This is a genomic window from Candidatus Woesearchaeota archaeon (assembly GCA_021735165.1).
Lineage (GTDB): Archaea > Nanobdellota > Nanobdellia > Woesearchaeales > 21-14-0-10-32-9 > JAIPET01.
The window spans coordinates 1-99,322 of the sequence record JAIPHP010000001.1; the positions used below are offsets into that span (position 1 = coordinate 1).

Sequence of the window (99,322 nt, forward strand, 5' to 3'; positions counted from 1 at the left end):
GCACCCCTTGTGGTGCGCCCCCGCCAATTCCTTAAAGTTTCAGTCTTGCGACCGTACTTCCCAGGCGGTGAGCTTATTAGCTTCCTTTCGACACCGCGCATTCCCGTAGAATACGCGACACCTAGCTCACAGCGTTTACAGCCAGGACTACTCGGGTATCTAATCCGGTTTGCTCCCCTGGCTTTCGTCCCTCACAGTCAGATCCGTTCTAGTCAGACGCCTTCGCCACAGGCGGTCCTCCTGAGATTATAGCATTTTACCGCTCCCTCAGGAATACCTCTGACCCTTCCCAGTCTCTAGCCCTGTAGTGTCTCCTGCACACTGTTCCGTTAAGCGGAGCAATTTCACAAGAGATTTACAGAACCTGCTACGGACGCTTTAGGCCCAATAAACGCGATTGCCACTCGTGGCGCCGGTGTTACCGCGGCGGCTGGCACCGGTCTTTCCCACCACTTATTCGCCAAGCTATTTACACTTAGCAAAAGCCCAAGCAGTGCTTGAGCACTTGGGATCCCCCTATCACACTTGCGTGCATTGTAGAGGTTTCGCGCCTGCTGCACCCCGTAGGGCTGGGACCAGTATCTCAGTGTCCCTCTCCGGGCTACCACTCTCATGGCCCGTACCGATCTTTGGTTTGGTGGTCCTTTACACCGCCAACAGCCTAATCGGCCGCCGCCTCATCCTAAGGCCCGAATTTAGAGAATGAAACATTCCAGTATACATTCCTTATCAGGTATTAACCACAGTTTCCCGTAGGTATCCCTGACCTTAGGGCAGATTAGCGACGTGTTACTGAGCCTTTCGCACCTATTACTAGGATACTTGCATGGCTTAGTCGAATCCCAATAGCAGCAATCTCCCGCAGGATCAACGGGTATTCAAACAATCCTGTATTACGTTTATACGATCGCATTATATTTTATTTAATATTCAGACTTTCTTCTTTAAGAAATCGTCAATTAGCAAGGTTACGGGTCATACATTAATACTATTACACCATAATAGCTTTTCGTATGAACCAAAAAAATTTACTGTTAATCAGTTCTTTTGCGCATACCTGATGCAAGCATCAGATACGATGAATATACTTTGCTAATTCTCCTGAGCACCCAAAGGGCGACACAGTCGCAGAATTGGAGGTGATGCGTCTAAACGACGTGAAATATGGGAAATCTAAGGTATTTATAAAGCTTTCGAACATAAAATAAAACAAGAAAAAAACGAAAAAATCAAAACAAAAAAAACAAAAAAAAGGAACTCATAAAAAACTTAACACACACAAAGAACCAAAAACAAAAAGAGCAAAACAAAAGAAACCAAAAAGAGCAAAACAAAAAAAGAAACCAAAAAAAGAAACCAAAAAAAATTCAAAAAAAATAAATTATTTTGTGAAATTATTTTGTAGCTTCTTGCACTAAGTTAACACCAGTAAAGATGCCCCAAATCCAACCTGCTAAAGGCGCGCCAACCAAAATAGGTATTCCAATAATAGCCCCAACTAATGTCAAAGTCAAACCAATACCAATAATCAAACCACCTATAACCAACACAATTTGCCAAATACCTTCCCTAATCCTATTATTAATCAAAGAACCAAGACCTGGCAAAATAAGAATATTCAAAACCAAACCAAGAATTGCCATTGCTTCACTAGGACAAGTTTTTGCACCTTCTTTACTACTAACTGAACTTTTAACTTTTTTATTCTTTTTTTTAGTTACCATACAAAACCACATAAACAATAGAATATAAAAATACTTCGAAAAAAAAACACAACAAACACCTAACAAAGACATGAACAACAACTCGCACCAACTATCAAAAAATCACTAAAAAACAACAAACCACTAAAAAACAGCTAACAAACAACAAACCACTAAAAAACAACAAACAAACCACAAACAAACAGCTAACAAACAGCTAACAAACAGCTAAACACAACCCAAAGAAATTTAATCCTTGCAAAAAGAAAAATAAAATGCACCGGCCGGGATTTGAACCCGGACCAACGGCTTGGAAGGCCGCTATCCTACCATTAGACTACCAGTGCACTAACCTAAACTAAAAAAAAAGAAAAATCACAAGTATATAAAAATTTTGATTATTATAACAAACCAACTAACAATCAAACTAAAAAACACAAAAAAAACAAGAACACAACAAAAAATTCTAGAAAACTACGCCTCAACACAAAAACAAACACAAAAAACAACCCCGAGCATAAAAAAATATAAACAACAACATCAAAAACAAATAAAAAAATGACAAAACCACAAAAAAAACCAAAAGAAACACAAAAAAAGAAAACAATCCTAATAATATGTGCGCACTCTGACGACCAAATACTTGGAGCGGGAGGAACCATAAAAAAATACAACGAAAAAGGATACGAAGCGCACACAATAATATTTTCTTACGGTGAACTAAGCCACTTCCACTTAAAAAAAGACTACGTAAAAGAAATGAGAATAAAAGAAAGCGAAGAAGCAGAAAACATAATAGGCGGCAAAGGAATAACATTCTACGACCACACAGACGGACAAATAAAAAACGAAACAAAAACAAAACAAACCCACAAACTAATAAAACAAAAAATAAACGAACTAAAACCAGAAAAAATATTCACACACTCACAAGACGACATACACCCAGACCACAGAGCAGTATACCAAACAGTACTAGACGCATACAACGAACTACCAAAAAAAACACAAAAAAACATCGAAATATACAGCTTTGAAATATCACAACTATGGAACCTAAAAAAAAGAAAAACCCCAGTACTAGTAATAGACATAACAACACAATTCAAAGCAAAAATAAAAGCACTACACGCATTCAAAAGCCAAATAAACATATTTTCACACACATACGAAGTAAACCTACTATACTTAGGAGTATACGTAAGAGCATTCATAGCAGGACTAATATACAAGAAAAAACTAGCCGAAATATTTTACAAAATAAAATAATGAAAATCGCTGCTCCGAGTCTGCTAAGAAACTAAAAGTTTCTTGCACACAAAAATCAGTTTTGATTTTTGTGTATCACCCCCCCTAAATGCACAGAAACAATGGTTTTTGGCACAAAAAAAAACAAAGAAAAACACTTCAAAAAAATGGAAAAAGAAACCAAAAAGAAAAAACTCCTCGTCGCAACAGATAATTATTTACCAAGATGGGACGGAATAGCAAGATTCCTAAACGAGATAATACCCCGAATAAAAAACAAATATGACATAACAATAATAAGCCCTGACTTTGGAAACACAAACCACAAAGAAATAAAACACATAAGAATACCACTCTCCAAAATAAAATACGGAGACTACCAAGCAGCAAAATTAGACATAAAAACAATAAAAAAAGAAGTTAAAAAAAACGACATAATATTCACACAAACAATAGGCCCAATAGGCCTGCCAACAATACTACAAGCAAAAAAACAAAAAAAACCAATAGCGGCATACACCCACAGCATAGAATGGGAACTAGCACCCCTTGCAACAAAAAACATCCTACTAAAAAAATTCTTATACCCCCTAATGAAAATCTACACAAAAATAATATACAATAAAATAGACTTGCTAATAGTACCAAGCGAAGGAACAAAAGAAACCCTAAGTTGGCAAAACATAAGAACGCACAAAGAAGTAGTGCACCTAGGCGTAAACTCACAACAATTCAAACCACTAAAAGAACGAACAGAAAAAGAACAAAACGAAATAGAAGACATAAAAAAACAAATAAACCCAGAAAACTACACATTAATAGGAAACCATGGAAGAATAGCAGAAGAAAAAGACCTATTAACACTACTAAGAGCATTCAACTGGCTTCAAAAAAACAATGAAAAAGTCAAACTAATAATCATAGGAGATGGGCTTGAAAGAATCAAACAAAAAATAAGACAAACAAAAAATACAATACTAATAGAAAGAACAAACGAACCAGAAAAATACCTAAACCTAATAGACATATATGTTACAACAAGCCTAACAGAAACAACAAGCCTATCAACAATAGAAGCAATGTCATCAGGAACCCCTGTAATAAGCACAGCAGTAGGCTTCATAAAAGACTACATACAAAAAAACAAAAACGGATTCCTAATAAAACAAAAAGACAGCTACGACTTATACAAAATAATGCAACTACTAATCGACAACAAAGACCTAGCCAAAAAAATAGGAAACAAAGGAAGAACCACAGTAACGCAAATATTCAACTGGGACAACACTGCAAAAAACATAACAAAACTTCTTAAAAAACTAGAATGATGAAAATTACTCTTCCAGTCCCACCAAAAAAATCCACACACACAAAAACCAAAACAACTAAAAAAATACAAAAACCACAACACAAAAACCACAAAAAAATACAAAAAAACAACACAACAAACAACCAGATTTATAAATCCCAATTCTTTCCAAACATAATATGACTAAAGCCGAAAAAATTAACGAAAAAGAGAAATACAAACTAAAAAAATTCCTCAAAGAACTAGAAGGAAGAAGAGGAAGAGGAACAGAGCTCGTATCTGTATACATACCAGAAGGCTACGACCTAAACAAAATAACAACACACATATCAGAAGAACAAGGAACAGCCACAAACATAAAAAGCAAACAAACCAGAGATAACGTAATAGGTGCACTAGAAAAAATAATACAACACCTAAAATTATTTCCAAAAACGCCAGGCCACGGCCTAGCAATATTTGCAGGAAACGTATCAGAAAATGAAGGAAAACAAGACTTCCAAGTATGGAGCATAGAACCCCCCTTGCCCTTAAACCAAAGACTATACCGCTGCGACAAAGAATTCGTCTTAGAACCATTAAAAGACATGCTAACAGACAAAGAATTCTACGGCCTAGTAGCAATGGATAGAAGAGAAGCAACAATAGCACTACTAAAAGGAAAAACAATCATCCCCCTATCCTCAACAGAAAGCATGGTACCTGGAAAATTCAGAGCAGGAGGACAATCCGCTGCAAGATTCGCAAGAAACAGAGAACTAGCAGCAAAAGAATTCTACAACAAAATAGCAGAAATGATGAAAGATCAATTCTTTGAAATGGAAGGACTGCAAGGAATACTACTAGGAGGACCAGGCCCAACAAAATACGAATTTGCAGAAGGAAACTTCCTAACACAAGCGCTAAAAGACAAAATAATAACAATACAAGACCTCTCATACACTGACGAATTCGGCCTGCAAGAACTACTAGAAAAATCAGAAAATGTCTTATCAGAAGAATCAGTAGTAGAAGAAAAAAGACTAATACAAAAATTTTTCAACTTGCTTTCAAAAACACCCGGAATGACAACATATGGAAAAGATGACTGCATGAGACTAATAAAAATGGGCGCAGTAGACATAATGATAATATCAGAAATAATAGACGAAGAAACAACAGAAGAATTCATAAAAGAAGCAGACCAAATGGGAACAAACGTAGAAATCGTAAGCACAGAAACAAGAGAAGGAACCCAAATAAAAGACATGGGAGGATTTGTAGCAATCCTTAGATACGACGCAGGAGAAATGAATTAAACAACCACTAAAAAAACATTTCAATCCAAAGGATTCCTAATCTTCTCAATTTCTAAGGAAGCAACATGCACATAAATCTGAGTAGTACTCAAAGAAGAATGACCAAGCATCATTTGAATCTTCCTCAAATCAACACCCGACTCTAAAAGATGCGTAGCAAAACTATGCCTTAACATATGAGGCGTGACTCTTTTGTTCAAACCCGCCAACTTAGCCGCTTTTTCCAAAACAAGCTGAACACCCTTAACAGAATATTTTCCTTTCCTACCCCTAAACACCAACCCCTTCAAATCAAATTTTTTACCAAACAATTTAAGCCTCCTTAAAGTTTTAGAACTAACAATTGTAAACCTATCCTTACCACCCTTGCCCCAAACAACACGAATCAAACCCTTCTTAAAATCAACATGCTCAAATTTCAAATTAATCAATTCCCCAACACGCAAACCAGAAGAATATAAAATCTCAATGATTAACTGATGCTTAATATTATTCAAAGAATTTATCAACAACCTAATATCATTTTTAGACAAAACCAAAGGCAAACTTTTTTTACGCTTAGGAATATCAATTTTTTCAACATCAACAAATGCAACATTTTTCAAATAAAAATCAATACTAGCACTAGCAAGACGAACAGATTCAGAAGCCAAACCCCTATTAATAAGATAAAGCAAGTACCTTTTCTTCATAACACCATACCCCCCAAAATTATTAGGAGAAACAAAACCAAAGTATTCCAAAAAATCCTTAATATGATACAAATATGCTTTCCTTGTCTTAACACTATATCCTTTCAAAACTAATTTTTCAACAATCAAAGCCTCCAAATCCTCCCAAACCTTAAATTCTCCAACCATAAACCTTTCAAATCAAACATTAATAAATACTTAACTTTCAATAAACCGCAAAACCTCCGAATTAAACGAAAAACTCATTCATCTAATAGATGTTAGTTGCAATATTTTTCTGGGGGCTAAGGGGCGTAAAACTTATAAACTTCAAGCATCTCTTTAAAATTATGAATGCGAAAAGCAAAGTTTTTTCAAAATTGTATCTTAATTCTTATAGTTATCACTATTATTAATTGCATTCACAATCATTCAAAATTCTCACAGGAGGTTCAAAATGAATACTGATGAAAAACTAAAACTAATCAAAAGAAATACGGAAGAAATTTTAACTGAAGAAAGTCTTAAAACACTTATTGAAAGTGGAACACCAATCAACCATTACATAGGATTTGAAATATCTGGGAAAATTCATCTAGGTACTGGTTTAATGTGTATGTCAAAAGTTAAAGACTTTATTGATGCAGGAGTAAACTGTTCGGTTTTTCTTGCAGACTGGCATAGTTGGATTAATGATAAACTTGGTGGAGATATAAAAGTCATCCAAAAAGTGGCAGTTAGATATTTCGAAGAAGGATTAAAAGCAAGTTTGAAATGCGTTGGTGGAGATCCTGAAAAAATTAAATTTGTTTTAGGTTCAGATTTATATCACAATAACGATGACTTTTGGTTAACTATGATTGATGTTAGTAAAAATACAAGTTTATCAAGAGTTGAAAGAAGTATTACTATAATGGGTAGAAAAGAAGGAGGCAAAGTTGATTTTGCTAAACTCATTTATCCACCAATGCAAGTGGCAGACATTTTTGTTCAAGGTATAAACATGCCACAAGCAGGTTTAGACCAAAGAAAAGCACAAGTTATTGGAAGAGATGTTGCAGAAAAATTATCTTTTAAACCATTAAAAGATATTAATGGAAATGTGATTAAACCTTCAGCAGTTCATCATCATTTAATTTTAGGCCTAGGTCAACCTCCTGAATGGCCACTTCCAAAAGAAAGAATGCAAGAACTTTGGTCTACACTAAAAATGAGTAAATCTAAACCAGATACTTGTGTTTTCATTCACGATTCTCCTGAAGAAATTAGAAGAAAAATGAAGAAAGCATTTTGTCCTGAAGGTGAAGCAGAATTTAATCCTGTTCTTGATTGGTCTAAAAGTTTAGTCTTTCCAATAAAAGGAAATCTTCATGTTGAAAGACCTGATAAGTTTGGAGGAAACTTAGATTACAATAGCTATGAGGATTTAGAAAAAGACTTTATTGAAAAAAAACTACATCCTATGGATTTAAAAAATGGAGTTGCAGAAGCAATAATTGAAATATTGGACCCTGCAAGAAAACATTTTGAAAAACCGGAAATAAAAGAGATGCTTGAAGAAATGGAACAATTAATCATTACTAGATAATTGATTGTACGCCCCCAGAAAAATACTCTTCGGTATTTTTTTGCTTCGCAAAAAACCACTTGCAGTTATCCCTCGGTCACTTCGTGACGCAACTAACAAGGATTTAGAGGTTTCAGAAACTTGCAGTTTCTTCCACCCAAATTTCTTCCGCTTCGCTCCAGAAACTTCTCTAAATCCTGATGTTAAATCGGATTTTTCATAGCCACGCTAAGGGATAGCATCAGCGACAACAGCTTTTTATTTCAAAAAAGCATCAAGTTGCATCCCCCAGAACTTGTCTTCGTATTGTACGAAGTTTTGCTGCATCTTCTTCCTGCCCTTTTTCGTATAACACGAAAATAAGACACGAAAAAGCTATTGAAAAACCTAAACCTCGTTGCACTCTCCTCCTTTCAGTCGTCGGGCGATTTAACAGGGTTTAGAAACTCCTCGTTTGCAACTCGTCGTCTCCGAAACTTTTTTGCTACGCAAAAACAGTTCATCTAAACCCAATGTTAAATGAAATTAAGAACTTGCCCTATTTAGATACATAGAACTTTTTTGCTTTATAGTTTTCAAGAACTTTTGCACTTGGAAAATAAATTGGATTTGGTAATTCGTTTAAATCAAACCAACGCCACTCAGTAATCTCATCAGGTTCTAATACCTGAGGTTCTCCTTCAAAAGCATCAGAAAATAATCCTATTGTGATAAAATGTGCAGTCTCAACCATATCATTATTAACGCAAATTACATCAACATTTTTTAATTTGATTCCGGTTTCTTCCATAGTTTCTCTTTTTGCACCTTCTTCAAATGTTTCTCCAAAATGTAATTTGCCTCCAGGCATAGTCCATGTTCCTGCACCATTCAATAAACTTGATGCTTTTTCAGGATCTTCGTGGCGTTTACCAAGTAATACTTTATTGTCTTTTAGAATCATTACACCAAATCCAACACCAACTTTTTTCTTTTTTTCTTCCATACAAAGCAAAAGTTCTTTTATATTTATAATTGTTTCGGGCAAGTTCTTAACTCTGCGGTTTGCTTCGCAAATCCTCGGGGACGGCTTGCAGCCTTTCGCTTCGCTCACCCTCATTTAACAGGGCTTAAAGGGTTCGCTCGTTGCACTTCGCTCTCCCAAATTTTTTTCTCAGCTCTCACTCACTACGTTCGTGGAGGAGAAAAAAACTTCCCTTAAGCCCAATGTTATATGAAATTGAAAGTCAGCCCTATAGAAATGTTTTTAATATCTAACTGAAATTAAATTACCATGACACATGTAAATATTGAAATCAAAGCTAAATCTAATAATCAAGATGAGATAAGAGAAATCTTAAAATCAAAGAATGCTGACTTTAAAGGTGTTGACCGCCAGATTGATACATACTTTAAAGTCGATAATGGTAGATTAAAATTAAGAGAAGGAAAAATCGAAAATCATCTTATTCATTATAAAAGAGAAAACAAAGAAGGTCCTAAACAATCTGATGTTACTTTGTTTAAATCAAACCCTAAATCTTCATTGAAAGAAATTTTAACTAAGGCTCTTGGCGTTTTAGTCGTGGTTGATAAACAGAGAGAAATTTATTTTATCGATAATGTGAAATTTCATATTGATATAGTTGAAGATTTAGGGACTTTTGTTGAAATTGAAGCTATTGATAATGATGGTACAATCGGAAAAGATAAATTGCTTGAACAATGTCAATTTTTCCTTGATTTATTTAAGATTTCTCAAGAAGATTTGATTTCAGTTTCTTATAGTGATTTATTATTACAGAAGTAACGGGCTGACTTTCAACTCAAGGGGGTGCTGCGCTTTCACTTCACTTCGTTGCGTCATACTAAACATACAAGGTTTAAATGAAATAATTTTTCATGCCCTCAGAAGCAAAGTTTATATAAATATCAATAATTTACTATCATTATGCAAGTCATTGACAAAGAAATTAAATTAGAATTAAAAGAAGAATTTACCTCTGTAAAAAGTGTATTTGAATCTCTAATTAAACAGAGTAATCTAAATAATGCCAATATTTTATGTTGGGTTCCTCACGAAGTTTCATCATTAATTCAAATTGGCTGGGAAGATGGACTTTTGGATGACCTTAAAGATTTTCTAAACGATAAAGCTCCAAAAGGAAAGTGGATGAAACATGATGAACCAGATACTCCTTTTAGGCATAATTTCTATGAACATATCAGAAGTAAATTAGTTGGGAATGTGTCAATGACTTTAATTGTAAAAGATAGTAAATTATATATTGGCAAATATCAAGATTTGTATTTTTATTCTCCTGTATTTGATAATATTCCAAATCAAATGATATTTTGCAGAATTCTTAAGTTCGATTAACAGGCATGAAAAATTACTTACTTCTTTTCACTCCGCACCACGCTGCGCTCTCACTCCACTTCGTTTCGTTAGGCTCATTTAACAGGCATTATACAGAATCGAAAGAAAGACTTAAAATTTGAGGAGGGAGTGTAATTTTTTAAAAAGCTTTTTATATATTCAATCATTAGCAAATAATATGTTAAAAATAGTAGTTCCTTTAGATCTTGATTTATTTCCAGACCAAGTTGAAAGATTAAAAAAACTTGGTGATGTAACTTTTTATAAAGAATGGTCAAAAACTCCTGACGAATGGTTTGAAAGAGTTAAGGACGCAGATATTATCTGTGGAGGAAAATTTGGACTAAAGGAAAGATATCAAGATTTAGAAAATGTATTCATTTCTCTTCCTTTTGTTGGTGTTGATTTTTTTGATAAAGAAATTTTACAAACAAAGAATATTGTTGTATCTAAAAGTCCAGGATGCAATAGAGTTGCTGTCTCTGAATGGATTATTGGTATGATTTTTAACTTACTAAGAAGGTTCCCTTTTTACATAAATAATACTTCGCTAGACGGAGGTTTACCACCTATTGAAAATAGCCTAAAAGATAAAGAAGTTGTTATCTTAGGAAAAGGGCATGTTGGTTCAAGAGTCGGAAAAATATGCGGAGCATTAGAAATGAATATCTATTATTTTAAAAGAGGAGATAATTTATTAGAATCAGTTAAAGATAAAGATATAATTATTAATACATTAAGTTCAAATCCAACAACAGAAGGACTTTTAGATGAAAATTTCTTTCTATCTCTCAAAAAAGGTTCATATTTTATAACAGTTACAGGAAAAAAAATTTATGATACTACTGCAATAATAAAAGCTTTAGATAATAATGTTTTAGTAGGAGTTGCAATGGATGCAGGTGGTATCAAAGTTGGAGATATAAATGACTCTTATTATCAAAAACTTCTCAAACACCCTAAAATACTTGCAACACCACACATCGCATATAATACTTGGAACACAAAAAGAGTTGCTAATGATATGATGATAGATAATATTGAAGCCTGGATTAATAAAAAGCCAATTAATCTAATTTAATAGAAAAATTCCACCCCTTTAATTATTCGTTTTTATGTATCGCATTCGCTCATTTGATGAATGGTCTTTCTTTCGACTCAAGGGGGTGCTGCGCTTTTTTCACTATCACTCTTCACCCTCGTTTAACAAGGGTTATAAGAAATATTATTCGGGGCGCTCTTGATTTGAATGACGGCAGGATTTCTAATAACATTTATATAAGATTATTTTATTATGAATAATATGAAGCAAGAAAAAATGTGGGGAGAGTTGGCAAAATATTATGATTTACTTTACGCTTGGAAACCTTATGAAAAAGAAGCAGACACTATCCACGACTTAATTCAAAAAAACAAAAAAACATCTGGCTCTAAAATGTTAGATGTTGCGTGCGGTACAGGAAATCATGTTCAATTTCTCAAAAAGCATTACAAAATCACTGGCACTGATTTGAATAAAGATATGCTTAAAGTTGCCAAGAAGAAATTTCCGAAATTGAAATTTCAACAAGCGGATATGATTTCCTTTGATTTGAAAAAGAAGTTTGACGTTGTAACTTGTCTATTCAGTTCTGTTGGGTACGTCAAAAATTATGCAAACCTGAAGAAAACTATAGCTTCTTTTTCAAAGCACCTCAAAATTGGCGGCATTTTGATAATTGAACCTTTCATCACAAAAGACGCATATAAGGCAGGAAAACCGCACGCAAATTTTGTTAATGAGCCAGATGTCAAGATTTGTCGTATGAATTATAGTCAGAAGCGTGGCAATATTGCCATTCTTGATTTTCACTTTCTTATTGCAACAAAGAAAGGCATCAGATACTTGCGCGACAAAAATGAATTAAGTCTTTTTGATATTGATAAATTTCTTAAAATTTTGAAAGACAACGGTTTCCAAGCTAAATATTTGAAAAATGGTCTTATGAAAGATAGAGGATTGTATGTTGCGGTAAAGAAGTAACGAAATCCTGCCTGTTCTTTAATTTGGAGCGCCCCTACGTCATACGCCTCCACTCCCTTTGGTTGCTCGGGGGACGCTGTGCTTTCACTCCCCTTCGTTTCGTTCACCCTCGTATAACAGCGAGCATGTCTAATTTTATTTAACCCCTAAAAAACGAAAAGTATATATACTATAGCACTTTATATACGTTCTATGGCAATTACAACTATTCAAGTAAGTAAAGATTTGTTAGAAGATTTAAAATCTCGTAAAATGTATGATAAGGAGAGTTATGAAGACATAATCAGAGATTTATTAGAAGACACCATGGAATTATCTAAGCAAACACTGGCAAATATTAGAAAATCTGAAGAAGATATAAAAGCTGGACGAGTTAAAACTCTTGCACAAGTTGAAGCGAGATTGAAAAGATGACTTATGAAGTAACCTTTTCAGATTTTGCAGATAAACAGTTAAGCAAACTTCCATTGGATGTTCAAGATAGAATTATTTCTACAATAAAAAGATGTCAAATAAGGCCTCATAGTCATGTAAAGAAACTAGTAGGATCAAAATATTTTAGGTTACGTGTCGGTGATTATCGAGTAATTATGGACATCATAGATAATAAATTAATAATTCATGTTGTAGAAGTAGGTCATAGAAAAAAAGTATACAAAAGAAGGGGTTAAAATAATGAAAATTCCTGCTATGAGTCTACTAAGAAACTAAAAGTTTCTTGCACAACAAAAATGAACGAACATTTTTGTGCAAGCAAGGGTATTAAACTTCTTTTGTTAGCGTGCAATAAATATCTTCAGCACCCTAAAAATTTTCAATTTTTGGAAGGAGCAAAAGAGCGAGAGTTCAAACGATACGAACATATTGGCTCACAACTTTGTTGTTTGAAATTACTTAGAATTAGCAAAACAAAAACATAATTGAACAAATAAAAAAAATTGAAAGAAATTAATCTTTCTTTTCTTCATCATCTTCCGAATCAGAATCTTCCGAATCCTCAGCAGAATCATCATCTTGCGAATCATCATCTCCTGTTTCTTCAGCTTCATCATTTGCGTCATCTAAAGGCGCTTCCTCTTGAACTTCTTCTTGAGGAGCTTCTGTAGATGCAGAACCATCATCTAATGAAACATGAGCTGCTTTAGGACCTCTGTCCCCTTGAACTACTTCAAAAACAACTACATCATTGTCCCTTATTGTTACACCGTCTTTCAAATCAGACATGTGCACAAAATACTCTTTGCCATCTTCTGCGGCTATAAAGCCGAATCCTTTCATTTGGTTAAAAAATTTTACATTTCCTTTCATTTTAAATACTCTCATCGGAAAGAAGCTAATGTTATCCTCCCAATATTGAGAAGAAAATACATCTATTTATAAAACTTGTCTAATTAGACAAAAAAAATATAAGACGCCCATGGGGAGACTTTCACAACCGACAACAAACATTTCTTTGAACACAAATCCTGAAAATAAATCAAAATAAATTTGTTTCAACAAATGCAACTAGCTGATTTGAACTCCCGACCTTCAGATCCGCAATCTGACGCACTATCCTAACTATGCAACATGGGCGCAAAATAAAAGAATCAAGAAACCTTTAAAAATATATTCAGAAAAAAGCCCTTTAAAAATATAATTATAAAACCTCTAGCAATAAAAAATCATAAAGAATGCCCTAAATCCAAAACAATAAAACCTTAAAAAAAGAATTAAAAAAAATATTTTAAATATAAGGCCCCATATTACGTTTCAATTGCTCAATATCGTCAACAGGAGTTGGATCCGTCCTATAACGCAAAGCCAAATAATAAGTCGTCAAATCACCTGCAAGCACTGCATTGAAAATTTTTACTAACTTATTACCTTTAAGATGAAGTTCAGTAACATCAACATCCCTTTTCTGCAACAAATCCTTAGACAACTTCATCCGCTTACGCATACGTGCAGAATCTTCATCATTAGTTAACATCACAACATGAAAAATAGCATTCTTATTACCAAAACCAATCAATTCATTATGATCTAACTCAGGAAAAAAATTACTATACGCAACAGACTTAGCATTCTCGTTCACCTGAGTCTTCCAGCGATAAGCAACAGAATAAAAAGCACTGCTAGAATAAATCAAAGGAATCTTACCATACAGCTTACCAGAAAGATTAATAGCAAAAGAATCCAAACTTTGACGATGCAAATGATCCAATAACTGCCTAACATCCTCTGACTTTGAGGAAATGACACCCACCTCTTCAAACAACTTCAACAAAATAAAAAACATATATGAAAGCGCGGCTCTGGGCGGATAATCTTTAATCAACCTAATAAATGGAACTCTGCCATTAGACACCGCATCAAATAACTTACCTCCTGAAGAAATAATAATTAGCTGAGAACCCTCACGCCTAACCTGCTTATAACAAGACATAGCCTCTTCAGTATTACCAGAATAAGAACAAATAATAACCAAATCGTCCAAGCCTAATTTACCAGGAATCTCATAATCATTAACAACTTCGAAATGAAACTCTGAAGGATCAATATAATTCTTCATAACCATAGCTGCAATAGCACTGCCCCCCATACCGCAAAAAACAACTCTTGAAGTATCCTTCACCCTAATATCAGCAACAATATGCCTTATCTGCTGACTATAAGCACTCCTAATATCCTCAGAAAACCTATCTAAAAAACGTTTATACTTCAGTTTATCATACTTATAATAATCATCTGGAAAAATATCTTCTGAAACCATCAATAACCACCAAACACAGAATAGTGAACAATCTTTAAATACTTTATGTTAGAAACAAAAGAAAATGAACCAAAAAAAACAAGAAATAACAGAAGAAAAACTAGAAAAATACTTCAAAATAACAGGTAACGCAATACAAATGATAAAAGAAAGAGGAATGGACTTACAAAGAATAAAGGAAGCAGAAGATTTTTTTGACATGGCAACAAGATATTACTCAGACGCAAAATATTTTAAAAAAAACAACGATTATGTATTAGCATTCGCAGCCCTTAACTACGCTCATGGATGGTTAGATGCAGGTGCAAGAATAAAATTATTCAAAGTAAACGATTCCACATTATTCACCGTAGATGATGAAGAATGAAAATCCACCAATACATACACTACACAAACAATCTAAAAGAAATAAAATATAAAAAAACAATATTGCTAGACACTTGCTTCATAATCTACGAACTAAAACAAGGAAAAGAAAAAAAACTAGAAAACTTCTTAAAAAATCATGAAGCATACATAACAAGTTTTAACGCAGAAGAACTAGAAAAAATCACAAAACACAAACCTGAAATTCATCACGCACTAAAAAAACTTCTAGAATCAGATTTACTAAAGATAACAAATATAGATGTAAAACCAGGACAAAGACAAAAAGAAAAAGAATACGTACAAAAAACAGAACCCTGCCTACTAAAAATAGTGAAAGATCCAAGTGACGCAGTACTTGTTGCAGCAGCAATAAAAAGCACATCAGATGTACTAACAAGAGACAAACACCACATATTCAAAGACATAGTAGAAAACAAATTAAACAAATACAATATAAAAATATATAATGATATACACCAATACGAAAACTCACTAACAAACTAGAACTTAACACTAATAGACAACCATTAAAGGTTATAAACATCAGGCTTCATAAAAACCTGAGAAGTCTTAACAGCCAAACCTTTGTCAAAATTTTTTAAATCAGAAGAATCCAACAAAGACTCTCCAACCAAAACTAACTCGCCCTTCAAAGAAAGAACAGCTACAACATCCCCTCTCAAAATATCAGAATCCAATTTTGAAATACCAGGAACCTTCAAAAAAGCACCATGACAACAAGAATTAATAGTTGAATCATGAACCCAAATTTTCTTCAAATGCCTAACACCCTCCTCTAAAGGCAATAAAAACTTTCTCAAAAAAGAATCATCACCCATCCCATAATAATGAAAAGCATCAGCCAAATCCTGCAAAGTAACAACCTGATTCTCAAAAAAAGGCCCCGCCTTAGTCCTTCTAAGCTCAGCCATGTGAGCCCCAAACCCTAAAAACTCCCCCATATCATGAACCAACTTCCTAATATACGTTCCTCCTTGACACCCTACCTTAAATAAAACGTCCCTACCTTGGAATTCAATCAAATCCAAATAATAAATAGTTCTCTTTCTATTCTGCCTTTTAACCGCAGACTTCTTCGGAGGCAACTGAGTAATAGTTCCAGTAAATTTATCAAATAAAGACAATAAAACATCCTTAGAAATATCACCGTGCAAATGCATCAAACAAACATATTCTTTACCAGCACTCAACAAAGCATTAGTAATCCTAGTACCTTGCTGTAAAGCCACAGGCAAAACCCCCGTAACCCCAGGATCTAAAGTGCCCGAATGACCCGCCTTATCAATCCCAAGAACACGCTTAACATAATCCACAGCTTGATGACTAGTAGGCCCGCTAGGCTTATCTAAAATCAAAATACCCGATTTCAACAAATCAGAAACACTTCTCTTACTAGGCAAACAACCCAAATCAAAATTAGCTTCAGATTTAGATTTGATTAAAACCTTAACACTTCTCAACCTCGCCTCAAAAGGCAACTCACATAAAACCAACTTAAACCTCCTTATTTAGACCAAGCATAGAATCTAACTTACCACCAATTTCTTTCAAAGAATCAAACGCACTATTAACATCTTTCCTAACAAAATCTACCAATTCTTCTAAATTATCAACTTTCAAAACATAAACATTTCTACTAACCACAACAATACCAGCCTCCATAAGTTTATTCAAATGATGAACAACAGTACCTCTGGATAAATTAGTCAAATTAGCCAACTCATCACTTGAAAGCCCCGGTTCTTCAGACTTCAAATCCTTTAAAAGAGTAATAAAAATACGAAAACAACTTCTATCCTTATCCCTCATATTAAAAAGACCTAAACTGCCTCCAAACCACTGCAAAAGCTCATTAATATTATACTCCTTAGGCTTAGACGCTCTAATTATAGTTATCTTAGTAAATTTCATCATTAAAATATAAAAATACACAACTGATATTTATAAGTTGCTGTATATATTATAAACCAACGAAAAATTTAAATACAACTCGGCATGAAAGCAAAATATGAACGAAGAAGAACAAGATATTCAAGGAGTCTATGATGACGAAGCGAGAGAAGATTTAGTAGAAAATGACGAAATCTCCCCTGAAGAAGAAGGATTCATGGCAGGATATGAAGACCAAAAAGAAAAAATATCAAAAAAACTCGAAGGAGACGAAGCCTACGAAAGTGCATTCCAAGAACCAAAAAAACCCTCTCGAAAAAAATAAACTTTATTCTACACCTTAATTATTTACCGCAAACATTAAAATGGCAATAAAAATACAAGAAATAAATGAAAAAAGAAATAAAAACTGCAACAATAACCATAATTCTAATAATAATGCTAACCCCCTTAATAAGTGCACAAACAGGGCATGTAACTCTTAAAATCACAAACCCCCTAGAAATAAAAAATGTACAAATCCAAAAAAACCAACAAGAATACACATGCACATATGAACTAACACACAAACCAAAAGAATACACAGAAACATATACATGGACAAAAAATAAACAATTAATCTCACAAAACAAAAACATAAACATAAACGAACCAGGAACATATCAATGTGAAATAACAATAACAACACCAAAAACCCAATTAACAAAACAAAGTCAAACCATGATCTTAGAACAAATAAACACGCAAACAAACAAAGAACCAACATATAAAAATCAACCAACACAACTAAAAAAAATTACAGGAAACACCATAACAAACATCCAAAAAATCGCAAACAAAGAACCAACAACAGGAATACTAACACTAATAACAATAATACTAATAACAACCACAATAATACTTCTAAGAAAATACTATGAACGTTAGGAATCCACTTTATAACGGTAAGTATTACGCTTCCCTGTATTCTTATACTTAATAATATTAGTCTTTCTCAACTTCTTTAAAGACATCGTAACAGAACCAATACTCACACCCAACGCATCACTAATTTCCCTTGAAGTAAACCACTTACCTTTGTTCTTACAAAGAAAATCATAAACTTCTTGTTGACCCATAAAATACATCTGCATTAAATACTATATAAGCTTTTGGTTATCACCAAAGAATAGCACCAACAATCAAACAAATAACCCCAAACAAAAGCAAAGAATAGCCTAAAATCTCCATCCTATTCAAACCGCCAAAGTACTCTTGAACAGAATTCCAAAGCTCCTTAAAATCAACATTTAAATTAACATCCATAACAAAACACCTCTAACCATTTAAAGCATCCACCTTCGTTATCTTATAAAAACAAGATGTACAAAGATAATCCACAAACTTCGTATTATGTAAAACATACCTACGACCAACACGCATATCAGAGCCACACTCTAAACACTTCAACATACAACACACCAAGAAAACAAGAATTTATAAAATTTGTCATAAAAAATACTTAATTCTAAAAAAAAGAATTCTAAAAAAAGAAGCACAAACAAAAAAATCAAACATTTCAATGAACAACCCCAAAACAAAACAGTAAAAGTAAATTTAAAAATTCATCTCAAATGAATCTCAAGAACATCCCCATCAACCAATTTATGCTTTAAAGTCAATTTTTGACCATCAAACTTAGCACTTTTCCCCCAAACCCTGCAAAACTTGAAATTCTTAACAAAATCCTTATGCAATTTAGTACACACATCCCTAACACTATAACCTTTAAAAACAATCAAAGGAATATCCATATCCGCCGCTTTACCAGGCTCTTTCATAAAAATTCTAATCAAATTCAACTTATCAAAAATAAGCCTCTTTAAATCCTCCAAATGCGCCCCATTCTTACCAGAAATCAATAAATCAGCATTAACTTTCTTAGCAATCAACTTGGCTTTTTCCAAAGAAACCATATCCACCTTATTCAAAATAGTAATAGCAGGAGTATAAAATTTATTATCCTCAATACAATCAATCAATTGATCAACAGTAATATTAGAACGAATAACAACATCCGCATTAGCAATCTTAAATTCTTTAAGAACCGCAGTAATAGTCTCATCATCTAAATGAGTCAAACGAACAGTTTTACCAATCTTTACGCCATCCTTAGCAGTTTTTTTAATCTTAACATCAGGTCGCCTCTGATTAATTCTAATACCCGACTCATAAACCTCTCTTAACAAAACATCATAATGTTCAGGGAAATTAACATCTATTAGCAACAAAATAAGATCCGCACTACGTAAAACCGCAAAAACCTCAGTACCCCTACCCCTACCACTAGCAGCTCCGCGAACAACTCCAGGAACATCTAAAATCTGAATCTTGGCATGCTCATAATCCAAAATGCCAGGAATACAAGTCAAAGTAGTAAACGCATAAGAACCAACCTCAGAATCAGCATCAGTAATACTATTTAACAAAGTGCTCTTGCCAACGCTAGGAAATCCAAGCAAAACAACAGTACCATCACCCGTCTTACGAACAGCATACCCATCGCCGCCCTTACCACCACTCTTACGAGCCTCATCCTTTTCTTTTAACTTAGCAAGCTGAGCCTTATACTGCCCTATAGCTTTTTGAGTTCTCTTATTATACTGAGAATTAGCAATCAACTCCTCCAATTCCTTAATTTTAGCATCGTCTTTACCCATATAATAATAAAGAGAAAAGAAACAATATATAAATATTAAGATACGCTAACAAATAAAAAATGAACGATACAACAACAAAACACAACAAAACACAACAAAAAATAGACTTAAAACTATTCAAAAAAATAATAATTCAGAATCTAAACGCAACAAACGAAAAAATACTAATAATAGGCGATAAAGGATACAAAAACAACACAATAGCCACAATACTAACAGAAGCATACACTCTAGCTGCAAAAGAACTAAATAAAAATTATGAAACAATATACCAAAATTTCAAAGGAAGAGGCGACCAAGCAGACGAAATACTAATAAAAAAATTAAAAGAAATACCAAACAAAAGCATCCTAATAATAAATGTATCAAACAGAATAGGAAAATTAGGAAACCTAGGACTAAGCTTTAGAAAATACGCAAAAGAAAAAGAACACAAATTCATATCAAGTAGCAGCTTAGGATCAATAAAAAACGAAAATCTACAACTAATACTAAACTGCTTAGACATAGACTACAAAGAAATAGAAAAACAAACCAACCAACTAGCCAAAAAACTAACAAACGCAAAAAAAATACAAATAACAACAAAAGCAGGAACAAACATAGAAATGAACGTAGAAGGAATACAAGCAAAAACAGCAACAGGAATATACAAAAACCCAGGAGAAGGAGGAAATCTACCAGGAAGCGAAGCATATATAGCACCAAAAACAGAAACCATAAACGGAATCATAATAATAGATGGAAGCGCAAGACTAAAAGATGAAACAATACTAATAAAAGAACCCATAAAACTGCAAGTAACAAAAGGAATAATCAAAGTAATAAACAACACACCAGAAGCACAAAAACTTAAAAAAACACTCCAATGGGCACATAACAAATCACTACATCCTGAAAATGTCTGGAAAATTGGAGAACTAGGAATAGGATTAAACAAAAAAGCAAAAATAATAGGTTCCACAATAATAGATGAAAAAACATACAACACATGCCACTTCGCAATAGGAAGCAACAATTGGTTCGGAGGAGACATAAAAAGCATAATACATCTAGACCAAGTAATAAAAAATCCAACCATCAAAATAGACGGAAAAATAATAGAACCATGAAAAACTTTATATATACATAAACAGAAAAAACGATTAAGGGGTGAGCAAGATAAATAAAAAACTGATAAAACTAACAATATTATCAATATTAATTCTAACAATAACCACGATAGCGACACCTAAAACAGAAGCTGAATGCAACACAAACCTATCAATATGTTCAAACTATGACATAACACAAACAGGATTTGGAGCAGTAGAACTTTGTGGAGAATGCCAACCCTGCGGAATAAGCGACGGAATATGCCCTGAAGACTACACAAACGGAGAAATAGAAACAGATTATAACAAAACAACAGTAAACTACCAAATAAACAAAAACACAAGACCGCAAACACTAAGAGAAAACGCGCCATACAAAATACTACCAGAAGACTCAACAATCACAGGAACCAAAGCTTGCCATGCAACATACGGAAACGAAACAACATGCAAACAAATACTATTCAAAGAACAAACAACTGATGAATGGATACCAACAACAAACTGTGAAACTTCATTAAGAAACATATACGCAACAAATAACATCTATATAAAAGTCGAATGCGAAAACGTAAAGAGAACAACAGGATGTCAAAACTGCAACGACCCAGACTGCAAAGCAACAATAACAGGACAAGCATGGGACAAAACAAACAATGAATCCATACAAGTAAACGTAAATGTAGTATCGCACTACAACTACATGATATTTAGCAGAAACACAAGCCTAACAAACGGGGCATACTCAATAGGAGCACCAACAGGCAACATAAGAATAGAATGCACAAAAGAAGATTATATACCAACACAAAAAGACGCATTCATACAAAATGGAACAACAATAGTAGACTGTCCAATGCAAGAAGCATACTGCGGAGACGGAATAACAACACAAATATGCACAATGCCAAACGAATACGGAGAAGACGTATGCAAACCAAGATGTGAAGGACGAAATGGATGTGAATACCAACAACATACAACAACAGATGGAAAAACATACTACGCATCAGAAGTATGTGAAGGACTAACTGCAGGAGCAACAGTAAACCTAGAATGGATAGATGAAGATGAAACTGAAATGCTATACGTAGAATGCTGCAGTGGAGAATTCAAAACAAGACAAAGCACAAAAATAAAAATCACACCAAACAAAAAAATAAAAAATCTCCTCACAAAAGACTATAAAAAAAACATAAAAGGAGAACCAGTAACTCTAAAAGTAATAGTATATGAAAAATGAAACCCCTTAAAAAAAAAGGTGCGTCATTCTTCACAGTTGATGCAATGATAGCAGGAGTGATAATAATAGCTGCAATAACATTAATACTCGCAGCAACAATATCAAGACCCAAAATAGAAAGCACACAACAAATTCTAAACAACTACATAGACTACATAACAAACACAAAAATAGACTACTATAACAAAAAAAACAGAGTCATATACTACAACCCAAACGAACCACACCCAGAATTTACAATAACACAAAAAATAGCATACCTAGTAGATAACGACCAAACAGAAACCGCAACAAGTTTCATAAAAAACTTTAGCAAACTAACAATACCAAAACAAATATCCTTTAGATACATATACGAAAATCAAACAATATACACCCAAGAAAACGAAATAATAACCCCCACAATAAACCTGACAACAAACATACCAACATTTTACATAAATGACGAAGGACAATACCAAGGACCAAAACTGACACAAATACAAATATGGACAAAATGAACAAAAAAGGCGTAATATTCACAATAGCAGCAGTAGTTATCTCAACACTAATAGTAACAATGTACCTATCCCTAATAGAAACCCCTGCAGATACAAAAACAGAACTAACAAGAATAAAACTAAGACAAAGCAACTTCTACATATCACAAATACAAGAATATACAGAAAACATAGCCACACAATCAACCAAAAAAATACTCCAAAACATTACAGACAAACTAATACAAGATAAAAACTTCCCAACAACAGAACAATTCCAAGAAATATTCAAAAAATGCCTAATAAACGAATCAGTAGAAGGCTGGTGCGACCAACAAACAACAATACAACAAAAACTAAATGAATACGCACAATTCGGAGAAGAAAAAATAGGTTTTCAAACACTAAACATAACTGTAAAAAACCAAGACCAAGCAACAATATACCAAGAAGACCCCTGGCACATCATAACAGAAATAAACCTATCAATAATCGCAGATGATAACTACGCAAAATGGAACATACAAGACACAACAATAAAAACAAAAATAAGCATACTAAACATGAAAGATCCAACATACCAAGTAGCAAATAACAACCAAAACTCACAAGAGATAATAAACGAATACGGACACGAAAAAAAAATAACAACAAGAAACACAACTGAATGGCTAATACCAAGCACCTTAAACAACTATCAACCAACAGGAATCTACTTCCACTCAAAACAAGGCATAAGCTACCTAGACAGACTAACAAACCAAATAAGACCTTCAGAATGCTGCGGACTAAATTCTTTAATAAATACAACAACAGTATATGAAAGTCAAGAACACACAGAAAAATTCATGCAGGAATATGGCTCTTCAGACTTCTTATTCTACAAACAACCAGACAACGCAATAATAGAGTGGAACTTAGTATTGTGGGACTTTTGGAACAACATAGAAACAACAAACAACAAACTAACAGAAGTCTGGGCAGAAATAAACCTAAATGAAACCACAGGAAAAAACATAAACGGAAGCATAGTACCAAACGAAACTGCAACAGATACATCCATGCCAAAATCAACACCTCCAAAAAACTACACGATACCCCTAAATACATACGACCTTCTAATCTGTGGAGATGGTGCTTGCAAATTCCCAGAACAAAACAACCCCGATAAACCACACTATTGCCTAACAGATTGCACACCATAAAAAAACAACAAACAACACCCACAAGTAGAAACCTTTAAATACTAAACACTCATAAATACAAGTAAAAAGAGGGGAGCAATGGGATACTCAGAAAATGAAATAATTACAACAGGAGTAGACAAACTAGTAGATTTCTTAAGAGGCAAAAAACAAATTGAACTTAAAGAAGCCGCAAAAATGCTCCACGTACCCACAGAAATAGTGCAAAAATGGGTGGACTTCTTAATAGAAGAACACATCTTGGGAATGGAATACAAATTCACAACACCATACATCTACCTAATAGAAGAAGAAAATAACAATAAAACAATAAAAGAACTAAAAAAAGAATTCCAAATCAAAGCAAAAAACAACAAATTAAACGAAACAAAATCAGACTTCTTATGGAAAAATCAAATACAACAAGCACTAACAAACAAAAAAAGCTTCTTTTACAAAGAAGCGGAAAAAAGACATCTAACAAACATAGACTACTTATGGGAAACATACAAAAAAATGGTGATGCAATAAATGAACACAACTGAAGAACTAGACTCATATATAGAAATGGACATAATACAATTCCTTGACAAAATAAGCGAAGCAAGCCAAATAGGAGACTATACATCAGAAAAACAACTACAAGAACTCCAAAAAGCATTAAACATAAAAGACACCCTATCAGCAATAAACACAACACAAGAAGCAATACAAGAATTCAACCAAACTAATCAAACAGACCCCTACAAACAAATAAGACTAATAAAAATACAAGAAATAAGTGAAACCTTAACAGAATACTGCAAAAAAAACAAAGACTCCCAAAAACTATGCAAAATAGCAGAAATGCTCAAAGATGAACTAGAAATAAAAAAAGACAAAACAGAAACAATAGACATACTACAAAAACTAGAACAAGAAAAACAAGAAAAACAAAACCAAAAACAAGAAAAATACTATCAAATAAAAACGCAACTAAACAAAAAATTAACAATACTAAAAGAAATAATGACCACAAACTTACTAAAAAGAAACATACCTCAAGCCATAAACGCATACAAAAAAATGAAAATAATATTCACAAGATACCCTTCAATATACTTAGAAGAAAAAAAAGAACTATACAACGACCTAATAAGCTACTATATGCAAATTAAAAAAACAATGAAATACATAAAAGAAAAAGAAAAACGAGACAAAATAATAAAAAAACAAAACGAAGAAAAACAACAAATAAAAATACAACAAATACACCTACAACAAATAGCCAACACAATACAAGAAATAAAAGAAGACGCCAAACAAGGAAGACTAGATGACGCAAAAAACAAAATAATAGAACTAAAAAGAATAAACTCGCAAATACCAAACAAATACACAACAATAAAAGAAACACTAAACAACAAAATAAACCTAATAAACGAGAGAATAGAATTCATAAAAAGATTTAGACAAACAAAAACACTAAATGAAACTCAAAAAACACAACAAATAACGAGCTAAAAAAAATGGAATCCCCAATAAGAAAAAAACTACTAGACAAATACACAACAACCATAAACAACATAAACATACAAATAGAAATAATAAGCGAAGAAGAAAAAGCAGTACCAACATACATAGTAAGCATAACAAACATATCAGAAACAACAAAACTAATACTAGAAAAAATAAGAGAAGAATTCATATCAAAACTAGATTTACAAGAACTAGAACAATCAAACACAAACTCAAACGAACCAACACTAAGAGATAAATTCTCAAAATCAATAGGAAAACTAATACAAAAATACTTCCCAGACACAGATCAAAAAACAAAAGAAATGCTAATAAACTACCTCCTAGAAGAAAACCTAGGACTAGGAAAAATAGATATCCTGTTAAAAGACCCACATTTAGAAGAAATAGTAATAAACAACCACACAGAACCAGTATGGGTATATCACAAAAAACACGGATGGCTTGAAACAAACATAAAAATAATGACTGAAGCAAGAATAAGACACTACGCAACAATAATAGGCAGAGATGTAAACAAAGAAATAACAACACTAAACCCCCTAATGGATGCACACCTACTAAACGGAGACAGAGTAAATGCAACACTAATACCAATAAGCACAAAAGGAAACACAATAACAATAAGAAAATTCGCAGAAGACCCATGGACAATAACCAAATTCATAAAAATGGGCACAATAAGCATAGAAGCCGCATCCCTAATATGGTTAGGAATACAAAACGAATTAAGCATGCTCATAGCAGGAGGAACAGGATCTGGAAAAACAAGCATGCTAAACGTAGTAAGCAACTTTCTACCACCAAATCAAAGAATCATAAGCATAGAAGACACAAGAGAACTACAACTACCAAAAAACCTCCACTGGGTACCAATGGAAACAAGATTACCAAACCCTGAAGGAAAAGGCGGAGTAACAATGCTAGACCTACTAGTAAACAGCCTAAGAATGAGACCTGATAGGATAGTTGTTGGAGAAATAAGAAGAAAAGAAGAAGCACAAGTACTAATGGAAGCAATGCACACAGGACACTCAGTATATGCAACAATACACGCAAACAACGCAACAGAAACAATAACAAGACTAACAAACCCACCAATAGAGATACCAAAACCAATGATCTCATCTCTATCAATGATTCTAGTACAAAACAGAAATAGACGAACAGGAAAAAGAAGAACACTGCAAATAGCAGAAATAACGCCCCAAGGAGACCCAAAAACAATATTGCAACTAAACGTAATGAAAGACAAACTAGAACAACATGAAGAACCAGACACACTATACAAAACACTCTCACTATACACAGGAATGACAAAACAACAAATACAAGAAGACCTACTAAAAAAACAACAAATACTACGATGGATGATAAACAACAACATAGAAAACATAGACCAAATAGGAAAAATAATGGCAAACTACTACCTAGGAAGACTTAAATACACCCAAAAACAAACAACAAAATGAGCTTAGCAGACATAATAGCATCAAAAAATCCGCATCTAAAAAAAGAATTAAAAGTTGCAAGAATAGAAAAAACACCTACAGAAATAGTTAAACAAAGCCTACAATTTGCAACATACACAACATTCGGATTCACATTCCTACTATTTCTATTCTTTCTAAAAGAAGGAACAGAACTAACATGGCTACTACTAATAGCCCCAATATTATACTACTTAATGTACAATTTCAACATGCTCAAAATAAAAAGCTCAATACTAAAAAGAAAAAAAGAAATTGACAAAGACGTATTATTCGCAGGAAGATACCTCCTAGTAAAACTAAACTCCGGACAACCCCTTATAAATGCTCTAATAGACGCATCAAAAAGTTATGGCGTAGCAAACAAATACTTTAAAGAAATAGTAAGAGAAATAGAACTTGGAAAACCCCTTGAAAACACACTAACAGAACAAGCAGAATACAGCCCATCAGAAAAATTCAGAAAAATACTCTTTCAAATAAGCAACGCACTAAAAATAGGAATAGACGTAACAGAATTCCTAGAAGCAACACTAGATGAAATAGCACAACAACAACTAATAGAAATAAACAGATACGGAAAAAAACTAAACTCCATAACACTATTTTATATGTTATTTGCAGTAGTAATGCCATCATTAGGAATCACAATAATAGTAATAGTATTAGGATTAGGAGGAAGCCCAATAGATAACAATTTTTTCGTAAGCTTACTATTCCTAATAACCTGCATCCAAATAATGTTCCTAGCAGTATACAAATCAATCAGACCAAACATAAACATATAAAAAAACGAAACAATTCGTACTGTCTCGCACAGTACTTAACATGCGTGCCAACCGAGCAAAACCAGTTGGACCAAACATAAACATATAAAAAAATGAAACAAAAAAACCCATTAAAACAAAAAACAAATTTCCTAGCAGACTTTGGAAAATCACTAGTTCCAAAAAAATTTAGACCAAATCTAAGAACATATTTAGCAAAAGCAGGACATCCAGACGTACCATATTCATACTTTGGAATATTATTCTTTTTAGGAATAGGACTAACAGCCCTAATATACTTCCTTTCAGGATTTGCAACCGAACTACAAAACAGACAAATAATACTACAAGGAATATTCTCATTCCTATTTTGGGTAATAACAGCAACAATAATTGTTACAATAATCATGGCAGGATACTACTTCAAAACCAACATGAAAATATACAAAAGAACAAAAGAACTAGAATCAAATCTCCCAGAATACTTAGTACTAGTAAGCACAAATCTAAAAGGAGGATTAAGCTTTGAAAAAAGTCTATGGAACGCAATAAAACCAGAATTTGGAATCTTAGCAGAAGAAATGGGCATAATAAGCAAAAAAGTAATGACAGGACAAGACTTAACAGATGCCCTTTTAGAACTAGCACAAAAATATGAATCCCCAACAATGAGAAGAACAATAGACATAATACTTGGAGAAATACAATCAGGAGGACAAGTAGCGCACGTACTAGACCAAATAATAGAAAATCTAAGAAAAACAAAAATAATACAAGAAGAAATGGCTGCAAACACACTACTATTCACAATATTTATAGCAGCAATAGTCACAGTAATAAGCCCACTGCTCTTCGCACTAGCAAAAGTGCTTTTGAGCATATTAATACAAGTAAGCAAACAAGTAGCACCTGCAGTAGCACAAAGCAGAGGAGCTGGAGGATTCAAAATAAAAGAAATAACCCTATCACTAGACGCATTTAGAAACTTTTCATTGGCAGCATTATTCATAATATCGACAAGTGCAAGCATGATACTTAGCATAATACAAAAAGGAGATATAAAAGCAGGACTAAAATACATACCCTTCTTCATAGCAATAGCATTCACACTATACTTCATATTCAGTTTAGCTCTAGGAAGCTTCTTCACACTAGGATTCTAAGTTTACATTCCTAAACTAACAACTAGTATCAAAAAACAAAAGAATCCTGACAACACATTAAACAAACAACATTTCAAAAAAACACTCATAGAAACATTAATATCCAAAACAAACTACAAAACATTGCAGACATAAAAGAAAAAATCAAAAAGCTCCCTGGTCTTTCGTAAGGGGGGAGGGTGGTTGCAGAAAAGAATCCGCAGGGAGCTCATGACAATGAAACTTATAATTTCTTGAATGAAAATGATCTAGGAGGTCTTCTAATTTCTTGAAGCCATAACAAACCAATTTTCATCATATTCTTATTGAAATTCTCTGAAATCTTGTAAGTTTTCTTATACAAATCGTAATCTATAATACCCATAGTTTTCATGGGAGTTAGGATCCTATCGTAAAATTGTCGTTTATTATATGATATGGGCACAGGTTTCTTCTTTATAGGATTCCTAGGATCAGGGTCCTCGGGAGCCACAAGCGTACCATCGTGAAGAGCTGTGGCAAATAAAGACATCTCAGTTTTGCCAATCTCACCGTCTTTTAACTTCATCTCCTCTATAAGCATTTGAGCAACAACAACCTGCTGTTTAGTACTAAATATAATCTCAAAAATGCTTTCTGGCATATTGTATTGATCAAAAAGTATTACCATAACACTACATAAACACTACTAATATATAAATGTTTCGATTGGTATAGGGTTTCGTATACTGACATAGTGTTTGGTGAGGGTGTGTAGATTTATTTATTAGCATATTTAATATAAATTCTTTTAAGGCTCCTAAAAATACAAATATACCTAAACCCAAATTTAAAAAGCATAAAAGATTTCCACGACAACCCCCTAAGCCTGTAAAAAGGCCTTAAAAATAAAAACTTGACAAACCCAGAAAAATAAATCGCATCCTTAGTATATGCACCAACACCGTTTGTTCCTCTCTTTGCACGCACAACATAATGAAACACAAGATCCAAATCATTACAAAATTTTTTAGTTTTCCTAAAAACAGTCTCAAAATCAAATCTTTCAGCATAATAAACAGCTAAATATTTAAGAGCAGAACTATACAAGGTGTCAAACAAAAAACTTTTTCTGAACTCATAATAAGTAGCAAGTCCTTCCTCGAGCTCATCATAAAATGCTAAACCGACAGAAAAAATTTCAAGACTTTTCTTACCCTCCTGAAACCTTCTGACATGAACACCCACTTCATGATAAAGCAAACTTATAACATCATCAACAACATATCTATCTTTTTTTCTAATATAAATCTTCATTTCAACTTTAGAAATTCTTGCATCACCAACCATATCGCTAGAAATTTCAACAGACCAACCAGACATATTATTAGAATTAAGATAAGAATAAAACACACTAAGCATCTCGTTCTCATTCAAAAACATCTTTTTTCTTTTTCTAAAAATCAAACCATTTAAACAAACAAACTTAGCCAACAAAAAAAACACAAAATTCGTATGACCATAAATTTTTAAAGAATAATTCTTAAAATCTTCTAAAGAAATATTATGAATTAAATTAATTAAAAATTCCAATTCTGAAATTTTTTCAGAATAAATAAAATAAAAATCTTCATTCTTAAAAAAAGATAATTCTTCTTTAAGACTTATTAATTCAGATTCGCAGTCAGTGAGGTCACTACGAGAATACTCAAAAAAGTTTTCCGGTAAACAAAAATCATTCTTAAAAAAAAAATTCTTCTTATCATCAAAATAATTTAATTTAAAATATTCATATTCTTCATCCAAACCATATTTGTAAATAAAATCACAAAATTTTTTATCAAATTCCTTTACATCAATTTTTTTTTGACTCATACAAATCCATCAAATTGTCATGAAATTTTTCTAAAACATCATACGCCTCCACATTCAAAGGCTTAACTATACTCGTACAACCAGGTGCAGAAGTATTAACTTCTATTAAATGATTTGATAAAATATCAAGTCCTGCAAAATAAACACCCATATTTTTTAATTTTTTAGCCACAGCACATACAATAAACTCTTCTTTTGACGATAAAGGAAGATTAGCATAATTGCCTCCTGAAGAAATATTATTAACATATGTATTTTTATTTACTCTCCCTATACTGCCAAGAACATCACCGTTAAAAACAATAACCCTTTTATCACCATCATTTTCAATAAATTCTTCACATATATATCCTTGAGGATATTCTGAATGCATCACTAAATAATCTTTTAACTTTTCTTCCACAGGTTTAAACTTATCAAAAAAAACAATTCCTTTCCCACCAGTACCCTCAATAGGCTTTATTATCAAATCTTTTTCTTTAGATAAGAATTTTTTTAAAGAACCAACATCATTATTTGAATAAATAAAATGTTCTGGAAGATGCTCTTGAAAATAATTTGGCTCGAAAGTTTTAGGAGCAGACAACAAAACTTTGCTTGGAGGATTAATAAAAAAAATATCATTTTCAAAACGAGATAAATAAGAACTTAATTCTCTGTTAAAAGGATACATAAAATAAAACACAAAATCTTTTTTCTTTAGTTCGTCTAAATTAAGCGAATCAGGAGTATAAGAAACAACATTATGCCCTTTATCTTGTAAAAATTTAAAATGACCGTAATCTTCTATTTGATCTTCAGACTCCAATAACACATCATCCAATTTTTTTCTTAATATTAAACCTATATCCATATCAAACACTCACGAAATCAAAATTTTATTTTTATTCCAATCTTTTTTTATACTTTTAAAAACATTTTTCACATATAAAGCCTTTTCTTTTTGAGACATATCAGAATACAATAAATTCTTTGAAATACTAGTTCTTTTAAGCAAATAATTTTTCTTCAAATAATCAGCAAAAAACAATTCCTGGGAAGACATATCAGAACTGCAAAAATCAAAAACATTAACTGCCAAATCAAAAACATCATCTGATGATAAACCCTCCAACATAGCACTATTAGATAAATATTTTATTTTTTCAGAAGCAACATCTGTATTATCAGTACCTAAAAAATTTTCAAAAATATATTCATTTGATAAATTCAGTCTTTCAATTTTTCTTATTGAAGCAGAAGCTAAAGATATAAGACCAAAAATCAAATACAAATCAGGATTAGAGCCAAACCCCCTATACTCTATAGTTTTAAACTTCTTATTAAATCTAACAGGTCCCCAAACAGATGAATATTTGTCCCCATACTTAACATAATCATCTCCATAAACAAGAGAAACCTCTCTAAAATCATTAAAACTTTTTTGTAAAAAATTTTCTAAAAAAATATAATCAGAAAAAACCCCTTGTAAATCCCCTTGATTTGGAAAATTATTGTAAAGAATTTTTCTATAAATAAAAGATCTCAAATTAAGTATTTCAAAATTATCAGAAAATTTGAAATCAGATTTTTTTGCTTTCCCAACAACAGGTGAAAATACAACGCCTAATGAATCGAATATATTAAGAAAATTATATAATCTTAAATTTGAATAATCTTCTTCTCTTTCATCAAAATGAAGATGAACCGCCATTATACTTCCAGATAAATAATACACTTCTTCACCAAGCATATTTTTTTTTAAATTATAATTTTGTTTATCCAATATTTCACTTTTAAAATTAAAATTAAAAGGATTGTCAATAGGTAAAAAATCATACCCTGAATCATTTAACAAAATATCTAGTTTTTCTGTAAACTCACATAACTCATCAAAAACTTCAACTATATTTCCAGGAGTCCCTGAAAATTCTATTATTGATTTGCTGCAATCCAAGTGAAGAGGTAATCCATTTTCATTACAATAATTAACAATATTGACAGAATTATTTGAAGGATTAAAATCCTTATCTACCAGTAAAAATTCATATTCTATACCAACATTCATATCTCAATCACTCTTTAATGTGTTAAATAACCCCAAAAAAAGGTTCGAATCAAAATAAAATACTACATTAATAAGCAATAGTTGACAAACATAACTATATAAATCTTTCTAAACTAAAATAAACACATTAAAAGCATCAATAATAAGAAATAACTGGCATTAATCCATACTATTTCAAAAAGAAAGCTCAAATTAACCTAATTTTATTTCTGAAAAACCTTTATATAATCTTCCTAAGTCTTTTGAATTATGAATCTCAAAAAAGAACTATCAAAATTCAAACCAGTGCAATTAGAAAGCAGATTTTCAGAACTTGAGAAATGGGAAAAAGAAGTCGTTTTGAAACTTGTACAGGTTTCTAAAATCACAAGCGAAATATTCTTTGATCAAACATATTCAAAAAACAAAGAAGCATACATAAAAGTAATAGAAGAAGGAGACATAGACAAACTAAAATTCTTTGAATTCATGAAAGGACCATTTAACAGAATAAAACATAATGAATCTTTTGTTTTTGGACATAAAAAGCCGTTAGGATCAAACTTTTATCCAGAAGATATGTCAAAAGACGAATTTGAAAAACACATAAAAGAACATCCAGAAGACAAAGAAAAATTCACATCAGAATACACACTAATAAGAAGAAACAAAAAAGGAGAACTAATAGCAATTCCTTACTCAGAAGCATACAATGAACAATTAAAAAAAGCATCAGACTTACTAAAAGAAACAGCAAACATTTCTAAGGACAAAACTCTAAAAAAATACTTATCACAGTTAAGCGAATCAATTCTAAAAAATGATTACTTCCAATCAGACTGTGCTTGGATGGATTTGAATTCAAAACTCGAACCACTAATCGGACCATATGAAGTCTACGAAGATGAATTATTCGGATACAAAGCAAGCTTTGAATCAGTAATATCTATTAAGGATAAAAAAGAAACAGAAAAATTAAAACACCTAGAAGAACTAATGTTAGAATTTGATTCATACCTTCCAATAAAAACACCATTTCCAAGAAAAGGAAAACACTCACCGACAATAGTTGTGAATGGAATACACTCAGGAGGAGACTGCAGAGCAGGAATACACTTTGTCGCATTTAACTTACCAAACGATGAAAAAGTAAGAGACTTAAAAGGATCAAAAAAAGTAATGTTCAAAAACATAATGGAAGCAAAATTTTATTATTGTTCCGAGCCAATATGCAAAGAAGTACTAAAAAAAGAACAACACAACCTTATAAGTTTTGACTCTTATTTTATGCACGTTGTTTTACATGAAATAAGTCATGGAATCGGACCAGGAAAGATATTTAATGACCAAAAAGAAACAACTGTAAACAAAGCACTAAAAGAAACATACTCAACAATAGAAGAACTAAAAGCAGACATTTGCGGAGTATACTCCTCTTTTTTGCTAGAAGAGAAAAAAATCATGACAAAAAAAGAAGTTAAAAAATTAATCGCATGTTTTTTAGCAATGACATACAGATCTTTAAGATTCGGATTAAATGAAGCACATGCAGGATCAAACCTAATAATATTAAATTACTTCAAAGAAAAAGGAAACCTTATTTATGATAAAAAAGAAAATAATTACGCAGTGAACTTTGAATGTATAAAAGATACGGTAAAAGAATTAGTAACAGAAATTCTCACGATACAATCAAATGGAGACTACAAAAGAGCAAAACAATTCATGGCAAAATACAAAACTGTGAATGGAGAAATAAAAAATATGCTCAAAAAGATGAAACATATACCAACAGATATAAATATAAAATACGAATTAGATGAACAATGAAAATACTAATATTCACAGATTTACATGCCCAATTTCAATACATAGAAGAATTAAAAGAAAAAGCAAAAGATGTCGACTTAATAATAAGCCCTGGAGACCATACATTATTTGGAGAAGGAACAAAAGAATTCTTTGACTTTCTTGAAGCACAAAACAAACCTTGTTTAATACTGCATGGAAACCACGAATCAAGCAAAGAAACAAAAGAACAGTGCGAAAAACACAAAAACATAGAATTCATACACAAAAAATACATGCACTACAACAACATCTTATTCATAGGTCACGGCGGAGGAGGATTCACCTCTCGCTATCCAAGCTTTGAAAAATTAAGCAAAGAATTCTCAGATGCAATGAAAACAGCTAAAAAAACAATACTGATAACGCACGCACCACCAATAAACACGAAATTAGACTTAGTGCCCGGAGTAGGACATGTAGGATCTGAAAGTTATAGAGAATTCATAGAAATAAATCAACCAAACATATGTGTTTGCGGACACATACATGAAGGCTTTGAAAAAGAAGACAAAATAGGAAAAACAAGAATAATAAATCCCGGACCAAAAGGAAAAATAATAGAAATCTAAGCTCTTAAAAGCTTAATAAAACCTCCATATTTATCTTTTGCAAATTCAACAAACGAATCTTCATCCTGAATATGTTCTTCAGAAGGAAAATAAACACTCACAATATTCATGCGATTTTTTTTACTAGTATAAAACTTTCCAACAGCATTACACGTAGGTCCTTGGCAACGGATAGGCAATAATCCAATTAGCATATTAAAGTTTTTTGAAGCAATTTCGTCCAAAATCATTTTATATTCTCCCGCACAACCAGGATCTAATAAATATTTTTTTGCAAAATGTTCTCTGTATTTGCTTTCAAGAAAAAAACAATCAGAGCCAGATGCCAATAAATTATCAGGCGTTAAATTAAATTCGTTTAACGCACTCAAAAAATCTCCTGTGGCCAGTCCAAATTCAATACTTTTCAAAACAACATTTTTTGTTTTTTTAGATTCATCATCGCTTTTCATATACCAATTTTTATCACTCATTCTTGAAAAATCATCAACAAGATAAATAATTTTAGCTTCTTTGTTTAAATCTTTTGCAAAATGAACCAAATGCGCGCCTATTTCTAAAGTTTTTTTTGAAAAAATCCCAAAACTCCCCATTTCACAAGGATTAAAAGCCCCAACACCATATTCATTAATAGGATGATGCCCTGCAATTATTGCAATATTATTTCCCGTATTTCTCACATGTTGTTCTAAAGATTTTTTAACATCTTTCAAATTTGCCAATATTGTTTTATTCATAACTGCGAAGTAGTCTCATCCAATATATTAAATTAAGTATGGTTTTTTACTAAATAAGTGTAAAATTATTTAAAGAAAAACAAATATTTACTATTAAATGAACTTAAAACTAGACAAAATCGATAAAAGAATATTATATGAACTAGACAAAAATGCGAGAATACCAGATACAAAACTAGCAAGAATTGCAAAAAAAAGCAAAGAATCAATAAGATATAGAATAAAAAAATTACAAGAACAAAACATAATAAAAGGATTTACAATTTGGGTAGATCCCACAAAACTCGGATATAATTCAGCAAAGATTTATCTAAAATTAGCAAACAAACCAGAAAAAAAGAAAGAAATGATTAACGAATTAAAAAAAGAAAAAAAATTATTTTGGCTTGGAACCGCCGATGGCGCATGGGATTTAGGACTAACATACTTTGTAAAAAACAACAGAGAATTCTATGAAACAAAAAATAAACTTTTTTCAAAATACAAAGACATAATAATAGAAACCCGCACAGCAGTACTTGTAAGCGTACACTACTCAAACAAAACATATTTTTATAACACCCAAAACGAATGGAACACAATTTTTGAAAAACAGGAAAACATAATTATTGAAGAAATAGAAAAGAAAATACTAAATGAACTATTTCAAAACTCAAGAATAAACATAACAGAAATAGCAAGAAAACACAACAGCACAACAGACATAATAAGAAACAGAATAAAAAAATTAGAAAAACAAAAAATAATATCAAGATACAACGCAATAATAGATCACAACAACCTCGGATATGAATTCTTTAAAACGTTTCTCTATTTCAAAAACTTAAGCCAGAAAGATGAAACCAAATTAATGGAATATTCACTACAAAACGAAAAAATAATTCACCTCGTAAAACAAATAAGTCCTTGGGATGTAGAACTAGAAATAATGTGTGAAAACTACTTAGAATACAACCAAATAATATCAGAACTAACACAAGAATTCGCAGAAGTAATAAATAAAATTGAAACTGCAATAATGCATGAAGACCACATATTTCCAAGCAAAAAAATAATATTTTAACACAATAACCAATAACACAACAGCAATTTTTAAGTTGCTTTCCAAACAACCGCATCTTCAACAAAAGAATTTTCTAACTCAAAATGCTCTTCTTCCAAATGATCTTGAAAACCATCACCGTCATGATCATGATCTTGACTAGAATGACCTAATTCGGTGTCACAAGCAACAGCAAAAAACAAAACAAAAAACAAAACAAAAACTAAAAAAATTCTCATAATATCAAACCTCCTTAATGAATATGCCCTGGACCAAATAAAGTTATTAAAATTATAATGCAAATACCTGCAAATATTGCTAGCAAATGAATAAAAGTATCTTTTAACTTGCAGTGCCTATGTAATTCAGGCAAAAGATTGGCAGACGCAATATACAAAAAATTACCTGCTGCAAAAGGCAAGATAAATTGCGTAAACCCCTCTAATTTAGTTACCAAAAATATTCCGACAACAGTTCCTAAAATAGCAGATAAAGCAGATAAAAAATTAAACAATAAAGCTTTTTTCTTAGACATGCCCGAATAAAGCAAAACCCCAAAATCTGCTATTTCCTGAGGAATCTCATGAAATAATATAGATATCGTCGCAGCAATCCCAACACTAGCATTAAAAGCAAATGAACCTGCAATAACAAGACCATCTAAAAAATTATGAATTCCATCACCGATTAAATTTATCGGAGCCAAATTATATGCATGACTATGACCAGATGCATTGCGTTCGCATTTTTTATCATGATGTGCATGAACAAATTTTTCAATAACAAACATCATAAAAAAACCCAATAAGACATAAATTGCTAATCCCAAAGTGTACTTATCAGAAATTGCTTCTGGCAAAAAATTTATGAAAACTGTAGATAGCAAAACTCCAACTGACAAACTTAACAAAAACAAAAGAACTTTCTTAGATATAGATTTTTTGACCAAAAAAGGAATAGCAACTAAGACAGATATTAAAGAAACTGAAATGGTTGCAAGTAAAGGATATAATACATTCATATAAATTGAGACAAGCAAAAATATTTATAAATGTTATTGATTTTCATTATCAATAATGGGAAGAAAAAATAGAAATACAAAACAAAAAGAAAAAATACAAAAAGAAATAGCAAAAATAAACTCTTTTTTTAGCGCAGAAGAACTATATGAAAAAACGAAAAAGAAAAGCCCGGAAATAGGAATCGCTACAATATATAGATACTTAAAAGAAGCAAAAGAAAAAGGAGAACTATACACATACTCTTGCGACAGAAAAAACATTTACTCAAAAGGAAAAAAAAGCCATTGTCATTTTGAATGCGAAAAAACAGGAAAAATAATACACTTTGAACTAGACAACATAGAATTTTTAAAAAACAAAATACCCGGAACAATAACAAGTTTTCAATTAGAAGTTAAAGGAATCTGCAAAAAATGCGAAATCCCTAAAAAAAATTAACAACCACCACCACGATCCTCATCCTTAGAACCATCATCAACATTTTCCTTCCAAAAATCAATTTCATCCTCATCTTCATTAACAAAAATACCCTCTTCCTCGGCCAACATCTTATTATCTCGAGTTCTTTGTGCTCTAAGCTTCTTAGCCTCAACTTCATCTTTAATCTTTCTTCCGCTAAGACCAGTTTGAGGAGTTTTTCTCAAATAATCAATTGTTGTAAAATCAATTCCTGAATTTATTAATTCATGCCATTTATTAAAATCAATCCAAGTCTTCCACATCCCATCAATCTTAAATTTCTTTTTAGCCAAAAAAACAACTCGTGAAGGAACATGCTCTGAAACAATTTCATAATCATCAAGACATTTAGCTAATTCCTTTGCAAAGTCTACAACTTCTTCGTGCCAAGGCATATTATCTTTCTTCAACCTCTCCATAGAAGCCCCAACAAACATATATCCTTTAACTTCCAAAAAATCAGGATCTCCCTGCTCTATCAACTTAGCATAATTTTCAGGCTCAACATCATTAACACCTTTCACAATAGTTAACCTAATACAAGTTCTGTCTTTTTTCTTTTTCAACTCATCCAAAGAACTAAGCATCCTCTCCCAATAATCGGAAAATAAAGGAACATCAATTTGTTTCAAAATATGTTTATTAGGAGCATCAATTGACAAATATAATTGAGTTACCGGATTCAAATCGCGAATCTGCTCCCAATACTGAGCATTAGTAACTAAGAAAGTTGAAATGCCCTCTTTATTGAATATTTGCAAAAGCTCATTTATTTTTGGATAAATAATTGGCTCGCCAGTTAATGAAAGCGCTACATGCTTAACTTTTCTAGCCTGCTCCATTACAGCTTTAGAAACAACAGGATTGCCATTAAACCCCTCAATCAAAGAATTATGCGCCTTAATAGAACCATTAAAAATAAATTTAGGATCATTAACTTCCCACTTCCAATCCTTACTAACAGGAGCCTTATAATCCCTCCAACAAAACTGACAACGATTCGCACAACTAATGCTTGTCGTCATCTGCATACATTGATGACTCATTATTCCGTAGAACTTCAACTTATAACAGCCACCTTCTCCTTTCAACAACTTCTTAGTCCAACCACAAGTCTTAACAGCACTGTGCGTGCCAACCATCCTATACTGTTGCTTTTCCATTCTTTCAATATCTAAAGGAGACATCATTGAATTTTCCATAACAAACAAGAATTAAGTTCTCATTAAAAAAGGTTACTCATTATGCAGCCAATTTATCCATAGGAAAATATTCTTTTATTATCTTCAGATATCCATACATAATTTTATCAGAACCATTTTTCAAGAGAAAGACGCATGACGGCCCAAAGTTGCGAAATCTAAGGGTTTCGGGCTGTTAATCACTATAAAGTGACAACGTGCCGAAACATTTATAAATAAAATAACATTACAAAAACTAAAATGAAAGAATATCCCGTAGAAAAACCATCTAGCGCCCCTGCGACTGGAAGAATGCTCTATGAATTTGTAATGAAAAATCTGAAAATACCTTCCTCTGTAAGCCATACTTTATGGTATGAAGGAGAAAAAGCAAAATTAAAAGAGCCAAGCAAATATGCGTTCAGAGGGCTTAACAAAGGATGGATAAACCTAAAAACAATTTCAGGAAATACAATAAAAGAAAACGAATTCGCAAAAAAAGAAAACGACGGAACATATTACTGTATGATTAATGAATACAAATTACCAATATTTGTCTCAGATTTAACAGATAAATCCAGAAAAGAACTCGAAATACCAAAACATGCAAATCCAAGAGAAAAAGTTTTTAATCCAAACTTCAAGAAATATGATTTATTAGATAAATTTACAAAATACAGTTCCGAACTAGCATCTTTATCTGTCCCAAAATCCATAAGTAGCTATTTTGCAGGTCTAAAAGGAAAAGTCAATTACTCAGAAAAAGATGTTGATGAGTTCTTAGATACAAGTCTCAGGGATCTAAGCAGTCCCGAAATGGCTCACATGCTCCACGGCACACACATTGCATGGTGCAGTCTTGCTTATATGAGAGATGAAGGAAATATGGCAGGAGACATACTCAATGAATTTTACGGACAAAACCCCGAAGATTTTTACATCAAAGATATTGGAAGCATACTACCCACAATATTTTATATGAGTGCATTACTTGGAGAAAAAGATGCCGACAAATTAGTAAAAAAAATAGATACAGAAATATGGGGCGCAAAGGAATCTGCTCATAACATAATGAGCAAAACACACAACATCGAAAAAATACTGTAAAAAATAAACACAACAAAAAAGGTATCGAAATGAGCTTAAAACAAGATACAAAACAACTGTTCGTTGATTATTACAAAGCTTACGATCCGGAAAATGGAGAAGAAAAAGCAAACAAAATCATAAAACAAGGAAAAAACATCAGCGATGCAGTAAATCAAAAAGCTTTTGATATGATATTTACACCAACAGGATTCTTTGTTGGAGGTTATATTGCTCTAACCGTAGCTGCAAACGCAATTTACATACCAATTCAAACAGGAATAGAACTTCTTCAAACAAGAGACGTAAAAACGATAAATGCAAAATTAACAGAACTCAAACACTTCAAAACAGGCAGAGTCGGAGACGTATACACAGGAGAATTCACAACAGAAAACGGTCAAAAAATAGTATTATACGATCAACCTCAATTCTTTGAAGGTAAACTCTGGGGAAACAACAAACTATCAAAACTAGAAGAAGGAAAAGAATACACAGTAAAAATTTCTAAGAACAATTATGCTGGAATTTTTGAAATGAATAATCTCTTAGACGCAAAAAAAACAAATTAAACCCCCTTTGCTAGCGCGCAATAACAAATATTCTCGTAGATGGTTATTTGTAGTATCAAACAGAAACCTACAAGCAAAATACAAAAAATATGGCTTGACCACCCAAAGAAAACAAGTGTTAAAAACAATAGAAAAATTGCTAGAAAACACGCACCCAAAAAAACTGAGTGTAAATTCAGTTTTCACGGCTAAAAAAATGCTTAATAAGTCACAAAAATAAGTCGCTGTATATAACATACACTATGTAACAAATAAGAGGGTATTGACTAACATTAATTCTTTTTTAATTTGTCTTTTTCAACTTTAAACTTAAAATGTAAGCTAAGTGTTTGCATAACTTCTTGAAAACTAACTTCTTCAACCAAGAGAGGAAGCATATCTTCATTCCAACGCTTATGCAAAGTCTTCGCTTTATTAAACATCTTCAAGATGCTAGGGTCATCACCAGACTCCTTGCATTTTTTCTTAACTAATTTCATGTTTATGGGTAGTTTATGTTTAATGATTTGATAAATATCATAATGATCTCTAGGTTTATTCCTACCAATTGCAGCAGCAACTTTTTCAGCAACCATCTCCTCGCGGTTCAGACAAGGGAAACTAAACTTGGGGATGTTTGGATAAAAATGTTTCATTTCTAACATTTCTGGTTTTAAAAATAATTTGCCTCTTGCATTAAGATCGATAAAGATTTGATCATCCCCAAGAATTGATTTGTAAGGAACAACTAATCTGACAAACTTATCAACATCTTTATCTTGAGTAATTGTTCCGAATAATTTAGATTCAGCAATAATTTTCTCTACTTCTGTTCGAACTTCTTTCAAAGGTCGTTCAAGAGTAAAATCAATATCTTCACTAATACGAGCATGATCTAAAAGAGTCAACTGCAAAGCAGTACCTCCTTTAAAATAAATTCCGCTAATATCTTTCATTAAGTAAAGCAGGATTGTGATGTAGTAATCTTTGACCAATAGATCATAGTCAAACCCAGTTTTAGCAATGATTTCAAGTAATTCATCTTTTCTTATTTCTTTGACATCCATTTTTCTGATTCAACCTTTTTTAGGATTATAAAAGAGTGTCCGTCAATCTTTTTTTTGACTCCTTTTTTTAGAGCTTCTGCTCTGATTCTGTGAAAGACATATCTTTTATTCATTATTTTTGTTTTCCCATATTTGTTTGGCGAATATATGTCTACTTGCATAGGGACTTGGTCTGTAAGTTTCCAGTATTTTGCGGCATACCAACCGCCGATATAGTAATCTTCTCCATTCATTATTTCATCAGCGACTATTAGAGGATTATCTGTCCACACATTATGTCTTGCTTTTATGGGTACAAGGAAGTATTTATCTTTGTTTAGCTTAATAATCCGGAAATTTTTTCTTTGGTTGTAAATAAAATCATATAGTTGTTTCTCATTATCAAAGTGATTTCTAATATCATCTTTTGTAAAATAATACTTCTCTTGAAATTCAAGGTCTGAAATGACCCTTACCGCTCGTTCTGAAAGTCTAACCATTTTTGCATCACTAAATATTGTTTATATTCGAAATAAATGAGGCAAATAATATTTAAATATTGTGGTTTTAAAGCCCCGATGTATTTGCTTGCAGAGAATTTTCCTCATGGCACATGGTTTACTGCTAATTCTGAAGAACACTCAGGTTTTGGAGAATTTCAAGGAAAAAAAGATTATTATGTCATTACAATTCATGGTGGAAAAGAAGGTATAGGAATTCTAAGTCCTGATGTTATTGCCAGAGCGTATAATACTGAAGGCGGAATTACACCAGTATACAAAGCCAATCTTTCAAAAGTATTTTCAAATAAAAATGTTATTGGAGATTTACTTCAAGGAGGATTGCCTGATGGTTCAACCATACAAACGTTTAGCTTTGATCAAATGGTTGCTAGAGAAACGCCTAAAGAATTTTCTAGATATGCAGTTGTAAGAACATTAGATCAAGCAAAGAAAACCAATTCTTGCTACCAAAATATTGATGGTAATCTATTAAATAATGGCGGGGTGGCTATTGATTCGCAAGTTATTGCATATCTTGATGGTGTTGATGAAGCTACGAAATTTCTTGGAAACGTAAAAGCAAAATTTCCAAATGGAAAATTAGGTGTTTGGAACTCTTTTAATTCAGATAATTATGATCCTGATGTTGCTCAGGGCGTTGTGCTCTTCTTGGGCAACATTGGTAACGCTGGTCTCCTCAGCGGCAATCTTCTTAATGATTATGGTCGCTTTGTCGTGGTAAGCGACGAAGTCGCTAATGTTAGCGCTGAAGGCGCGAACGCGCACAAAAAAGAGAGTTTAGAAGGAAGAATAAGCTTCACTGAAGGAGATTCTTTTACTGTTGGCGGATTCAAGTATGAAATGCATAGCGGTATCTATTTAGCTTCACCAATACAAAATAATAAAAATCGCTGCTCCGAAGCTATCTCCACCCTGAAGGATGGAGTATTACGCTTCAGTCGCCTAGACGCGATTTTTAGATTGCTTGTTATCGCGACCTAAAGGTCGGGGTATTAAACCCCTCGCGCTAACGCGCAATAAATAATTTTTTATACTTCTTATTTTCTTGTATTTGTTGTCCCGGTTGCTTCATCGATCTGATGAAGTTAAATGAAGTAGCTTGGAACTACACGTCATTTCACTACGACGATTTAATCGTTATAATGAAAATCGCTGCTTATATTATTCATAAATAAATTTGGTTAGATTATCAGAGGACTTCATCTCATATATTTTGCGTTTGAAAACATCTAATTTTTTAGAAAACTTATCTTTATCATAAAAATTTTTCGAATAATGCTGATTAAATTCTGCAAGATGAACTATTGGTTCGAGCTCTAAAGGTTTTTTCAAAACAAATTCATAACCTATTCTTTCAGTTTTTTGCGTGCGATTATTCTGCAACTTTTTTATAAACTTTTTAATATTTTTATCTTCATTCTTAATAGAATAAACTCCTCGTTCCATCACATTAAATTGCCCATTAGAGCCAAACAAATTTTCTAAACCAAGAATATATGGATACGAATAAAATTTCATTAAAGCTTTAAGTTCGTCATTATGAAAAATAGCTGCAAAATCATATTTTAATTTTTCATCATTAACAACACTTTCAATTATTGATTCATACACATTATAAGTACTACTGCACACCCCGCCAGTTCTTATGCCGCCAGTCTTAAAAAAGTCATTAATTTTAAAATTTGAATAGTCAACATATTTATCAACTTCATCTTTCAATTTTTTAGGAAGCGAATCAAAATTAGGCATAGAACTTAATTCTGCTACAGAAATAACAAACCTATTCTTAAAAAATGGTTCTGTTAAAAAATACTCAGAAAAATAAGAATTCAACTTTTCATGATTTTTCAGCATAGACAACCATTCACTTTTAGACCGTCGCCAATTTGAAAAAGCCACCTGTTTAAAATTCATCGGCAAAACTAAATCAATATGATTTAAAGATTCAGAAAAATAATCAACATAATAATCCTTAGACCAAGAACTGCCAAGATTCAAAAGATAAGACTCAAAATACGAATAATTTTTAGAAAAATAATCTTTTAACAAAGGCAAAATCAATGTCGCATCAAATTCACTAACAGAGTTATCCCTTAAAATTCTAAAATGTCTACCTTTAGAACTTTCTATATTTTCTGCCAAAGACTTAAAATGATCTAACCAACCTAACTTTTCAGGAAAATATTTTTTTAACAAATTCTCTGTACAATTAAAACTAACAGTATCCGTATCTTTTTCAGCAACATCTTTTAACAAATCCTTTGCACAATCAACACTACCAACAACCATATCACTAAGTAATAGTGATTTATTTTAAAATGTATCTATGACAAAGCTAAAAAAACAATTTATTTACAATATAGACACTAAATAACAAGTAGTTTTAAAAAGCAACAACAATTACTTATAAATAAATGCTAAACTTGCTGAAACAAAAAACCAAAGTAATACTAGACACAAACTTCCTACTACTACCAGGCGAATTCGGAGTAGACATATTTACAGAAATAAAACGCATATCAACTGAACCAATAGAAATATGCATTTTAGACAAAACAATGCAAGAATTAAAACTCATGATAGAAACTAAAGGCCAAAAAAAAGAAGGATTCAATGCAAAACTAGGATATATAATGACAAAACAAAAAAACTTAAAAACACTCACAAGTTCCAAACATAACTACGCAGATGATGCTCTAGTAGAAATAGTGTCAAAAAACCCAAAAAAAACAATAATAGCAACACAAGACAAAGAACTACAAAAAAGAATTCAAAATAAAAAAGGAAGAATAATAACACTTAAACAAAATAAATATCTCCAACTGAGGTGAACTGATGTTTTACAAAGTAAAAGTTAAAGACTATATAAGAATACCACCAGAAAAATTCGAAGAAGAACTAGAAACCGCAATGATACAACAAATAAAAACAAAATACGAAGGACACATATCCCAAGAACTAGGATCTGTAATAGACGTATCAGGAATCGGAGATATCAAAGACGGAGTAATAATACCCGGAGACGGAGCAACATTTTACGAAACAGAATTTGAACTATTAACATTCATACCCGAAATGCAAGAAGTAGTTCCTGGAATAATAAAAGACATAGCAGACTTTGGAGCATTCATAACAATGGGCCCAACAGAAGGAATGATACACATAAGCCAAACAATGAATGACTACGTAAGCTTCAGCAAAGACAAAGCACTACTAGGAAAAGAATCCAAAAAAACACTAAAAGTAAACGACAAATGCAGAGCAAGAATCATATCAATATCATACAAAGACCTATCAAATCCAAAAATAGGATTGACAATGAGACAAGATGGGCTAGGCAAAGAAGAATGGATAGAACCAGACTTAGATAAAACAAAGACAAAAAAGAAATAGGTAGATAAAAATGGGCGTAAAACGAGAAGTATGCAAAAAAACAAAAAAATTCATGGACGATCCAAAATTTAAAGAACACAAAGCAATATCAGGCACAACGACAAACTGGCAAGGAAGAATATATGTAGTAACCCCGGGAAAATCAGATATTGCTAAAATAATGGGCTTTGAAGAACAAGGAGAATACGCAATAAAAGTAAGATAAACCGAAAAAAAGTGATAAAAATGGAACTAAAACAAATACAAGAAACCAAATCAGCATTACCAAGAAAAGAACTAAAATATGAACTAAAATACAACGAAACAACACCAAGCCGAAAACAACTACAACAAAGCATATCTACAAAACAAAAATCAAAACCAGAATTAACAATAATAAAAAAAATAATGCCTACATACGGAGAAAAAACAGCAGAAGTAACCGCACTAATATATGAAAACGAAGAAGCAATGAAAGCAATAGAATACCCAAAAGTAATAGAAAAAAACATACCAAAAAAAGAAGAAGCAAAAGACAACGAACAAAAATCAGACTCACAACCCACAGAAAAAAAGGAAGGTGAACAATAATGGCAGCAGCAAAAGGCGGAAAAGCACCAGCTAAAAAAACCGAAGCAAAACCTAAAAAGAAAAAAAGAAAACCAATCCACGAAACTTATGAAAACGGAAAATCAAAAAACAAAACCTGTCCTAAATGCGGGCCAGGAGTATTTTTAGCATCACACAAAGACAGAGCAACATGCGGCAAATGCGGATACATGGAAAAGAAATAATAACTCAATCCTTAATATCAAACTAACAAAAGCAAATAAAAAAATTATTTATCTCCAAGAACCTTACCAATATTAAATTTTACTTCTTTGGCAGCCAGATTTGCTCTAATCAAATAAGGCGCATCTTCATCTGTTAGTTGTTTTGCTCCACCAACGATTGTGAAGTTAGCGTCAACCCATTTATGCGGATTATTTCTAATTTGAGAAGAATCATACCTAATAACATATTGAGTTCCCCTAAAACTACTAGTGCCTTTTTCATTATAAGATATTATATCTGTCTTTCCATTATTATCCACATCCCATAATTGATAAGGTTTATCATTAAAAATGACAGTTTCAGGATTTTCTTTCATCAAATAATTAGGCTCATTTGATTTAGTGCACGCAATAAATACCAAAGGCAAAGCAGCCTTCTTATAGTGTCTCTTTGTAAAGCTCCAAGCTTTGTCAACAATATTCTTTAACATGTTATTACCTCGTAAATTACATCATTTATTTAATGAAACATAAGTAGCTTTGCTTCCTTTAACTAACATTTCATATTTTTTTGCCAGATTTTTTGTTCTATCAACAATGCTTTTGCCAATCAAACTAAGACTGCTATACTGTGGCTCTAAAGCTTTAACAACACTGCCAACATCTGCTGCGAGAGATCCGTTCTTATTTTTTGTATAAGGAACAAAATTTATTCTTTCCTCCGACCAATCTCTAGATTTGCTTTCTCTAAGAAAGTCTTTCTCTTTAGGATTTTTATCGATGCTGATGTTAAGATACGTTTCCAGTTGTTTTTCTCGTTTGTTATCAATAATATATTTTTGCTGAATTGTATCTGTAGTCACAGATTTATTTTCTTCAAATCTTCCTATAGATGAGTCATTTGTAACTTTAAACTCAATTTCTTTATTAAATGCAGTCTTACTAGCTCTAATAATATCATTTGACATATTTATTATTTTTTTGTTATAACTTGAAGACTTTGTAATATTTATTACTTTATCCATGACTGCTTGAGCAGTATATAAAAATTGAACTTTATCTTTTGAATCAGGATCAAAAGAAATTTCATTAAGTTGTTCTTGAGATAATTCTTCGGTTTTATACATAGAAAATGAATTTTCTGGTAATGATTGGTAATTCATATGACTTATAAGATCAACTATTTCATTTTCATAGTTTTCAAGATGAAATTGAGGATTTTGAGTAGCTAAATCAGATACATCAAATTTAACTGTTGTTCTTTCATCGGACGTTTCATCCAAATAATTATATCTTTTAAGATTAATATCTGATGAATCTTCTTTTGAACCAGTTAATATTCTATTAAGTATAAAACCAGGCCCAAAAAATGCTGCTGTTGATATTGCTTCTCTACCAAATTTATCGAATTTTGACATTTAAACATCACCTTTTTTTAAAATTATAAATTACATATATTAACTAATATATAAAGCTTTCGTTTTATTGTCATTTCATAGTGGTAAATAATTATTTGGGTGTGATTTAAAATCATAATCCAAATAATTAATAAATAAAAACAAAATATCACAATAAATGAAAGTCTACACAAAAGTTGGAGATAAAGGAACAACAAGAACATATTCAGGAAAAGAAATACCTAAAGACGACCCAATCATAATAATTGGAGGAAAAATAGACACCCTACAGGCAAGTCTTGATTATGCAAAAATAGTTCTTTCAGATACAGAAATCATAGAAATTATTGAAGATGTTCAAAAGAAACTATGGCAAAGCGCAGGAGAAATCAGCCAGGAAGGAACAGAAAAACTCAAAGAACCAATAACAGAAGAAAACATAACAACTCTAGAGCAGAACATAGATAAATACAACCAAAAAATAGACTTCTTCATCAGGTTCTCAAAAGAATCTTCCTGTAGATTAAACGAAGCAAGAATAAGAACAAGAGAACTCGAAATAACAATGACACAAAAGCATCTAGAAGGAAAGATACGTTCAGAAGTCTACAAATACATAAACCGGCTTTCTGACCTAATCTACGTCTTAGCTTGCAAAGAAGAGAAACAACAATAAATTCATTTCTTAGTTATTATAGGTTTTAATGCAACAGAATACTCTTTCGATTTCCCCGGCTGAATAGTCGTATACTCTCCCTGAATAAATGGCTCTCTTCCCTTTCTTCTTGGATTATGAGTTATTGGCTCCATACAAAAACTTCCATATTCAGGACCTCTGCTCCAAAGCGCCATATTATCAAACCCTTTTGTATTCATAACAAGATGTATTCCTTTCTTATCATTAGAATAAACAACTTCATCAACACCTTCAAAAATAGGATGCTCTTTGGTCTTAGAAAGTTCTATAACATCCTTTAGACTTACCACATCTTTTCCCCCTATATCGAATTTGCCATCATCAACAGAGCCATGAATGTTAAACCAAGGATGCCAACCATACTCTAATTTCATATCCTGATTTGCAATATTTCTAATTTTAAAATCAGTTTTAAGAATATTTTCTTCAATATTAAATGACTTTAAATGAATAAAATTATATGGAAGAGATATGAATTCAGGAGCTGCCTTAGGATTATTAGGATCAAATTTATCATTTTTTACAGGAGAATCAGGAAAGTATATCTGTGTAAACTCATTTTCAGTTTCTGTTTTTCTCCACGGCAGACTTCTACTTATTCCGTGTTTTTCCCCAACGTACACTTCTTTATTTTCAAATTTTATATTCTTAGCAGCCTTACCTATAACAGGAAACATGCTGAATTCAGAATATTTATCCCAATTTTCAGGTCTCTGAGATTTAGGAACTGTTCTTAATTTATAACCAGGATATATAAATTCATTTCCAGACTTTCTAAGTCCCGTCATAATGCCATCAATTACCTCAATTTGAAGATCATTATTTTTCATTAAAAAAGAAAATAAGACCTCCTTTATATATTTTTTTACTTGAAAGTAATAAAATATAAGAAGTGTTTTTCTTTAAACAATAACAAATAATCAAAAAATAACTTCTTCATACGCTTTACATAAGAAACCAGTGCAAGACTCAACGAAGCAAGAATAATGAAAATCGCTGCTCCGAGTCTGCTAAGAAACCAAAAATTTCTTGCACACAGAAATCAAAAAAAATTTCTTCGTGTATCTCCGCCCTAAATGCACAGAAACAAAGATTCTGACACGACAAAAATCAAAGATTTTTGTGCAGGACGGAGTATTACGACTCAGTCGCTTATCGCGATTCACAAAAAACACAACAGCATTTCTGTGCGCTATAAACCAAATGTTTATACGCGCTCAGATTGCGTGCCATCGACCTAAAGGCCGGCATTAAACCCCTTCCGCTAGCGCGCAATAAGAACAAGAGAATTCGAAATAGCACTAGCATCAATGTTTCGAGAAAACAAGCTCATCAGAAGTATACAAATACATAACCGATTATCAGACTTAATCTACGTTTTAGCGCGCAATAATTTAAAGCATGTGACCAATAAACTTTCCATCAAATAAATACATACCTTTAGGCTGAACATTCTCTTTTTTTAAGACACCATATATTTTTGAAGACAAAGAATCCCAAACACTTCTATTTTTAGGTGCACACTTAAACAATCTGGCTTCTCCTTCCTTATAAGTAGAACTAACACGGAATCCATGCAAATCCCAAACCTGCACACCGTACTCTTTGAATTTTTTTTCACCCCATTTTTCAATAAAATTATCTGCCCACGTATCAATTACACCTAGATTGTTAAGTTCTTTTTCGCCATCATAATATTCTGTAAAAAGCATAGAATTACCATCAATAAAATCGTCTAGATTCGAATACGACACTTTTTTAGGAGTTTTAGCCAACGAAAAATCAGGTCTAACCGACGGAAGATCAGCACTCATTTGCAGGTTAAAATAAACAACTTCCAACCCTTTCCCCCTTAGAACATTTTCAGGTCTAAATTTACCCTCCGCACCAACGCTCACTTTAACAATGTTTGAAATCGAGTTGTTCATCATAATAACAGTTAACACAACAACACATATAAATATTTCTAATAAAACCACTCAAAAATAGTAAAAATATATAAATTCTTTATGATTAGCCATAGAAAATGAACAACCAAAGCCCAATAATAACTTCTATAAAGAACATAGCTGAAGTAAAAGCAATAGATGAAAAATTCAACGAACTAAGCAAAAAAGAAAATATAATTAAAAAATCAAGAAGAGACCTAATAGAAAACCTAAACAAAACACACGACAATATAAACATAACATACAACCAAGTAGAAGACTTCGTAAATGACGTAGCAAACACATATTTCAGAATACAAAAACTCGATGAGCACTACAAAGAACAGAAAGGATTTAGCATACACAACGCCAAAAAAAGCAAAATAATCTCACTAGACGACATAAAACAAATACATGAACTCGAAAAAGCAGAGATAATTGATGAAAGATACACCGGAATATTAGAAAAAAGCTTAGTATACAGCAATTTCAAAAAAGAACAATACTTAGCAACAGACATCATTTTCGAAAAAAATCCACAAACCTCACCATTTTTATCTACAACGGGCATAAGCGCAGCGTTCATAATAGGAGGAATAATACAAGGAGATCCTAGACTAATCTATGGAGGCATAGCAATAGCACCTGCAACAATAGCAATATTTGGATTAATAACATACAATCTTACCCCGAAAAATAATTTCGACACCTTAACAAAGAAAATCAAGAAAAACACAATAGAAAAAACAAAAGAGTTTAACTCTTATCTTTCTAAAAATATAAACCCTGAAGAATATTTCAGGACAGGTAGTTATTGAAAAGAAACAATGGAAAAATTCAGAAAAGAGTTAAACAACAACCTTCATTTTCTTAAGCTTTCTTTCAAAAGCATCAAAAAACTCATCCCCCTCATCCAAAAAAACCCTTCTATCTCTTTCCGATTCATTCATTTTAGAAACACTATTTTGATAAGCATTCCTAGCACCATCATAAAAATAATACGAAGAGCCCTTCTTCATTATGTGTGTTGAAGGAACATTTCTCGTTATAGTCCCCATCTTTTTTTTATATTCCAAAACAGCATTACAATCATTCTCATGAGCATATTTTTTCATATCATTTAGTAAAATGTACAACTCTTTTAACTGAGAATCATTCAATACATCTTCATCAACCATAACACAACTAAAAACCCTACAATTATTAAAATTTTTCTAAAAGAATACCTGACTAACAACACAACACCCTCATTATTTCTTAATTAAGCATAAACAGTTAAAATAAAAAAAAATTGCCTTCACAAATCGCGTTGGGGGTTAGGTAAGTGAAGGCAAAGAAGACATGAAAATAAATTTTCTTTGCGAGCGAAGACTAAAAAAAATAAAAAGTCTTTATCTTACAATTTCAATTCCTAGTTCGGAACTTAAATGAGCCCTAGCAGCTTCTGCTTGCTTAGCACTTTGTTTGCCTAAAATCCATGGAGATTTAACACCAGTAATTATAGTCATAACAGTCAATTTGCCCTTCATATCATCTGTGACACGTGCGCCCCAAATAACATTAGCATCTTCATCCATAGATTCTGTTACGAGTTCTCCAATTTTATTGATTTCATCCAGAGTCATATCATTTCCGCCATGAACTTGAATAATTGCTCCTGAAGCTCCCTGATAACTTATATCAAGCAAAGGATTGCTCAAAGCACCTTTAACTGCTTCTTCAACCCTATTAGCCGTATCTGAAGCGCCAACTCCAATAGCTGCAACATCTCCATTAGTCATTATTGCCTTAACATCAGCATAATCTAAGTTTACAAGTGAAGGCACCGCTATTGTTTCAACAATTCCTTTAATCATTGTAGCAATTAATTCATTAGCTACAGCAAATGCTTGTTGAACCGGCAAATTACCTGCAATTTGAACCAATCTATTATTATCGATAACAATAACAGTATCTGATTGTTTTCTTAGCATTTGAAGACCAAATTCTGCTTTATCAACTCTAGCCCTCTCAATCTTGAAAGGCATAGTAACTGTGCCTATAACTATAGCACCCATATCTTTTGCAACTTGTGCTACAACCGGAGCTGAACCTGTTCCTGTTCCTCCTCCCATTCCTGCACATACAAATACCATGTCTGCACCTTTTAAAGATTCTTTTAATTGAGACATACTCTCCTGAGCTGCTTCTGCACCCTTTTCAGGATAACCGCCAGCGCCAAGACCTCTTGTAACATCTTTACCAATCAGAATTTTCTTATCAGCTTCTACAACATTTAAATGTTGTTGATCAGTGTTACATGCAAGGATTTCTGCTCCTTGAATACCTTTCATGTAGAGCCAGTTTGTCATATTACATCCTGCTCCACCCATTCCGACAACTTTTATATTTGCCTGTCCAACATCAATTTGTTCAAATTCTCCGCTCATTTGTTCCCCCTCCGTGGTTTTTTTCTCGATTGCGAATCGGGTACTGGGAAATACCTCCTTCGTATCACCAAAATTGCAAGATCATGATAAAGCGCATAGCTAACGCTATCTTCTGCTGTCCATGTGTTGTTAAAACGCTTATTTCCCCAAGCTGAAAAAATCAACCCTTGGCTCCGATCAGAACCGCCAAATCCATCTCGGAAATCAATTATTTACTCGCTTTTTTGGCAACTTTATAATTAACTTAAATAGTCTCTGAAGTTATATATAAATATTTCTATACTCTAAAGCATATTTTCAATAATACAGTTTTCACAACTATTTAGAAAAAAGAATTTTCTTCTGTCCAGGATACAATCCCATAGACACCATTTGTTCATATTGCTCAGGCAACAAGACCAAATGTATTATATTAAACTTATATTTCTGCTTAATATCCACAATTTTCTCTCTAATAGAATCCTTATCAATATCATCCCCCATTATCAAAATACTAGCCTTATCTTTTTCTTCTTTACCGTGCAAAACAGCCATTTGAACGCCTAAAACCCCTGAAATGAACTGAATAAATTCTTGAATTGCAGAAGTCTTATCTTCCAACAAATCTATCAAAAAAGCACTATTCTCGGGATTAAACCTATATGTTTTTAGATGCTTCACCCTAATTTCAGAAATAAGATCTAACTTCAAAAGAGTGCCTAAAATCCTATGCACCGTCGCAGGAGGAACCCTTGTCAATTTAGCAATCTCCCTTAAATAATACTCATCAGAGGAATTATTAATAAACAATTTTAAGACCTTTATCATCTTTTTATCAAATAAACTTTCTAAAATATCCTTCTTGTCCATAAAAACATTTATAGACGAGAACTATATAAACCTTTCTATTTTTGAAACAGCGTTCCAAAATTGAAACAAGGTTTTTTCGACATATTTTTAATAAGAGACAAAAACAAAAAAACTCATGACCAAACAACAAAACATTCTAACAACACAAAAACAAAACTACCCAGAACTAGCAAAATATGAAATTCTACGAACCATAAAAAAATACCTCAAAAACACACCAGAGCAACATAACAACATAACAATAATAAAAAATCCACAAAACAAAAAAAACAAAATAATGAATGCTCTAAACAAACTCGCCCTAACAAAAAACGCATACCAAATCCTAGAAACTCAAAAAAACTACAAAACTCTCCTAAAAAAAATCCAGACAACAAAATACCCAGAAATATCAAAACCAAAAAAAACATACAAAATAACGATAATAAACACTCAAAAAAAACAAGAAACTAAAAACATAGACGAAATAGTAACCAACCTAAAACAAAACAACAAACTAGGAAAAGTCAATTTGAAGAACCCAGATACAGAAATAACAATCATAAAAGAAGCAAAAAACAACCACCTATGCATAAAAATATGGGAAAATAAAGAAAAATACCAAGAACGAAAAAACGACAAAAGACCAGCCCCACACCCAACAAGCATGAACCCAGAACTAGCAAGAGCACTAATAAACATCTCAGAAGCAAAAAACAACATGCTAGACCCCTTCTGCGGAAGCGGAGGCATACTAATAGAAGCCGGGAAAATACTCAAAAACATAAAAGGAGGAGATATAGATTCTGAAATGATACTAAAAGCAAAAATAAATCTAGAACACTACGGAATACAAAAATATGAACTTAAAACGCAAAAAGCAACTGAATGGAAAGAAAAAACAGAATCCATAATAACAGACATACCCTACGGAAAAAGCTCAAAACTAAAACAAAAAATACAAGAACTAGTATCTGACTTTTTAAAAAATGCAAAAACAACCACCAAAGACATAATACTGGTGCACCCAGAAAACAAAAAAATAACAAAAACAATACAAAAAAGTAAATGGCGCCCCCAAAAAATAATCAAAATAAAAATACACAAAACGCTAACAAGACAAATAACCCACCTAAAATTATAACGAAGAAATTCTAGAATAAACAGAACTCATAGCCTGATCATCATAACCAACACTATTAAGAGAATTAATTAACAAATTCAACTTAGAGTAAAGAAACTGCAACAAATCGCCTTTTAATTCTGATAAACCAGGATGCTGGGCTAACAACTCCAACAATTCCTCCAAAGTATCACTCATCAACTGCAATCTCTCTTTCTTATCCATAATATAATCATTATCATTAAACATAATGTAATCTTTATTTTGAGCCTCAATACCCATAATAGTATCAACATCCACAATTAAGCTATCAATCTTAGTCTTAACCCTTGTAAAAGTATTCTCTAACTCCGCCAACCTAGCACCAACCCCTGCAACATCATTAGATCTTAAAGCCTCACTCAAAGAATACAACTCTTTCTCCAAGCGACCAATCAAATCAAAAATTTGTTTAACAACAGACATATCAGATTGCTCAATCTGAACCATACGAGGCTCAGGCCTCTTAAATAAAGCAAAAGCCATCAAAAGGAACCTCCAGGAAACTCTTTAGCCTTATTAATTAATTCCCTAACTGAATCCTCCTCAACAAACTCACCATTTAAAATAGATTCCTTAAAATTTTTCAATACCCCAATCTCCCTTAGACCAACCAAATTAGGGTACTCCGCCAACCTAGCTAAAGCATCATCTAAACTTAGAGGCTCATCACCATATTTACTTCTATAAAACGAATAAACTTTTTCAACCAACAAAGTTTCAACAGACTTCAACTCATCAAGCAAAGAAACAGAAGAACCCAAAGAACTAGAAGAACTAGAATTCTCATCTAAAGAATCAGAATCTAAAATAAAATCATCCTCAGAAGAATCATTTATCAACTCATCGGCACTTTTAATATCTGGGTCAATAGTATTTTCAACAACAAATTTATCTTCCTCAACAGATGAATCATTAGAAAAATCCCCATCATCATCCTGATAATCGGAACGTTCTTCAACAACACACTCACCCGAAGAAACTTCTTTAACATCATCTATCGCGAAATCTTCTTTAGAGTCAAAAACATCAACATCGCCCTTCTTAGAAATGACTCGTTGTCCACCAAGTTTTCCATAAGAAGTGTCATCAACACTAAACTTTTCAGAAATATCAGACTTAGAACTAAAAGAATCAACTAAAAATAATTTAAAAGCATCACTAGAAACAGAAAAATACGCTTTGCAATCCTTATCAATAACAGATTTAGCTTTCTTACAAAGCCTAGCAGCCTCCTTTATTTGAAAATTAGACAACTTCTGACCATCACCTTTAGAACCCAAAGAACGTTTAATTAAAATTCCTGATCTATCAGAAGCCAAAATAGCAAATTCCTGCCTGACAACACTTGCATCAACCAACTCCAAATACTCATTTCTAACTAAAAACTCATCTTTAGAAAAAGAATTCGTAATATCCAAAAGACCCTTATATGCAAAAACAAAAACCCCTGAAAGACTAGAACCTGAATCAACTTCGCAAGTAAAAGGAAATTTATACATACTCTGAACAACAACACCCATAGAAAACTTCTTAATCCCTAATTTAAGACGATATTTAAGCATTTCCGGACAAAACATCGCTAACCAACAAGACTTCAAAGCACAAATAAAATTATCAAATCCGCAAATATTAAGAAAAACACCTTTAAAAGTACTAAGAGGCAAATCATAATCAGGACTGACAAATAAATTCACCCTCTCATCCTTTTTGCTAAGCAAAGACGAAACATCAAAAGAATCAGCACCCATAGAAAAAGCCTCATAAGACTCCCTTAATTGCTCCAAATAATCAGGAGGAAACCCGGAATTACTAAATAAAAATTTAATTTTATTGTAAACAACCTCAAAATCACCATGTGAACCTTCAGCATCCGAAGTCAACTTCTGTAACTTAACATCTAAACCATTAAAACTAAGAAATTCCTCAAAAAAAACATGAGGCACAACAAAACTAGAAACCACAGGAATCCTATTTTGCGCACAAATCGCAAGATCAAGCGCTCTAGAACCTACCTTATGAATGTCAGATAAATTAATCTTGCTCAAAGTAAGAGTGAAATTCAATACATACACCTCAGTCCACGGATATAAACAAATAAAAACATAGGTATATAAAGATTTTGATTAAACTGTTATTAAACTCAAACAACAAATCATCCACCAAAAAAACTAAACATAAAAAAACAACTAAACATAAGCAAACAAAACTAAATACACGCCAAAAATTAACAAAATGCTTAAAATACCCAAAAAAATTAGTTAGTTTCTTTACTAACTCCAAAAACAATCTCACTTAACTTCTTAGAAATTGATTCAGGATCTGAATCTTGCCAAACATTTCTACCAATAGCAACTCCAGAAGCTCCAGAAGCAATAGCTGAAGAAATCGCACTAAAAAAGTCAGTTTCGCCAATTTTCTTACCACCCGCAACAACAACTCTAGCCCTGCCAGCGCACTTAATAATCCACTTCAACCCTTCAGGATCCCCATTATATTTAACTTTAACAACATCAGCACCTAATTCCATGGCAACACGAGCACCATAAGCAATGATATCAGTATCTAAATCATTTTTAATAGAAGGCCCTCTAGGATACATCCAACAAACAACCAACAATCCCAACCTTTTAGCTTCCTCACAAATCATTCCAAACTCTCTAAACATCTCTTGTTCTCTTGACGCGCCCAAATAAATAGTATACCCCACACCTAAGGCTCCGAGCTTTTTAGCATACTTAACACTAGTATGACTTAAAGAAACAGGATCATAATTATCAAATCTATCTTTAGCATTCAATTTAACAATTAAAGGAACCTTTCTATTTTCTCCCAAATAATATTTCTCAGCAATGCCTGCCTGAACAGCGACTGCAGTATAATCACCCTTCAACGCAATATCAAAAATTCTCTGCGGATTAACATTTTCTAAATTAAAATCAGCAGGCCCATGTTCAAATCCTTGATCATAAGCTAAAATTAAAAATTTTCCATCCTTAATAATAGATCTCTTCTTAAAAAATAACATACATCTCACCTCAATTTGTACTCAACGATTTTTCTATTATCCTTATTCAACAACTTAACAAGCTCATCATAATTCAAAAGCTTGTTCTTAGCCCCATATGATTGTATTACACTTTCTGCTTGTATAAAACCCATTTTAAATGCAGCTTTTAAATTTTTCCCTAAGACAAGACCTGATGTAAAACCAGAAGCAAAAGCATCTCCAGCTCCTGTAGTTTCTACTATTTTTAACTTATTAGAAGATTTAGACTGTAAAACCAAATCGCCATCATAACACCAAGCACCATTTTTACCATCTGTGACTACGACCAAATCCTTAACATGAGTCTTCAAAAATTTCAAAATACTTTTTATATCCTTTTTTCCAGAAAGAACCCTTGCCTCATCCTTATTAAGAATTAAACAATGACATCTAGACAAAATATTATTAAGGTAAGCCGCACCTTTCTTTACCAAATAAGAAGAAGGATTAAAAACAACTTTAATTCTAGCAGATTCTGCAAACAAAGCCAAATCGTTTAAAGCATCAAAAGACTCTCCAACCATAGAACTGAAATAAAACCATTTAGTCTTAAGATTGGCCTTAACAATATCTTTGAACCTTAAACTATCATTACAACCCTTATACGTAAGAATAGTCCTATCATCATGCAAACTATCCAATACCACACTCAAACCAGTTACTTTACCAAGAACACCTAAAAAATGAACGTTCTCTTTCTTAAGCAATCTAAAAACTTTCAAACCTTCATCATCTTTACCAATAACGCCAACATAACCAGTCCTAAGACCTAATCTAGAAAAAGAAACAGCAGTATTAGTACCTCCTCCACCAATCTGATGCTCTAAATGATTAACTAAAATTTTTTCACCAACAGGATACACCAAACAAGAATCGCTTTTTTTAATCTTTTTACCAGTATTAACATGAATAACAGACGCCTTAGTCTTAACAAAAATATCAACTGTGTTGCTTCCAACCGAAATTATATCAAACAGACACCCTCACCTCTAAATAAAAGATTAAAAACAACACTATATAAATTTTACCACAAAATAAGGCGTGTCCCAAATCTTTCTTTTTCTTATTGCAAAGTATTGTTAGCTGCTTCGCAGTCTAAGTTTCACTAAGAAACACAGATCTTTAACGTGTTCCGCGTTGTGTTTCTCTCAATTGAGCTTTAGAGCAATACAGATGTTAGTGACACGCTCCACAAAAAAAAACAAATAACACACAAAAAACAACGTCATAAACAAAAAACCTAAAATTTCATATTATCAAGAAAACTATGAACTTCCCACAAATTATCAATAAACTCTAAACTATCAGAATCCTTAAATTTTTCAAAAAACTCAATTTTCAAAAAATTTGTTTCTTCAACACTAACTCTTGCTAAATCATCAACTTCAATCAACCCATAAGGATATCCTAATAACGCAGAATCACAAGAAAAAAAACAAAGCCCGCACAATAAATCAGCTAAATGATCAGATTGAAAACTAAAATAATCTAATCTAAACAAAAGATTAGAATTTTCATTAAAAGAAACAACTCCCAAAGATACAGATTCATAAAATTTAGAAATTAGAGGAACAAAAAAAGATTTCAAAGCAAACCTTTTAGCCACAACATCCATAGCTAACAACAAAGGATACCCTGAGCCCGTCCTTAAATCAGAACCTTTAGCAACACCAATAACAAAAACGCCATTTTTGACACAATTTAAAACCACAGAATCATACAAATCAACGTGTTCACCAAAATCCAAATCGCCATCAAGAACAACACAGCAATGTTTATTATCAAAACATAAAGAACACACAAGTTCCAACTCTAGCTTCCTTCTAAAACCATTAATAATACCAACAAAGTCAACACTCTTAGAACTATCATCTAAATAAACGAATTCTTCTCTAACAACTCCTAAGGCCACATTTTCAGCAGTTAAAACTATTCGCCCATTTATTTTATCCAAAACTCCACTCACAAAATATTCATCAGAAGAAACTTCAACCTTCTTCTCGCCAACATAAGCAACATAAGCAACCCTTAAAAAAGAGACACAAAAAAGAGGATTACAAAACAAAACAGAAGAACCACCATCAATAAAAAAAAATTTTTTATCAGTAAAAACAGATTTTAAAGAAAAAAAATCATTAATGGACAAAGAATTCAAATCAACGCCTGAATTAGCACTGCCAAAACAAAAAGAAAAATCCACATTAGAATCTACAGTCAAAACCGAACTAATCCTCTTAAATATTTCATCCATAAAAAACAAGAACAACTAAACCATATAAAAATATTAACATCTAAACCTCGAAAAAAAAAGAATTATCAAAGTCCCAATTCACTATGAAAAGGCTTAGGCATATTAGAAGGCGTCTTAAGCTTCATATATTGTTTAATCGTATCATGTAACTTATAAGTTTTAATCCATAAATCAGTCTTCAAAAAATCAATCTGTTTTTTATAAATCCTCTTAATAAACCACTCATCAAAATATTTCAAAATGGGATGATTCCTCCAAGAATGCATATAGTCCAAAACAACCCAAGAAGTGCACCTAAGAATAAGATCTCCTTTATTAGTACCAATTTGCTGACCTTTATGAGTCACTTTGTGCTTACCCATATTCAAAGTTTGAAAATCAAGCTTGAGATAATACTTATAATACTTATTATTGCTAGGAATATGATGAGTTCTCCACCAAATGTGATGCTCAGAATTGCCATTACCAAGAATTTTCTCAAAATACAACGTCTCAATTTTCTCATTACCTGTATCTGGAGAAGTGAAATTATACATTTTAAACCACTCATGAATTAACTTGTATATATTCTTTAAATGAAAAATATCCTCGTGCTCAATCTCAAAAGTAGCAACGAACTGAGAATGCAACTTATCCGTAGGATCAAACTTTAAATCAGGCATAAATACCTTATTAAAAAAAACATTATATAAATTTAATGATTTTCAAGGCAAATATCAAATTCTTAGATTTTTTGACACAAATAAAACACCACAACCAATAATTTTTTAAAACAACAACAAAATAAGCGTATAAACAACCATTCAAAAAAAAACAAAGATAAACAAAAGAAGTAACTTATGCATCAACTAAATTACCTTTTCTAGCCCAAAACACTAACAAAAAATAAATCGGAATGCAAAATACCAAAACTCCAACACCAATAATCCTAAAAAAATCCAAATATCCAACTCTTGAACCCATAAAAAAAAGAACGGATGTCAAAACAAAAAAAGGAATTAAAATAATAAGACTTGAAAAAGAATAAAATAATTTCCTATCAAAAGAATTCAGATATCTAGACGCCAGTAAACTATTACCCCCACCAAGCATACTAGCTCCAAAAATACTAAATAAATTAGCTAAAACCAAAGCAGGCAAAAAACTATTCATAGATAAGGCTAACGGAAAAAAAGAAACAAGAACAGAGCCAAACACCAACAAAGGAGACAAACCAAGATACTTATTAAACCTAGAAGCAATTATCGGCCCGAAAATAGAAAACACTAAAGGAATACCAAAAACAAAAACAAGATTCATAAATTTGCCCAAAAAAATAGGCTCAAATTCCGAATAAATATAAACTCCTGCCAAACTATAAGTTGCTGACTGAAAAACCGCCAAGAACAAAGTAGCAAGACCTAACATCAAAAGATGTTTATTATATAAAAACCTCTTACCTTTTCTAAAAACAGATTCGATAAAATAAGTCTTAAATTCAAAAAAAGATAATTTCTTAGTAAAATTTCTAAACTTCATCCTAGAAAGCCAATAAGAAGACAAAATAAAAACAATAGTTGTTAACTCAAAAGCAATCAAAAAACCATGCAAACGAAAACTAAAATCAAAACCAAAAACACTCAAACTAAATAAAACCCCTGACAAAGGAACCAAATCCATCAAAACCGCACTACCTAAAAAACCAAAAAACATCAATAAAACACCAAAAAACGCAGTAGTAGGAGACACCAACACACTAAAACCCTTACTAGAACTCTCTCTAAACGTCCTGAATAAATCACCATAAATAACAACACCTACAGAACCAACTAAAAAACTAACTGCGAAAAGCCAAATAGAACCAAGAGAAACCGCCAACGCAATAAACAAAAAACTAAACCCAAAAACCAAACCACTAAAATTAATAAACCACACTCTAAAATTAGCTTTATCATAATACTCTCTAAAAAAAGTGGAAAAAAAAGTGGTGATGCAAGTCCTTAAAACATTCAAAAACCCAATCAAAAAAAAACCTGCACCCGTTAAATAAAACAAAACACTTAAAACCTGATTAGACGCCAAACCAAATCCAAACCTATCTAAAAAATACTTTTTCTTAGACAAACTATCATTAGAAACGAAATCATTATGATCTGCATACTCCCGGGCAATACTTTTCATAGCAACAACTATATCCGACTCAGCATACCCCGCTTTCAAAAGTTTCCTATTAACATCAGAAATGGACAAACCACTCCTCAAATAAGATTCAATATCTTTTAACAACTCACCCATAAATAACCCAAAAACAAAATACAAAACCACGTTTTTAAAGTTTTCGAAGTAAAAACATAAAAACAATACAAAAAGTATTAAAAACCCACAAAAAAGGAACAAAACATAAAAACCAAAAAAAGAATCCAAAAAAATGCCAAAAAAACTAATACTAACAAAAATATTTGAAATGAATATACATCAAACAATAACTACCGAACCACAAATAATAACAAAAAACAAAGAAAACTACGTACTAATACCTACTGAAAACGGAGAATTACTAAGCATAGACAAAAAAGGAAACCTAAATTGGAAATTTGATACAAAAGAAGAAACAAATGAAATAGAAAAACTTTTCGTAGATACAAAAACAGGGCATGGTATAAACAGCAAACCTTTGTTAACAACAACAAATGACAAAACTAACATAATCTTTGGAAATGAAAACGGAACAGTATATTCTCTAACAGACAACGGAGAGCTAAATTGGACATATAAAACAGAGAGTGCAATAAGAAGCTCCCCAACATACAAAGATAAAAAAATAGTAATAGGAAGCACAGACAAATACATCTACATTCTAGATGAACAAGGAAAACTCATAGCAAAATACATAACATCAGAAAAAATAGAAGCATCACCAATACTCTTAAAAGATGAAATAATAATATGCACTAGCGAAGGAAACGTAATAAACCTGTCAAAAAATGGAACCACAAATTGGACATATAAAACAAAAAACAAAATAATAAGCAACCCCATAATATTTAATCAAAACCAAATAATTGTTTGCTCAACAGACAACAATGTATACTGTTTAGATTTAAAAGGAAACCTAAATTGGAAATTTGAAACTAAAGGATCTATATATGCAGAACCAGAAATAGGAGACATAGACGAAGACAAATTAACTGAAATAATAATAGGAAGTACAGATAACAACACATACATATTAAGTGATAAAGGAATAGAAAAATGGAATTTCGCAACAAACTTTTGGGTTGTGGCACAACCAAAAATATTTGAAATAGATCAAAAAAAATACTTAGCAATACCCTCATACGACGGAAATATATATATAATAAATGGAACTGGAGAATACAATTACGAATACATACCAGGAATATCAGGAATAGTAATGCAGGAATCAAACTTTTCAGAAATACCAACAAAAGACCCTGGAAAAATACAAGGAAAAATACTCTATAAAGAAAACACAGGAGATTTAATCACAGGAATAACAATAAAAAACAAATACTTAGCAGCAACCACAAAAAAAGGGAAAGTAATACTCTACGAAATCAAAAAAACATAAACTCCTGATTGTTTTCAAGACTAAATTCTGCATACGAAAGCCAGAAAAATCCATCTTTTAAAATGGAGATAAATTGTTTCAACAAACTTTTATTGCATTAAATAGCTTTTAATAAAATCAATAACACACTTTAGTTATTTTACTTATTAAAAGTTAGGGTTTGTTCCAAATATCTGTATTACCCTAGAGCTCAATTAAGAGAAACACGAAGTGGAACACGTTAAAGATCTGTGTTTCTTAGTGAAACTTAGACTGCGAAGCAGCTAACAATACTTTGTAATACGAAAAAGAAAGACCTAAGGACACACCTTAAAAATCCAAAAAACATATAAAGTGATACGACTAAGCACTAAGAAAGAGGTGGAGAAATAATGTCCCAAGATATCAGTAAACCTTCTAATCTAAAGAGGATAAAAACATACATAAAAGGACTAGATGAAAATATTCAAGGCGGAATCCCAGAAGGACACATAACATTAATACATGGATCAGCAGGAACGATGAAATCCTCACTATGTTTTAGCGTACAATACAACGAAACACTACTTAACCAAAAAAATTCATTATATATCTCACTGGAGCAAAGCTTTGAATCTATAATACTAAATATGGAAAATATGGGGTATGACTTAAGTAAAATAAATACCATAAACATAAATGATCTAAGCAAATTCGGAGCACTGTTAAAAAAAGCAAATAAAACAGGAGGAAACCTAATACTTGTTGACTTGGCAGCAATAAGAGGTCAGGTAAAAGACGTAAAAACAAGCGAAAATAGAAGCTGGATAAACGTAGTAAAAAACATAATATTACGAACCAAGAAAGAAGTAAACATAGAACTGTTAACTTTTGACTCACTCCAAGCACTGTATACACTAAGCACTTTTGACAACCCCCGAATGGAACTCTTTAATTTTTTCGAATTCTTAAAAGAACAAAAAATAACATCATACATGATATCAGAAGAAATAACAGATGCAAGTAGAAACATGTTTGATAATGAGGCTTTCCTTTCAGACGCAATAATTGTTCTAAGACTAACGCCTTTTAGAAGAAATATAGTGCGAGAAATTAAAGTAGATAAAATGAGAGCAACAAAATGCAATAATGACGTTTTTAGTTTAGAATTTAAAAATGGAGCATTCTATGCGCTATACGGCGGACAAAACCCATTACTATAATTTTTTTATCTTTTTATAATCTTTTTTATAAGAATTAAACATTACCAACGCACATTAAAATATTGTTCTTCATAATTTCCAGTGGCTTCTTTAAAAGATTTAAAAATTATCTCTTTAGCGATGTAATCAACAATAAAATCTCTTTTTTTATTCTGTAAATTTTTCTGAACATCAGAAGTTCTTCTCAAATGATAATCTTTAGAGTAATGGCTAAACACACCATCCTCATATATCAATTGACCTACAGGCGTCTTAATCTGCAATTCCATAGGAATATTATTCTTTGTTGTAAAATCTAGCCAAATACCTTGTATTAGTTTCTTGGACAATTTCTTTAAAGAAGCTGCATTTTTCTCATTCAAGATTAAATCCGGTCGTTCTATAATTTTAAAAGCACTACCTAACATTTCTCTATCACAATAAATAATGTCTGCAACACCAATATTTTCATAATTAGAAGAACCTCTTAAAAATCTATTGTCAAGGTGGTAAGTATAAGATTCTTTTTGCAAAAAATTCGTAAAATCTTTAGTAAAAGAAACAAGATTAGGTCCATAGACTTCCGCATTTAGACCAATGCCATCATTACTCTGCTTATTTATTTTTGCTACAACACGCGCATATTTTTTACTGGCTGAAAAATTTTGTTTAGTTCTTGTAGTTAAATTCAACAATCTTTTGTTAGGATAACCTTTAGGATATTGAATATTTATGAAATTACCTGCCATAAAGATTTTATCATATTCAAAAGTATTAAAAAAATCACCTAAATATTTCTTAGGATCTTTCTTAATAATATTTTGCAATTCAAATTCAGACACGAAACGTTTAAGATTAGTGTCAGAAATAGTAGTATACACTGGAAATGCAAGCAAAGATTCAATATTTTTCACGGCCAAATTTTTTGCTTTAGCTCCTTTTAATTTTTTAGGGAGCCAACCAGAGCCATATTCAACCAATTCATCAAACCACTTTTCAATATTTAAATCGCGTATATTTTTGTGCTTGAAATTCATCAAATCAGCTCTATCAGAAATGTTAATTGCTTCGCCAGTTTTTGTTTTGATCATGTAAGAAACATCAATTTCAACTTTATCTTTCCAGGCATGTTCCCGTTCCACATCTATAATTTTATCAACAACTTTTTTTAAGTCTTTATTACCATAAAAAACATAGTCTTTAATTAGTTTAGTTACATCTTTTTTGTATTCTTCAGTCATTATTTGAGATAATCCTCTTATCACACTATATTGAAACTCTTTAGAACTAACTTCTTTGTCTCCTAAACTTCGTAATTTTTCTTCCGAATTGATTAGCAAATTTACAACACTTTCAAGTGCTTGTAATGACTTAAAAAATGAATTCGGTTTACCTTCATTAATCATTTTATAAAAAAATAAAACCCAATATATAAATCTTTCGCTACTTTACAGTAACAATAATGTTTGTGTTTGTTTAATAAAACACCACTAAAACTCCTTTTTTAGATAACTTTTTAAGCTAACAAATTCTTTCAAAAGCATTAGGAGGTTGAAAATATGGTAAAAGATGATGCAAAAGTTATAGCAATAGTATCTTACATAACCTGGATAGGATGGATTGTCGCATTAATATTAAATCTTAACAAAAAAACTTCTTTAGGAAGTTTTCACATCAGACAATCCTTGCTTTTAATGATAGCAGGCACTGTTTTGACATGGATACCTATTGTCGGTTGGATTCTTGCAGTTGTCGTATTTGTTTTTTGGATCATGGGTCTAATTTCAGCAATAAAAGGCGAAAAAAAAGAAGTCCCTGTTCTTGGAACATTTGCACAACAATGGTTTAAAGGCCTATAAAAACGGAAGATTTTTTAACTCTTTTTATATTATATTTTTTTGAGGTGATTATAGTGTTTCATTCGACAATTAATGACATACAAGGATATAAAATTAAAGAAGTTCTGGGCGTTGTTCGGGGAAATAGTGTTCGTGCTAAATGGATAGGTGCAGATTTCGTTGCTGGTTTAAAGAATCTTACAGGTGGCGAACTAACGCAATACATGGATCTTTTAACTGAAGCAAGAGAAAATGCAATCATCAGAATGGACGAAGATGCTAAAAAATTGGGCGCCAATGGAATTATAGGGATGCGCTTTATGACATCTCAAATTGCACAAGGCGCAGCAGAGATCCTTGTATATGGAACCGCGGTAATTTTAGAAAAAAAATAGGTGATTTTGTTGACAAAAGATTTAGATGATAAAGCTTCAAAGATGTATACTAATAGAAATTCTACTAAAGGCACAGAAAAAGACGTTGAAACAAGCACCATGTGGGGTTTTGGTTGTGGTTTCATAGGAATATTTTTAGTAGGAATACCCATTTTAAATATCATATTAGGTCTAGCATCAACAATATTGGGAATAATTGGTTTAACCAACATTAAAAAAATGAAAGACAAAAAAGGATTCGGATTTGCTATTTTCGCAATTATTGTTGGCATTATCGAGATAATCATAGGTTTAGTAATGACTTTAGGCCTTATTTTATTTCTTTGAAAAAGTATTCTTTTAAATTATTACTTATCTTTTTTTATGCATCTTCAACTCGCGCACTTTGAGGCACTGCCAAATTCAATAAAACACTCTGGTTATTTTTTCTATATTTTTTATTTACTTTAAGAACATATATCTCTTCCGCACTTAACTCCAAATCTTCCACCGAATAATTTTCTTCAGGTATTTGTAGGAATCTTCTCATTTTACCACCTCTTACAAAAAGATCTATTTTATGTTTTTAATACCCTGTGAATAAAGAATTCATGTTTTTTTTACATAAATTTTATAAATAGACTGCGGGTGTGAATATTATGAGGGGAGTTCAATTATTTTGCGGTCCTAAATGGTTTATAGGATTTGATGCAATCATAGATTTGTTTAGTTTTATAGTTCTCGTGTTAATTTCAATTTATGCATTTAAAGCATATAATATTCATAGGAAAAAATCTTTACTTTATATGGCATGGTCTATGATCTTGATAAGTATTGCTTTTTTATTCAAGATTTTGACATACGGCGCATTTTATCTAAAAGATAATTTATCTTGGAGCTATTATGCTTTAGCAAATATCTCTCACGGATATACTTGTAGTAATATGGGCTTCATTTTGTTGTTTATGATATATGCTTTAGTCACATTAATCGGTTTATTCCTATTACTATTTGTTTATCAAAAGGAAAAATCTAAGAGCATGATGCTATTAGTACTATATTTGATAACTCTCTCCTTATTTTTGACTACATCAGCTTATTATGTGCTTCATTTGACATCTTTAATAATAACCATTCTTATCACTTTACAATTCTACTATAAATACAAGAAAAATAAATTAAGCACAACCAAATTTTTGTGTGTCAGTTTTGTTATTTATGCGCTTAGTCATCTATTTTTTCTATTAGCATTTTATAATCCATTAATTTATTTTATTGCAGAAATTATTCAATTATTGGCCTTTGGCGGCTTATTATATACTTTTATTTCGGTGCTTAAATATGGGAAAAAAACGGGGAAGACTTGATATTATTGAAGATATGCTTTTAGCTATTCAAAAGAAAGGCGGAGAGATTAAACCAACTCACTTAATGTATAAATCTAATCTTTCCTACAAACAGATGAATCTTTATTTAGAAGAATTAATAGGCAAAGAATTTGTTGAAAGAATCCAAAAAAATGAAGATCGCGAAGTAATAGTTATTAAAGATAGAGGACATCATTTCCTTTCTAAATTGCAAGAAATGCGTCAATTCGAAAAAACTTTTGGCTTAGATGATTAAATATTTTAAAACCATAAAATTATTATTGCGTGCTAGCGTAAGAGATTTAATACAAATAAATACTTTGCATTTATTGTACACAAAAGCTTTGCTTTCTTTACATTTAGATTGAGGATTGACTCACATTTTCTTTATTTATAGCTAATATTTTTTCATAAATTCAATCTTTTTTATAATGAAAATCCCTGCTCCGAGTCTGCTAAGAAACTAGACCCCTTCCGCTAGCGCGCAATAAAAGAATCATTGTAAGTATCTTCCAATTCTACCCCCGAAGAATCACATTATTCCAGCCATATACCCTATAAAAAACATGTAGAATATTAACAGCAGCCAACCTTCCCATTTAGTTGTTTTTTTGTCTAGCGTTATAAAGAAATACATTAACGTGGCTATTAACATAACTGGAAGACCTAGAGAAATCATTATGTTGGGAACAACAATTTTTCCAAACAAACCTGCTAAACCCATTATTGCAAATGAATTGAAGATATTCGAACCTAAAACATTTCCTATTGCCATTTCGGTTCTTCCTTTTCTTGCAGCACTTATACTCACTGCTAATTCAGGGAGCGATGTTCCTAACGCAACTATAGTTACTGCAAGTATTTCCTTACCTATTTTAAAAATTTCAGACATCGCAACAACAGAATCTACTGTGAATTTTGCCCCAAAATATATTCCTATAGCGCTTAGTAAAAGTATTATAGGCACAGATAATGGCAATTTTTTCTTTTGAAGTTTATGTTGTTTAACGTTTTTGTTTTGTTCTTCTTGTTTTACTGTGTAAATCATATAGATTATTGTAAGCACTATGAAAAGTATTGCTTCAATTAATGAAAATTGTCCGTCCATCAAAGCCAATATTAGCAAGAATGCCGATCCTAATAAAAAAGGCATATCTATACCAATCAAATCATATTCCACCTTTATTTTTTTCGCAATTATTGCAACTACTGCTAAAACAAGAAAAATATTCGTTATATTGCTTCCAATTACATTACCAACCACAATTTCACTATTATTTGTTACTACTGCAATTATGCTACTTACTAACTCTGGTAATGAGGTTCCAATGGCTACAATAGTTACACCTATTAGGAATTTTGGCATTCCAAAATGCAAACCTATTTTTTCTGAAGCATCAGTAAAAAAATCTGAACTTTTCATCAACAGGAAAATTGCGCCTATAAATAGAATTATAGGACCCATTGTTTCTAACATAAATACCTTTTTTGCGCTTTCATTTATATTGTTTTTTGTTATTGGTAACTATTATATATTAGTTAATTATTTTTTTTGCAGTGAAACCGTCAGATATTTTCGGAGAAGTTGATTTGAAATTATTTGAAATATCTAAAAAGACAAGACCTATTTTCTACTCAACACCAGTCAACGAAGAAACTCAAAAAGAGATTTTTTTTACCAATAACTTGAAAAATCCTGAATTTGAGTTTCTACCTTTTGATTCTGACGAAAAACCTGAGAAACTTATCGACACCTTAAAATCTTTAAAAGTTCCTGATGGCATTTTAAAAGAAGTTTATCAGAAAAAAATTAATGAATTGATTTTGTTAAACGAATTAAATCTTTGTAGAGGCAATTTAAGGAAGAGAAAAAAATTATCTAAACAGATTTTTGGTGTTCCTAGCAGTAGGTGCTTTGATTTTGCTAAAAATATTTTAGTTGGAGTTAGTGGTTTATCTTATTTTAATGATATTGATGTTGAGTATTTTATTAAAGAACTTCGCGGTTGTCTTATTAGGAATAATTTAAATGATTGGAAAATTGAACTGGTTGATAAAAAAAACATGGTTATTCATCAAGAAACTAAACAAATATTTGTAGGAAAGAACACAATTTACGCTCAGTCAGATATCGATCGACTATTAGTTCATGATGTTGGTTGGCATGTTATGAGGGCCGCTAATGGTTTTAGACAAAGGTTGAAATTGTTTGTGTCAGGGTTTCCAGAATATCATTCTACTGAAGAGGGTGGTGCTTTGCTAGTTGAGCAACTAACTGGAAAACTTGAAATTAATACTTTGAGAATTTATGCTGCGCGCGTATTAGCTGTTGATGCTTTTTATCGCGGCAAGTCTTTCAAATACATTTTTGATATGTTTCTAAAGTATGGTTTTAGTCGTGATCAATCTTGGAACCTGGCAGTCAGAGTTTTTCGTGGAGGAGGACTGGGCAAAGACCACTTATATATAGAAGGTTTTTTAAAAATGAAAGAATTTATAAAAACAGAAGAAGATATTAAATTGTTCTATGTTGGCAAAATAGGTTTCACAAATATTGAGTTAGTTAAGAATTTGATTAAAGATAAATTTGTTGCTCCGGCTCTTTTTGTTCCCGATTTTATCAAAGATATTAAATGGAAATAGTTAATTTCTTGCCTGTTACTTAATTTTACCCCCTTTGATACTTGATATTGTAAGTGGCTTTTAATGCTTTGTTTGTTTAATTTAACTTCTTTAGTTTGATGTTAGTTTGATGTATTGATTTTTTCAGATACGATTTAAGTCTTTAATTGTTATTAAATCTTCAATTTAGAAAAATCAGAATTTATATTTTTTATAAAACCGGATTTGCAATAAACAAAGCATATAAGATTAAACTATTTCTGATGTGTGATCATGCTTTCTTATCTGTATTATGTTTTCTACAAAGCTTTCCATTTTTGGTTCATGACTTACAATTATTGTTTGTCTGCTTCCTAACTGTTCAAGGACATCTCGGACTTTATCTAGTTGATCTGTGCTAAACCCGTCTGTTGGTTCATCTAAAATTATTATATCTTTTGTTTTTATATTGCTTATATAATCGTTTATTGTTTTGTTTAATGCTAATCTATACGCTAATGCTACTGCTGTTTTTTCCCCACCACTTAAATTTTCTATTTCGGTATCATAACCGTTTTGATTTATACTTGGCGCAAAAGTATCATTTAATTGCGCTTGTATTGTTTCATCTTCTATTAAAGTTTTAAACCAATCTCTAAATCTTTGATTGAATTCTTGGTGTATTGTCGCTAATGTGTGTTTTTCTATATTGACGACTAAATTGATAAAATGGTTTTTTATCCAGTTATGTATTTTATTTTGTTTTTGTATATTTTTGCTAAGTTCCTGTTTTTTGTTCAGTTCTGTTTGTTTTTGATTCTTTTGTTCTCGTTTACCATATATTTTTTGTTTTATTTCCGCTTTAACTATTTCTTGTTGTCTTATTTTTTGTTGCAGTTCCTTCAAATTCTGTTTGTTTTTTAACATCATTTGTTCATCTATTTTTATTGTTTGAAGTTGCTTAACGTATTCATTCAAGATTTTTTTTAGTTCAACGATACTTATTTTTTGATCTTCCTCTTTCTTTTGGATCTGTTTTTGTTTTTCTTTTAGAAAAATTATTTTTTCTTGCCTTTTTTCCCAGTTTTCTAGTTTTATTTTTTGTATTTGTTCCTCTTGCCTTTTTTCTCTTAAATCCTGTAATTTTTTATTTATTTTTTCCAGATTTGTCTGGGCTATCAAAATTATCTTTTCGTAGTTATGTTTTTGTTTTTCTGATTCAGTTATCTTTGCTTGCTGTTCTGATTCAACATGAATTTTATGTTCTTCCGTTACTTTTTGGTTGCAAGTAGGACAATTTTGTAAGGAACCTATTTTTAGTATTAGTTGCTTTGCATTTTCCGCGTTGTTTTCTAAGATTGCGATTTTATTTTTTGCTAGCAATAATTTTTTTTCGTTTTCTTCTTTTAACTTTTCGTAGTACTCTGGAGTATGTTCTAAAGCTTTGATTTCTCTTTCTGATTGTTGTTGATTATCTTCTGCAATTTTCGGTTTTGGTTCTGATTTTATTTCTTCTAATTCTTTGTTTATTTCTTTATTTTGTTCTTCTAAGTTCTCTATGATTTTTTCGTTATTAATTAGTTCTGATTTTTTCATCTGTATTTTATTTTTTATTGTATCGCATAATTTTTCTTGTTGTTCTATTTTTTCTATTTCTTTTCTTAAATCCTCTTCTTGCATTTCTAATTCTTTAATCACTGTTTTTTCAAATTGTTCTTGGAGCTGTTTTATCTGGTCTTCTAAATCTTTTATTTCTTTTTTTAATTCTTCCTGACCCTGGACTAAAAGCTCCATCAATTTTATTTCATTCCTTAATTCTTTTGCGTACAAATTAGCATTTTCAGTTATTCTTTTGTATTTATCTATGTCAAATAGTTTCCTTATTTTTTCCAATCTTTCATCTGAATTTTCAAAAAGAATTAGTTTCATTTCTTCTTGCGGAGTATATACTGTATACCTAAATATCAAAGATTTTGATTTTGTGAGAAGATCTTCCGGATAACCTATCAAATCTAGAATTTTTGATTTTAATTCCACAGCAGTCAGATCAGTCTTTTCAGCATCCATAATTATGTATCCAGAATCCTGTTGTATTCCCACACTTGTTTTTTTCAACGTTCTTTGAATTTCTATATTTTTATTATCTATTTCAAAACTTAAATTTATTATACCTTCCCGTTCACCATGTCTTAAAAGAGTAGATCCTGAAATCGTACCTCTTATAAATCCAAATAATGCAAATTCTATTGCTAATAAAATAGTTGTTTTGCCAGAACCTATATCTCCAGACAATAAAGTTGAACCTTCATCAAAAGTTATTTCTAACTCTTTGTAAGATCTTATATTTTTTAGAGAAATTTTTTTGAGGAGCATCTTCATTTAGGAAAAATTCGATAGTTTATATTATTTCTTGTGCATGATGCACTATTTAAAGATATTAGAACCATTTAATATTATTGGATGTAGTTTAAATCATGACTTTTTGAAAACAACTTGTTATAATTATTAAACATAGTTTTTTGCATATTAGAAGTCACATCACTAAGTTTCTTTGCAATATCATCAATGCCCTCAGATACATAATCAGACATAGTATCAGCACAGGGCATAATTCTCTTAGTTACAGGCTCTAATTTTTCATCAATATACATGAGTTTTATTTGTAACGAATCATTTTTCTTTAAAGATTTTTCAGCTTTACTCAATATTTGTATAGCTAATCCTCCAATCGTCCAACCTAGCGTTCCAGACTCCGTATACTCTTTATTTTTAATCAAATTATAGTTTTGTTTTAACACATCAATTGTTCTAGCAGCAACATATAAATTCGTTATCCCAATAGACAATCCCTGCGCATCCATACCTTGTGTTTCCAGAACTTTTTCAAGACCATAACTCCACGCCATGACTTGACCAAAGCCACTTGGAGAATTTAACACTCTAGATAAAGAACTTATATTATTATAGTGTTCTTCTTGTTCAGAATTTATCTTAGTCGCCTTTTTAAAAGCTTGAACGTCTTCTACAGGTATTCCGTCTAAAAAATAAGCTAATAGCCCAGTATAAGCTAGTTTAGACTGATTATTAGTTGGCAATGGAGCTAAATTAGATAATATTTTTGCTTTCAAATCAGGATAATGCTGTTTTTTTGTAAGCTCATTATAAAGATCCTTCCTAAATTCTTTTCTTTCACTACGTAAATTCTTATTTATATTACCATCATAAATGCCTCTCCACGTATCCAATAAAGTCTCTTTTACAACCATGCCCTGAATCACAGAATTATAAGTCAAAGCCAATATTTTATCTTTAACATCAATAACTTTTTCCTTTGTTTCAAATATTACATCTTCAATATTATGAATTAACTCATAAGGATCAAAAGGATCATATTGACCTACATCCACAAATGAGCTCATAGAAACAGCGCCTTTATCAGTCATGAAAAGAGGCTCTTTTTTTCTCATATAAAATTTCATTGTATGATTCTTTTTTTTAGAAAAAATGTTCTTTTCTTGCTTCTCAACAGGAATGTTAACTGAATCCTTTTTTTCCTTTTTTTCTTGCTTCTTTTTTTCGGAAGCACTAAATGCTAAACTTCTGGCTATTGATAAATCCATTATGACCTAGAAAAGTGTTGATTTCTATTTAAATATTGCGAAAGAATTCTTAAAAATGGCTCACACTCCAAATTATTTAAATACTAACAACCACACTTAACAAAATATGATAACCGAACGAGCACTAAGCCTTACCTGCCCAAATAAAAAATGTTCAAAATACAAAAAACACCTGCGAGGAAACATAATAAAATATGGAACACAAAAAAACGGTGTGCCTAGATACAAATGCTCAGAATGCAAAAAAACATTTACAAAAATAAATAATGTGCGAAAAAATATGAAAATATCAAGAGAAGAATTCATTCATATATGCAAGTTAATGGCTCAAAAAATGAGCTTTAGAAAAATAAGCCGAAAAACAGGCAAACACCTAGACACAATAAGAGGTGTAGCAAATAGGATTACAGAAAACTACAGAAAAATGCGTGATTACTTCAAAGACGATTTAAAAATGGAAGAACAAGAAGTAGAAAGCATGTGGAGTCATATCAAAAAAAAGAAAAAAATCAAAGAATGATAAAAACCTGAAAAACAGCAAGAAAATATAATTTTTAAAGAAAAGCATTGAAAACAAGTTTTCAGGGTTTTGAAAGCTTAACTTCTCAAAACCTTTAAAAACTGAACCTATTTCTCAAACATAAACATTCAGCCCCGCAGATATACCACCAAGATTTTTTCAAAAAATCTTGTAAAAAGAGTACGTTTTGCGGAGCTCAACAGTACAAAACACAAAAAGCCCCGTAGTGTAGCGGCCAATCATCCCAGCCTTTGGCCAACTGGTTTCGCTCGGTTGACACGCAAAGTGACATGCGCACTTCGTGCTTAGCCCCTGAGACAGATTGGAAGACAGCTGGGGACCTCGGTTCAAATCCGGGCGGGGCTATATCTGAGTCTCACGTCTTTTAGTGGACTCTTATTTTTCTTTATTTTTGCATCAAAAAAGGCAAATTATTTTAAGTTCAGCAATTCTTTAATTTTTAGGTGATATATAATGGGGAATCTTTTTGAGAACACCAATGCAATTGTTAAGTCGTACATTGATAAGGGTAAATTTTATTTGTGTGATTTGGAAGATGAAATTCATACTCAAGATGGTATAATGAGGGTTGCGCCAGGACTTACAGTGAAAGAACATTTAGACGACTTGGCAGATGAAGGGGTTTTAGTAAAAGAAATTTCTCTTTACAAAAACTCAGGAAAACATGAGATTCATTATTCAATTAATAAAGATTTTAAACCCAATTATGAGTTATTTAATATACCTGATATTATGTAATACAACATCGGAGTTTCATATATAAATAATGGCACTTGAGGTCGGGCGGGGCTATACCCTATCCACGGTAAATCTGTGGACTCCTTCTTTTAAATGGTTTTTTAGTTATCTAATTCTTCTAGAAATAATTTCAGGTGCGGTTCTGTTTGCAGTTCTTTTATTTCGTTTTGAGTCATTGGTTTGTTTTGGTTGTTTAGTATTTTTTGATTACCCCATGATTCGTTTATTTTTTGCAGTAGGTATTTGCTTTCTGGGATTAGTTGCTTAATTTTTTCGTTGAAGAAATACTCAACTAAATTTTCTTTTATTGAATTGTTTTCTTGTTCTTGAACAATTAATTCTTTTGCTATGTAGAGGAATCCTTTTATGCATTTTTGGTAGTCTTCTTCGTCTAGTTTTTCTAGGAATATTCTTATTTCTTGGTTTTTTGCATAGAGTTTGAATTGTAAATGTTTGTCTGAGTGTCCTTTTTTGTGGTGGTGTATCATTGATTCTTTTGTTTCGCCTTCTAGTGTGAATTTTGATGATTTGAGATTTAAGCAATATTCGTCTTCTACTAATGAGTTTGTTTCTGTTAGTGTTATTTGTATTTCTTCTTGAGAAAATGTGGTTACATATTCGTCTTCGTATTGTCCTCTATTGTTTTTGAGGTTTTCAAGATTTGCGTATTCTGGCAGGATGTAGATATATTTTGGTTTACTCATAGTAAATGTCTCCTTATATCGTAGTGTAGCGAGTCTTTTGATAGGTTGTTTTTTTCGTATGCTTCTGACCAATTATCTCTATTGAAGTAGTCTTCTATTGTTTCAAATTGATAAAGTTTTATATCGAAAATTTCTTCTAGTAGTTGTTTTAAGCATACAAAATAAATCAAATCTTTTTCTTTACTAATTACATTTTCTGGATTTTCCCAACCTTTTCCACTATTAATGTTCACAATTTCTAGATCAAGTCGCCAGTCAAGGTCTTGTGACCTTGATAGTTCTTTTAATGATTTGTTTTGTAATAGCGCGATTATTGAGATGTCGTTGTATTTACATACAACTACGTATTCTTGGTTTTTTATTTTTATGTGTACTGTCTTATGAGCTGTTTCGTATTTTGTTCCTATGATGTTTCCTTTTTGTATTATTGTTGTGTTCTTTTCAGAATTAAGAGCATTCGCTAATTTGATTAGTCTTAAGATTATTTGTTCGTGTGTTTCTTTACCTTTGGCTAGTTCTTCTAGCATGTCTTTGGTTTTTTGTTTGAGTCTTATTGTTGAAGACTTTTCGCTTGAGGTTATGTTTACTTTTTCCATTCCAATCACCCATATATAATGTATACAACATATACAAAGTATATAAATTTTGTGTTTTTGTAATGCAAAATCGGAGATTTATTTATAAATAAACAGATAGGGGTCAGGCAGGCTATTTCATATTTCATATCCATTATTTTTTTGAAAGTTCCCATAGGAGCTTAAAATATTTTTTATAAGCTTCTGCTATTTCCTGTTGTTTAATCATGAATGCAAGTGGTTTTTCGGACCAGTGAATAATTACAACTCTGCTTCCATAAACATAAGTTGTTGAAGGGTTTATATATTCGTCTGAGATATATTTTATTTTACATGACTGTAATTCTTGTTCTCTTTGTTCAATTCTTATTTTTTCTGAAAAAATTATTGACATTGATATTTTTAATTTTATTCGTGTCTTGTGAAAATTATTAAAGTATGTTGGGAATAGCTTTTTGAAAGATCCACTTGCACCCCACACGTAAAAATGATTTTTTTGCTTTATTATGTCTTCAAATATATTTTTTAGACCATTTTTTCCTTCATACACTGCGCCTTCTAGTTGTTGCCCAACAGATCTTATTTTCTCCATTTCTGGAATAATTCTTTGTATTTCTTCTTCTTGTTTTTCAAGTTCTGATTTTTTATTTTTAATAAATTCAGTTAATTTATTGAATGCTTCTGCTTGGAAATATTTCTTTTTTCTTTTAATTATGTATGATACTAATCCTTTGTTTATAAGAAGATCTAAGAGGTTGTAGACTACTGCTCTGTGAAGCCCTGCTTTTTTTATAAGTGGTCCTGCTGAAGTTGTTCCTAATTCTATTAAATGTAAGTAAACTTTTGACTCTTGTGGTGTAAGTCCTGCTTTGACTAAAATTGTATTGTCCATATAGATGTAATTATATTTCAAATATATAAATTTGTCGTAATATGATATTATTACAAATTTATAAATATATGTTTCAATTACACTTTACAATGGTAACAAACCAAGACTATCGGTCTGCAAAAGAATACTTTGACAATATCTGGTCAGAACAACAAGAATCACTAATTGATTTATGTTCATATAAATCTAAACAAGATTTTTATGTAATTGCTGACTTTGATGATTCAGGGATAATTTTTGAAGACAAGAAACAAAGAGGTTTTTCTGCATTAGATTTATCGGGAGTTACAAATAAAGTGGTTCTGATAAAATATGCTTCATTTGAATTTTCTTTCAAAGAAAACACCAATTTTTATACTAAACTTTATGAGGATATGAACAAATTTATTCTGTCTTCCGGAACTGGTTTAGAAATACTGAATCCTCCTAAAGTGGGTTTATTTCTATTCAATCAATATCTAACATATATTCTTGAGAATGAAAAAAACTGGAAAAAAACGACAAAAAAAGAGAAAAGTCAAACAGGTTTGCTTTTTTCTGGTTATGTTCAAGACACGACAAAACCATATAAATTAACCTTTGAGAATAGTCTTGAGGATTTGGTGAAAATTACAGAACAATACATTCTAAAAAGTTTTTCTGAAATCGAAAGAAGACCTTTTTTTGAAACTAATATCAAAGGCAATGTTAGAGATTTATTTACTGATTGTTATATTGGAAAGACAATTAATGATGCTTACATAGAAGATATATTAAAAGCGACAGGCTAATATTTTTTTGATAACATTTGATATACATTCTCCGAGATAGGTATTTATAGTATGACAAACGGCAGGGGCTATCAATCTTTGAGAATACTAAAAAATCTGTTGATTTTCGGTGTACCAAAAATATACTATTTCTGTGTATATTCGAAGGAAAAACACTTGGGTTTTTAAGAAAAGTTTATATGCGTTCATTTTAAATGAAAACATTTATATATTTTAAATGAATACATTTGAATATGTTATCTAAAGATGTACTTAAAGAGGTTGTTTTAGCTCAGCAAAAGGATTTGGAATTACCTTTTGGTGTGACTCGAGAAAAACAAGTTAAACCTTTAAAGAAATTTGCTCTTATCATAACTGGTCTTCGAAGATCTGGCAAATCAACTTTATTGAGACAATATTTTAGTAACAAAAAACCAATTTATTATCTCCATTTTGAAGATTTACGTCTTTCTTCTTTTGAGAGTTCTGACTTTACCAAATTAAATGTTGTTTTTGAAGAAGTATTAGGGAATGATGGTGTTTATTTTCTCGACGAAGTTCAAAACATTAATAGTTGGGAGATTTATGTCAGGTCGCTTGTGGATTCGGGAAAAGAAGTTTATGTAACTGGTTCCAATAGTTCTTTAATGAGTAAAGAATTGGGTACAAGACTCACTGGCAGACATATTTCAGAAGAGCTCTATCCTTTTAATTTTTCGGAGTTTTGTCTGGCAAAGAAGAAAAAAGAATCACTTAAGCTTTTTGATGATTATCTTGTTTCAGGGGGGTTGCCTGAATATGTTCTTCAACAAGATGTAAGGATTTTAGAATCACTAGTTAAAGATATTATTTACAAAGATGTCTTAGTGCGTCATAGAATTCGAGAGGAAGCAATAGTTGAAAGATTGGTCTCTTATATATTGTCAAATATAGGAAAAGAAATATCTTATAATAAAATAAAAGATTTGATGGGTGTTGGTTCTCCAAATACCATAATTTCTTTAATGGATGCATTAGAAGATGCTTATTTTATATTTACAATAAACACGTTTGATTATTCTTTAAAAAAACAACTTCGAAATAAGCGAAAGGTGTATTGTGTAGATAATGGATTTATAACTCAGACATCTTTGCAATTTTCAAAAAATTTAGGAAGATTACTAGAAAATCTTGTTTTTGTAGAATTAAAACGAAGAGGGTATGAAATATTTTTTCATAAAGAAAAATATGAATGTGATTTTATAATAAAAAAGAATAATTTATCTGCAATACAAGTTTGTTATGAACTTAATCTAGATAATCAACAAAGAGAGCTTAATGGTTTAGTTGAAGGTATGAAAAAGATAAAAGCCACCGAAGGTATAATAATTACCCGTCATCAAGATGATTTTTTTGAAATAGATGACATGAAAATAAAAGTTGTTTCGATAATGGATTGGTTAAAAGAATTTGAATAAAATGGTTTTTAAGAGTTCTTTAAGGTCGCTGATTAGGGGCGCCGTCGGGCGGGGCTATACTCCTTTGCGTGATATCAGAGAGCTTTCTTTTTGATGTCTGCAATTTTCTCTTTTTGGAGTCTCAAACTGATGAATTTTGATGTTTGAGAAAAATTTATCCAAACAATATTTTATTAGAAAAATGTTAAAAAACACTGTTTTAACATAGCTCAGGCAGGGCTATTTGTTTATCCACCCAGCGATTCTAAATATTTCATTCGTGCAAAGTATTCTTTCATTTCCCTTCCTTGAATGGAAATAGTTACAGGCAGTTTAAGCTGGCTAATTTCTTTTGCCACTTCTTCTGCAAAACCTTCTGCAGCGATTCTATAATTAAATCCTTTTCCGTTTTTATAAAATTTATTTGTGTACAAATAGTTTTTTTCTATGTCTTTTCCATTCATCAATTCAAGTTTTACTCGCCAAAGGATGTGTGTTTCCGGCGAGTTTACAAAGTCAAAAGAGTCTCTTATGAACCTAAAAGGAAAAGTAATATCGTACCAATATCTATTTTTGTAGGTTATGTTAATCTTTTCTATCGTTCGAGAGGGAATCTCTTCTAAGATTGAGTTAAGGGTCGCATAGGTCATTATTTAATGGTGAATATCCTGACCATATTAATTTGTGTGGTGATTATTTCACCACAGAAAGAAACATTTAAATAGTTTATAGCCTAATTAGGTTTATGGATACTTTTGCTTTAGAAAACATTGATTTAAATGAAAAAGAAATAACAATATATTTAGTATTATTAAAAGTAGGTAAACTTTCTGGCGGCAAGATTGCAGAAAGAATCAGCACTCATAGAAGAACTGTTTATGATGCATTATCTTCTTTGGTTGAGAAAGGTTTAGTAACCTATGTTATCTATAATAAAATAAAGTATTTTAGTGCTGTCGATCCAAAGAGGATAGTTGATATTGTCGATGAACGAAGTTCTGCTGTGAAAAGAATGCTGCCTAAATTGGAAGCATTGCAAAAAAAATCTATTGAAGATGCTAAGGTTGAAATCTATCAAGGTATTAAAAGCATCAAACATATCTTTGAAGAAATTCTAACTTACAAATCGTATTCTGTTCTGGGTTCTGGGAAACCTTTAAGGGAGCTACTTGGACCATTTTTCCTATTATTTCAGAAAGAGAAGAAGATAAAAAAAATATCTTCAAAAATCATTATTTCTGAAATGTATTCAACAGACGATGTTAGCACTAAATCTTTTGGAGAAATAAGATTTATTAAAGATTATGACCCTCCTACAACAACATATATTTATGGTTCTAAAGTTGCAATTATTATTTCAGAACCTCCTTTGGCGATATTAATTGATAACAATCACGTTAATAGTTCATTTAAACTTTATTTTGACAAGATATGGGACAATATCGTTTGATTTTATACATTTGATTAACATACTCCGAGGCAGGTATTTATAGTATGACGAACGGGCGGGGCTATACCGGAGTCTCACGTCTTTCGAGGGACTCTTTAATTTTCTTATCTTAATTATTTTAATCAATACATTTAGGTGACCACATATTTAAATTTTAAACAATTGGTGGTCACTTTATCTTTTTTAGTTGTTTCTTGTACTGTTTTATTAGAAATTGTAATGTTGGTCTTAATTTATCATTATGTTGATATTCGTAAAGACTTTTGTAGTATTGTGCTCTATCTTCTAAGAGTATGTTTATTGGTGGATAATTATTTTTTATTAAAATAAAATTTAATAATAGTCTTCCTACTCTTCCATTCCCATCTTGAAATGGGTGCATATCTTCAAATTGATTGTGAATGATTGAGGCAAGTGTTAATGGTTCAAATTTAGTTTTATTTTTTTTATACCATTTAATAAACTCATTTAATTCTTTTTGTAGTTCTTTTACAGGAGTTCCTGCGTGGATTATCTCTCCATTTCTTCCTCGTATAATAACTTCTACTGTTCTAAATTTCCCTGCAAATTCTTTTGAACCTTTAAAACATAATTCATGTAATTTTAAGATTAGATTTAGTGATAAATCTTGTTTTGTAATTCTAATAAATTTAATTGCTTTTGCTACTCCTTTCGTTTCTATTTCCTCAGCATTTAGATCTTGTTTTTTTTGTAATATTTTAGAGATTTCTTCTTGTAATACTGTTGATCCTTCTATTGCATTTGTATTATATACGAATTCTTCTGTAAATTGATTCCAGTCTTTTTCATCAAAATGAGTTATTTTTATTTTTTCAGAATATTTATTTAATGAACTAATTTCTTTATCTGATAATGAAAATTCAAAAATATTTGTTTTCATCAATTCAATTTGTTGGTGGATTATTTCTTTAGCTTTTTTTTCTTTTAATTTTAATTCTTCTTCTGTTAAATTACTTCCAAGAAATTTTCTTAATTTAGTGACTTTGTTATTTTCATCTCTAAAAGAATGGACTAAATAATATTTTGTGTTGTTTTTTAGTTTTCTTTTTTCAATGAACATAGTAATTAAGTAGGTGACCACATATTTAAATTTTGTGTATTTTGTAGTCACCTTTTTAATAGATTTTAGGATTGTGTAGTTCCATGCGAGGCCGGGCAGGGCTATTCATTACTTTTTTCTTAATTTTAGAAATATTTATATATTTGTAATGGCATTCTATATAAATGAGAATACTAAAGCGCAAAAATTCCTATTATTTACAACATTCATTTAGAAAAAATGGAAAAACCATAACTAAAGAAAAGTACGTAGGACTTAAAGTTCCTGAAAATATAGATGCTGTTAAAAAAAAATTCTTAGCTGAATGCAGAAAAGAAGCATTTTATGATGTTTTTGAAATAATAAAGGATAAATTTAATCAAGAATGGAACCGTTTTCCTCCCTCCATAAAAGAGAAGATGATTCAAGAATTATCAATAAACTTTACATACAATACCAACGCCATAGAAGGCTCGACAATCAGCGAGGAAGAAACAAGAGATATAGTCGCTCACGGAATTTCGCCTTCAAAACCACTCAGAGACGTTAAAGAAACGGAAAAACACGCAGTACTTTTCAAAAATATTTTTCAAAAAAAACAAAAAATTACAAAGAAAACCTTAATTGATTGGCACAACAAACTTTTTTCTGAAACAAAACCTGACATCGCAGGCAAATTCAGAGACTATCTTGTAAGAGTGGGAAGCTACAAAGCACCTGATTGGCAAGATATAAACAAACTACTTGATGAATTCATAAAGTTTCAAAACGCCAAAAATAATATTCACGCAGTAGAATTTGCATCAAGAATACACTACCGATTTGAAAAAATTCATCCATTTGGAGATGGAAACGGTAGAATAGGCAGACTCATCATGAACGCGATGTTATGGAAAAGAGGCTATCCTGTGCTGATAATAGAATATAAAAAAAGAAAATCTTACTACAAAGCACTACAAAAAGACGAAGAATATTTTGTTCAATATTTTATAAGAAGATATTTAGCAGTTCATAAAAAATACTTGAATAAAAAATGATTTTTCCTCTCTTTTTGACGTTATTGTCCGTGTTCCCGGGCAGGGCTATATTCCTTTGCGTGACATCAGAGAGCTTTCTTTTTGATGTCTGCAATTTTCTATTTTTAGCCTTTGAAGTTCATGAATTTTGATGTTTAAGAAAAATCTTGTTAACCTGTAATCTCTTCAAAAAATGTCAAAAAACTGTGTTTTAGGATAGCTCATGCTGAGCTAATATGTTCCATCTTCCCAAAGTTTATCAAACCATTCAACATAAAATTTGGCTATTTCTTGGTTCTTTATTAAAAATGCTGCATAATATCCTTTTTTCATCACAGTTGTTATTATATAATCTGAGAATATATCAATATAAACCGGACTTGTCACTGGCAAATATTTTATTTTCATAAGACCTGGTTTTCTTTTTATGTGATCCAATTCTTTTTTTGAATTTAGCTTCATAAGATATTTTCCTTTTATTCCAAGATTCACTCTTTTTTTGTGGTATTCTTCCCAATATCCGGGCATTGCATCTTGAGCTATCTTGTCTGAGCCAAAAACTCTGATAATGTCTCCTTTTTTTAGTTCTTTTAAAGAAATATCTCTGGCTGTTTTTACGCCTTCTATACCTTTATATAATTCCGCTTCATCTCTTTGTCCAGAAAATGATTGTATTATTTCAAGTTGAGAAATTATTTTTTGTGCATCAGATTCCAATGTATTGAGTTCTTTTTTCTTGTATTCTATATAATCTTGTATTTTTTTTGGATCTGCCGCATTGAAATATTTGGTTTTCCCTTTTGTGATTGATGTTATTAATCCTTTATCGTGTAATTTACTTAATACATGATATATTTTTGATCTTGAAACTTTCGCATCATCAATTATAGGCCCTACTGTGGTTGAACCTATTTTTATTGTAGATAAGTATACTTTAATTTCGGCGTCAGTAAGGCCTAGTTTTTTGAATAACGCTGTTTCCATGCTGTTCGTAAATCTATTTTCTATTTATATTTTTCTAATTAGTAGCCCCTCGGTGGGAAGACAATATTTAAATAATTGTTCTTATTCATCAGTACTAAATGATATCTGAGAATGGCAACTCAAAAATTGTAAGACCTTATACAAAAAAAGATGTATCTCAATTACAAAATTCCATTAAGATAGAACATACTATGGCGAATCAGGGTTCAAAAAAATTACATTCGCAATTAAAATCTGAAGGATATGTCAGTGCGCTAGGTGCCCTAACCGGTAATCAGGCAATTCAACAAGTAGAAGCAGGTCTTAGAGCAATTTATGTTAGTGGGTGGCAAGTTGCTGCTGATGGAAATACTTCTGGGACTATGTATCCTGACTTGGGATTATATCCCTCAAACAGCATGCCTGCTACCATTAGGGCAATAAATAACGCTCTACTTAGGAAAGATCAAATTGAACCACAAAAAGCAGATTGGTTAGTGCCTGTTGTCGCAGATGGAGAAGCTGGGTTTGGAGGAGTACTAAATACATATGAGCTTACAAAAAATATGATTGAAGCTGGCGTAGCAGGAATTCATTTAGAAGACCAACTTCCTTCTGCAAGAAAATGTGGCCATCTAGGAGGTAAAGTCCTTATTACACCACAAGAGTTTATAGACAAGCTAGTTGCTGCAAGATTGGCATCGGACGTATTGGATGTTCCAACGGTTATAATTGCTAGAACGGATGCCTATGGAGCCGAATTCATTACTTATGATGTAGATCCAGATGACAAAAAATTTTTGTCAGGTGAACAAACCTATGAGGGATTTTACAAAGTAAAAGGAGGCATCGATCTTGCAATTAAAAGAGCATTAAAATATGCTCCTTACGCAGATGCCTTGTGGTTTGAAACACCAACTCCCAATTTACATGATGCAAAATTATTTTCAGAAAACATACACAAAAAATATCCTAATAAAGCCCTATTTTATAATTGTTCGCCCTCTTTTAATTGGACAAATACAATTAACGTAGAGAACTTCCAAGATGAACTTGGAAAAATGGGGTATAAATTTCAATTTGTAACACTTGCAGGTTTTCATTCATTAAATAGTTCTATGTTCAATCTTTCCAAAGAATACAAAGAGAGAGGTATGGCTGCATATTCAGAATTACAACATAATGAAATTAATTTAGAAGATAAAGGATATTCAGCATTAAAACATCAATCCTTTGTAGGAACAAAATATTATGACAATTTATTAAGAATAATAATGCAAAATAAGTCTTCAACAAATTCTTTGGATAAATCAACAGAGATAAATCAATTTTAAAATATTTCTTTAGCTCTGAAATGTCACGCTTTCGTTATTAGAACGGGCAGGGCTATATCCGTATTCTTTGTAGTGCATTTATGAGGTATCCTGATATTATTATTGCGATTGTTACTATTGCAAAGAATGTTAGTATGAGTTTGAGTTTCATTGCTCGTCTTAGGATTATTGCTTCTGGGAAGCTTAGTGCTGTTATTGCCATCATGAATGCTAGTGCTGTTCCTAGAGGTATTCCTTTTTCGAAAAGTGCGAGAGCAATAGGCACTATTCCTGCGCTGTTTCCGTACATTGGCACTCCTAGTATTACTGCGAGTGGTACTGAGAATATTCCTGTTGAGTTGATTAGTGTTTGTATGACTTCTGTTGGTACGTAGTTGTGTATTATTGCTCCTATTCCTACACCTATAAGTATCCAGTACCAGAGTTTTTTAGTTATGTCTTTGGCTTCTTTCAGTCCATATTTGATTCTTTGTTTGATATTTGTGAATTTTTCTTCTTTTAGTTTGCTTGATTTTTGAATGTCTTCTACTAAGTGTTTTTCTAAATTCATTTTGCCTATTATTATTCCAGAAACAACTCCTATTATTATTCCTATGAGTATGTATGCCAGTGTTATTTTCCATCCGAATGTAGCTAACATAATTATTGCTAGATATTCATTCACTATTGGCGATGTTATGAGAAAGGACATTGTTATTCCTAGAGGGACTCCTGCTCTTAGAAAGCTCAAAAACAAAGGTATTGATGAGCATGAGCAAAAAGGCGTTATTGCTCCTAGGAGCGCTGCACTTATGTTTCCCAGTCCATATTTTTGTTTGCTTAATCTTTTTTTTATAGTTTCTTGAGATATGTATCTTCTGAGAAATCCTATTATTGCAATCATCACGAATAGTAGAACCAGTATTTTTATTGAATCATAAACAAAAAAGTGTAGTGTTTCAACTATTCTTGACTCTGGATTTAAATTAAGAAGTGTAAAAAATATGTAATTTATTATTTCTTGCAGCATGTTTCATCTTCTTCTGTTTCTTGGCAACAACAGCATGTTTTTTTCTTTGCTTGTTTTTCCATTTTTTTGTCTAGTTTGTCCATCATTTTTTGTATTATTTTCATTTTTGTTCCTCCGAGTTTACGAAGAGGTCTAAAAATCACTGATTTTTATTTTCCTCTAGTATTTTTTTGGTTTTATTTTTGTTTGTTAAGCAGCATATGAGATATTTTCCTTGCTTTTTTGTTTTTATGAGCTTTGCTTGTTCCAGTATTTTCATGTGTCTTGAAAGTACTGATTGATCTTTTTTTATGAATTCTTGAAGTTCACAGATACAAGTGCATTTATCGTTGTTAAGCAAGTAATATAGTATTTGAAGTCTTGTTGGCTCTGATAATGCTTTGTAATACTTCGATAGTTCTTTAAACATATGCATGAGTATGCACATGTTGTATTTAAATGTGTTGATAACATTTGATTAACATTCTCCGAGATTACATATTTATAGTAAGACGAACGGGAGAGACCATAATTTATTTTAGTTTTCTGAGATGCCTAGAAGAGATAGTGCTTTTTGCTTGGCGCAATCAGAATAGAGTGCAACTTCTATCTTTTTTCTATATGATTGTTCATCCTTTGACATTGTAGTATATGCTATGTCTAATGCTTCTTCAAGAGCTAAATTGCCTATGACATCATTGCTAAACTCTAATTCAGTAAGTGTCTTACCATTAAAAATTGGATAAATTTCATATTTATCTTCAGCAGATCCAATTGAGAATATTTTAAAAATTATGGATGCATTATATTTTCCTTTGAGATTTGGTGAGTTTCTTTGAGGATTGTTTTTAAAACCATTCACATCTATCTGAACACCCTCTTGATGCTTGGTCACTTCCAAATAATCCCTCCAATGTGAATCGTATTCATTCAATCTATTTATGGTTAGATCATATTTGTTCTGACCTTCTATTGTATGGTCAATCCCATACGGGCTTTCACCTTTCATGTTTATTTAAATAATGTTTAACTATATAAATGTTTCGGTTTATAACGACCCATCAGTAGTAAAAATTACACATGTCTCGGATTGTGTTTAGTATGGTGCTGGTTTAGCACGCAAAGTTCTAAAATTTTTTAGCTCTGCAATGCCACACACTCACTTATTCAGCAGGCAGGACTGCTATTTAGAAAAAATTTAAATATTTGATTTGTAATTTTTGGTTCATGGAAATTCACGAAGTTACGTCTGTTGATGATTGTAGGAAGTTAGTTCCTTTATTCATTAAGGTCTTTTCTGAACCTCCTTATGAGGAAGCATGGTCTGAAGAAAAGGCTGAGAAGAGAATTGTTGAAACTTGGTTGCGAGGAACAGGGTTTAATTTTTTTGCAAAAGAAGACGATGTTATAATTGGCATGATTCTTTGTGTTACACAATCTTGGGAAGATGGCGATCATTTAATTATTGAGGATTGTGTTGTTGATTCTTCTTTGAGAGGGAAAGGTATTGGAAAAGAATTAGTTTTTTATTTAGAGTCCGTAGCCATATCAAAAGGTATTGTTAGTATTGAGGGTTTAGTTAATAAAGATGCTCCTGCAGTTCATTTTTGGAATAAACTAGGTTATCCTGCGAATGGTTATTTTCAAATAAGAAAAATTCTTTGATAACATTTGATGCGCATTCTCCGAGAAAAGCTTATAAAGAACTAACAGAGCCACATTTTATAGTTCTTCACATTCGATTTACCATTTATAATTTAATCTACTCTTTTAATAGATAAATAATTTTCTTTTTGAACTAGTTTTTAGCATTATTTATAAAAGGCAATTTTTTTCTTTTTATTAGGGTGATTTTATGGTAAAAGATGTTAAAAATGATTTAAATGCGCAAGATTATGAAGAGTTAGCGGTTGAAGATGTCGCTTATGGCACACAGCACGCTTTGAATGTGTTGTTAGATATACTTATTGAAAAAGGAATCGTTAATGAGCAAGAATTTAAAGATAAGCTAGATGCAATGATTCTTCAAAGCGAAGATGTTGATGATGTTGATGTTTCTGATCAAGTGAGTGTTGATTTACCAGATGAACAAAAAGATTAAATCAATATCAATTAATTTCGGAAATTATCACAGGACAATTTGTAATGTTTTCAAGTCGAGAAATATTTACACTGAACAATTGTTGACGTAAATTATATTTATTACTGCTTATTCTTTTATTTTTATGTTTATAGATATTGATGGCATCATTTTGGATAGAGAAGTTTTAGATCGGCAAAGAATCTTAATTAAGAACGTCATATTGTATGAGATAAAAGAAAAGCTTGCTCAGTATGGCTTTATTGAAAAAAATAATAGTTTTACATCTGATGAACTGCAAATGGAAATAAAAATAAGCTTTAAAGAAAAAGTTTAGTTCTGAGTACCACTCAAACTTATGAACGTATTAAGATCAACATCAGGATTAGTACCGTCAATCTCAACAATTTTGAAATTTAAAGGATAATCTCCTGCTGGTTTGCCAGGTTTAGCCTTCAGAGTAAAAGTGTAAAGAGTACCAGTATCCAAACTTGTTGTTGAAGCACAAGCCACCTTTTTATTTTCAGGATTATACTTACATAAATCTTCACTTTGAGTCTCATAAGATAAATCAAAAGAATTCTCATCATAACTAATCTGACCAATTATGCTCTTAGCCGCATCATAATTAAGAACAACAGATAATTTAACACCATTACTAAGATAATTAACACCGATTTCAACAGGATCTTCAACATCAAACCCCATGCTTCCAAAAGAATTCTCATCATATGTAGAAAGCTGACCTGCACAAGCAGTCAACAAAAAACTCAAAGCAAACATTATAAAAATTATTTTTTTCATTTTTTCCTACCTCACTATTTTAAGGATGCATAAATATATGCTGCCGAATAATATTTATTCACAACGTCTGAATTCATCAAAACAATACTTTCAACAATAGCACCTAATATGAAAACTGCAATCGCTATAAGCATAACATAATAATTGTGAGTAAACACTGATTTATATTTTTGTTCATTTAAAGACTGTTTTATTACAAACATAAACCCTATAAACATAACTATAAGACTTAAAGGATAAAGCCATCCAGACATAAAAAATCTGAATAAAAAGCTCAGAAACCAAAATAAACCAAAAGAAACAACCAATATTATCGTGAACTTAGTCGCGTTTTTTCTATCAACAAAAATATTAGTGCTTATAACAGCGCCCGCAATACTAGCCAAAACATAAGCTAATCCTTCAAGGAGAATATGCGGCGTAGTATACAACTGTATAATTAAAGCGGAAAATAAAGGACTGACCTTTAAAACAAGCGCCGAAGCAGCCGCCCTATACCCAAAAATTGCTGCCCAAATGCTACTGTTCCAAACAATGAATAAGACGCCTCCCCCTTCAGCTAACAAAGACAAAACAAAACTGGCAAGTAAAACCCACCAATTGTTTTGCAATATGCTCATAAAAAAACCAAATTCAGAAGTAGCCTTACCCGCCAAACCAGAATCCATCAATAATTGCTCTTTGAATAGACCAATAAGATTCCAACCGAATAAAACACCTAAATAACTAATCAAATAATAAGCAACAAAAACTCCTAAAAAAACGCAGGAATACATAATAATCAATGATTTATTTGATTTAATAGTTTCCCAAACATTAGAAGCTTTTTTGCTTTCTTCCAATTTTTCCTGGTTTTTAAAAGCAATATTAAGTAAAGGAAGTAAAAGAATAGTTAAAAACATAACAGAAGCAATACCCGGATTTGAGCCAAAAATAGCTTTTCCTAGCAAAATAGCGATGATTGAAAGCAATATTGTAGCACCAAAAACAGTCCAGTAACTGTTTATAATATTGTCTTTTGAAAAAATCCTTTCAATCATATAAAAACAAAACTAGAACCCCACATATATTAATGTTTCTAAGAAAAAAAAAGAAAAAAAGATTTAATTCAATTTTCTGATGATGAGCATTCTGGTACTGAAACACCGCAGTTTTTCATGCATTGGCAGGAATCTGTATCCATATTACACCCCTTATCTTTAAAACAGGAGCCATCTTCATAATGACCGCCAAAGCAACAAAAATCCCATACTGCTACAGGTTTATTTACTAACTCATCGACATTTTTTGTTTGAATTGCATTTCCTGCCATATTTGTATTTTCTTCAGCAAACATATTTGTATTTTCTTCAGCAAACATATTTGTATTTTCTGAATTTTCACATAATGCTTTGCACATAAGATAACATCTACTCATAGGTATATTTTCTCCAACACACTCACTAACACTGACTTGTGAGTCACAGCCGGGATTCCCTAAACCCCCACACTGAATCGTGTCAATTTGAGTTCTAAATGTTCTTTCATCATCATTCGTAGGTCTAATCGCCTGACCACCAAGAGTATCTGCCTCTGAGACTGCTGTCTGAGGAACCTGAACTGCCGCACCACGATTACCCTGAATCAATAGTGCTGCTAACCCTGCAACCGCCACAATAGCAACAATTGCCACTAAATATAATCCTGTATTGTTGTTTTCTTTTACCATATTACACCTCAAATATTAGTTTATTAGTATTTTTTACATTTATAGTTTATAAATTTTTTTGTTTTTTTGTGTTTCTCTCAGGTTTTGAATATGATAGTAATTAGGTAAGATGAACACTTTTTATCCCGATAACTTTAAAAAGGATTATTTGTTCCCAATAATACATGGATAAGTCGGTGAAAGCTTACTTATGCCGGGAAAGAACCAGATTTCTTTTCCGTTAAACGGAGGCATATTTAAAATGGCAAGAATGCACAGTAGAGCTAAAGGCAAATCAGGTAGCAAAAAACCTGTTAAAAAAGCAGTTCCTAGTTGGGTTCAATATAAACCTAAAGAGATTGAATTAATGGTTCAGAAATTGGCTAAAGAAGGTCAATCTGCTTCAGAGATAGGAATCCATTTAAGAGATTCTTATGGTATTCCAGATGTCAAGACTATGACTGGTAAACCTATTGGTAAAATTTTAGAAGAGAAAAAACTTCAACCTGAAATTCCTGAAACTTTGAAGTTTTTGATTAAGAAAGCAATTCTTCTTAGAAAGCATTTAGATGATAATCACAAAGATTTTTCTGGTAAAAGAGGACTTCAATTAACCGAATCCAAGATTAGAAGGCTTGGCAAATATTACGTTGCTAATAAGAAATTGCCCGCGGGTTGGAAGTATGATCCAGAAAAAATGAAAATGTATGCTCAGTAAGAACTAAACTTTTTTTATTTAATGTTTTTTAATTTAGCCCCGTTAGTGTAGTCAGGCCAATCATCTCTCCCTCTCGGAACTGATTACTTTAAGTTCGCATACAATGCGATAATCGCACTATATGCTCAGTCATAAACAAGCAATTGGAGAAAGGCGAGGACTCGGGTTCGAATCCCGAACGGGGCATATTTTATTATTATATTTTTCGTATAATTTTTATATTGTGATTTTTATCTTGTCAATAATTAAAAACTAGTGTGATTTTTATTATATCAAATTAGTTTGCCACGATCGCATCCACAGAAACAAAAAAAAGTATCTGGGCGCGCTCGTGACCCCCTTAGTTTGCCACGATCGCATCCACAGAAACAAAAAAAAGTATCTGGGCGCGCTCGTGACCCCCTTAGTTTGCCACGATCGCATAATCCGGTATTGCGCTGGTCTCGAACAATATTTGAGTTAACCAGTTCCTTTGGAGTTCCCGGTTCAAATCCGGGTCGTGGCGTATTTTTTCCTGCTAAAGAATTCTTTTGCAATTTATTCACATAGTTTTGTGTGGTGTTTAATATTGGATTCTATGAACATATCCAAAATTTGAAATACAAAGATATATAAAATATATTTGTACCCATTTTGATAGTTTGTTTTATAGGGGCTCATAGCTCAATCTGGCTAGAGCACTCGGCTCTTATGCAGCATTCTAAATTTGGGTGTTGTACTTAGAAATATTTGGAGAGACCGAGGGGTTGCGGGTTCAAATCCCGTTGGGCCCATGTTTTTTGTTTTCGGATGCTTTCCGGATTAACTTCCACATTAGTCTTACTGCTTCTTGTGCTATTTATGAATCACTATTTAAATCTGGTTGTGTTTTCTCGCATTTTGCAATATGCACAAATTATGCTTCTTTTGTTAGACTCTCTTCTTTGCACTTTTCACTGCAAAACGCTTGACCTCCTAAGAAGATTGCTTCATTAACAGGTATAGATTTTCCGCACGCTCCACATCTTACGACTGGTAGTTCCATTTTAAATCCTTTTAAAAGTTCATCTTATATAAAAGTTGCGAACCACACAACTGTTCGGATTTATTTCAATATTTTTCGCATATTTTTCGTTTTTTTCTTAGTTAAGTATATATTGCTGTTTTTTTCTTTGCGTTATATGGACGAATTTAATGATTTTAAAAAAGAGTTTGATTCTGAAGTGCACTGCAGAATCAAGAAAGATTCTATTGAAGTTTCTTTGAAGGATTTTCTCATTGAGAAAATTTCTGAAGGCAAATTTATTAATTATATAGAAGAACATAATCTTCCTTTTGATGTTTCTTTATATGCTTCTGTTGGAGAACTTGTTGATGTCGGTGTTGAAAAAAAAGCAGATTCTAAATTTAATTTTATGTCTCGTGTTAGTAGAGGTAAACTTTTTAGTTCTTTTAAGAAAGGCGTTATTGCTTACGTGGATGATTATGTTAGTGATTTTAAATTATATGAGGATGAACTGTCTTTTCATGATTTTTATACCAATCTTAAAAATAGGTATTCTACTAAAGGGGTTTTACAAGAGTCAGCTCAGAATTTTGTTAATAAATATGATTCATGTGTCAAACTTACAAAAAAAGATGCGTCTACGGAAGATATTATAGATTCTTATAAAAGCAAGGCTTCTTCTGTTTTAAAACAGTTTTTAAATGGATTTATTGATGACGTCTTTAGTTAAATTGTATTTTTTATCACTCTTTGTTAAGTATGCTTTTAAATAATGTTGTTCTTTGTTATTCACTTTGTAAAATGGTTATTGGTTTCTTTAGTTTGATGGACAACATTATTTATATAGTGCCCTCTGTGTGATTGATTATATGGTAGCAATAAGTTATTCGGCAAAAATAAACAGCAAGAATCTTTCTAGTTTTTTTGATGAAACAGAAGAAGATAGTGAGTAATTATTTTTTTATGTTTGTTTAGCTCTTCCTTTTTTTATTAGCATATTTGCCAATTCTTCGGGTAGTTCTATTTGATCGTTTTTGTTGTATGGTCCGTAAATCTTTTTGTCTAAACCCATGAATTTTGGCAGATTCGTTAGTATTTCAACAGTTATGCTTTCTGTGTTTTTTGTTTGAATCTCCTCATTTTGCGAAGCATTGTCTTGTTTGTCTTGTTCTGGTTTTTTAGAATCTAAACTTGGTCGTTCTTTGATTTGTGCTCCTTGATCTGTTTGAAATTGTTGTATTTCATTTAGAATGTTGTTTTTTGTTCTATTTAGTAAAATTGTTAGATTTTCATATAGTTCTTTTTCTTGTTGTAACATTTTACTTGTATCTATTAGAGTCGAGTTTGTTCTTACTTTGTGGGTTGATATTCCTATTATTTTTTTTTGTCTTATTTCATATAGTTCTGCCAATATTTTTTTTATGTTTTTTAGTTGTATTTTGATTTTTTCTTGTTCTGCAGTAGTTGACATTTGGTTGTTTACTTGTTCATTTGCCGTTTCATTTTTTTCTCGTATGTATATTTTTACGTCTTCGTAGAATTTTGGGTCTAGTTCTTGTAATTCATTCCTGTTTTTTTCTCTTCTTAATATATCAAATAGCATTTCATATGTTATTTTTACTGTGCTCATAATCTTAGAATATTGTTTTTTTTTATAAAGATTCTTCTCTGTTTTTACTTTTTTAGGAAGTTTAGTGTTTCTTATGAATCTTTTTGGATATGTATGTGCTCTACGGAAACATTTTTGATAAGATATTTAAATGGTTCAGTCTTCTTTTTTTATATGGGTGTTAAAGAGTCATTTGAGGATTTGCAGTGTTCTGAAGAGTTTAAGAGTTTTTTGGAGAATGAGTCTGGTTTTATTTTAGCTCATGCTCATTTAATGAAAGAGTTTGATAAGGATGCTGATTGGGAATTCGGGTTTTATAATGCTTCCAGGGACGCAATGACTGTTTTTGAAACAAATCCTGTTGTAAGAACTCCTGAACAAGAAGTCTTTAAGAAAAGCGGTGTTTTAAAAGAATTGGATCTTAATCTTGTCGAAGTTGATTTTGATGAAGCTATGAGACTTTGTGAAACTGTGAGGAAAGATAAGTATTCTTCTGAACTTATTGCTAAGTACATAGTTATTTTGCAGAATTTACATAAGCAATTGTGGAACATTACACTAGTCACTAAGTCTTTTGGATTGATTAATATTAGAATTGATGCTAAATCAGGAGATATTATTAGTAGTAACATGACGAGTATAGGTGATTTGGGGATTAAGAGTGTTTAAGAATTATTTTCCTAAAAATGCGACTATGACTATTGTTTTAGTCAATGTTATTCTTGCATTATTGCAAGTTTTTGTAAGTGGGTTTACAGAAGCTTTCTTGCTTGATAGTAGTTTGGTTTGGTCTGAACCTTGGCGTTTATTGACTAGTATGTTTTTACACGGAGGTTTTGGCCATATTCTTTTTAATATGTATGCATTATTTATTTTTGGTTCTTTAATTGAACAGAGAATTGGAACTAAGAGGTTTGTTTTTATTTATTTCTTGTCAGGGATTTTAGCTGCAGTTCTTAGTACTTTTTTTTATGAAAGAGCTTTAGGCGCAAGCGGTGCAATCATGGGCATTTTAGGCGTCACCATAATTTTGATGCCTGATTTGAGAGTTTTGTTCTTTTTTATGATCCCTATGAGTTTGAGAACTGCAGGCATCATTTTTGCTTTGGTTGATATTTTTGGTATTTTTTATTCTAGCGGTGTTGCAAATATTGCTCATTTAGTTGGTTTAGCTTGCGGATTAGTTTATGGCTTTTATTTGCTGAAGAGGAAGAAATCTTTTCAGAAACGTTTTTATAAAGGTCCTAAAATTACTGTAGAAAGTCCTCGTGATAATTCTAGTAAAGACATTTTTATGTCAAATAAAGATATTGACGATTATTTAAGGTATGGCAAATTATAATTTTTTGCAAAAATTTATATAATTGCTATTTGATTTTTGAAGTATGGGTTTTGGATTTGTTAATAAAGATAAAAATTTTGTTAAGAATACTCGCGCATCTATAGAAAATTTGAATGAACTTCATACTTTTTTTAAAGAAGAGGTTTTGCTAGCTGATTCTCTTGTTAATAACCTCAAGAATGAAATTAAGCATATTAAAGAGTTTGAGAATGAATTAAACAAGTTTGAGTCTCTTGTTGAGTCCGCTGTTAAAATGGAATTTGAATTGATGAAAAAAATGGAGGATCTTTATGCACTTATTCATTCAGACAATAGAAAATTAGACGTTTCTGATTTAGAAAACAAATTTGCGGTTGCGCGTTCTTTGGTTGAAGAGATTGACAAGAGTGTTGGTTTGTTTCTTTCTAAAATTTCTTTTTTCAGAATTGACGTTACTCATGATTTATATGCTGAGAATGATACAAATAAAGATATTTTGAAGAAGTTAGATTCAAAAACTATTGAATTGGAAGTCAAGATGAGCATGGTTAGGAGCAAGAGTTATGGTTTTAAACAAGATCTTGATGGTATTGGCCGACAATTGCATCAGTTAAAACAGGAAAAATCTTTAAATAAAGATTCAAAGAATGGTGGAGTTTCTGAAAATAATCATAAGTTTGGTTTTTGATGTCAAAACTTTTATAAATGGATTGTGATTCCAGTCATTATGGAAAATGTTAAGAAATGTATGGCTACAAACGCAAGGATAACTAATGATAAAGGTTCAGTTACGTTCAAATGTCCTCAGTGTCAAGATTATGAAATAGTCAGATCTAGGCATGCTAGAGAGATAGTTTCAAAGTATACTTGTCCTAAGTGCGGTTTTGTTGGTCCTAATTAAATTAGAGGTGTTCTAAGAATGGCTAAAGCAATTGCAACAGTTAAAGTTATGCCTAGTAGTCCAGAAATTGATTTGGATGCTTTGGAAAATAAAATTAAAGAAGTAATAGTTGGATTTGTAGGTGAGTGTGAGACTAAAACCACTGTTACTCCTGTAGCTTTTGGTTTGAAACAAATAGAAGTTATTTTTGTTATGGATGAAAATCTTGGAAGTCCTGATCCTGTTGCTGAAAAACTTGAAGAATTTGAAGAAGTTAATTCTGCAGAAATCGTGGATGTAAGAAGAGCTGTAGGATAAATTTATTGTTTTTTCCTTTAAGTTTTGGTTTCTTAAATTTTTATGTTTCTAGGTTTCACCCCATTTTTAGGTGATTTGATATGAGTTCAATCTATAAAATTTCAACTTTGAAAGTTGCTGGCGAGAAGGATAATTTGCTTTAATTTATAAAAAAGTATTTGGCTCTGGAGAAAGTCCTTTTTGATATCTTATTACAGAAGATAAATCGATAACTGGATTGGCTGTCGCGGATAAAAGAAGAGAGTCAATTAGAGAAAAAAAAACGTCTTGGATATAAAAATTTATAGGTGTTTTTTATAATTTATTTTTTAATTAGTTTTAGAACTTATTTCCACAACATGTTGAAGTATTCTTTAAAACTGTTTGATACGTCTTTTGATTTTATCATTATAGCACTTATTTTATTGCCAAAAATTATTATGACTGTTCTTTCTTTGTAGATATTTATTGCTACAGGAGATGTGTGTTTTATGTATTTGACTTCTGTGTATTTGTATTTTGCAAATTGCTCTTCCACAGATTTTTTTTGTCTTGTGTTGTATAGCATTTTTGTTTTTATTTTTTTTTCTGCTCTTAATTTGTGTATTTTTTGGAAAAATGCTAGAACTGGTGCTTCATCTGTTCCTTTAGTTCCACCAATCACATAATTATAATCTTCTGGATTTAGTATGTCGATTTGTTCTCTAAAAATTATTTGAAGACCTTTTAATCCTGTGTATAATTCTACTTCTTCATCTTTTTCTGACGAATTGAATTTCATGAGAAGTTGCGGTAAAATTGAATTAATTTTATTTTCAGTTTCTTTTATTTTCTGTTGTTTTTCTTCCAAGTAGTATTTTATCTGTTTTGGGTTTGCGGCTTTGAAATGTTTTACTTTGTTTTTTGTATATGTGGATATGAGTCCTTTTTGTTTTAGTCTTTCAAGTATTTCATATGTTTTTGATCCTGTAACATTTGATTTTGTTGTTATGTTGTGTTTTGTGCTGTCTCCCAGATCAAGGAGTGCTAAATAAACATTTATTTCTGAATTTGTGAGTCCTATTTCTTTCAGCTCTTTTTGCATAGAAACCCTTTAGGGGTTCCTAATATTTAAATATTGTTCTTTGTTACCACTTATATGAGTAAATTAAAAAAAGAGGAGATAAAATGAACCTCCCCGCACTGAAGTACGGGGTATCCAGCTTAGGCAAAGGAGCTGATTTTCCTTTGTTGATAGTAAGCGGGAAGCTTATTATCAGGTAAACTCCATTCACCTTGACTGTGGACAATATAGTTTTGAA

At 31.6% G+C, this 99,322-nt stretch carries 120 protein-coding genes, 5 tRNA genes and 1 rRNA gene; 69 read left to right on the forward strand and 57 right to left on the reverse strand.

Going from position 1 to position 99,322, the window contains the following annotated elements; translation table 11 throughout:
* The 3 genes from K9L97_00005 to K9L97_00015 form a co-directional block, all read right to left on the reverse strand.
* Positions 1-878 (reverse strand): 16S ribosomal RNA (locus K9L97_00005); the annotation flags it as partial.
* A 516-nt stretch (positions 879-1,394) separates the two neighbouring features.
* Entirely contained in the window at positions 1,395-1,724 is a 330-nt protein-coding gene (locus K9L97_00010; GenBank protein ID MCF7871400.1) for a hypothetical protein, read from the reverse strand.
* Positions 1,725-1,979: 255 nt separating this feature from the next.
* A tRNA-Gly gene (locus K9L97_00015) sits at positions 1,980-2,050 on the reverse strand.
* 47 nt (positions 2,051-2,097) lie between these two features.
* On the opposite strand from K9L97_00015, the gene K9L97_00020 reads away from it, so the two are divergent.
* From K9L97_00020 to prf1, 5 genes are all read left to right on the forward strand, one after another.
* On the forward strand, positions 2,098-2,265 hold the full coding sequence (locus tag K9L97_00020) for a hypothetical protein (protein MCF7871401.1): 168 nt from the start codon (positions 2,098-2,100) through the stop codon (positions 2,263-2,265).
* Positions 2,262-2,972 carry a PIG-L family deacetylase gene (locus tag K9L97_00025; GenBank protein MCF7871402.1) on the forward strand — a complete coding sequence of 237 codons (711 nt, stop codon included), beginning with the start codon at positions 2,262-2,264 and terminating at the stop codon, positions 2,970-2,972. Before K9L97_00020 ends, K9L97_00025 begins: the two co-directional genes overlap by 4 nt.
* Positions 2,973-3,073: 101 nt before the next feature.
* Positions 3,074-4,279, forward strand: a complete 1,206-nt coding sequence (locus tag K9L97_00030) for a glycosyltransferase (GenBank protein MCF7871403.1) — start codon at positions 3,074-3,076, stop codon at positions 4,277-4,279.
* Positions 4,276-4,443 carry a hypothetical protein gene (locus K9L97_00035; GenBank protein ID MCF7871404.1) on the forward strand — a complete coding sequence of 56 codons (168 nt, stop codon included), beginning with the start codon at positions 4,276-4,278 and terminating at the stop codon, positions 4,441-4,443. The genes K9L97_00030 and K9L97_00035 overlap by 4 nt, the downstream gene beginning before the upstream one ends.
* Complete coding sequence (gene prf1 / locus K9L97_00040; GenBank protein MCF7871405.1) at positions 4,440-5,558, forward strand: peptide chain release factor aRF-1; 1,119 nt, start codon at positions 4,440-4,442, stop codon at positions 5,556-5,558. Before K9L97_00035 ends, prf1 begins: the two co-directional genes overlap by 4 nt.
* A 20-nt stretch (positions 5,559-5,578) precedes the next feature.
* Here the strand turns inward: prf1 and K9L97_00045 are convergent, their stop codons facing one another.
* Positions 5,579-6,418, reverse strand: coding sequence for a tyrosine-type recombinase/integrase (locus K9L97_00045; protein ID MCF7871406.1), 840 nt, complete (start codon positions 6,416-6,418; stop codon positions 5,579-5,581).
* Positions 6,419-6,686: 268 nt separating this feature from the next.
* Here K9L97_00045 and K9L97_00050 point away from each other — a divergent pair, with 268 nt between their 5' ends.
* On the forward strand, positions 6,687-7,817 hold the full coding sequence (locus tag K9L97_00050) for a tyrosine--tRNA ligase (GenBank protein MCF7871407.1): 1,131 nt from the start codon (positions 6,687-6,689) through the stop codon (positions 7,815-7,817).
* Positions 7,818-8,334: 517 nt separating this feature from the next.
* Here K9L97_00050 and K9L97_00055 read toward each other — a convergent pair.
* Positions 8,335-8,781 carry an NUDIX domain-containing protein gene (locus K9L97_00055; GenBank protein MCF7871408.1) on the reverse strand — a complete coding sequence of 149 codons (447 nt, stop codon included), beginning with the start codon at positions 8,779-8,781 and terminating at the stop codon, positions 8,335-8,337.
* 288 nt (positions 8,782-9,069) lie between these two features.
* Here K9L97_00055 and K9L97_00060 point away from each other — a divergent pair, with 288 nt between their 5' ends.
* From K9L97_00060 to K9L97_00085, 6 genes are all read left to right on the forward strand, one after another.
* Complete coding sequence (locus K9L97_00060) at positions 9,070-9,585, forward strand: class IV adenylate cyclase (protein ID MCF7871409.1); 516 nt, start codon at positions 9,070-9,072, stop codon at positions 9,583-9,585.
* 141 nt (positions 9,586-9,726) lie between these two features.
* Entirely contained in the window at positions 9,727-10,155 is a 429-nt protein-coding gene (locus tag K9L97_00065) for a YjbQ family protein (protein MCF7871410.1), read from the forward strand.
* 178 nt (positions 10,156-10,333) lie between these two features.
* The gene (locus tag K9L97_00070) at positions 10,334-11,236 is read left to right on the forward strand and encodes a hydroxyacid dehydrogenase (protein MCF7871411.1); all 903 of its coding nucleotides are present in this window, start codon (positions 10,334-10,336) and stop codon (positions 11,234-11,236) included.
* Positions 11,237-11,458: 222 nt separating this feature from the next.
* Positions 11,459-12,178 carry a class I SAM-dependent methyltransferase gene (locus K9L97_00075; protein MCF7871412.1) on the forward strand — a complete coding sequence of 240 codons (720 nt, stop codon included), beginning with the start codon at positions 11,459-11,461 and terminating at the stop codon, positions 12,176-12,178.
* A 192-nt stretch (positions 12,179-12,370) separates the two neighbouring features.
* Positions 12,371-12,592 carry a hypothetical protein gene (locus K9L97_00080; protein MCF7871413.1) on the forward strand — a complete coding sequence of 74 codons (222 nt, stop codon included), beginning with the start codon at positions 12,371-12,373 and terminating at the stop codon, positions 12,590-12,592.
* Positions 12,589-12,849 carry a type II toxin-antitoxin system RelE/ParE family toxin gene (locus K9L97_00085; protein MCF7871414.1) on the forward strand — a complete coding sequence of 87 codons (261 nt, stop codon included), beginning with the start codon at positions 12,589-12,591 and terminating at the stop codon, positions 12,847-12,849. Before K9L97_00080 ends, K9L97_00085 begins: the two co-directional genes overlap by 4 nt.
* A 277-nt stretch (positions 12,850-13,126) precedes the next feature.
* On the opposite strand, the gene K9L97_00090 is transcribed toward K9L97_00085, so the two are convergent.
* Both K9L97_00090 and K9L97_00095 read right to left on the reverse strand, forming a co-directional pair.
* Positions 13,127-13,486 carry a cold shock domain-containing protein gene (locus tag K9L97_00090; protein MCF7871415.1) on the reverse strand — a complete coding sequence of 120 codons (360 nt, stop codon included), beginning with the start codon at positions 13,484-13,486 and terminating at the stop codon, positions 13,127-13,129.
* Between the two features lie 418 nt (positions 13,487-13,904).
* A complete protein-coding gene (locus tag K9L97_00095; GenBank protein ID MCF7871416.1) occupies positions 13,905-14,933 on the reverse strand; it encodes a bifunctional phosphoglucose/phosphomannose isomerase in 1,029 nt (342 codons plus the stop codon).
* A 64-nt stretch (positions 14,934-14,997) separates the two neighbouring features.
* Between K9L97_00095 and K9L97_00100 the strand changes: the two genes are divergently transcribed.
* Positions 14,998-15,300 carry a DUF357 domain-containing protein gene (locus K9L97_00100; GenBank protein ID MCF7871417.1) on the forward strand — a complete coding sequence of 101 codons (303 nt, stop codon included), beginning with the start codon at positions 14,998-15,000 and terminating at the stop codon, positions 15,298-15,300.
* Positions 15,297-15,806 carry a hypothetical protein gene (locus tag K9L97_00105; protein ID MCF7871418.1) on the forward strand — a complete coding sequence of 170 codons (510 nt, stop codon included), beginning with the start codon at positions 15,297-15,299 and terminating at the stop codon, positions 15,804-15,806. The genes K9L97_00100 and K9L97_00105 overlap by 4 nt, the downstream gene beginning before the upstream one ends.
* Before the next feature lie 23 nt (positions 15,807-15,829).
* On the opposite strand, the gene K9L97_00110 is transcribed toward K9L97_00105, so the two are convergent.
* A complete protein-coding gene (locus K9L97_00110; protein ID MCF7871419.1) occupies positions 15,830-16,816 on the reverse strand; it encodes an RNA-guided pseudouridylation complex pseudouridine synthase subunit Cbf5 in 987 nt (328 codons plus the stop codon).
* 1 nt (position 16,817) lies between these two features.
* Entirely contained in the window at positions 16,818-17,237 is a 420-nt protein-coding gene (locus K9L97_00115) for a winged helix-turn-helix domain-containing protein (protein MCF7871420.1), read from the reverse strand.
* Positions 17,238-17,331: 94 nt separating this feature from the next.
* Here K9L97_00115 and K9L97_00120 point away from each other — a divergent pair, with 94 nt between their 5' ends.
* Both K9L97_00120 and K9L97_00125 read left to right on the forward strand, forming a co-directional pair.
* Positions 17,332-17,538, forward strand: coding sequence for a hypothetical protein (locus tag K9L97_00120; GenBank protein ID MCF7871421.1), 207 nt, complete (start codon positions 17,332-17,334; stop codon positions 17,536-17,538).
* Positions 17,539-17,603: 65 nt separating this feature from the next.
* Positions 17,604-18,140: a hypothetical protein gene (locus tag K9L97_00125; protein ID MCF7871422.1), complete on the forward strand. Its 537-nt coding sequence runs from the start codon at positions 17,604-17,606 to the stop codon at positions 18,138-18,140.
* Here the strand turns inward: K9L97_00125 and K9L97_00130 are convergent.
* From K9L97_00130 to K9L97_00140, 3 genes are all read right to left on the reverse strand, one after another.
* Positions 18,137-18,331, reverse strand: coding sequence for a winged helix-turn-helix domain-containing protein (locus K9L97_00130; protein ID MCF7871423.1), 195 nt, complete (start codon positions 18,329-18,331; stop codon positions 18,137-18,139). The genes K9L97_00125 and K9L97_00130 overlap by 4 nt on opposite strands.
* A gap of 40 nt (positions 18,332-18,371) precedes the next feature.
* Positions 18,372-18,518: a hypothetical protein gene (locus K9L97_00135; protein ID MCF7871424.1), complete on the reverse strand. Its 147-nt coding sequence runs from the start codon at positions 18,516-18,518 to the stop codon at positions 18,372-18,374.
* A 299-nt stretch (positions 18,519-18,817) separates the two neighbouring features.
* A complete protein-coding gene (locus K9L97_00140) occupies positions 18,818-19,912 on the reverse strand; it encodes a GTP-binding protein (GenBank protein MCF7871425.1) in 1,095 nt (364 codons plus the stop codon).
* A 59-nt stretch (positions 19,913-19,971) separates the two neighbouring features.
* Here K9L97_00140 and K9L97_00145 point away from each other — a divergent pair, with 59 nt between their 5' ends.
* The 9 genes from K9L97_00145 (at position 19,972) to K9L97_00185 (ending at position 28,850) form a co-directional block, all read left to right on the forward strand.
* The gene (locus K9L97_00145; protein MCF7871426.1) at positions 19,972-21,024 is read left to right on the forward strand and encodes an aminopeptidase; all 1,053 of its coding nucleotides are present in this window, start codon (positions 19,972-19,974) and stop codon (positions 21,022-21,024) included.
* Positions 21,025-21,064: 40 nt separating this feature from the next.
* Entirely contained in the window at positions 21,065-22,249 is a 1,185-nt protein-coding gene (locus tag K9L97_00150; protein MCF7871427.1) for a hypothetical protein, read from the forward strand.
* Complete coding sequence (locus K9L97_00155; GenBank protein ID MCF7871428.1) at positions 22,246-22,749, forward strand: hypothetical protein; 504 nt, start codon at positions 22,246-22,248, stop codon at positions 22,747-22,749. The genes K9L97_00150 and K9L97_00155 overlap by 4 nt, the downstream gene beginning before the upstream one ends.
* A complete protein-coding gene (locus K9L97_00160) occupies positions 22,737-23,933 on the forward strand; it encodes a hypothetical protein (protein MCF7871429.1) in 1,197 nt (398 codons plus the stop codon). The genes K9L97_00155 and K9L97_00160 overlap by 13 nt, the downstream gene beginning before the upstream one ends.
* Positions 23,934-24,011: 78 nt before the next feature.
* Entirely contained in the window at positions 24,012-24,443 is a 432-nt protein-coding gene (locus K9L97_00165; protein ID MCF7871430.1) for a hypothetical protein, read from the forward strand.
* Positions 24,444-25,415, forward strand: a complete 972-nt coding sequence (locus K9L97_00170) for a hypothetical protein (protein ID MCF7871431.1) — start codon at positions 24,444-24,446, stop codon at positions 25,413-25,415.
* A gap of 5 nt (positions 25,416-25,420) precedes the next feature.
* Positions 25,421-26,902, forward strand: coding sequence for a Flp pilus assembly complex ATPase component TadA (gene tadA, locus K9L97_00175; GenBank protein ID MCF7871432.1), 1,482 nt, complete (start codon positions 25,421-25,423; stop codon positions 26,900-26,902).
* Entirely contained in the window at positions 26,899-27,708 is an 810-nt protein-coding gene (locus K9L97_00180) for a type II secretion system F family protein (GenBank protein ID MCF7871433.1), read from the forward strand. Before tadA ends, K9L97_00180 begins: the two co-directional genes overlap by 4 nt.
* A 92-nt stretch (positions 27,709-27,800) precedes the next feature.
* Entirely contained in the window at positions 27,801-28,850 is a 1,050-nt protein-coding gene (locus K9L97_00185) for a type II secretion system F family protein (protein ID MCF7871434.1), read from the forward strand.
* Between the two features lie 223 nt (positions 28,851-29,073).
* On the opposite strand, the gene K9L97_00190 is transcribed toward K9L97_00185, so the two are convergent.
* The 4 genes from K9L97_00190 to K9L97_00205 form a co-directional block, all read right to left on the reverse strand.
* Positions 29,074-29,499 (reverse strand): hypothetical protein, encoded by a 426-nt coding sequence (locus K9L97_00190; protein ID MCF7871435.1) that lies wholly within the window; start codon positions 29,497-29,499, stop codon positions 29,074-29,076.
* Between the two features lie 89 nt (positions 29,500-29,588).
* Positions 29,589-30,683 carry a flavohemoglobin expression-modulating QEGLA motif protein gene (locus K9L97_00195; protein MCF7871436.1) on the reverse strand — a complete coding sequence of 365 codons (1,095 nt, stop codon included), beginning with the start codon at positions 30,681-30,683 and terminating at the stop codon, positions 29,589-29,591.
* Positions 30,664-31,536 (reverse strand): ATP-grasp domain-containing protein, encoded by an 873-nt coding sequence (locus K9L97_00200; GenBank protein MCF7871437.1) that lies wholly within the window; start codon positions 31,534-31,536, stop codon positions 30,664-30,666. The genes K9L97_00195 and K9L97_00200 overlap by 20 nt, the downstream gene beginning before the upstream one ends.
* 9 nt (positions 31,537-31,545) lie before the next feature.
* A complete protein-coding gene (locus K9L97_00205; protein ID MCF7871438.1) occupies positions 31,546-32,730 on the reverse strand; it encodes a hypothetical protein in 1,185 nt (394 codons plus the stop codon).
* Positions 32,731-32,979: 249 nt separating this feature from the next.
* On the opposite strand from K9L97_00205, the gene K9L97_00210 reads away from it, so the two are divergent.
* Positions 32,980-34,539 (forward strand): peptidase, encoded by a 1,560-nt coding sequence (locus K9L97_00210; protein ID MCF7871439.1) that lies wholly within the window; start codon positions 32,980-32,982, stop codon positions 34,537-34,539.
* A complete protein-coding gene (locus tag K9L97_00215) occupies positions 34,536-35,129 on the forward strand; it encodes a metallophosphoesterase (protein MCF7871440.1) in 594 nt (197 codons plus the stop codon). Before K9L97_00210 ends, K9L97_00215 begins: the two co-directional genes overlap by 4 nt.
* On the opposite strand, the gene K9L97_00220 is transcribed toward K9L97_00215, so the two are convergent.
* Positions 35,126-35,866 carry a hypothetical protein gene (locus K9L97_00220; GenBank protein MCF7871441.1) on the reverse strand — a complete coding sequence of 247 codons (741 nt, stop codon included), beginning with the start codon at positions 35,864-35,866 and terminating at the stop codon, positions 35,126-35,128. The genes K9L97_00215 and K9L97_00220 overlap by 4 nt on opposite strands.
* A 97-nt stretch (positions 35,867-35,963) precedes the next feature.
* On the opposite strand from K9L97_00220, the gene K9L97_00225 reads away from it, so the two are divergent.
* On the forward strand, positions 35,964-36,929 hold the full coding sequence (locus K9L97_00225) for an AsnC family transcriptional regulator (GenBank protein ID MCF7871442.1): 966 nt from the start codon (positions 35,964-35,966) through the stop codon (positions 36,927-36,929).
* A 29-nt stretch (positions 36,930-36,958) separates the two neighbouring features.
* Here the strand turns inward: K9L97_00225 and K9L97_00230 are convergent, their stop codons facing one another.
* Both K9L97_00230 and K9L97_00235 read right to left on the reverse strand, forming a co-directional pair.
* Positions 36,959-37,147: a hypothetical protein gene (locus K9L97_00230; GenBank protein MCF7871443.1), complete on the reverse strand. Its 189-nt coding sequence runs from the start codon at positions 37,145-37,147 to the stop codon at positions 36,959-36,961.
* Positions 37,148-37,161: 14 nt separating this feature from the next.
* The gene (locus K9L97_00235; GenBank protein MCF7871444.1) at positions 37,162-37,929 is read right to left on the reverse strand and encodes a ZIP family metal transporter; all 768 of its coding nucleotides are present in this window, start codon (positions 37,927-37,929) and stop codon (positions 37,162-37,164) included.
* 55 nt (positions 37,930-37,984) lie between these two features.
* On the opposite strand from K9L97_00235, the gene K9L97_00240 reads away from it, so the two are divergent.
* Positions 37,985-38,368, forward strand: a complete 384-nt coding sequence (locus K9L97_00240; protein ID MCF7871445.1) for a transcriptional repressor — start codon at positions 37,985-37,987, stop codon at positions 38,366-38,368.
* On the opposite strand, the gene twy1 is transcribed toward K9L97_00240, so the two are convergent.
* Positions 38,365-39,591 carry a 4-demethylwyosine synthase TYW1 gene (twy1, locus tag K9L97_00245; GenBank protein MCF7871446.1) on the reverse strand — a complete coding sequence of 409 codons (1,227 nt, stop codon included), beginning with the start codon at positions 39,589-39,591 and terminating at the stop codon, positions 38,365-38,367. The genes K9L97_00240 and twy1 overlap by 4 nt on opposite strands.
* Positions 39,592-39,831: 240 nt before the next feature.
* On the opposite strand from twy1, the gene K9L97_00250 reads away from it, so the two are divergent.
* A complete protein-coding gene (locus K9L97_00250) occupies positions 39,832-40,677 on the forward strand; it encodes a hypothetical protein (GenBank protein ID MCF7871447.1) in 846 nt (281 codons plus the stop codon).
* A 29-nt stretch (positions 40,678-40,706) separates the two neighbouring features.
* Positions 40,707-41,228, forward strand: coding sequence for a hypothetical protein (locus K9L97_00255; protein ID MCF7871448.1), 522 nt, complete (start codon positions 40,707-40,709; stop codon positions 41,226-41,228).
* A gap of 272 nt (positions 41,229-41,500) precedes the next feature.
* On the opposite strand, the gene K9L97_00260 is transcribed toward K9L97_00255, so the two are convergent.
* Together K9L97_00260 and K9L97_00265 are read right to left on the reverse strand one after the other, a co-directional pair.
* Complete coding sequence (locus K9L97_00260; protein ID MCF7871449.1) at positions 41,501-42,274, reverse strand: nucleotidyl transferase AbiEii/AbiGii toxin family protein; 774 nt, start codon at positions 42,272-42,274, stop codon at positions 41,501-41,503.
* Positions 42,256-42,753 carry a hypothetical protein gene (locus tag K9L97_00265; GenBank protein ID MCF7871450.1) on the reverse strand — a complete coding sequence of 166 codons (498 nt, stop codon included), beginning with the start codon at positions 42,751-42,753 and terminating at the stop codon, positions 42,256-42,258. The genes K9L97_00260 and K9L97_00265 overlap by 19 nt, the downstream gene beginning before the upstream one ends.
* A 36-nt stretch (positions 42,754-42,789) precedes the next feature.
* On the opposite strand from K9L97_00265, the gene K9L97_00270 reads away from it, so the two are divergent.
* Positions 42,790-43,758, forward strand: coding sequence for a hypothetical protein (locus K9L97_00270; protein ID MCF7871451.1), 969 nt, complete (start codon positions 42,790-42,792; stop codon positions 43,756-43,758).
* Positions 43,759-43,938: 180 nt separating this feature from the next.
* On the opposite strand, the gene K9L97_00275 is transcribed toward K9L97_00270, so the two are convergent.
* On the reverse strand, positions 43,939-45,066 hold the full coding sequence (locus tag K9L97_00275; GenBank protein ID MCF7871452.1) for a hypothetical protein: 1,128 nt from the start codon (positions 45,064-45,066) through the stop codon (positions 43,939-43,941).
* Between the two features lie 125 nt (positions 45,067-45,191).
* Between K9L97_00275 and K9L97_00280 the strand changes: the two genes are divergently transcribed.
* The 5 genes from K9L97_00280 to K9L97_00300 are packed head-to-tail and all read left to right on the forward strand — an operon-like array spanning position 45,192 to position 46,943.
* On the forward strand, positions 45,192-45,608 hold the full coding sequence (locus K9L97_00280) for a hypothetical protein (GenBank protein ID MCF7871453.1): 417 nt from the start codon (positions 45,192-45,194) through the stop codon (positions 45,606-45,608).
* A 4-nt stretch (positions 45,609-45,612) separates the two neighbouring features.
* A complete protein-coding gene (locus K9L97_00285) occupies positions 45,613-46,170 on the forward strand; it encodes a DNA-directed RNA polymerase (GenBank protein ID MCF7871454.1) in 558 nt (185 codons plus the stop codon).
* A gap of 10 nt (positions 46,171-46,180) precedes the next feature.
* Positions 46,181-46,375 (forward strand): DNA-directed RNA polymerase subunit E'', encoded by a 195-nt coding sequence (locus tag K9L97_00290; protein MCF7871455.1) that lies wholly within the window; start codon positions 46,181-46,183, stop codon positions 46,373-46,375.
* Between the two features lie 20 nt (positions 46,376-46,395).
* Positions 46,396-46,740, forward strand: coding sequence for a hypothetical protein (locus K9L97_00295; protein ID MCF7871456.1), 345 nt, complete (start codon positions 46,396-46,398; stop codon positions 46,738-46,740).
* A complete protein-coding gene (locus K9L97_00300; protein ID MCF7871457.1) occupies positions 46,740-46,943 on the forward strand; it encodes a 30S ribosomal protein S27ae in 204 nt (67 codons plus the stop codon). The genes K9L97_00295 and K9L97_00300 overlap by 1 nt, the downstream gene beginning before the upstream one ends.
* A 44-nt stretch (positions 46,944-46,987) precedes the next feature.
* On the opposite strand, the gene K9L97_00305 is transcribed toward K9L97_00300, so the two are convergent.
* Both K9L97_00305 and K9L97_00310 read right to left on the reverse strand, forming a co-directional pair.
* Positions 46,988-47,413, reverse strand: a complete 426-nt coding sequence (locus tag K9L97_00305; GenBank protein ID MCF7871458.1) for a hypothetical protein — start codon at positions 47,411-47,413, stop codon at positions 46,988-46,990.
* A gap of 21 nt (positions 47,414-47,434) precedes the next feature.
* Positions 47,435-48,340: a hypothetical protein gene (locus K9L97_00310; protein MCF7871459.1), complete on the reverse strand. Its 906-nt coding sequence runs from the start codon at positions 48,338-48,340 to the stop codon at positions 47,435-47,437.
* A 157-nt stretch (positions 48,341-48,497) separates the two neighbouring features.
* Here K9L97_00310 and K9L97_00315 point away from each other — a divergent pair, with 157 nt between their 5' ends.
* A complete protein-coding gene (locus K9L97_00315; GenBank protein ID MCF7871460.1) occupies positions 48,498-48,995 on the forward strand; it encodes an ATP:cob(I)alamin adenosyltransferase in 498 nt (165 codons plus the stop codon).
* 2 nt (positions 48,996-48,997) lie between these two features.
* On the opposite strand, the gene K9L97_00320 is transcribed toward K9L97_00315, so the two are convergent.
* Together K9L97_00320 and K9L97_00325 are read right to left on the reverse strand one after the other, a co-directional pair.
* Positions 48,998-49,846, reverse strand: coding sequence for a hypothetical protein (locus K9L97_00320; protein ID MCF7871461.1), 849 nt, complete (start codon positions 49,844-49,846; stop codon positions 48,998-49,000).
* A gap of 564 nt (positions 49,847-50,410) precedes the next feature.
* Positions 50,411-50,947 (reverse strand): hypothetical protein, encoded by a 537-nt coding sequence (locus K9L97_00325; GenBank protein MCF7871462.1) that lies wholly within the window; start codon positions 50,945-50,947, stop codon positions 50,411-50,413.
* 95 nt (positions 50,948-51,042) lie between these two features.
* Here K9L97_00325 and K9L97_00330 point away from each other — a divergent pair, with 95 nt between their 5' ends.
* Entirely contained in the window at positions 51,043-51,762 is a 720-nt protein-coding gene (locus tag K9L97_00330; GenBank protein MCF7871463.1) for a hypothetical protein, read from the forward strand.
* A 30-nt stretch (positions 51,763-51,792) separates the two neighbouring features.
* On the opposite strand, the gene K9L97_00335 is transcribed toward K9L97_00330, so the two are convergent.
* From K9L97_00335 to K9L97_00345, 3 genes are all read right to left on the reverse strand, one after another.
* Complete coding sequence (locus tag K9L97_00335) at positions 51,793-52,122, reverse strand: hypothetical protein (protein MCF7871464.1); 330 nt, start codon at positions 52,120-52,122, stop codon at positions 51,793-51,795.
* A gap of 213 nt (positions 52,123-52,335) precedes the next feature.
* Entirely contained in the window at positions 52,336-53,373 is a 1,038-nt protein-coding gene (gene ftsZ, locus K9L97_00340) for a cell division protein FtsZ (protein ID MCF7871465.1), read from the reverse strand.
* A gap of 318 nt (positions 53,374-53,691) precedes the next feature.
* Positions 53,692-54,222, reverse strand: a complete 531-nt coding sequence (locus K9L97_00345; protein MCF7871466.1) for a helix-turn-helix domain-containing protein — start codon at positions 54,220-54,222, stop codon at positions 53,692-53,694.
* Positions 54,223-54,337: 115 nt separating this feature from the next.
* Between K9L97_00345 and K9L97_00350 the strand changes: the two genes are divergently transcribed.
* Entirely contained in the window at positions 54,338-55,345 is a 1,008-nt protein-coding gene (locus K9L97_00350) for a methyltransferase domain-containing protein (protein MCF7871467.1), read from the forward strand.
* Here K9L97_00350 and K9L97_00355 read toward each other — a convergent pair.
* The 7 genes from K9L97_00355 to K9L97_00385 all read right to left on the reverse strand — a co-directional run bounded on the left by K9L97_00355 (position 55,340) and on the right by K9L97_00385 (position 62,967).
* Positions 55,340-55,849 carry a hypothetical protein gene (locus tag K9L97_00355; GenBank protein MCF7871468.1) on the reverse strand — a complete coding sequence of 170 codons (510 nt, stop codon included), beginning with the start codon at positions 55,847-55,849 and terminating at the stop codon, positions 55,340-55,342. The two genes, K9L97_00350 and K9L97_00355, sit on opposite strands and share 6 nt — an antisense overlap.
* A complete protein-coding gene (locus tag K9L97_00360) occupies positions 55,849-57,429 on the reverse strand; it encodes a hypothetical protein (protein ID MCF7871469.1) in 1,581 nt (526 codons plus the stop codon). Before K9L97_00360 ends, K9L97_00355 begins: the two co-directional genes overlap by 1 nt.
* A 191-nt stretch (positions 57,430-57,620) precedes the next feature.
* Positions 57,621-58,391: a fructose-bisphosphate aldolase gene (locus K9L97_00365; GenBank protein ID MCF7871470.1), complete on the reverse strand. Its 771-nt coding sequence runs from the start codon at positions 58,389-58,391 to the stop codon at positions 57,621-57,623.
* Positions 58,392-58,396: 5 nt separating this feature from the next.
* Positions 58,397-59,275: a carbohydrate kinase family protein gene (locus K9L97_00370; protein MCF7871471.1), complete on the reverse strand. Its 879-nt coding sequence runs from the start codon at positions 59,273-59,275 to the stop codon at positions 58,397-58,399.
* 377 nt (positions 59,276-59,652) lie between these two features.
* Positions 59,653-60,663, reverse strand: coding sequence for a DNA double-strand break repair nuclease NurA (locus K9L97_00375; protein ID MCF7871472.1), 1,011 nt, complete (start codon positions 60,661-60,663; stop codon positions 59,653-59,655).
* Between the two features lie 65 nt (positions 60,664-60,728).
* Positions 60,729-61,199 (reverse strand): hypothetical protein, encoded by a 471-nt coding sequence (locus tag K9L97_00380; protein MCF7871473.1) that lies wholly within the window; start codon positions 61,197-61,199, stop codon positions 60,729-60,731.
* A 301-nt stretch (positions 61,200-61,500) separates the two neighbouring features.
* Positions 61,501-62,967, reverse strand: coding sequence for a hypothetical protein (locus K9L97_00385; protein MCF7871474.1), 1,467 nt, complete (start codon positions 62,965-62,967; stop codon positions 61,501-61,503).
* Between the two features lie 103 nt (positions 62,968-63,070).
* Here K9L97_00385 and K9L97_00390 point away from each other — a divergent pair, with 103 nt between their 5' ends.
* Both K9L97_00390 and K9L97_00395 read left to right on the forward strand, forming a co-directional pair.
* A complete protein-coding gene (locus K9L97_00390; protein MCF7871475.1) occupies positions 63,071-64,234 on the forward strand; it encodes a PQQ-binding-like beta-propeller repeat protein in 1,164 nt (387 codons plus the stop codon).
* Positions 64,235-64,605: 371 nt separating this feature from the next.
* Entirely contained in the window at positions 64,606-65,415 is an 810-nt protein-coding gene (locus tag K9L97_00395; protein ID MCF7871476.1) for a hypothetical protein, read from the forward strand.
* Positions 65,416-65,456: 41 nt separating this feature from the next.
* Here K9L97_00395 and K9L97_00400 read toward each other — a convergent pair whose 3' ends face one another.
* Positions 65,457-66,800: a hypothetical protein gene (locus K9L97_00400; GenBank protein MCF7871477.1), complete on the reverse strand. Its 1,344-nt coding sequence runs from the start codon at positions 66,798-66,800 to the stop codon at positions 65,457-65,459.
* Between the two features lie 153 nt (positions 66,801-66,953).
* Here K9L97_00400 and K9L97_00405 point away from each other — a divergent pair, with 153 nt between their 5' ends.
* From K9L97_00405 to K9L97_00415, 3 genes are read left to right on the forward strand one after another with little or no spacing between them, the layout of a single operon-like run.
* The gene (locus K9L97_00405) at positions 66,954-67,253 is read left to right on the forward strand and encodes a hypothetical protein (GenBank protein MCF7871478.1); all 300 of its coding nucleotides are present in this window, start codon (positions 66,954-66,956) and stop codon (positions 67,251-67,253) included.
* A 53-nt stretch (positions 67,254-67,306) separates the two neighbouring features.
* The gene (locus K9L97_00410; protein MCF7871479.1) at positions 67,307-67,627 is read left to right on the forward strand and encodes a YbjQ family protein; all 321 of its coding nucleotides are present in this window, start codon (positions 67,307-67,309) and stop codon (positions 67,625-67,627) included.
* Between the two features lie 9 nt (positions 67,628-67,636).
* Positions 67,637-67,954 (forward strand): hypothetical protein, encoded by a 318-nt coding sequence (locus tag K9L97_00415; GenBank protein MCF7871480.1) that lies wholly within the window; start codon positions 67,637-67,639, stop codon positions 67,952-67,954.
* A 34-nt stretch (positions 67,955-67,988) separates the two neighbouring features.
* Here the strand turns inward: K9L97_00415 and K9L97_00420 are convergent, their stop codons facing one another.
* A complete protein-coding gene (locus K9L97_00420) occupies positions 67,989-68,156 on the reverse strand; it encodes a hypothetical protein (GenBank protein MCF7871481.1) in 168 nt (55 codons plus the stop codon).
* A gap of 109 nt (positions 68,157-68,265) precedes the next feature.
* Here K9L97_00420 and K9L97_00425 point away from each other — a divergent pair, with 109 nt between their 5' ends.
* Positions 68,266-68,973: a hypothetical protein gene (locus K9L97_00425; GenBank protein ID MCF7871482.1), complete on the forward strand. Its 708-nt coding sequence runs from the start codon at positions 68,266-68,268 to the stop codon at positions 68,971-68,973.
* Positions 68,948-69,229, forward strand: coding sequence for a hypothetical protein (locus K9L97_00430; protein ID MCF7871483.1), 282 nt, complete (start codon positions 68,948-68,950; stop codon positions 69,227-69,229). Before K9L97_00425 ends, K9L97_00430 begins: the two co-directional genes overlap by 26 nt.
* Before the next feature lie 276 nt (positions 69,230-69,505).
* On the opposite strand, the gene K9L97_00435 is transcribed toward K9L97_00430, so the two are convergent.
* A complete protein-coding gene (locus K9L97_00435) occupies positions 69,506-70,438 on the reverse strand; it encodes a calcium/sodium antiporter (protein MCF7871484.1) in 933 nt (310 codons plus the stop codon).
* Between the two features lie 92 nt (positions 70,439-70,530).
* Between K9L97_00435 and K9L97_00440 the strand changes: the two genes are divergently transcribed.
* Entirely contained in the window at positions 70,531-71,616 is a 1,086-nt protein-coding gene (locus K9L97_00440; GenBank protein ID MCF7871485.1) for a DUF1704 domain-containing protein, read from the forward strand.
* A gap of 228 nt (positions 71,617-71,844) precedes the next feature.
* On the opposite strand, the gene K9L97_00445 is transcribed toward K9L97_00440, so the two are convergent.
* Both K9L97_00445 and K9L97_00450 read right to left on the reverse strand, forming a co-directional pair.
* Positions 71,845-73,953, reverse strand: coding sequence for an AAA family ATPase (locus K9L97_00445; GenBank protein MCF7871486.1), 2,109 nt, complete (start codon positions 73,951-73,953; stop codon positions 71,845-71,847).
* A gap of 74 nt (positions 73,954-74,027) precedes the next feature.
* Entirely contained in the window at positions 74,028-75,194 is a 1,167-nt protein-coding gene (locus K9L97_00450; GenBank protein ID MCF7871487.1) for a hypothetical protein, read from the reverse strand.
* Between the two features lie 106 nt (positions 75,195-75,300).
* Between K9L97_00450 and K9L97_00455 the strand changes: the two genes are divergently transcribed.
* The 3 genes from K9L97_00455 to K9L97_00465 all read left to right on the forward strand — a co-directional run bounded on the left by K9L97_00455 (position 75,301) and on the right by K9L97_00465 (position 76,473).
* Positions 75,301-75,714, forward strand: coding sequence for a hypothetical protein (locus tag K9L97_00455; GenBank protein ID MCF7871488.1), 414 nt, complete (start codon positions 75,301-75,303; stop codon positions 75,712-75,714).
* Positions 75,715-75,931: 217 nt separating this feature from the next.
* A tRNA-Gln gene (locus K9L97_00460) sits at positions 75,932-76,080 on the forward strand.
* A 183-nt stretch (positions 76,081-76,263) separates the two neighbouring features.
* Positions 76,264-76,473: a hypothetical protein gene (locus K9L97_00465; GenBank protein ID MCF7871489.1), complete on the forward strand. Its 210-nt coding sequence runs from the start codon at positions 76,264-76,266 to the stop codon at positions 76,471-76,473.
* A gap of 101 nt (positions 76,474-76,574) precedes the next feature.
* Here K9L97_00465 and K9L97_00470 read toward each other — a convergent pair whose 3' ends face one another.
* The 3 genes from K9L97_00470 to K9L97_00480 all read right to left on the reverse strand — a co-directional run bounded on the left by K9L97_00470 (position 76,575) and on the right by K9L97_00480 (position 78,644).
* A complete protein-coding gene (locus K9L97_00470; protein ID MCF7871490.1) occupies positions 76,575-77,177 on the reverse strand; it encodes a hypothetical protein in 603 nt (200 codons plus the stop codon).
* Complete coding sequence (locus K9L97_00475; protein MCF7871491.1) at positions 77,174-77,773, reverse strand: hypothetical protein; 600 nt, start codon at positions 77,771-77,773, stop codon at positions 77,174-77,176. Before K9L97_00475 ends, K9L97_00470 begins: the two co-directional genes overlap by 4 nt.
* A gap of 133 nt (positions 77,774-77,906) precedes the next feature.
* A complete protein-coding gene (locus K9L97_00480; protein MCF7871492.1) occupies positions 77,907-78,644 on the reverse strand; it encodes a hypothetical protein in 738 nt (245 codons plus the stop codon).
* An 89-nt stretch (positions 78,645-78,733) separates the two neighbouring features.
* Between K9L97_00480 and K9L97_00485 the strand changes: the two genes are divergently transcribed.
* A complete protein-coding gene (locus tag K9L97_00485) occupies positions 78,734-79,414 on the forward strand; it encodes a hypothetical protein (GenBank protein ID MCF7871493.1) in 681 nt (226 codons plus the stop codon).
* Positions 79,415-79,647: 233 nt separating this feature from the next.
* Positions 79,648-80,850: an ATP-binding protein gene (locus K9L97_00490; protein MCF7871494.1), complete on the forward strand. Its 1,203-nt coding sequence runs from the start codon at positions 79,648-79,650 to the stop codon at positions 80,848-80,850.
* A 227-nt stretch (positions 80,851-81,077) separates the two neighbouring features.
* Here the strand turns inward: K9L97_00490 and K9L97_00495 are convergent, their stop codons facing one another.
* Positions 81,078-81,479, reverse strand: coding sequence for a hypothetical protein (locus tag K9L97_00495; protein ID MCF7871495.1), 402 nt, complete (start codon positions 81,477-81,479; stop codon positions 81,078-81,080).
* Positions 81,480-81,574: 95 nt separating this feature from the next.
* Here K9L97_00495 and K9L97_00500 point away from each other — a divergent pair, with 95 nt between their 5' ends.
* A complete protein-coding gene (locus tag K9L97_00500) occupies positions 81,575-82,279 on the forward strand; it encodes a helix-turn-helix domain-containing protein (protein MCF7871496.1) in 705 nt (234 codons plus the stop codon).
* A gap of 169 nt (positions 82,280-82,448) precedes the next feature.
* Here the strand turns inward: K9L97_00500 and K9L97_00505 are convergent, their stop codons facing one another.
* Positions 82,449-83,360: a Fic family protein gene (locus K9L97_00505; protein ID MCF7871497.1), complete on the reverse strand. Its 912-nt coding sequence runs from the start codon at positions 83,358-83,360 to the stop codon at positions 82,449-82,451.
* 164 nt (positions 83,361-83,524) lie between these two features.
* On the opposite strand from K9L97_00505, the gene K9L97_00510 reads away from it, so the two are divergent.
* Positions 83,525-84,376, forward strand: coding sequence for a Fic family protein (locus tag K9L97_00510; protein ID MCF7871498.1), 852 nt, complete (start codon positions 83,525-83,527; stop codon positions 84,374-84,376).
* A gap of 210 nt (positions 84,377-84,586) precedes the next feature.
* Here K9L97_00510 and K9L97_00515 read toward each other — a convergent pair whose 3' ends face one another.
* Positions 84,587-85,339 carry a hypothetical protein gene (locus tag K9L97_00515; GenBank protein MCF7871499.1) on the reverse strand — a complete coding sequence of 251 codons (753 nt, stop codon included), beginning with the start codon at positions 85,337-85,339 and terminating at the stop codon, positions 84,587-84,589.
* Positions 85,340-85,437: 98 nt separating this feature from the next.
* On the opposite strand from K9L97_00515, the gene aceA reads away from it, so the two are divergent.
* Positions 85,438-86,652 carry an isocitrate lyase gene (aceA, locus tag K9L97_00520; protein ID MCF7871500.1) on the forward strand — a complete coding sequence of 405 codons (1,215 nt, stop codon included), beginning with the start codon at positions 85,438-85,440 and terminating at the stop codon, positions 86,650-86,652.
* Positions 86,653-86,704: 52 nt separating this feature from the next.
* Here the strand turns inward: aceA and K9L97_00525 are convergent, their stop codons facing one another.
* The 3 genes from K9L97_00525 to K9L97_00535 all read right to left on the reverse strand — a co-directional run bounded on the left by K9L97_00525 (position 86,705) and on the right by K9L97_00535 (position 88,649).
* Entirely contained in the window at positions 86,705-87,661 is a 957-nt protein-coding gene (locus tag K9L97_00525) for a permease (GenBank protein MCF7871501.1), read from the reverse strand.
* Between the two features lie 139 nt (positions 87,662-87,800).
* A complete protein-coding gene (locus tag K9L97_00530) occupies positions 87,801-88,070 on the reverse strand; it encodes a metalloregulator ArsR/SmtB family transcription factor (protein ID MCF7871502.1) in 270 nt (89 codons plus the stop codon).
* 108 nt (positions 88,071-88,178) lie between these two features.
* Entirely contained in the window at positions 88,179-88,649 is a 471-nt protein-coding gene (locus K9L97_00535; GenBank protein ID MCF7871503.1) for a hypothetical protein, read from the reverse strand.
* A gap of 218 nt (positions 88,650-88,867) precedes the next feature.
* On the opposite strand from K9L97_00535, the gene K9L97_00540 reads away from it, so the two are divergent.
* From K9L97_00540 to K9L97_00550, 3 genes are all read left to right on the forward strand, one after another.
* Positions 88,868-89,305 carry a GNAT family N-acetyltransferase gene (locus K9L97_00540; GenBank protein MCF7871504.1) on the forward strand — a complete coding sequence of 146 codons (438 nt, stop codon included), beginning with the start codon at positions 88,868-88,870 and terminating at the stop codon, positions 89,303-89,305.
* Between the two features lie 190 nt (positions 89,306-89,495).
* Positions 89,496-89,741 carry a hypothetical protein gene (locus tag K9L97_00545; GenBank protein MCF7871505.1) on the forward strand — a complete coding sequence of 82 codons (246 nt, stop codon included), beginning with the start codon at positions 89,496-89,498 and terminating at the stop codon, positions 89,739-89,741.
* Positions 89,742-89,892: 151 nt separating this feature from the next.
* On the forward strand, positions 89,893-90,057 hold the full coding sequence (locus K9L97_00550) for a hypothetical protein (GenBank protein ID MCF7871506.1): 165 nt from the start codon (positions 89,893-89,895) through the stop codon (positions 90,055-90,057).
* On the opposite strand, the gene K9L97_00555 is transcribed toward K9L97_00550, so the two are convergent.
* The 3 genes from K9L97_00555 to K9L97_00565 all read right to left on the reverse strand — a co-directional run bounded on the left by K9L97_00555 (position 90,054) and on the right by K9L97_00565 (position 92,232).
* Complete coding sequence (locus K9L97_00555) at positions 90,054-90,524, reverse strand: hypothetical protein (GenBank protein MCF7871507.1); 471 nt, start codon at positions 90,522-90,524, stop codon at positions 90,054-90,056. The two genes, K9L97_00550 and K9L97_00555, sit on opposite strands and share 4 nt — an antisense overlap.
* A 14-nt stretch (positions 90,525-90,538) precedes the next feature.
* Complete coding sequence (locus K9L97_00560) at positions 90,539-91,564, reverse strand: hypothetical protein (GenBank protein MCF7871508.1); 1,026 nt, start codon at positions 91,562-91,564, stop codon at positions 90,539-90,541.
* 68 nt (positions 91,565-91,632) lie between these two features.
* The gene (locus tag K9L97_00565) at positions 91,633-92,232 is read right to left on the reverse strand and encodes a hypothetical protein (GenBank protein ID MCF7871509.1); all 600 of its coding nucleotides are present in this window, start codon (positions 92,230-92,232) and stop codon (positions 91,633-91,635) included.
* Positions 92,233-92,473: 241 nt separating this feature from the next.
* On the opposite strand from K9L97_00565, the gene K9L97_00570 reads away from it, so the two are divergent.
* From K9L97_00570 to K9L97_00585, 4 genes are all read left to right on the forward strand, one after another.
* Positions 92,474-92,929 (forward strand): 30S ribosomal protein S15, encoded by a 456-nt coding sequence (locus K9L97_00570; protein ID MCF7871510.1) that lies wholly within the window; start codon positions 92,474-92,476, stop codon positions 92,927-92,929.
* A 36-nt stretch (positions 92,930-92,965) separates the two neighbouring features.
* A tRNA-Glu gene (locus K9L97_00575) sits at positions 92,966-93,115 on the forward strand.
* Between the two features lie 224 nt (positions 93,116-93,339).
* Positions 93,340-93,434, forward strand: a tRNA-Ser gene (locus K9L97_00580).
* Positions 93,435-93,581: 147 nt separating this feature from the next.
* Positions 93,582-93,702, forward strand: a tRNA-Lys gene (locus tag K9L97_00585).
* Between the two features lie 122 nt (positions 93,703-93,824).
* Here K9L97_00585 and K9L97_00590 read toward each other — a convergent pair.
* Entirely contained in the window at positions 93,825-93,953 is a 129-nt protein-coding gene (locus K9L97_00590) for a DUF2116 family Zn-ribbon domain-containing protein (GenBank protein ID MCF7871511.1), read from the reverse strand.
* Between the two features lie 136 nt (positions 93,954-94,089).
* Here K9L97_00590 and K9L97_00595 point away from each other — a divergent pair, with 136 nt between their 5' ends.
* Entirely contained in the window at positions 94,090-94,644 is a 555-nt protein-coding gene (locus K9L97_00595) for a hypothetical protein (protein MCF7871512.1), read from the forward strand.
* A gap of 231 nt (positions 94,645-94,875) precedes the next feature.
* On the opposite strand, the gene K9L97_00600 is transcribed toward K9L97_00595, so the two are convergent.
* Complete coding sequence (locus tag K9L97_00600; protein ID MCF7871513.1) at positions 94,876-95,544, reverse strand: hypothetical protein; 669 nt, start codon at positions 95,542-95,544, stop codon at positions 94,876-94,878.
* 153 nt (positions 95,545-95,697) lie between these two features.
* On the opposite strand from K9L97_00600, the gene K9L97_00605 reads away from it, so the two are divergent.
* Genes K9L97_00605 through K9L97_00625 form a run of 5 tightly spaced genes read left to right on the forward strand, consistent with a single transcriptional unit; the run spans position 95,698 to position 98,042 of the window.
* Positions 95,698-96,192, forward strand: coding sequence for a hypothetical protein (locus K9L97_00605; protein MCF7871514.1), 495 nt, complete (start codon positions 95,698-95,700; stop codon positions 96,190-96,192).
* 25 nt (positions 96,193-96,217) lie between these two features.
* Positions 96,218-96,865, forward strand: coding sequence for a rhomboid family intramembrane serine protease (locus K9L97_00610; protein ID MCF7871515.1), 648 nt, complete (start codon positions 96,218-96,220; stop codon positions 96,863-96,865).
* Positions 96,866-96,908: 43 nt separating this feature from the next.
* Positions 96,909-97,532 carry a hypothetical protein gene (locus K9L97_00615; GenBank protein MCF7871516.1) on the forward strand — a complete coding sequence of 208 codons (624 nt, stop codon included), beginning with the start codon at positions 96,909-96,911 and terminating at the stop codon, positions 97,530-97,532.
* 39 nt (positions 97,533-97,571) lie between these two features.
* On the forward strand, positions 97,572-97,745 hold the full coding sequence (locus K9L97_00620) for a zinc finger domain-containing protein (protein MCF7871517.1): 174 nt from the start codon (positions 97,572-97,574) through the stop codon (positions 97,743-97,745).
* 18 nt (positions 97,746-97,763) lie between these two features.
* The gene (locus K9L97_00625) at positions 97,764-98,042 is read left to right on the forward strand and encodes an elongation factor 1-beta (GenBank protein MCF7871518.1); all 279 of its coding nucleotides are present in this window, start codon (positions 97,764-97,766) and stop codon (positions 98,040-98,042) included.
* A 325-nt stretch (positions 98,043-98,367) separates the two neighbouring features.
* Here K9L97_00625 and K9L97_00630 read toward each other — a convergent pair whose 3' ends face one another.
* The gene (locus K9L97_00630; protein MCF7871519.1) at positions 98,368-99,105 is read right to left on the reverse strand and encodes a hypothetical protein; all 738 of its coding nucleotides are present in this window, start codon (positions 99,103-99,105) and stop codon (positions 98,368-98,370) included.
* Positions 99,106-99,322: the final 217 nt, after the last annotated feature.

Excerpts from the sequence above, each read along its gene's own strand:
- K9L97_00010 (MCF7871400.1), bottom strand. The coding sequence starts at position 1,724 with ATGGTAACTAAAAAAAAGAATAAAAAAGTTAAAAGTTCAGTTAGTAGT.
- K9L97_00025 (MCF7871402.1), top strand. The coding sequence starts at position 2,262 with ATGACAAAACCACAAAAAAAACCAAAAGAAACACAAAAAAAGAAAACA.
- K9L97_00030 (MCF7871403.1), top strand. The coding sequence starts at position 3,074 with ATGGTTTTTGGCACAAAAAAAAACAAAGAAAAACACTTCAAAAAAATG.
- K9L97_00035 (MCF7871404.1), top strand. The coding sequence starts at position 4,276 with ATGATGAAAATTACTCTTCCAGTCCCACCAAAAAAATCCACACACACA.
- prf1 (MCF7871405.1), top strand. The coding sequence starts at position 4,440 with ATGACTAAAGCCGAAAAAATTAACGAAAAAGAGAAATACAAACTAAAA.
- K9L97_00045 (MCF7871406.1), bottom strand. The coding sequence starts at position 6,418 with ATGGTTGGAGAATTTAAGGTTTGGGAGGATTTGGAGGCTTTGATTGTT.
- K9L97_00050 (MCF7871407.1), top strand. The coding sequence starts at position 6,687 with ATGAATACTGATGAAAAACTAAAACTAATCAAAAGAAATACGGAAGAA.
- K9L97_00055 (MCF7871408.1), bottom strand. The coding sequence starts at position 8,781 with ATGGAAGAAAAAAAGAAAAAAGTTGGTGTTGGATTTGGTGTAATGATT.
- K9L97_00060 (MCF7871409.1), top strand. The coding sequence starts at position 9,070 with ATGACACATGTAAATATTGAAATCAAAGCTAAATCTAATAATCAAGAT.
- K9L97_00065 (MCF7871410.1), top strand. The coding sequence starts at position 9,727 with ATGCAAGTCATTGACAAAGAAATTAAATTAGAATTAAAAGAAGAATTT.
- K9L97_00070 (MCF7871411.1), top strand. The coding sequence starts at position 10,334 with ATGTTAAAAATAGTAGTTCCTTTAGATCTTGATTTATTTCCAGACCAA.
- K9L97_00075 (MCF7871412.1), top strand. The coding sequence starts at position 11,459 with ATGAAGCAAGAAAAAATGTGGGGAGAGTTGGCAAAATATTATGATTTA.
- K9L97_00080 (MCF7871413.1), top strand. The coding sequence starts at position 12,371 with ATGGCAATTACAACTATTCAAGTAAGTAAAGATTTGTTAGAAGATTTA.
- K9L97_00085 (MCF7871414.1), top strand. The coding sequence starts at position 12,589 with ATGACTTATGAAGTAACCTTTTCAGATTTTGCAGATAAACAGTTAAGC.
- K9L97_00090 (MCF7871415.1), bottom strand. The coding sequence starts at position 13,486 with ATGAAAGGAAATGTAAAATTTTTTAACCAAATGAAAGGATTCGGCTTT.
- K9L97_00095 (MCF7871416.1), bottom strand. The coding sequence starts at position 14,933 with ATGGTTTCAGAAGATATTTTTCCAGATGATTATTATAAGTATGATAAA.
- K9L97_00100 (MCF7871417.1), top strand. The coding sequence starts at position 14,998 with ATGAACCAAAAAAAACAAGAAATAACAGAAGAAAAACTAGAAAAATAC.
- K9L97_00105 (MCF7871418.1), top strand. The coding sequence starts at position 15,297 with ATGAAAATCCACCAATACATACACTACACAAACAATCTAAAAGAAATA.
- K9L97_00115 (MCF7871420.1), bottom strand. The coding sequence starts at position 17,237 with ATGATGAAATTTACTAAGATAACTATAATTAGAGCGTCTAAGCCTAAG.
- K9L97_00120 (MCF7871421.1), top strand. The coding sequence starts at position 17,332 with ATGAACGAAGAAGAACAAGATATTCAAGGAGTCTATGATGACGAAGCG.
- K9L97_00125 (MCF7871422.1), top strand. The coding sequence starts at position 17,604 with ATGAAAAAAGAAATAAAAACTGCAACAATAACCATAATTCTAATAATA.
- K9L97_00130 (MCF7871423.1), bottom strand. The coding sequence starts at position 18,331 with ATGGGTCAACAAGAAGTTTATGATTTTCTTTGTAAGAACAAAGGTAAG.
- K9L97_00135 (MCF7871424.1), bottom strand. The coding sequence starts at position 18,518 with ATGGATGTTAATTTAAATGTTGATTTTAAGGAGCTTTGGAATTCTGTT.
- K9L97_00140 (MCF7871425.1), bottom strand. The coding sequence starts at position 19,912 with ATGGGTAAAGACGATGCTAAAATTAAGGAATTGGAGGAGTTGATTGCT.
- K9L97_00145 (MCF7871426.1), top strand. The coding sequence starts at position 19,972 with ATGAACGATACAACAACAAAACACAACAAAACACAACAAAAAATAGAC.
- K9L97_00155 (MCF7871428.1), top strand. The coding sequence starts at position 22,246 with ATGAAACCCCTTAAAAAAAAAGGTGCGTCATTCTTCACAGTTGATGCA.
- K9L97_00160 (MCF7871429.1), top strand. The coding sequence starts at position 22,737 with ATGGACAAAATGAACAAAAAAGGCGTAATATTCACAATAGCAGCAGTA.
- K9L97_00165 (MCF7871430.1), top strand. The coding sequence starts at position 24,012 with ATGGGATACTCAGAAAATGAAATAATTACAACAGGAGTAGACAAACTA.
- K9L97_00170 (MCF7871431.1), top strand. The coding sequence starts at position 24,444 with ATGAACACAACTGAAGAACTAGACTCATATATAGAAATGGACATAATA.
- tadA (MCF7871432.1), top strand. The coding sequence starts at position 25,421 with ATGGAATCCCCAATAAGAAAAAAACTACTAGACAAATACACAACAACC.
- K9L97_00180 (MCF7871433.1), top strand. The coding sequence starts at position 26,899 with ATGAGCTTAGCAGACATAATAGCATCAAAAAATCCGCATCTAAAAAAA.
- K9L97_00185 (MCF7871434.1), top strand. The coding sequence starts at position 27,801 with ATGAAACAAAAAAACCCATTAAAACAAAAAACAAATTTCCTAGCAGAC.
- K9L97_00190 (MCF7871435.1), bottom strand. The coding sequence starts at position 29,499 with ATGGTAATACTTTTTGATCAATACAATATGCCAGAAAGCATTTTTGAG.
- K9L97_00195 (MCF7871436.1), bottom strand. The coding sequence starts at position 30,683 with ATGAGTCAAAAAAAAATTGATGTAAAGGAATTTGATAAAAAATTTTGT.
- K9L97_00200 (MCF7871437.1), bottom strand. The coding sequence starts at position 31,536 with ATGGATATAGGTTTAATATTAAGAAAAAAATTGGATGATGTGTTATTG.
- K9L97_00205 (MCF7871438.1), bottom strand. The coding sequence starts at position 32,730 with ATGAATGTTGGTATAGAATATGAATTTTTACTGGTAGATAAGGATTTT.
- K9L97_00210 (MCF7871439.1), top strand. The coding sequence starts at position 32,980 with ATGAATCTCAAAAAAGAACTATCAAAATTCAAACCAGTGCAATTAGAA.
- K9L97_00215 (MCF7871440.1), top strand. The coding sequence starts at position 34,536 with ATGAAAATACTAATATTCACAGATTTACATGCCCAATTTCAATACATA.
- K9L97_00220 (MCF7871441.1), bottom strand. The coding sequence starts at position 35,866 with ATGAATAAAACAATATTGGCAAATTTGAAAGATGTTAAAAAATCTTTA.
- K9L97_00225 (MCF7871442.1), top strand. The coding sequence starts at position 35,964 with ATGAACTTAAAACTAGACAAAATCGATAAAAGAATATTATATGAACTA.
- K9L97_00230 (MCF7871443.1), bottom strand. The coding sequence starts at position 37,147 with ATGAGAATTTTTTTAGTTTTTGTTTTGTTTTTTGTTTTGTTTTTTGCT.
- K9L97_00235 (MCF7871444.1), bottom strand. The coding sequence starts at position 37,929 with ATGAATGTATTATATCCTTTACTTGCAACCATTTCAGTTTCTTTAATA.
- K9L97_00240 (MCF7871445.1), top strand. The coding sequence starts at position 37,985 with ATGGGAAGAAAAAATAGAAATACAAAACAAAAAGAAAAAATACAAAAA.
- twy1 (MCF7871446.1), bottom strand. The coding sequence starts at position 39,591 with ATGGAAAATTCAATGATGTCTCCTTTAGATATTGAAAGAATGGAAAAG.
- K9L97_00250 (MCF7871447.1), top strand. The coding sequence starts at position 39,832 with ATGAAAGAATATCCCGTAGAAAAACCATCTAGCGCCCCTGCGACTGGA.
- K9L97_00255 (MCF7871448.1), top strand. The coding sequence starts at position 40,707 with ATGAGCTTAAAACAAGATACAAAACAACTGTTCGTTGATTATTACAAA.
- K9L97_00260 (MCF7871449.1), bottom strand. The coding sequence starts at position 42,274 with ATGGATGTCAAAGAAATAAGAAAAGATGAATTACTTGAAATCATTGCT.
- K9L97_00265 (MCF7871450.1), bottom strand. The coding sequence starts at position 42,753 with ATGGTTAGACTTTCAGAACGAGCGGTAAGGGTCATTTCAGACCTTGAA.
- K9L97_00270 (MCF7871451.1), top strand. The coding sequence starts at position 42,790 with ATGAGGCAAATAATATTTAAATATTGTGGTTTTAAAGCCCCGATGTAT.
- K9L97_00275 (MCF7871452.1), bottom strand. The coding sequence starts at position 45,066 with ATGGTTGTTGGTAGTGTTGATTGTGCAAAGGATTTGTTAAAAGATGTT.
- K9L97_00280 (MCF7871453.1), top strand. The coding sequence starts at position 45,192 with ATGCTAAACTTGCTGAAACAAAAAACCAAAGTAATACTAGACACAAAC.
- K9L97_00285 (MCF7871454.1), top strand. The coding sequence starts at position 45,613 with ATGTTTTACAAAGTAAAAGTTAAAGACTATATAAGAATACCACCAGAA.
- K9L97_00290 (MCF7871455.1), top strand. The coding sequence starts at position 46,181 with ATGGGCGTAAAACGAGAAGTATGCAAAAAAACAAAAAAATTCATGGAC.
- K9L97_00295 (MCF7871456.1), top strand. The coding sequence starts at position 46,396 with ATGGAACTAAAACAAATACAAGAAACCAAATCAGCATTACCAAGAAAA.
- K9L97_00300 (MCF7871457.1), top strand. The coding sequence starts at position 46,740 with ATGGCAGCAGCAAAAGGCGGAAAAGCACCAGCTAAAAAAACCGAAGCA.
- K9L97_00305 (MCF7871458.1), bottom strand. The coding sequence starts at position 47,413 with ATGTTAAAGAATATTGTTGACAAAGCTTGGAGCTTTACAAAGAGACAC.
- K9L97_00310 (MCF7871459.1), bottom strand. The coding sequence starts at position 48,340 with ATGTCAAAATTCGATAAATTTGGTAGAGAAGCAATATCAACAGCAGCA.
- K9L97_00315 (MCF7871460.1), top strand. The coding sequence starts at position 48,498 with ATGAAAGTCTACACAAAAGTTGGAGATAAAGGAACAACAAGAACATAT.
- K9L97_00320 (MCF7871461.1), bottom strand. The coding sequence starts at position 49,846 with ATGAAAAATAATGATCTTCAAATTGAGGTAATTGATGGCATTATGACG.
- K9L97_00325 (MCF7871462.1), bottom strand. The coding sequence starts at position 50,947 with ATGATGAACAACTCGATTTCAAACATTGTTAAAGTGAGCGTTGGTGCG.
- K9L97_00330 (MCF7871463.1), top strand. The coding sequence starts at position 51,043 with ATGAACAACCAAAGCCCAATAATAACTTCTATAAAGAACATAGCTGAA.
- K9L97_00335 (MCF7871464.1), bottom strand. The coding sequence starts at position 52,122 with ATGGTTGATGAAGATGTATTGAATGATTCTCAGTTAAAAGAGTTGTAC.
- ftsZ (MCF7871465.1), bottom strand. The coding sequence starts at position 53,373 with ATGAGCGGAGAATTTGAACAAATTGATGTTGGACAGGCAAATATAAAA.
- K9L97_00345 (MCF7871466.1), bottom strand. The coding sequence starts at position 54,222 with ATGGACAAGAAGGATATTTTAGAAAGTTTATTTGATAAAAAGATGATA.
- K9L97_00350 (MCF7871467.1), top strand. The coding sequence starts at position 54,338 with ATGACCAAACAACAAAACATTCTAACAACACAAAAACAAAACTACCCA.
- K9L97_00355 (MCF7871468.1), bottom strand. The coding sequence starts at position 55,849 with ATGGCTTTTGCTTTATTTAAGAGGCCTGAGCCTCGTATGGTTCAGATT.
- K9L97_00365 (MCF7871470.1), bottom strand. The coding sequence starts at position 58,391 with ATGTTATTTTTTAAGAAGAGATCTATTATTAAGGATGGAAAATTTTTA.
- K9L97_00375 (MCF7871472.1), bottom strand. The coding sequence starts at position 60,663 with ATGGATGAAATATTTAAGAGGATTAGTTCGGTTTTGACTGTAGATTCT.
- K9L97_00380 (MCF7871473.1), bottom strand. The coding sequence starts at position 61,199 with ATGTATAATTTCACTTCTCCAGATACAGGTAATGAGAAAATTGAGACG.
- K9L97_00390 (MCF7871475.1), top strand. The coding sequence starts at position 63,071 with ATGCCAAAAAAACTAATACTAACAAAAATATTTGAAATGAATATACAT.
- K9L97_00395 (MCF7871476.1), top strand. The coding sequence starts at position 64,606 with ATGTCCCAAGATATCAGTAAACCTTCTAATCTAAAGAGGATAAAAACA.
- K9L97_00400 (MCF7871477.1), bottom strand. The coding sequence starts at position 66,800 with ATGATTAATGAAGGTAAACCGAATTCATTTTTTAAGTCATTACAAGCA.
- K9L97_00405 (MCF7871478.1), top strand. The coding sequence starts at position 66,954 with ATGGTAAAAGATGATGCAAAAGTTATAGCAATAGTATCTTACATAACC.
- K9L97_00420 (MCF7871481.1), bottom strand. The coding sequence starts at position 68,156 with ATGAGAAGATTCCTACAAATACCTGAAGAAAATTATTCGGTGGAAGAT.
- K9L97_00425 (MCF7871482.1), top strand. The coding sequence starts at position 68,266 with ATGAGGGGAGTTCAATTATTTTGCGGTCCTAAATGGTTTATAGGATTT.
- K9L97_00430 (MCF7871483.1), top strand. The coding sequence starts at position 68,948 with ATGGGAAAAAAACGGGGAAGACTTGATATTATTGAAGATATGCTTTTA.
- K9L97_00435 (MCF7871484.1), bottom strand. The coding sequence starts at position 70,438 with ATGGGTCCTATAATTCTATTTATAGGCGCAATTTTCCTGTTGATGAAA.
- K9L97_00445 (MCF7871486.1), bottom strand. The coding sequence starts at position 73,953 with ATGAAGATGCTCCTCAAAAAAATTTCTCTAAAAAATATAAGATCTTAC.
- K9L97_00450 (MCF7871487.1), bottom strand. The coding sequence starts at position 75,194 with ATGGATTTATCAATAGCCAGAAGTTTAGCATTTAGTGCTTCCGAAAAA.
- K9L97_00455 (MCF7871488.1), top strand. The coding sequence starts at position 75,301 with ATGATAACCGAACGAGCACTAAGCCTTACCTGCCCAAATAAAAAATGT.
- K9L97_00470 (MCF7871490.1), bottom strand. The coding sequence starts at position 77,177 with ATGAGTAAACCAAAATATATCTACATCCTGCCAGAATACGCAAATCTT.
- K9L97_00475 (MCF7871491.1), bottom strand. The coding sequence starts at position 77,773 with ATGGAAAAAGTAAACATAACCTCAAGCGAAAAGTCTTCAACAATAAGA.
- K9L97_00480 (MCF7871492.1), bottom strand. The coding sequence starts at position 78,644 with ATGGACAATACAATTTTAGTCAAAGCAGGACTTACACCACAAGAGTCA.
- K9L97_00485 (MCF7871493.1), top strand. The coding sequence starts at position 78,734 with ATGGTAACAAACCAAGACTATCGGTCTGCAAAAGAATACTTTGACAAT.
- K9L97_00490 (MCF7871494.1), top strand. The coding sequence starts at position 79,648 with ATGTTATCTAAAGATGTACTTAAAGAGGTTGTTTTAGCTCAGCAAAAG.
- K9L97_00495 (MCF7871495.1), bottom strand. The coding sequence starts at position 81,479 with ATGACCTATGCGACCCTTAACTCAATCTTAGAAGAGATTCCCTCTCGA.
- K9L97_00500 (MCF7871496.1), top strand. The coding sequence starts at position 81,575 with ATGGATACTTTTGCTTTAGAAAACATTGATTTAAATGAAAAAGAAATA.
- K9L97_00505 (MCF7871497.1), bottom strand. The coding sequence starts at position 83,360 with ATGTTCATTGAAAAAAGAAAACTAAAAAACAACACAAAATATTATTTA.
- K9L97_00510 (MCF7871498.1), top strand. The coding sequence starts at position 83,525 with ATGAGAATACTAAAGCGCAAAAATTCCTATTATTTACAACATTCATTT.
- K9L97_00515 (MCF7871499.1), bottom strand. The coding sequence starts at position 85,339 with ATGGAAACAGCGTTATTCAAAAAACTAGGCCTTACTGACGCCGAAATT.
- aceA (MCF7871500.1), top strand. The coding sequence starts at position 85,438 with ATGATATCTGAGAATGGCAACTCAAAAATTGTAAGACCTTATACAAAA.
- K9L97_00525 (MCF7871501.1), bottom strand. The coding sequence starts at position 87,661 with ATGCTGCAAGAAATAATAAATTACATATTTTTTACACTTCTTAATTTA.
- K9L97_00530 (MCF7871502.1), bottom strand. The coding sequence starts at position 88,070 with ATGTTTAAAGAACTATCGAAGTATTACAAAGCATTATCAGAGCCAACA.
- K9L97_00535 (MCF7871503.1), bottom strand. The coding sequence starts at position 88,649 with ATGAAAGGTGAAAGCCCGTATGGGATTGACCATACAATAGAAGGTCAG.
- K9L97_00540 (MCF7871504.1), top strand. The coding sequence starts at position 88,868 with ATGGAAATTCACGAAGTTACGTCTGTTGATGATTGTAGGAAGTTAGTT.
- K9L97_00545 (MCF7871505.1), top strand. The coding sequence starts at position 89,496 with ATGGTAAAAGATGTTAAAAATGATTTAAATGCGCAAGATTATGAAGAG.
- K9L97_00555 (MCF7871507.1), bottom strand. The coding sequence starts at position 90,524 with ATGAAAAAAATAATTTTTATAATGTTTGCTTTGAGTTTTTTGTTGACT.
- K9L97_00560 (MCF7871508.1), bottom strand. The coding sequence starts at position 91,564 with ATGATTGAAAGGATTTTTTCAAAAGACAATATTATAAACAGTTACTGG.
- K9L97_00565 (MCF7871509.1), bottom strand. The coding sequence starts at position 92,232 with ATGGTAAAAGAAAACAACAATACAGGATTATATTTAGTGGCAATTGTT.
- K9L97_00570 (MCF7871510.1), top strand. The coding sequence starts at position 92,474 with ATGGCAAGAATGCACAGTAGAGCTAAAGGCAAATCAGGTAGCAAAAAA.
- K9L97_00590 (MCF7871511.1), bottom strand. The coding sequence starts at position 93,953 with ATGGAACTACCAGTCGTAAGATGTGGAGCGTGCGGAAAATCTATACCT.
- K9L97_00595 (MCF7871512.1), top strand. The coding sequence starts at position 94,090 with ATGGACGAATTTAATGATTTTAAAAAAGAGTTTGATTCTGAAGTGCAC.
- K9L97_00600 (MCF7871513.1), bottom strand. The coding sequence starts at position 95,544 with ATGAGCACAGTAAAAATAACATATGAAATGCTATTTGATATATTAAGA.
- K9L97_00605 (MCF7871514.1), top strand. The coding sequence starts at position 95,698 with ATGGGTGTTAAAGAGTCATTTGAGGATTTGCAGTGTTCTGAAGAGTTT.
- K9L97_00610 (MCF7871515.1), top strand. The coding sequence starts at position 96,218 with ATGACTATTGTTTTAGTCAATGTTATTCTTGCATTATTGCAAGTTTTT.
- K9L97_00615 (MCF7871516.1), top strand. The coding sequence starts at position 96,909 with ATGGGTTTTGGATTTGTTAATAAAGATAAAAATTTTGTTAAGAATACT.
- K9L97_00620 (MCF7871517.1), top strand. The coding sequence starts at position 97,572 with ATGGAAAATGTTAAGAAATGTATGGCTACAAACGCAAGGATAACTAAT.
- K9L97_00625 (MCF7871518.1), top strand. The coding sequence starts at position 97,764 with ATGGCTAAAGCAATTGCAACAGTTAAAGTTATGCCTAGTAGTCCAGAA.
- K9L97_00630 (MCF7871519.1), bottom strand. The coding sequence starts at position 99,105 with ATGCAAAAAGAGCTGAAAGAAATAGGACTCACAAATTCAGAAATAAAT.